The sequence below is a fragment of the Curtobacterium sp. MCLR17_042 genome (assembly GCF_003234695.1).
GTDB lineage: Bacteria > Actinomycetota > Actinomycetes > Actinomycetales > Microbacteriaceae > Curtobacterium > Curtobacterium flaccumfaciens.
On the sequence record NZ_QKTD01000001.1, the window covers coordinates 113,478 to 228,820 of the forward strand.

Below are 115,343 nucleotides of genomic sequence, written 5' to 3' on the forward strand. Positions count from 1 at the left end.
GATTGTCGACGAGACCAACCGACTGCTGGCGAAGCGTGGGTATGCTCGGCCGGTGCCAATCCTGTCGAAGTGCCCCGTGCACGGTCCATTCCCCTCGAGAATCCTCGACATCGGGGATGAAGGATCGATCGGACAGCTCGTACTGTCCGGTAACGCCGAGAGCTGCCCCACGTGCAACCGGCCCTCCGCGGTGATGGAGGGCACCTTCTCGGTGCGGGGCGGATTGATCGAGATTTTGTCTGCCCCGCAGTGGACCCGGGACATGCTCGACCGCGCAAAGGCGGCAGTTCAGGACGCGGTCGAAGCAGTGCATGCCGACGACCAGGCCGCTATTCTCTCTGCAATCGCGGATCTGCGGCGCGAGCAGAGCGGACTTGCCGATTTACTACAGAAGGCCGTTGTCGGGAAGCCGAAAAACCGCGCGCTGAAGCTGCTCACTGGCGTGCTACTGGCGGTGGAGCTTGTTAGTAATGCCGGCGGCGCAGTGGAAACCGTCGGGGAGGTCGTCGAGGTTGGTGCCGACGTCATCATCTCCATCACACGGGTGCTGGACGAAGGCGGAGAGCCGACGGGTGAGCCGGGGCTCGCACCCGCGCCGAGTCAGTAGAGAGAGTGTGTAAGGGCCCAGGGCTGTACTCCGCGCTCTCGTGCTTGGTGCGAACGGTTCAACCAACGTGGTCGATAAGAGGAGGTGTGAACCTCCCTCTCGTTATCCAAGTGCTGCTCTTCGCGTTGTCCGCGCTGCTGCCCATCTGGGGCATCTATCGCATCTACCGCGGAACCAGGCGCAAGGTCCGGCACCTTACCCGAATCGCGACAATGGTCTACGAGTACAGCCCGGAGGGGACACGGTTCGCGCCTCGCCTGTCTGACGAGATCGAAGAAAATGGGCTTGCCATGAACTTTCCGTGGCGTGACGACATCGCGGACGGCGCGCGCAAACTGGAAGGGCTTCGTGGCGACTTCGTCTGGATCGGGGCCGGCGTCGTCTGCGGCGCTGTTGCGTCCATCTGGTCGCTGCTTCAGGCTGCTCTCTGATGCGCGATGCCCGCCACCTCGGGCGGGCATGCGGTGTTACGAACATCTTAACTCAGAGGTGAACACCCCTGCTACTCATTCGCTCACGGAGTGTCGCCAGACAGGTACAAGCCGCTAGCTTGCCGGGTATGACTCAGTTTCCCACTGATTGGCACCCGTCCTGGATCTCATACGAGTGGTGGGGCGACATTGGCACGGGACTTCTAAGCTTCCTCGCCGCAGCTGTCATCGGAGGAATCACTGTCACCATCGCGATCCGTTCCCACGTTCTAGCGGGCCGGTCGGTTCGCGAGGCAAAGGATCGCGCGGATCGAGACACCGCTGACCGCTATCGCGATCAGCTTGTTCGTGTCGTTGAGCCAGCAGTAGGCGACTTGGTCGCATACGGAAACCTGATCGACGCAGCAAAGATGGTCAACACGGATGAAGAACGGCAGGTGCGTGCTGCGGTGCTTTCGCGCCTGATTCTGGTGGATGCCGTCGCTCAGGGAGAGGATCGAGCACTCACCTCCGCCATCATCGAGTCGTTCAGTCAGGGGTCGCGCGTCTTGCGCCATGGATGGATTGTGCGCGTACAGATCGCTGGCCGCTTGGCAGGAGCGCTTGCCGGCGTAGTGGGGAAGCAGCACTCCTATGACGAGCTCCTCGCTGATATTGAGGGTGCTGTCGCGAACGAGGAGAAGAAGGCTGACGCCGCTGTGCAGGCCCAGAAGGACGAGGAGGCAGAGGCGGCCCAGTAGCTCCGAGAATGGGTGCAGTACGGCAAGCAGTGGCGCCCGCGCTTGAGAAGACCAGCTTGGGCGCCACCGAGATCGTTAGGCTCCCTCCTGCAGCCGCGGGTTCCGGTCTCGCATACGCTTGCCCCGCCAGATCTCGCGCAGCTGGTCCGCGTTCACGTACACAGCACCATCCGCCGTGTGGGTCTTCAGCCCGTCCTGCTGGATGTACCGGTTCAGGGTCTGCGGGGCGATCCGCATCTCGCGGGCTGCCTGCTTCTTCGTCCACCACGTGGTCGGTTCCGCGACGTCTTCGGAGCGCATGTCGCGCAGGAGTTCGGCGAGGTCCCGCTCCTTCAGAAGCGCGGCGGTGTCACCTTCGAAGCCGCAGTAGGAGCACACGACGATGAAGTCCTGCAGCCGCTCCGATCGCCACTCGACGCCCATTGACGGGTCCCCGCAGACGGGGCATGGGCGGGGGAACACAGGTCGAGGGCCACGGCCGTCGCGGGGGAACTTCTTCCGCAGGTCCCACACGATGGCGGCGACGTCGTCGAAGTACGCGCCGGCCTGCTGGTGCCGCTCGATCTTGTCCTGGTGCAGCAGGAGCCACACGGTCGAGTTCCGCACCAGGACTGCAGCGCCCTCCGGGGTGACGCCGGCGCGGAAGCCCTGCACCTCTCGGTTGTTCGACCATGCGTAGGTCGCTGTGACCGGGGGAGCGATGTGCAGGGTCTCGGACCAGTAGGCGACCCAGTTGAGCAGTTGCGCGTAGGCAGCGTCGGACTCGTCGACGGCGTCCACTCGGAGGGGCGCCGGTGCTTCCTTCGAGGCAGGGCGGGGGAGACCGTCCGAGCGCTGAGCTCCCGCCGGGGTGATGAGTGTCCGGACGTAGGCGACCAGCCCAGGGGCCTCACCGAGGCGGTGCCGTGCTCGAGCTGCTGCGAGTGACAGGAGAACGGTGGGGTCGACGTCGGCTGCTTCCTGAGCCTGCTGAATGACGGTCATGCGGCTGCTCCTTGCATAGGGCGTGTGGTCGGGTCTGTGACGCGAGAGTGGGTGCCGTCCCAATCGAGGGTGACGTGGCCGGTTTCGCCATGCCGGTTCTTCGCGACGTCGAACGTGATGTGGAAGTTGTCGAGCTGCTTCGTCTGCGCGTCCCGCTCTCGATGCAGAAGGACCACCAGATCGGCGTCTTGCTCGATCGCGCCGGACTCGCGTAAGTCGGAGAGTTTTGGTTCACCGGACAGCGAGGCTTCGCTGTTGCGGTTCAGCTGGGACAGGGCGATGACGGGGACGTGGAGGTCTCGCGCGAGCACCTTCAGACCCCGGGAGAACGCTGCGACCACTTCGTGCCTTGGGCTGCCTGAGGTGCCTTCCATCAGCTGCAGGTAGTCGACGACGATGCCGGACAGTCCGCCATCGTGTTGCACCTGGCGTGCGTGCTGACGGATCTCGGCCAATCCGACCGAGGAGCGGTCATCGATCGCGACGTGCGGTGACACCCGCTTCACGTTCGTCCGGATGGTCTGGACGTCTCGGTCGGTGACGCGGCCGTTCTTCATCCGGTACAGGGTGATGTCGCTGTTCGCGGCGATGAACCGTTGGTGGAGCTCGTAGCGGCCCATCTCGAGCGAACTGAATGCGACACCGCCGTGCTGCGCGAGTGTCTGTGCGAGGTTCTGCGCGACCACGGTCTTGCCAACGCCAGGTCGAGCGCCGAAGACGTACAGCGCGCCGGGTCGGAGCCCACCGATCATCTCGTTGAGCTTCGGCCAGGGCGTGGGTACGAACTGCTGCTGCTCGGTCATGTACTGCACCGTCTCCTCGACGATGTCCTCGAGGTACGTGACCTGGGAGACAGAGGACCCCATGGCCGCGTCGATGAAGCCGTAGGCAAGCTCTCGTAGTTCCGCTTCCGTTGCCTCGGTGGCGCCGCCAAGCTGCTGCAGGCGGCTGCCAACGGCGGCGAGACGGCGTCGAAGCGCCGCGGTTGCGACCGTCTCGGCATGAGTTGTCACCACGGCATGCGACCAGCCCGCTTCGTACGCGCGGTCGATGAAGACGGGATCCATCTTCGGCAGCACGCTCATGGTGATGTGGTCGACCGGTTCGCCGCGGTCGTGGCGTTTGCGCATCAGGTCGAAGAACGCGCCGTGGCGGGCGTCCTCGAAGTCGCGGCCGGCGAGGGCGATGCGGTCGAGCGCCTTGCCATCGGTGTGCATAACTGCTCCGATGACCGCGAGCTCCGCGTAGGGGATGTCGTTGTCGATCATTCGGGTGCCCGGTATTCCTCTCGGCCCGCGTAGGCGGGCTGGCGGTTCTGTTGCGGCTGCTCGGTTCGTTGTGCGCTGAGCCGCAGCTGGTCGTACTTCTCCCGGAGCTTCGCCATCGACAGGATGTTGGAGCGCCAGAACGCGTCGGTCGTGGCCCAGTCGATGGCCTTCTTGACTTGCTCGACGGTGCGATCGTCGTTGTCGAGCAGCCGGCGGGCTGCGTCGATGTTCTTCTTCGTCCGGGACGGCTTCTTCGCCTCGTTCCGCTCGATCGCTGCATCGAGGTAGTCGAGGATCTCCTTGACGTCGTCACGGATCGTCGCTCCTGCGACGTCCGACGTAGAGAGAGTGTCTTGATTAAGAGGAAGATTCCGTCGATCGACGGCGTCCTGATCGTCGTTTGACGGACTCATGATCGTCGTTTGACGGACTCGATTCCGTCGATCGACGATGTCGAGTTCGTCGCCCTCGACCACGGTGCGCCAGGACTGCGTGCGGTCGTAGTTGCCGCCGAGCCGGTGCTCGGTGGACTCGATGAAGCCCGCCTTCCGCATCGCGCTGGTCGCCTTGTAGACCTGGTCCGGAGTGAGTCCTACCTCTTCGCCGATCTGCTCGTTCGAGGCACGCCACCAAGCAACCCCGCTGTCGTCGACGTGCCGCTGCGCACCGTCGGAGCAGCGGAAGTGGATCCGGGTCCAGACCAGCGCGTTGTTGGCGGATCCGAGCCGCTGGACGAGCGCAGCGCGCACCATGACGAAGTCGTGCGCGGTGACTTCTGATGCGGGCACACCGGTCACAGCTGTCCCGCCTCTCGGCGAATGTGTCGAGCGAGCAACTGTGCAACAACGGGGAACATGACGGCTGCGGGCCGCGCTTTCAGTTCGCCTCGCAGGTCGTGGTCGGCGAGCTGCAGGACGTTGAGCACGCCGATGAGGAGTCCGTACGTGCCGATGCCTGCCGTGTTCGCGGCGACACCGGGGTTATCGGGAGTGCGGACGGCATTCGTGTCCGTCATGATCTGCTGGACGATTGCCAGTGCCGGCGCGATGTCGTCGAGGAAGTCCGTGCCCAGGGTCGGCGGGCTGTACGGCTCGATCGTCCACGCGAACGTGCCCGTGCGACTTTGCACGCCGTAGCCAGCCTGTTCGAGCTCCACGGCGATGGCTTCTGCGTCGGCGGTTGTCCACGGGCCCTGCTCGGTATCGACGAGCGTTGCGACCTCGGTCGTGCTGCTGAGCGTGTCGGTGAGCGCCTGGCGAGCGCCGGCGGACAGTGTCGATGGGATGTAGATGGAGACGGTCATCGGTGGTCCTCGATTCGGGTCGAGACTGGGGTCTGTGTGAACGGTGAGCGTGCGGGTGTGCGCTCGTAGATGCCAGCCGCTGACTCTCGGGCGGCGGTTGTGAGCTGGTGTCCGACGACCCGGGCGACGTCAACGGGCATGAGCACGTCGTTGTCGTTCCGGTAGGACTCGGTCTTGCCAAGCTCTCGGAGTCGACCCAGGTGGACGCTGACTTCTCGGAACCTGGGCTCTACGACGGAGTAGGCGCGAGCGACCGGCCGATATCGCGGTGACGCGGTCACGCGGTCGGTGCCGTCGACCACGACCGGGACACGCTCTCCGCCGCGTATCTTGTAGGCGTTCTCGAGGATGTCCAGGGCGAGGTTCACGGCATCGTCGAGCGGTGTTTCGAGTCCCCTGCCGCGGTCGCAGAGACGGACGATGACCTCACCGGGGGCCAAAGTCGAGCGGAACACTTGCATGCTGATGCTCATGGTCGCTTCGTCACGAGTTCGGTGATGCCCTCCACCGCCATGAACGACCGCAGCTTGTTCGCGGCCTCCTGGAAGGCGTTGGCAAATCTGTCGAGGTCGTCTGGACTCGTCAGCATCGTGAAGGCCTGTTCGAAGTCGAGCGTGAACATGTAGTCGCCGACCACCATGTGCTGCTCGTCGGCAGTTACTTGGTCGAAGCGCTCAACGCAGACAGCGGGGTTGCCCTCCACCCGGCCGGCAACACCCGGCAAGTCGAACTCGAGAACCTCGCCCCAGTGGTAGGCGACGGGGTCCGGCCCCCACTCCGAGTTCTCCGACCAGGCGGGGTCTTCGTTGATAGCAACGATGGTGCCGCGCTTCATGCCGTCACCTCGCTGCGTGCGTCGATCATCAGCTCGAGCTCGAGCTGCGCGAAGGGATCCTCGGCGAGGAGCGCGATCTCCTGCACGAAGAGAGTGCGGCCAGCGATGCGGCGACGTCGCCACCGATCAGCGTGACGCGCCCACCCACCGGTCGGCAGCTCACGACCCAGCGCGGTGATCAGTCGCCGTTCCCGTGCGCTGGTGCCGGCGTAGTAGTAGACGACGAACTTCTTCATCGACGGGATCCGGTAGTACAGAGTGACGGCTCGGCCCACTTGTCCGTCCACGTCGGTGATCCGCACCCCGTGCGTCTCTGCCTCGCGGAACTCGACTGAGTAGCTGGCGAAGCGGCGCCGTTCGGCTAGTGCCGGCTGCCACGCGCTCATCGAGTCACCGCCGCGGGGTGACGGTTCAGCTGCGAGGCGTGAGCGCTCGCCGTCTCGTACGCCTGCGACAGCGCCGCGAAGCCGTCTGGGCTGAGGGGCTGGTCGTCCCCCACGACGACATAGACGGCCCACCTGTTCTCCTGACCCTCGAAGCGGTCGACGGAGATGTTCCAGCCATCGCCATTGGAGGACATGGCGTGGTGCCAGAGCGGCTCGTTCTGCTCGTGCATGCCGGAACTGTCGCAGCCCAGCGTGGCGCACCCCTTCGGGGGTCGCGCGTCTTCGGGTGTGGGCTGTATTGTGTTGGACGTAGACATGTTCGTGCCTTCCTGGCGGTTGGTTGCGATCTCGCCCCTGGCAGAGTTGGCGCTCTGATTCCCAGGGGCTTTCTTCTTGGCGCCGATGATCTGGCGCAGGTCTTGGTGGGTTCCGTCGCATCCCGCGATCTCGCAGACGGGCGAAGGGGCGGGCATGAGGCTCGCGATCGCGAACGTCACCCGGCGGATCCAGCTATCGGTCGGAGCGACCTCACCGGCCTCCACCTGCATGAGGATCCGGGTGCTGATGCCCGCTCGAGCGGCGATCTCCTGAACGTTCAGTTGGTGGGACTCGCGCACTCGGCGGATGACCGGGCCCAGCTGGTCGTCGGTGGTGTGATCCATCAGGCCACCGCCCGAAGTGCCGAGTACCGGTTCACGAAGTACGCCTGGCCCTTGCCGGTCACCTTCGGAGTCTTGTTGACCGTCACGTGGCCGTCGGAGTGCGTGACCGCGGTCTCCTTGACCTTGAACAGGCCGAGTTCCATGGAGCGCTGCGTCGGCATGTTCCAGTCGGTGCCCTTGCGGCGGATCAGGTAGCCGTCGTTCCGCAGCATCTCGAACAGCCGGTTCGCGCCGACGTCGACACCGTTGCCCTTGAGGATCTTCGCGAGGTCACCGACGAGGATCGCCGTCGCTGAGGTGGACACCGAGTCTGCGAAGAGAACCTTCGGGGCATCCGCCGCGGCCTTGGCTTCGAGCGCCTCCCGCTGCTCCACTTCGGCCGCGTACGCGCGCAACGCGTCGGGCAGGGACCGCGGCAGCGCCGGCGTCGTCCTCTGGCGCGCCATCTCGAAGAACGCTCGTACGAGAGACTTCTTGAATTGACGCACCTGCTGTGTGTTTCGCTGGAAGGTCATCAACAAGGTCGCCTGCTGCTCGTTGAGGAGTGCCACGCGGCGGGATTGGACGCCGCCAGAGGTCTCGAAGGGTCGCGTCTCGAACGCGACCCGTCCGAACTCCTCGAAGTCGGCGAGGTTCGAGCTGATGAGCTCGAGCACGTTCTTGTGCTGAACGCCTGATCCGTCAGCGATGGTCTCCGAGGACACGACAAGCTCGTCGTCGTGACGGCGGATGGTGACTTCGCTCATGCTGACGCCTCGAATTGCTCGTCAAGCCAGGCCGCGAGCAGGTCGGCATCGAAGTAGATCCGGCCGCCAACTTTGGCGTGCGGCGGCGCTGTCTTCTGCTGGATCATCCAGCGCAGTTGTGACTCGTTCTTCCGGAGTGCGTCAGCGGTTTCGGCGAGAGTCAGGAGACGACGAAGCCGAGGTGACGGCAGCTCGGTTTTCATCGGGGCATCTACGGTCACGGGTTGTCCTCCACATCGACATTGGGTGGCTGTGTGGATGAACATACGTGGGCATCATCGGTCTGTCAACCACATCGCCATAGCGCCGTATGTGGATTCATGCCAGACTCAGCAACCGTGGACAATCAGGACAAGCGCGTGACACTCAGCCGTGAAGAGCGAAACTTCGCCCGGGAGATGCGACGGCTGCGTCTTGCCATGAACCTCAACCAGAAGCAGTTCGCAGACGCGCTCAGCCGAGTCGCCGACACCGGCATCGATCAGGCCGCAGTGTCGCGGATCGAGTCGGAACGACGCGTGGTCCGGATGATCGAGGGACAGGCGATAGCCAAGCTGCTCGACACGACGGTGTGGAACATGATGCATCCGGACACGCAAGACCATCTGGTCGCCGATGCACGAGCGATGGAGCAGCAGCTCAAGGACCGCTGGAACGAGTTCGGAGCGGCGCTCAACGAGTTCGTGGACACGCAGATCGAAGCTCAGGTCCTGACGTGGGCGCTTCGCTCAACGCCTGTCCCCGAGGACGCTGACCCCGACGCCCAGCTCTTGCGTGACGATGCTCTAGAGCGCCTCGAGGAACTACTGTCGTACCAGCCAAGCGGCCTCGCGAGGGATCGGGAGCAGACTCGTGAGACGTCCCTCCGCCTTCTGAGTGGGGCTGGCGGGGACGACTGATGGCAAGTGTCAAGCAACGTCCGAACGGACACTGGCGCGCCCGTTACCGTGACGACGACGGCAAGGAGCACGCCAAGCACTTCGCCCTGAAGCGCGAGGCGCAGGCGTGGCTGAACGAGGTCGCGTCTGCCCAGCTCACCGGCACGTACGTCGCACCCGCTGCGAGCCGCGGCACGCTCGAGGAGTTCTACGTGGAGTGGTCGAGAGACCAGCTTTGGACGCAGAACACCCGGCGCCTCGCGGACCGCGCAGTGGGGGAGTGCACCTTCCGGTCCGTGCCCTTCGGACGCCTGCGGCGTTCCCACGGGGAGGCGTACATCAAGCAGCTCGCGAACAGGCTGGCGCCGACCACCGTGAAGACGCGTGCTGCCTACGTGCGCATCGCACTGCGCGCGGCCATCCTCGACCGTCGCCTGGCGAACGATCCTCTCGAGGGAGTGAAGCTGCCGGCGGTCCGGAAGAAGGAGCACGCCATGCGTGTGCCGAGTCCCGCAGAAGTGCAGTCCATTCGCGACGCGATCGAGCCCGCTCGGCAAGCACTCATCGACGTCATGGCGTACGCAGGACTCCGCATCGGAGAAGCAGCCGGGCTGCAGGTCGGAGACATCGACTTCCTCCGCCGCACCATCCACGTCGAACGCCAGATCCAGAATGAGAAGCAGCGCCTCGTCGTCCTTCCGCCCAAGCACGGGTCCGAGCGCCTGATTCCGGTGCCGAACGAGCTTCTCAATCGCCTTGCTCGGCACATCGAACACGTCGGTGTCCACGGAGATGAGGGATGGCTGTTCGGTCGACCACCGTCCCCGGCGGGGCTCCGACACAACTTCAACGACGCCTGCGACGTGGCGAAGGTCCACAACGTCACGCCCCATGACCTTCGACACCACTACGCGTCGGGCCTCATCCGCGGAGGACTCGACGCCGTGGCCGTCTCGAAGGCTCTTGGGCACTCGTCACCCGGCATCACCCTCGACGTCTACGCGCACCTCTGGCCGGACGCTGCGGACCGAACGCGTGCTGCCGCAACCGCCCTCATGAGTTCATGGAGCGATTCTGCGGACGATTTGCGGACTGCGCCCCCGATTCAGCCCCTCCAAGCCCTTTAGTCCGCACTTCTGTGGAGTACTGGAAGTACACGCACCTGACGATCGACGTGGTGGACGGTCGGGGCGGCGGGTTCTCGGTCGAGGTCCCGGAAGGCAAACGGTTCCTCACCCGGTCGAGGATGTTCGACGACGCCGAGCTCGCCGATCTCGGCCTGGTCCCGCGGGTGGCCCGGACGTAGGCTGACCGCACGCGTCGCGACGGAGCGGCGGGTGGGGTCGATCGGAGGACGCATGCGCGCAGCCGGTCGGCTCCGCCCGCTCGTCGCCGCGTCGTGGCAGCGGTCCGCCCGGGTCGACCCCGACGCCACCCCGGTCCTCGCCCTCGGCGACGACGAACTCGACGCCGTCCAGCACGACGGCCCCCTCGCCACCCTGCTGCCGGTGGTCCGCCGGCTGCTGCTCGACGACTCCCGCTCGGCCGGCTGCGTCGTCGCCGTCGCGGACGCCGCGGGCCGTCTCGTCTGGGTCGACGGTGCCCGCTCGACACGTCGCGCCGCCGAGGACATGGGGTTCGTCCCCGGGGCCGACTGGTCGGAGGACCGCGTCGGCACCAGCGCGCCCGGCACGGCACTGCGCCTGGACCGTCCGGTGCAGATCCGCTCCGACGAGCACTACGCGAACGCCGTCAAGCCGTTCTCGTGCACGGCCGTCCCGGTGCACGACGTGAGCGGTGCCACCGTCGGGGTGCTCGACCTGACGGGCGACGACCGCGCCGTCGAGCGGCACACGCTGTCGCTGCTCGCCGCCACGGTCGCCGCCGCCGAGGCCCAGCTCGCCCTCGCCGCGGCCCGCCCACGCGCGCGGACACCCCGCGTGCCGTCGGCCGAGCTGACCGTGCTCGGGACCGACACCGCCGTGCTCCGTGTCTCCGACCGCCGGGTCGAGCTGTCCGCCCGGCACTCGGAACTGCTCGTCGTGCTCGCCGCGCACCCCGACGGCCTCGCGGCGACCGACCTCGCCGCCGCCGTCTACGGTGACCCGGGCGCGGTCGTCACCCTGCGCGCCGAGGTCGTCCGGCTGCGCCGTGTCCTCGCGCAGCACGCGCCGGACGTGACCGTGACGTCGCGGCCGTACCGGGTGACCGGGGTCCGGACCGACGTCGACGGCGTGCTGTCCGCGCTCGAACGCGGGGCGCGCCTCCAGGCCGTCGACCGGTACGCCGGACCGGTCCTGCCGGGCTCCGCCGCACCCGGCGTCGACGCGGTCCGCGACCTGGTGCGGCTGCGGTTCCGCGAGTCGGTCGTCGCCGACGGCGGCGTCGACGCCCTGCTCGCGTGGGCGCGCACCCCGGACGGTGCGACCGACCCGCTCGTGCTGCGCGCGCTGCTCGCGGTGCTGCCGCGGCGGTCGCCGCGACGGGCCGGTCTCGTGGCGGCGATCGAGGCGCTCGAGGGCTCCTGAGACGGTCGACGACGGGCCGGGAGGCGCGGGTCGGGCTGGTAGTGTTGGCCTCCTCGCGAGTGTGGTGGAATCGGCAGACACGGGGCACTCAAAATGCTCTGCCTCACGGCGTGCGGGTTCAAGTCCCGCCACTCGTACGAAATTGCTCACGGCGTGCGGGGCAGTCCGGACCCGCGTCCCGCCACTCGTACGAAATTGCTCACGGCGTGCGGGGCAGTCCGGACCCGCGTCCCGCCACTCGTACGAAATTGCTCACGGCGTGCGGGGCAGTTCCGACCCGCGTCCCGCCACTCGTACCAAACCGGTGGGTCTGGGATACGGCACTTCCGTCGTCTAGTAGGCTTTCGTCCGTGAGTGACACAGAAGCAACAGCACCAGCACCCCGTCGCGTCGTCGTCGCCGAGGACGAGTCGCTCATCCGCCTCGACATCGTGGAGATCCTCCGCGACAACGGGTTCGACGTGGTCGGTGAAGCCGGTGACGGTGAGACCGCCGTCCAGCTCGCGACCGACCTCCGCCCCGACCTCGTCGTGATGGACGTCAAGATGCCCCAGCTCGACGGCATCTCCGCAGCCGAGAAGCTGTCCAAGAACCACATCGCGCCCGTCGTCCTGCTGACCGCGTTCAGCCAGAAGGACCTCGTCGAGCGTGCCACCGAGGCCGGCGCGCTGGCCTACGTGGTCAAGCCCTTCACCCCGAACGACCTGCTCCCCGCGATCGAGATCGCCCTCTCGCGGTACCAGCAGATCATCACGCTCGAGGCCGAGGTCGCCGACCTCGTCGAGCGCTTCGAGACCCGCAAGCTCGTCGACCGTGCCAAGGGCCTGCTGAACGAGAAGATGGGCCTCACCGAGCCCGAGGCGTTCCGCTGGATCCAGAAGGCCTCGATGGACCGCCGCCTGACCATGCACGACGTCGCCAAGGCGATCATCGAGCAGCTCAGCGCCAAGAAGTAGTCAGCGCACCACCGTCGCTCACGGAACGCCGTCGAACCCCCTGGGGTCGGCGGCGTTCCTGCGTCCGGGGGCGGGGCGTGTGCCGCGACCACCTGGCAGGCTGGAGCCATGGACGACGTGGTGATCCGGGCCTCCCGGCCTGACGACATGCCGACAGTGGCCGACCTGCGGTGGCGGTGGAGCGTCGACGAGGACGGCCGCTCGCCGGTGCAGACGCCGGAGGAGTACCGCAGGGCGATGACGGACTTCGCCGCCCGTCACCGGGAGTCGCACCGGTGCGTGGTCGCCGAGCGAGACGGTGTGGTGCTCGGCATGGCGTGGCTGGCGGTCCACCCGCGACCGCCGGCGCCGCACGTCGACGGTGACCGGTTCGCCGCCGAGCTGCAGACGGTCTACGTGCACCCGGAGCTGCGCGGTTCCGGCGTCGCCGGACGGCTCGTCACGGCCCTGCTCGAGCTCGCCGACGAACTCGGCGTGGAGCGGACGTCGGTGCACTCGAGCGTGGACGGCGAACGGCTCTACCGGAGGCTCGGGTTCGGCGACGCCCGCCTGCTGCTGCAGCGGCCGCCGGAGGACTGAGTCGTCGCTCCGTCGCTCCGTCGCTCCGTCGCTCCGTCGGTCAGCGTCGCTCGCGGATCATGTTCGTGATCCGCACGGTGGAGCACCGGCGACCCTGGTCGTCGGTCAGGACGATCTCGTGGGTGGTGAGCGTGCCGCCCAGGTGGATGGCGGTGCACGTGCCCGTGACGATGCCGCTCGTGGCGCTGCGGGAGTGCGAGGCGCTGAGCTCGATGCCGACAGCGTAGCGGCCGGGCCCGGCGTGCACGTTCGCGGCCATCGAACCGAGGCTCTCCGCGAGGACGACGTAGGCGCCGCCGTGCAGCAGGCCGACCGGCTGGCGGTTGCCCTCGACGGGGATCGAACCGACCGCGCGCTCGGCCGAGAGCTCGGTGATGACCATGCCCATCTTCTCGGCCAGCTCGCCCATGCCGCGTTCGTCGATGCGGGGATCGATCGTGGTCGATGTGGTGTCGTCGGTCACGGTCTGCGTCGACCTTCCGTGTCAGCGGGCGTCGGTAGGCTGTCCGGGTGTCGGACTCCGCAAAGCCTACCCTCATGGTCATCGACGGCCACTCGCTCGCCTTCCGGGCCTTCTACGCGCTGCCGGTCGACAGCTTCGTGAACCGCGAGGGGCAGCACACCAACGCGATCCACGGCTTCATCTCGATGCTGCTGATGCTCCTGCAGCGCGAGAAGCCCACCCACCTGGCGGTGGCGTTCGACATCTCCCGGTTCTCGTTCCGAACGCGTGAGTACGCCGAGTACAAGGGCACCCGCTCCGAGACCCCGGCCGAGTTCAAGGGCCAGATCCCGCTCCTGCAGCAGGCGCTCGAGGCGATGGGCATCACCACCGTCACGAAGGAGGACTACGAGGCCGACGACATCCTCGCGACCCTCTCCAAGCAGGGCGCCGACCAGGGCTTCACGGTCTACGTGGTCTCCGGTGACCGCGACTCGATCCAGCTGGTCAACGACGACGTCACGCTGCTCTACCCGTCCGTCCGCGGTGTCTCCGAACTCACCCGCTACGACCGCGACAAGGTCTACGAGCGCTACGGCATCGAGCCCCACCAGTACCCGGACATCGCCGCCCTCGTCGGCGAGACCAGCGACAACCTGATCGGCATCGACAAGGTCGGCGAGAAGACCGCGGTCAAGTGGGTGACCCAGTACGGGTCGCTCGACGGCGTCCTCGAGCACGCCGACGAGATCAAGGGCGTCGTCGGCAACAACCTGCGCGAGCAGCGGGACCGGGCCATCCGGAACCGCCGGCTCAACCGCCTGGTCACCGACGTCGAGCTGCCCGTCGGTCCCGCCGACGTCGCGCTCCGCCCGGTCGACGAGACCGCGGTGCGCGAGCTCTTCGCGAAGCTGCAGTTCCGCACGTTGCTCGACCGCGTCTTCAAGGTCGCCGGGTCGGGCGACCCCGCCGAGCCCGCGGCCGAGGGCACCGTCGCCGACGGCGCGCCGACCCCGCCGCCCGTGAAGACCCTGATCGACGAAGAGCTCGGGTACTGGCTCGAACGCCGCAACGCGACCGAGGCGGCGAACGGCTACGGCGTCGCGGTCGAGGTCATCGACGGACGCCTCAGCGCCATCGGCATCGCGACCCACGACGACGCCGTGCTGGTGCCGGGCGGCAGCGGCGCGAAGGACTACGAGCAGCTCTCGGCCTGGTTCGCCTCCGACGCCCCGAAGCACTTCCACGACGCCAAGGCCGCGATCAAGGCGCTCGGCACCGCCGGCTTCGTCGTGAACGGCATCGCCGGCGACGCCCGGATCATGGGGTGGCTCGCGCAGCCCGGCAAGCAGGGGCAGCCGCTGTCCGACCTCGTCTACCAGGAGCTCGGCGAGGAACTGCCGACGGCCGACCCGAACCAGCTGGTCCCCGAGACCGACCCGGTCAACGTCGGGGTGCACGCGTGGTTCGTACTCCGCGTCACCACGGCCCTGCGCGCTCGGATCGACGCGTCCTCGCTGCAGGTCCTCGACGACATCGAGCTGCCGCTCGTGTCGGTGCTGGCCGGCATGGAGACCATCGGCGTCGGCATCGACCGCCCGGTGCTCACCGGCCTGTCGAAGGAACTCGGGGAGCGCGCCGCCGAACTCGCGCAGCAGGCCTTCGCCGAGATCGGGCACGAGGTCAACCTCGGATCGCCGAAGCAGCTGCAGGAGGTCCTGTTCACCGAGCTCGCGATGCCGAAGACCCGCAAGACCAAGACCGGGTTCTCGACCGACGCGGCGAGCCTGGCCGATCTGCAGGAACAGCACCCGCACCCGTTCCTCGGGCTCCTGCTGCAGCACCGCGACGCCACGAAGCTCCGGCAGATCGTCGACACGCTCGACGCCGCCGTGGTCGACGGGCGCATCCACACCCGCTACGAGCAGACCGGTACGAGCACCGGCCGGGTCTCGTCGACCGACCCGAACCTGCAGAACATCCCGGTGAAGACGGCCGTCGGTCGCCGGATCCGGTCGGCGTTCGCGGTGGCCGAGCCGTACACGACGCTCGTCACTGCCGACTACTCGCAGATCGAGATGCGGATCATGGCGCACCTCTCCGGCGACCCGGGGCTCATCCAGGCCTTCAACGAGGGCGAGGACCTGCACCGCTTCGTCGGCGCCCGGGTGTTCGGCGTCGACCCGTCCGAGGTCTCCAACGAGATGCGCACCAAGGTCAAGGCGATGTCCTACGGCCTGGCCTACGGGCTGAGCGCCTTCGGTCTGTCGAAGCAGCTGCGCATCGAGCAGTCCGAGGCCCGCACCCTGATGACCGAGTACTTCGCTCGCTTCGGTGCGGTGCGCGACTACCTGCGCAACGTCGTCGAGCAGGCGCGCGAGGACGGCTACACCGAGACGATCTTCGGTCGCCGTCGCCCGTTCCCCGACCTGAAGAGCCCGAACCGGGTCCTGCGCGAGAACGCCGAACGCGCCGCGCTGAACGCCCCGATCCAGGGTTCGGCCGCCGACATCATCAAGATCGCGATGCTCGGGGTCGCCGATGACCTGCGCGACGGCGAGCTGCAGTCGCACCTGCTGCTCCAGGTGCACGACGAGCTCATCCTCGAGGTCGCGCCCGGTGAGCAGGAGCGTGTCGAGGAGATCCTCCGCACCCGGATGGGCAGCGCCGCCGAGCTGAGCGTCCCGCTCGACGTCTCGGTCGGCGTGGGGCCGAACTGGGAGAGCGCCGCCCACTGACCCGGGCGGCCCGGGGGTCTTGTCGACCCGAGGGTCGGTAGGGTCGGGGCATGAGCGAAGAGCGTCCTGTCCGCCAGCCATCCGCCGTCGACCGCGTCGCCGAGGACTGGGTCACCACCCTCGTCGACCTCGACCCGACGACCGCCACGTACATCGGCGTCCCGGGGCGCACGGGGGAGTACGGCGACACCTCGCCCGCCGGCGCCGCCGCGATGGCCGAGGCCGCGCGCGGTGCGAAGCGTGCGCTCGACGCCGCTCCCGCCGTCGACTCCGTGGACCAGGTGACGAAGGCCGACCTCGGCGCCGAGCTGGACCTGGTGCAGGAGTCGTACGAGCGCAGGCTGCACCTCCGCGACCTGAACGTCATCGCGAGCCCGGCGCAGTCGGTGCGGGAGATCATCGACCTGATGCCGACCGCGACCGAGGGCGACTGGCAGGACATCGCGAGCCGGCTGCAGGCGCTGCCGGACGCGCTCGAGGGCATCCGCGAGACCCTGCTCGAGGGCACGCGCGAAGGCGTCACCCCGGCGAAGCGCCAGGTCGCGCTCATCGCCGAGCAGGCGGCGCGCACCGGCGCCGACGGCGGGATGTTCCGTCAGCTGGCCGACTCCGCGGCGTTCGAGGGCGACGGCCCCGTGCCGGAGACGCTCCGAGCAGACCTGCACCGCGGTGCCGAGGTCGCCGCGGCGGCCTACCGCTCGTTCGGCCAGTTCCTGGAGCACGAGCTGCTGCCGCTCGCCACCCCCGTCGACGCCGTCGGTCGCGAGGCCTACGAGCTGCACTCGCGCCGGTTCCTCGGCGCGGTCGTCGACCTCGACGAGACGTACGAGTGGGGCCTCGAGGAACTCGCGCGCATGCGGGACGAGCAGGAGCGCATCGCCGACCGCATCGAGTCCGGTGCGAGCGTCGCCCGGGCGATCGAGGTGCTCGACACCGACCCGTCCCGGATCCTGCACGGCACCGACGCGCTGCAGCGGTGGATGCAGGAGACGAGTGACGCGTCGATCGCCGCAATGGCCGGGACCTACTTCGACATCCCGGACCCGATCCGTCGCCTGGAGTGCCGGATCGCCCCCACGCAGGAAGGCGGCATCTACTACAGCGGCCCCTCCGACGACTTCTCCCGTGCCGGCCGCATGTGGTGGTCCGTGCCCGAGGGCGTCACCGAGTTCGGCACCTGGCGCGAGAAGACGACGGTCTACCACGAGGGTGTCCCCGGACACCACCTGCAGATCAGCCAGGGCGTCTACAACCGCGGCGAACTGAACACGTGGCGCCGGCAGCTGTCCGGGTCCTCCGGGCACGTCGAGGGCTGGGCGCTGTACGCCGAACGGCTGATGGAGCAGCTCGGGTTCCTCGACGACGACGGCGACCGGCTCGGCATGCTCGACGGGCAGCGGATGCGGGCGGCGCGCGTCGTGCTCGACATCGGCGTGCACCTGCAGAAGACGAACCCCGACGGCGGCGGCTGGACGTGGGAGTACGCGCTCGACTTCATGGGGCAGAACGTGAACATGGACCCGGCGTTCGTCCGGTTCGAGGTCGCCCGGTACTTCGGGTGGCCGGGCCAGGCCCCCTCGTACAAGGTGGGTCAGCGCGTCTGGGAGTCCATCCGCGACGAGGTCGCCGCCCGCGAGGGAGCCGACTTCGACCTGAAGGCGTTCCACCACCGTGCGCTCTCGCTCGGCAGCATCGGGCTCGACACCCTGCGGACCGCGCTGGTCGGGTGACGCGCCGTCGACACGCCCGGTTGTGGGGCCTCCGCCGGTGCGGTTAGACTTGTGCGGCGCAATCCGCGCCACTCAATCAATCGCCACGGCGGTGCACCACGGGGGCCGAGTCCCCGCACGCCATGGCCCGACTCATGTCCGTTCGGAGCAATCTCTACATGACAACCACTACGACCAAGGCTCCTAAGCAGGTCGCCATCAACGACATCGGTTCGGCTGATGACTTCCTGGCCGAGGTCGAGAAGACCCTGAAGTTCTTCAACGACGGTGATCTCATCTCCGGCACCGTCGTGAAGATCGACCGCGACGAGGTCCTCCTCGACGTCGGTTACAAGACCGAGGGCGTCATCCCCTCGCGCGAGCTCTCGATCAAGCACGACGTCGACCCCAACGAGGTCGTCGAGGTCGGCGACGAGGTCGAGGCCCTGGTTCTCCAGAAGGAGGACAAGGAAGGCCGCCTCATCCTGTCGAAGAAGCGCGCGCAGTACGAGCGTGCGTGGGGCGACGTCGAGAAGATCAAGGAGTCCGACGGCGTCGTGACCGGGACGGTCATCGAGGTCGTCAAGGGCGGCCTCATCGTCGACATCGGCCTCCGTGGCTTCCTCCCCGCCTCGCTCATCGAGCTCCGTCGTGTCCGCGACCTGACGCCGTACCTCGGCCAGGAGATCGAGGCGAAGATCCTCGAGCTCGACAAGAACCGCAACAACGTGGTCCTGTCGCGCCGTGCGCTCCTCGAGCAGACGCAGTCCGAGTCCCGGACGACGTTCCTCAACAACCTCCACAAGGGCCAGGTCCGCAAGGGCATCGTGTCCTCGATCGTCAACTTCGGTGCGTTCGTGGACCTCGGCGGCGTCGACGGTCTCGTCCACGTCTCCGAGCTCAGCTGGAAGCACATCGAGCACGCCAGCGAGGTCGTCGAGGTCGGTCAGGAAGTCACCGTCGAGATCCTCGAGGTCGACCTGGACCGCGAGCGCGTGTCGCTCTCGCTCAAGGCGACGCAGGAGGACCCGTGGCAGGTCTTCGCCCGCACCCACGCGATCGGTCAGATCGCACCGGGCAAGGTCACGAAGCTCGTCCCGTTCGGTGCCTTCGTCCGCGTTGCCGACGGCATCGAGGGCCTCGTGCACATCTCGGAGCTCTCGAACAAGCACGTCGAGCTCGCCGAGCAGGTCGTCTCGGTCAACGACGAGGTCTTCGTCAAGATCATCGACATCGACCTCGACCGTCGCCGCATCTCGCTCAGCCTCAAGCAGGCGAACGAGGGCGTCGACCCGGAGAGCGACGAGTTCGACCCGGCGCTCTACGGCATGCCGACCGAGTACGACGACAAGGGTGACTACAAGTACCCCGAGGGCTTCGACCCGGAGACCAACGAGTGGCTCGAGGGCTACGACACGCAGCGCACCGAGTGGGAGGGCCAGTACGCGGCCGCCCAGGGGCGTTGGGAAGCCCACAAGGCGCAGGTCGCGAAGACCATCGCCGACGAGGCGCAGGGTGGCTTCGACCTCCCGGCCACGGCTTCCTCGTCGTCGTCGACCTCGTCGTTCGCCGGCGAGACGGGTGGCGCGAGCCCCCTGGCCGACGACGCGTCGCTCGCTGCACTCCGCGAGAAGCTCAGCTCGACCAACAACTGATCGAGCGGTTCGTCCCGACCGGAAGCCCGGCACCCCTGACAGGGTGCCGGGCTTCCGGCGTTTCCGGGCATCGAGGTCGTTACCCTGTTGCCGTGCACATCATCGGACTCACGGGCGGCATCGCCGCAGGCAAGTCGACGGTCTCCCGGCGCTGGGCCGAGCACGGGGGCGTCGTCGTCGACGCTGACCGACTGGCTCGGGACGCCGTCGCACCGGGCAGCCCGGGCCTGGCGCAGGTCGCCGAGCGGTTCGGTCCGTCGGTGATCGCCGCCGACGGTTCGCTCGACCGGCCGACGCTCGGGTCGATCGTGTTCGCGGACCCCGCGGCGCGGAAGGACCTCGAAGCCATCACGCACCCCGCGGTCTGGCGGCTCGCGCAGCAGGCGTTCGACGCCGCCGAGGCCACCGACCCCGACGCCGTGGTGGTCTACGACGTGCCGTTGCTCGCCGAGGCCCGCGGCTCGCGTCCGCTCCGGTTCGACGCCGTCGTGGTGGTCGACGCCCCCGCGGCGCAGCGCATCGAACGGCTCGTCGAGCACCGCGGCATGCCCCGTGACGAGGCCGAGCGCCGCGTCGCCGCCCAGGCGAGCGATGCCGACCGTCTCGCCCTCGCCGACCACGTCGTCGACGCCACCGGGACGCTCGAGCAGACGATCCGCTCCGCTGACGAGGTGTGGGCGCGGATCACTCCATGAACCACCGCCTGCTGCTGGTCCTCGCCGCGATCGTCCTCGTGGCGATCGGGGCCGCCTCGCTCGTCGCCGCGAACGTCCTCGGTGCCCAGCGTGTGGCGGACAACGGGAGGGTCGCGGTGCACGAGCGGCCGTCGGGTGACGAACACGGGCCCGAGGGAGAGTTCCACCGGTTCCGGCTCGGAACGGTGAACGGTGAGCGGCTCACGCCGAACCGGGACGACTTCGCCGCGCGCACCTCGGCCGACGGTCCGCTCCTGCTGTTCCTGCCCGCGACCCGATCCCGTCCCGCGGAGTACCAGCGGTTCCTCGGAGCCGCCCTGGCTGACGGGTACCACGTGCTCGGCCTCGACTACTGGAACCTGGGCCGCACCCTGTCCGGCACGTGTGAGGCGAACGCACGCTGCTACGGCATGGTGCAGCGGAACCGCTTCGACGGCACCCGGCCCTCGGCGTTCAGTGCGGTGAGTCCGGCCGGGTCGATCGTCTCGCGCTTCCGGGACGCCGTCGCGTACCTCGACGACCACGACCCCGACGGCGGCTGGGGGCGGTTCGTCCAGGGCGACGACCGCATCGTCTGGGACGACATCGTCGTGGCCGGGCACTCGCAGGGTGGCGGAGAGGCGGCGTACATCGCGCACATCCGCAGTGTCCACGGCGCGCTGATGTTCTCGTCGCCCGTGGAGTCCCGCGGGCCGGCGCACGCAGCGTGGATGGACCGCCCGGGCCGGACACCGGTGGACCGGATGTACGCCATCGACGACGTCCGTGACACGTTCGGCCCCCGCATCACCGGTTCGTGGGACGTCCTGGGGTTGAGCGGTGTGTCCGGGCCGTTCGAGACGGACACCGCACCGCCACTCGCTGGAGCAGACCCGCACGCGATCCTCACCGACCTCGGCGGCGACGGCAAGGCGCACTCCCTGATCATCAAGGACTCGACACCGCTCACCCGTGACGGCGTCCCCCGGATGCTCCCGCTGTGGCAGTGGATGCTGCACCGGTTCTCCACAGATCCCGCTGTTCCCTCTGACCGCTCATAGCGTCGCGCAATAGCCTTCCTGCGTGCAGCCCGTTCGTGATGAACCCGACCTGCGCTCGCTCATCCGGGCCCGTGCGGCCGACGGGGGCGTGCGCCACTTCCTCGAGGACGCCCGCTCCGAGCGCGTCCTCACCTACCGCGCGCTCGACGACGCGGTGACCGCCTGGTCGCGGACCTTCGACGCGATCGGCATCGCCCCGTCGGGTGCCGTCCTGGTCGACGTGGGTGACCCGCTCGCGTTCGCGGTCGTGCACCTGAGCGCCGTCGCCTCCGGTCGCCGGGCAATCCCCGTCGACACCGGCCAGCCGGCCACCGAGCCCGGCCGTCTCGCCGACCTGATCGGCGGCGCGTCCATCGTCGTGTCGGACCGCGCGGTGGACGGGACCGTCCCCGGGGCACCGGCGAGCGGGATCGACCCGGCCACGTTCCTCCCGACCGCCGTCCGTGACGGCGACCTGCCCGCCGACAGCCCGCACGCGCCGGGCCAGGGGTCCGTCGTGCTGTTCACCTCCGGTTCGACCGGCACGCCGAAGGGCGTCGAGCTGCCCGAGACGCAGCTGCTGTTCGTCGCCCGGGCCGTCGCACGGCACAACCGGCTCGTGCCGGACGACCGCGGGTTCAACTCCTTGCCACTGTTCCACGTCAACGCCGAGGTGGTCGGACTGCTCGCGACGCTCGTCGCCGGCGCGACCCTCGTGCTCGACCGGCGCTTCCGTCGTACCGGGTTCTGGGACCTGCTCGCGGAACGACGGATCACCTGGCTGAACGCCGTCCCGGCCGTCCTGGCCGTGCTGGCGAAGACTGGGCCGCTCGAGTTCCCGCCGGGCCTGCGGTTCGTGCGCAGCGCGTCGGCGCCGCTGCCGGATCCGGTGCGCGCCGCCCTCGGTGACGTGCCGCTCGTCGTGAGCTGGGGCATGACCGAAGGCGCCTCGCAGATCACGGCGACCCCGCTCGACGAACCGGCCCGGCCCGGCACCGTCGGGGTGCCGGTCGGCTCCGAGGTGCAGGTCCGCGGCGAGGACGGCTCGGTGCTGCCAGCCGGCGAGATCGGTGCGCTGTGGGTGCGGGGCGAGGGGATCGTCCGGGGCTACCTGGGTGGCCGCGCGTCCGAGCGGTTCGACGCCGACGGGTGGCTGCACACCGGTGACGTCGGCTCCGTCAGCGCCGACGGCTGGGTGTCCCTGGCCGGACGCTCCGACGACGTCATCAACCGCGGTGGCGAGAAGGTCTACCCGTCCGAGGTCGAGGACGTCCTGCTCGGCGACCCACGAGTGCTCGAGGCGGTCGTCGTCGGCCGTCCCGACGACGTGCTCGGTGCCGTCCCGATCGCCTACGTGATCCCGCAGCCCGAAGAACCCGTCGACCACGCAGCCCTCGTGGCCGACCTCGTGGCCCGGGCCGAGGCGCACCTGACCCGGTTCCGCCGACCGGTCGAGGTCATCGTCGTGCCCGACCTGCCGCGTGCACCCACCGGCAAGGTGCAGCGCGCGAAGGTCCGGACCATGGCCCGACCCTCGTGAACGCGGCGTCACGCGTGTCCCCGGCATCGACCGGCGACGAGTCGGGGGTGCAGACGCCGACGCGTACGGCCGAGGGCAAGCCCCGGCACCTGTACGAGGTCGACGTGCTCCGCATCCTCACGTTCGCGTGCGTGATCGGGGTGCACACCACGAGCCACACCGCCGCCACCGACGACGTCGGGCTGAACGCGCTGCTCGCCCTGCTGCACTTCACCCGGCTGGTCTTCTTCTCGCTGACCGCGTTCGTGCTCGTGTACAGCTACACCTTGCGCCCGAGACCGATGGCACAGTTCTGGCCGAAGCGGTTCCTGCTCGTGGGCGTGCCGTACCTGGCGTGGTCGTTCGTCTACGTCGCGGCGGCGTGGCTGCTGAGTCCCACCCGCCGTGGCGACGTCCCCGACCTGGTGCGCACCGCGGCCGAGGGCATCGTCACCGGCACCTCGTGGTACCACCTCTACTTCTTGCTCGTGACGATGCAGGTGTACCTGCTCCTGCCGGTGATCGTCTGGCTGGTGCGCCGGACCCGTGGGCACCACGTGACCGTGCTGGTCGTGGCGTTCCTGGTCCAGCTGGTGGTGTTCGCCGGGTACAAGTACTTCCCGGCGAGCGACGCGTGGATGCAGGGGTACCAGAAGCAGTTCTTCTTCTCGTACGTCTTCTTCATCGTCTCGGGGGCGATCGCCGCCGACCACGCCGACGCCTTCCTGCGGTTCATCCGGGTCCACCGCCGCTCGGTCCTGTGGGCGTTCGCCGGCGTCGGGTGGCTGACCCTCGGCGTGTGGGCGCTCCAGGTGGGCCTCGGCCAGTCCCTCTACGCCGCGGGGACGCCGCTGCAGCCGATCCAGGTGGTCTGGAGCACCGCGGTGTTCGTCGGGTTCCTGGCGATCGGTGCCGCCTGGGCGGACCGTCGGCGCCCCGGGAGCCGGACCGCCCGGTTCGTCGACTACGCGTCCGACCGCTCGTTCGGCATCTTCCTGAGCCACCCGTTCGTCATCTGGATCCTGCTCTACGGCGACAGCTGGCTCGAGGCCGTCGTGCCACGACCGTGGCTCACGCTCGTCACCGACGTGCTCGTGCTGGTGCTGTCCGTCGCGGTGACCGAGCTGTTCCGGTGGACGCCGCTCAGCGTGCCGCTGACCGGGCGGCCGTCGTTGTCCTCACGGGCGTCGCGAGCGGCGCGGGTGCGTCGGTCCGCAGGCGCGGCGGTGCCGCAGCGGTCGCCGGAACCGGTGGAGCCGGACGACGCCCTCGTCGGCGAGACCGACGACGTCGGGCGGCGCGCCGCGCGCTGAGCGCTCGCCCGCATGGCGCAGCTCTCGTGCGAGGTTCCGTCCGTGGTGCGATGGTGACGCCGTCCCACGGGGTCCGGAACCTCGCACCAGCCGTGCGGGGCGGTGGGCGCGGGGCGCGCCGGCCGGGAGGCACGTGGCGGGCCCGACCCGTGCCTCCCGGCCGCCGCGTGCGGACCACCAGGGCCGGCGCACGTTCCGCGCACCGGCCGCCGGCCGTCAGGCCGAGCGCTGCTCGGCCTTCGGGATGCCGATCTCGAGCACGCCGTCGGTGGACGTCAGCCGCTGGGGCTTCATGAACCACGCGACGACGGCCGCGGCTCCGAGCAGGACGCAGGAGAGCGCGAAGGGCACCTGCCAGCCGGAGGCGTCGACGAGCAGACCGAAGACGATGGGCGAGACGACACCGGCGATGCCGAACCCGGTGTTCATGAAGCCCGAGGCCGTGCCGGACCACTGCGGCGCCACGTCCATCGGGATCGCCCAGAGGTTGGCGTTGCAGAGCTCGAGGAAGAAGAACGACAGGGCCAGCGAGATCGTCGCGACGAGCAGCCCCTGCCCGATCACGAGCGGGATGAGGCAGAGGAGCGAGCCGCCGAGCCCGATCACCAGGATGGTCCGGCGGGCGTTCCGGGTGTTCCCGCCGCGGTGGATGATGCGGTCGCTGAGCATCCCGCCGACGGTGTCCCCGACGACACCGGCCAGCAGGATGAGGGTGGTGAACAGGGCGAAGTCGCCGATCTCCAGGCCGTAGGTGGAGCTGAGGAACGTCGGGAGCCACGTGAGGAACACCCAGAGGGTCCAGCCGTACCCGAAGTCGACGAAGGTGACCGGCAGGATCTGCTTCGCCAGCTGCCACCACGGCACCGGGGGACGGGTCGCGCGGGTCTCGACCGGCGGGAGCTCGGCGAGCTCGACCTGCGTGATGCCCTTCGCGGACTCGGGCTTGTCGCGGAACCAGACGAACCAGACGACGGCCCACGCCAGGGACAGCACCGCGGTGGCGAAGAACGCCCAGCGCCAGCTGCCCGTCGCGCCGATCACCCACGCGACGATGAGCGGGGCCAGAGCGTTCCCGAGCCGTGCCGCGGAGTGCACCACCCCCTGGGCGAAGCCGTTCCGGTCGCGGGGGATCCAGCGGCTCATCGCCTGCGTGGCGGTCGGGAACGCGGCGGCCTCGCTCAGCCCGAGCAGGGCCCGTGCGGCGAAGAGGGTCCAGAAGCCGACCGCGAACCCGGTCCAGAGCGTCGCGACGCCCCAGATCACCGTGATGACGAAGAGCGCGCGGCGCGGGCCGAACTTCTCGCTGATCGTGCCGCCGAACACCTGCAGCAGGGCGTACGGCAACGAGAACGCGGAGACGATGAGACCGGCGGTCGCCTCGTTGAACCCGAACTCCTCGGTGATGTGCGGCAGCGCCGTCGAGATGTTCGTCCGGTCGATGTACGAGATCGCGTACATGCAGCAGAGCAGGACGAGCACGCGTCCGCGGATGCGTCCGCGGAATGGGGTGCCCTTGATCGGTGCGGCCGGGTTCGCCGTGGTCATGAGGCCTCTTCGGGGGAGTAGGAAGGAGTCGGGTGACTGAACGGATCGGAGGGTATGCCCGATGATCATCAGTCGACTTGGAGCCTGCTTGCAGCGGACAGTACGCCGAGGGCGAGCAGAGGCCCTCGGTGTCAGGGGTGCCGACTACCGTTGTCCCCATGGGTGTTGCGATCGAACCGACCCGAGCGGTGCGTCCGTTCGAGGTCATCAGCGAGTACTCGCCGAGTGGCGACCAGCCCGCGGCCATCGCGGAACTCGCCGGGCGGATCAACGCCGGTGAGACCGACGTCGTGCTGCTGGGTGCGACCGGTACCGGCAAGTCGGCGACGACCGCGTGGCTCATCGAGCAGGTGCAGCGGCCGACGCTCGTGCTGGCGCACAACAAGACCCTCGCGGCCCAGCTCGCCAACGAGTTCCGCAGCCTGATGCCGAACAACGCGGTCGAGTACTTCGTCTCGTACTACGACTACTACCAGCCCGAGGCGTACGTCCCGCAGACGGACACCTTCATCGAGAAGGACTCCTCCGTCAACGCCGAGGTCGAACGACTCCGGCACTCCACGACGAACTCACTGCTCAGCCGTCGCGACACCGTGGTCGTGTCCACCGTCTCCTGCATCTACGGTCTCGGCACCCCCGAGCAGTACATGAACGCATCGGTCGCGCTCCACGTGGGCCAGACGATCTCCCGCGACCAGCTCGTCCGCAAGTTCGTCGCCATGCAGTACCAGCGCAACGACGGCGACTTCGCCCGGGGCACGTTCCGGGTGCGCGGCGACACCATCGAGATCATCCCGATGTACGAAGAGCACGCGATCCGCATCGAGATGTTCGGTGACGAGATCGAAGCGCTCTCCTCGCTGCACCCGCTCACCGGCAACGTCATCGACGACCTGCCCGCCGTGTCGATCTTCCCGGCCTCGCACTACGTCGCGGACACCGACGTGATGCACCGCGCGATCGCCTCCATCAAGGAAGAACTCGCGGAACGGCTCGCCGAGCTCGAGGGCCAGGGCAAGCTGCTCGAGGCCCAGCGCCTCCGCATGCGCACCACGTTCGACATCGAGATGATGGAACAGATCGGGTTCTGCTCGGGCATCGAGAACTACTCGCGGCACATGGACGGCCGTGGTCCGGGCGAAGCACCGCACTGCCTCATCGACTACTTCCCCGACGACTTCCTCATCGTCATCGACGAGTCGCACGTCACCGTGCCGCAGATCGGCGCGATGTACGAGGGTGACGCCTCGCGCAAGCGCACCCTCGTCGAGCACGGGTTCCGCCTGCCGAGCGCGATGGACAACCGCCCGCTGAAGTGGGAGGAGTTCCTCGAGCGCGTCGGGCAGAAGGTCTACCTGTCGGCCACCCCGGGGCGCTACGAGCTCGGGGTCACCGACAGCGTGGTCGAGCAGATCATCCGCCCGACCGGCCTGATCGACCCCGAGATCGTGGTCAAGCCGAGCGACGGCCAGATCGACGACCTGCTCGAGGAGATCAAGCAGCGGGTGGAGAAGGACGAACGCGTCCTCGTCACCACGCTGACCAAGCGCATGGCAGAGGAACTCACCGACTTCCTCGGCAACGCCGGTGTGCGCGTCCGGTACCTGCACTCCGACGTCGACACCCTGAAGCGCGTCGAGCTGCTGACCGAGCTGCGGCAGGGTGTCTACGACGTGCTCGTCGGCATCAACCTGCTGCGCGAGGGCCTCGACCTGCCCGAGGTGTCGCTCGTCGCGATCCTCGACGCCGACAAGGAAGGCTTCCTCCGCTCGTCGACGTCGCTCATCCAGACGATCGGTCGCGCTGCCCGCAACGTGTCGGGTCAGGTGCTCATGTACGCCGACAAGATGACCGACTCGATGAAGATCGCGATCGAGGAGACCGATCGCCGTCGTGAGAAGCAGGTCGCCTACAACCTGGAGCGAGGCATCGACCCCCAGCCGCTGCGCAAGAAGATCGCGGACATCACCGAGGTCCTGCAGCGCGAGAACGACGACACGAAGGCGCTCCTGCAGGGTCGCCCCGGCACCGACGGCCGTCGGTCGCCGACGCCGAACCTCAAGCGCGGCGGCATCGCGGGCGAGGGTGCGACGCAGCTCGGTGCGACCATCGCCGACCTGAACGACCAGATGCTGCAGGCTGCGGCGGAGCTGAAGTTCGAGCTCGCGGCGCGACTGCGCGACGAGGTGCAGGACCTGAAGAAGGCCCTGCGCCAGATGGAGTCGGCCGGACATGTCAGCTGACGGCGCCCGCACGGTCGTCGTCACCGGTGCGAGCGCCGGGCTCGGGTACCACGCCGCCGAGCAGCTCGCCGCGGCGGGGCACCGTGTGGTGCTGGCGACGCGCGACCGCGGCCGGGCGGACGCCGCCGAGCGCAGCATCCGTCGGCACGTCGACGGCGCCTCGCTCGCCCACGTCCACCTCGACCTCGCCGACCTCGACTCGGTCAGTGCCGCTGCCGACGAACTCGCCGCGCTGGAACCCGACGGCGTCGACGCGGTCGTGAACAACGCCGGGGTCGTCGGGGCGTCGACGCGGGGGAGCACGGCACAGGGCACCGAACTGCAGATCGGTACGAACCACCTCGGGCACTTTGCGTGGACCGCCCGGGTCCTGCCCCTGCTCGAACGACGAGCCGGCCGGGTCGTGCACCTCGGGTCGATCGCCCATCGATTCGCCCAGCTCGACGCGACCGATCCGCTCGGCGTCGGTCGGTACTCGAGCCACCGCCAGTACGCCAGGAGCAAGCTCGCCGTGATGCTGTTCGGTTTCGAGCTCGCCGAGCGACTGGCCGACTCGGGATCGTCCGTGTCGAGCGTCGTCGCGCACCCCGGCCTGTCGCTCGACCGCCTGTCACCGGCACGCCCGGACATCAGCCCGGCACGACCCGAACCCGAGTGGATCCGCCCGGCGCAGCGCATCGTCGCCCAGGGCAAGGACGTCGGCGCCCAGCCGCTCGTGCACGCGGCCGTCGGTGCTGACGTGCACTCGGGGGAGTACTGGGGCCCGGCCGGCTGGATGCAGCTCCGTGGCCCGGCCACGGTGGTCGCGGCCGAACCACGGGCGCACGACCGCACGGTCGCAGCACAGCTCTGGGCCGCGAGTGAGCGTGCATCCGGCGTCGCGTTCGCTCTCGACGCACTCGTCTGACCCTCCATCCCGGCCGAATGTCGGTGCCGCTTCGTAGAATCGACGACGATGACCATCACCTCTGACCCCGGTACCTCGACGTCGGGCCGGAACGCCTTCGGCGAGCCCGCTGACCTCCACCTCCCCGGCGGGACCGCTCCGCACAGCACCTCCACGCTCAGCGTGCGGGGCGCGCGCGTGCACAACCTCCGTGACGTCGACCTCGAGATCCCGCGCGACTCGCTCGTCGTGTTCACCGGCCTGTCCGGCTCGGGCAAGTCCTCGCTGGCGTTCGACACGATCTTCGCCGAGGGGCAGCGCCGGTACGTCGAGTCGCTGTCCGCCTACGCGCGCCAATTCCTCGGCCAGGTCGACCGCCCCGATGTCGACTTCATCGAGGGGCTCTCGCCGGCGGTGTCGATCGACCAGAAGTCGACCAACCGCAACCCGCGGTCCACCGTCGGCACGATCACCGAGGTCTACGACTACATGCGTCTGCTCTGGGCGCGCATCGGGGTCCCGCACTGCCCGACGTGTGGCGAGGTGATCAGCAAGCAGACCGTGCAGCAGATCGCCGACCAGCTCATGCAGTTCGAGACCGGCACCCGCTTCCAGGTCCTCGCACCCGTGATCTCGAAGAAGAAGGGCGAGTTCGTCGACCTCTTCCAGGAGCTCGCGGCGTCCGGTTACGCCCGCGCGATCGTGGACGGGGAGCGCATCCAGCTCAGCGACCCGCCCAAGCTCAAGAAGCAGGTCAAGCACGACATCTCGGTCATCGTCGACCGCCTGGTGGCGAGCGACGACATCCTCGGTCGTCTCACCGACTCGCTCGAGACCGCCCTGCGCCTGACCGACGGCACCGTCGGCATCGACCTGGTGGACCACGAGGGGCCCGGAGCGGTCCGGAACTACTCCGAGAACCTCTCGTGCCCGAACAACCACCCGCTCGCGCTCACCGAGATCGAGCCGCGGACGTTCTCGTTCAACGCGCCGTTCGGTGCCTGCCCCGAGTGCTCCGGCCTCGGCACCCGCATGTCGGTCGACCCCGACCTGGTGCTCGGCGACCCCGAGGCCTCGTTGCGTGACGGCGTCCTGCTGCCCTGGACCGGGACGAGTGGGCTGTACTCCTACTTCGAGAAGCTGCTCGGCGGTCTCGGCAAGGAGCTCGGCTTCTCGCTCGACACCCCGTGGAACCAGCTCGACCCCGCGGTGCAGGCGTCGATCCTGACCGGCAAGGACTTCCAAGTGTCGGTCTCCTGGCGCAACCGCTTCGGCCGCGAGATGCGGTACACGAGCGGGTTCGAAGGCGTCATGCCCTACATCGAGCGCAAGTTCGCCGAGGCCGAGTCGGACTCGCAGCGGCAGCGCTTCCAGGGGTACCTGCGCGAGGTCCCGTGCCCGGTGTGCGAGGGAACCCGCCTCAAGCCCGAGGTGCTCGCGGTGACGGTCAACGACCGCAGCATCGCAGACGTCACCGACATGTCGCTCGACAACGCGTACTCGTTCATGGACGAGCTGACGCTGACCGACCGCGAAGCGCACATCGCCGCAGCGGTCCTCCGTGAGATCCGCGCACGCCTCGAGTTCCTGCTCGAGGTCGGCCTGAACTACCTCACGCTGGCACGTGGTGCCGGCGGTCTCTCCGGCGGTGAGGCGCAGCGCATCCGCCTGGCGACACAGATCGGCTCCGGGCTGACCGGCGTGCTCTACGTGCTCGACGAGCCGAGCATCGGCCTGCACCAGCGCGACAACCGTCGACTCATCGACACCCTGGTCAAGCTCAAGGACCTCGGCAACACGCTCATCGTCGTCGAGCACGACGAGGATACGATCCGCACGGCCGACTGGGTCGTCGACATCGGCCCCGGTGCCGGTGTGAACGGCGGCAACGTCGTGCACTCCGGTTCGTACGAGGGCATCATCGAGAACCGCGAGTCGATCACCGGTGACTACCTCGCCGGCCGACGCGCGATCGAGGTGCCGGCCGAGCGTCGCAAGGTCAACCTCAAGCGCGCCATCACCGTGCAGGGCGCCCGGGCGAACAACCTCAAGTCGATCGACGCGGACTTCCCCCTCGGTGTGTTCACCGCGGTGACGGGCGTCAGCGGGTCCGGCAAGTCGACGCTGGTGAACGACATCCTGTACAAGGTGCTCGCCAACCAGCTCAACGGCGCACGGCACATCGCGGGCAAGCACACCCGGGTGAAGGGCCTCGACCAGCTCGACAAGGTCGTGCACGTCGACCAGGCACCGATCGGCCGCACGCCGCGCTCGAACCCGGCGACCTACACGGGCGTGTTCGACCGCATCCGCCAGCTGTTCGCCGAGACGCAAGAGGCCAAGACCCGCGGCTACCAGCCCGGTCGCTTCAGCTTCAACGTCAAGGGCGGCCGCTGCGAGAACTGCGCGGGCGACGGCACGATCAAGATCGAGATGAACTTCCTGCCCGACGTCTACGTCGCGTGCGAGGTCTGCGGTGGTGCGCGCTACAACCGCGAGACGCTCCAGGTGCACTACAAGGGCAAGAACATCTCCGAGGTCCTCGACATGCCGATCAGCGAGGCGGCCGAGTTCTTCGAGCCGATCTCGGCGATCCACCGCTACATGGCGACCCTGGTCGACGTGGGCCTCGGCTACGTGCGCCTCGGCCAGAGCGCGACCACGCTCTCCGGCGGCGAGGCGCAGCGCGTCAAGCTCGCCACCGAGCTGCAGCGTCGCTCGAACGGCCGCACGGTCTACGTGCTCGACGAGCCGACGACCGGTCTGCACTTCGAGGACGTCCGCAAGCTGCTCCTCGTGCTGCAGAGCCTGGTCGACAAGGGCAACACCGTCATCACGATCGAGCACAACCTCGACGTCATCAAGTCCGCCGACTGGCTAATCGACATGGGGCCCGAGGGCGGTTCCGGTGGTGGCACGGTCCTGGCGACGGGCACCCCGGAGCACGTGGCGACCGTGCCGGAGAGCCACACCGGTGTCTTCCTGCGCGAGATCTTCGACGCGCAGGACGCCCGGGTCGGCAAGCAACAGGCCGTCGGCGCACGCCAGGCCACCCAGAAGCAGCAGGGCGGCAAGCAGCAGAGCGACGAGAAGCAGGGCACGAGCAAGCAGGCGAGCAAGCAGAAGGCGGGTGCTCGGTAGGTGGCGGACACCGTCCCGTGGCGTCCGAAGGCGGGGGAGATCCCGACCGACCCGGGCGTCTACCGCTGGCGTGACGAAGCCGGTCGGGTGCTCTACGTCGGCAAGGCGAAGAACCTCCGCGCCCGGCTGAGCAACTACTTCGCGCCGCTGCCGACGCTGCACGAGCGCACGCGGCGCATGGTCCTGACGGCACGCAGCGTCGAGTGGACGACGGTCGGCTCCGAGATCGAGGCGCTCCAGCTGGAGTACACCTGGATCAAGGAGTTCGACCCGCCGTTCAACGTCAAGTTCCGCGACGACAAGTCGTACCCGTACATGGCGGTCACCCTGGGTGACGAAGCGCCGCGGGTGATGGTGACACGCAACCGCAAGATCAAGGGCGCGAAGTACTTCGGTCCGTACCCGAAGATCTGGGCGGTGCACGACACCATCGACCTGATGATCAAGGTGTTCCCGATCCGCACCTGTTCGGACTCGTCGTACAAGAAGGCGATGCAGACGGGCCGTCCGTGCTTCCCGGGGCAGATCGGCAAGTGCGGTGGTCCGTGCTCGCAGAAGGTCACGATCGAGGAGCACCGCGCGCTCGTCGAGGAGTTCGTGCGCTTCATGAACTCCTACGACCGCCGGGTCATCACCGAGCTCCGGCAGCGCATGGGGGCCTCGGCCGACGCGATGCAGTACGAGCAGGCCGCGAAGTACCGCGACCAGGTCGAGGCGCTCGAGGCCGTGCTCGAGAAGTCCGCCGTGGTGCTCCGCGACTCGGTCGACCTCGACCTGTTCGGCATCGCGGAGGACGAGCTCGCCGCAGCCGTGCAGCTGTTCTCCGTCCGTGGTGGCCGCATCCGCGGTGTCCGCGGCTGGGTCGTCGACAAGGAGCTCGACATCGCCACGGGTGACCTCGTCGAGCAGATCGTGCAGGGCGTCTACGTCACCGACGAGCCCCCGCGCGAGGTCGTCGTCCCCGAGCTGCCGGAGGACGCCGACGCGCTCCAGGAGTGGCTCAGCAAGCGCCGGAACGGGCGCGGCACGAAGCTCAGTACTGCACAGCGCGGCGATCGCGCCGGTCTCGCCCGGACGGCCGCGCAGAACGCCGGGCAGGCGCTCATGCTCTACAAGACCAAGCGTTCAGCCGACTACACCACCCGGGCCGCGGCACTGGCCGACATCCAGGACGCCCTCGGCATGACCGAGGCGCCGCTCCGCATGGAGTGCTACGACATCTCGCACCTGCAGGGCACGAACGTCGTCGCGTCGATGGTGGTGTTCGAGGACGGTCTGCCGCGCAAGGACCAGTACCGCCGGTACTCGATCGCCGAGACCACCGACGACACCGACAGCATGTACCAGGTGCTCTCGCGGCGCCTGGCGCGGCTGGACGAGGACGCCGAGCTGCCGGACGTCCCCGACGTCACGACCGACGAGGTCGTCGAGGGGTCGAAGCCGACGAAACGGTTCGCGTACCGACCGCAGCTGCTCATCGTCGACGGCGGCCAACCCCAGGTGCAGGCCGCGAAGCGCGCGATGGACGAAGCCGGCGTGCACGACATCGCCCTGGTCGGCATCGCCAAGCGGCTCGAGGAACTCTGGCTCCCCGACGACGACTTCCCGGTCATCCTGCCCCGCAACTCCGAGGCGCTGTTCCTCATCCAGCGCATCCGCGACGAGGCGCACCGGTTCGCGATCACGCACCAGCGCAGCAAGCGGAAGCGCGACGTCCGGTCGCGGCTGTCCGAGATCCCCGGTCTCGGCCCGAGCCGCGTCAACGCCCTGCTGAAGCACTTCGGCTCGGTCGCCCGGCTGCGTGAGGCCACGGCAGAGGAGATCGGCGAGGTGAACGGGATCGGCCCGGCGACCGCTGCTGCGGTGGTGTCGAAGCTGGCCCAGACGCCGACGAGCGCGCCGGCGACGAGCGCGTCCAGCGCCCCCGAACCGGACGCCGACGCGATCGCGGACACCGTGACCGAGAACGCAGCCACCCAGCAGACCGCCACCCAGCAGACCGCCACCCACCCCGGAGGCCCGGTGCGGGTCCCCGAGGTGACCAGCGACGGTCCGCAGCGACCGTCGTGACGAACCCCGCGCCTCCCGGCCGCCACCGGGCGGTAGCCTGGTCCGGCAGCCGAGACCTCCCCGGGCGACGCGCCCGGGCCGCCACGACGGAGCCCACTCCCAGATGACCGACAGCGCCACCGCGACCACCCACGCGTCGCAGCACGACATCCTCATCGTCACCGGCATGTCCGGGGCCGGGCGGTCCACCGTCGGCAAGGCCCTCGAAGACCTGGGCTGGTACGTCGTCGACAACCTGCCCACGCAGATGCTGGCCCCGCTGACCGAGCTGGCCGACCGCGCGGGGGAGAAGATCCCGAAGATCGCCACGGTGGTCGACGTCCGCGGCGGGCGGTTCTTCACCGACCCCGAGCACGCGGTCGAGCAGGTCCGCTCGAGCACCTCCGCGCGGGTCCGGGTGCTGTTCCTCGAAGCCACCGACGCCGTGCTGGTCCGGCGCTTCGAGCAGGTCCGTCGACCCCACCCGCTCCAGGGCGAGGACACCCTGCTCGACGGCATCGCCCGCGAACGGGCTCGTCTCGCCGGCCTCCGCGAGGCGTCCGACGTGGTGATCGACACCTCCGACCTCAACATCCACCAGCTCGCGAACACCGTGATCGAGCACTTCGCCGACGAGCACTTCGTGGGCGTACAGGTCACGCTGATGAGCTTCGGCTTCAAGTACGGACTGCCCGCCGACGCCGACATGGTGGCCGACGTGCGGTTCCTCCCGAACCCCTACTGGGTGCCGGAACTGCGGCCCCACACCGGGCTGGACCAGCCCGTCTCGGACTACGTGCTGGCCCAGGCCGGAGCCCGTCCGTTCGTCGATCGCTACGCCTCCGTCCTCGAGCCGGTGTTCGAGGGGTACCAGCGCGAGAACAAAAGACACGCTACGATCGCCATCGGCTGTACCGGCGGGAAGCACCGCTCGGTCGCCATCGTCGCCGAGTTGGCGAACCTCCTCCGCGGGATGCCTGGCGTCGCCGTGCGTGTGAAGAACCGAGATCTCGGCCGGGAGTGACCGTCCCTCCGGCCGCTCCCACGCCCGTGCCGCCGGATCTGCGGGAACCACTGAACGAACGTTAGGAATGATGCTGTGCCGTTGACTGCCGAGGTCAAGGACGAACTGGCCAGGGTCGCCGTGAACCGCAACACGGTCCGCGCCGCCGAACTGGCCACGATCCTCCGGTTCGCTGGTGGTCTGCACGTCATCTCGGGCCGCATCGCGGTCGAGGTCGAGCTCGACACCCGGATCATCGTGCACCGGGTCCGCAAGGACCTCGCCGAGCTGTACGGCGTGCGCAGCGAGGCGTCGGTGGGCTCCTCCGCGTCCGCCCGCCGCGGGACCCGCTACCTGGTCCGCGTGCTCGAGGCGGGGGAGACCCTCGCCCGCCAGACCGGCCTGATGGACGCCCGTCGTCGTCCGGTCCGCGGCCTGCCGAACCGCCTCACCACGGGCAACCGTGAGGACCTCGCCGCCATCTGGCGCGGCGCCTTCCTCGCCTCCGGCACCCTGACCGACCCGGGTCGGGCCGCAGCGCTCGAGGTCACCTGCCCCGGCAACGAGGCCGCGATGGCCCTCGTCGGTGCCGCGTCGCGTCTCGGGGTCGCCGCGAAGGGCCGCGAGGTCCGCGGGGTGCACCGCGTCGTCATCCGCGACGGCGAGGCCATCGGCCAGATGCTGACCGTCATGGGTGCAGCGCGCACCACCGCCGACTGGGAGGAGATGCGCCAGCGTCGCGAGGTCCGCGCGACCGCGAACCGCCTGGTCAACTTCGACGACGCGAACCTCCGCCGTTCCGCGCAGGCCGCCGTGGCCGCCTGCGCCCGGGTCGAGCGTGCGCTCGAGATCCTCGGCGACGAGGTCCCCGACCACCTGCAGTACGCCGGCACGCTGCGCCTGCAGCACCGCGATGCGTCGCTCGACGAGCTCGGCCAGCACGCGGACCCGCCCATGACCAAGGACGCCATCGCGGGCCGCATCCGTCGCCTGCTGGCGATGGCCGACAAGCGGGCCTCCGACCTCGGCATCCCGGGCACCGAAGCGAGCGTTCCCGAGGAGCTCGAAGGGGCCTGAGAGGGGTCTGTCGACCCCACGGACGGGAGGCGCGGTGCCAGCTGGCACCGCGCCTCCCGTCCGTTTCCCGGCCCGTTCCCGGACCCGTTCCCGGCCCGGTCGGCGACCGTCCGGACGGACCGTCATCCCGCTCGGGCACGCAGTGTCCGACTGCTAGGGTCGTTACGGCGACGTTACGGGGCGTATCGTCCACCACACGCGGGCCCGCCAGGGTGCGCGACTCCCGAAAGCAGCGCCCCCTGGGCGCTCCACACTCACCAGGAGATCCATTGACCGTCAAGATCGGTATCAACGGCTTCGGCCGCATCGGCCGTAACTTCTTCCGGGCCGCCCTCGCGAAGGGCTCCGACCTCGAGATCGTGGCGGTGAACGACCTCACCGACAACGCGTCGCTCGCCAACCTGCTGAAGTTCGACTCCATCACGGGCCGTCTCGGCGTCTCCGTCGAGCTCGACGGCGACAACATCGTCGTCGACGGCAAGGCCATCAAGGTCCTCGCCGAGCGCGACCCCGCCAACCTCCCCTGGGGTGAGCTGGGTGTCGACATCGTCATCGAGTCGACCGGGTTCTTCACCAAGGCCGCCGATGCGCAGAAGCACATCGACGCCGGCGCCAAGAAGGTCATCATCTCCGCCCCGGCCTCGGGTGACGACGTCACCATCGTGCTCGGCGTGAACGAGGACCAGTACGACGCGGCGAACCACCACATCATCTCGAACGCGTCCTGCACCACGAACAGCCTCGCGCCGCTCGCCAAGGTGTTCCACGACAAGTTCGGCATCGAGCGTGGCCTCATGACGACGGTGCACGCCTACACCGCCGACCAGAACCTGCAGGACGGCCCGCACAAGGACCCCCGTCGTGCCCGTGCCGCCGCGCTGAACATCGTCCCGACCTCGACCGGTGCCGCCAAGGCCATCGGTCAGGTCATGCCGGAGCTCGCCGGCAAGCTCGACGGCTTCGCGCTGCGCGTCCCGGTCCCCACCGGCTCGATCACCGACCTCACCCTCGAGACCAAGTCCGAGGTCACCGTCGACGAGATCAACGCCGCCTACAAGGAGGCCGCAGAAGGCCCCCTCAAGGGCATCCTGCTCTACAGCGAGGACCCGCTGGTGTCGACCGACATCACCACGGACCCGCACTCCTCGATCTACGACTCCGGCCTGACCAAGGTCATCGGCGGCCTCGTGAAGATCACCTCGTGGTACGACAACGAGTGGGGCTACTCGAACCGCCTCGTCGACCTCACCGAGTACGTCGGCGAGCGTCTGTAACACATGGCCCTCCGCACCCTCGAGGACCTCGGCGACCTCGCCGGCAAGCGCGTCGTCGTCCGCTGTGACCTGAACGTCCCGCTCAAGGACGGCACGATCACGGACGACGGCCGCGTCCGCGCGTCGCTGACCACGCTGAACACCCTCGTCAACGCCGGCGCGCGCGTCATCGTGATCTCGCACCTGGGCCGCCCCGACGGGGAGCCCAAGCCCGAGTTCTCGCTCGCACCGGTGGCCCAGCGGCTCTCCGAGCTGCTCGGCAAAGAGGTCACGTTCGTCGGCGAGACCGTCGGCGACGAAGCGACCGCCGCGGCCGAGGCCCTCGAGGACGGCGACGTCCTGCTGCTCGAGAACCTCCGCTTCAACCCGGAGGAGACCTCGAAGGACGCCGCCGAGCGCGGTGCCTTCGCGGACCGCATCGCCGCCCTCGGCGACGCCTTCGTCTCCGACGGCTTCGGTGTCGTGCACCGCAAGCAGGCTTCGGTCTACGAGCTCGCGTCCGCACTGCCCAGTGCAGCCGGTTCGTTGATCGAGACCGAGCTGCGCGTGCTCGAGCGTCTGACCACCTCGCCGGAGCGGCCGTACACGGTCGTGCTCGGCGGGTCGAAGGTCAGCGACAAGCTCGGTGTCATCGACCACATCCTGCCGAAGGTCGACACCCTCTGCATCGGTGGCGGCATGCTCTTCACGTTCCTCGCGGCCCAGGGCCACGGGGTCGCGAAGTCGCTGCTCGAGGCGGACCAGCTCGACGTCGTCCGCGAGTACCTCTCGCGGGCGAAGGAGCTCGGTGTCACCATCGACCTGCCGACCGACGTCGTGGTGGCGTCCGGCTTCGCGGCCGACGCCGACCACGAGACCGTGGCGGCCGACGCCATCGAGTCCTCGTCGTTCGGCACGGACGGCATCGGCCTCGACATCGGCCCGGAGACCGCCGCGCGGTTCGCCTCGGCAGTCTCGGGTTCGAAGACCGTGTTCTGGAACGGCCCGATGGGCGTGTTCGAGTTCCCGGCCTTCGCCGCTGGCACGAAGACCGTCGCACAGGCGCTCACCGAGGTCGACGGCCTCGGCGTCGTCGGCGGTGGTGACTCCGCTGCCGCCGTGCGGTCGCTCGGATTCTCGGACGACCAGTTCGGCCACATCTCGACCGGTGGCGGTGCGAGCCTCGAGTTCCTCGAGGGCAAGTCGCTGCCCGGTCTCGAAGCACTGGGGTGGACCGCATGAGCCGCACGCCGTTGATCGCGGGCAACTGGAAGATGAACCTGGACCACCTCCAGGCGATCGCCACCGTGCAGAAGCTCGCGTGGACGCTCAAGGACGCCCGGCACGACTTCGACGACGTCGAGGTCGCGGTGTTCCCGCCGTTCACCGACCTGCGGAGCGTGCAGACGCTCATCTCGGCCGACAAGCTGCCGATCCACTTCGGAGCGCAGGACCTGTCGCAGTTCGACTCCGGTGCCTACACCGGTGACGTCTCCGGCGCGTTCCTCGCAGCGCTCGACGCCCAGTACGTCATCGTCGGCCACTCCGAGCGGCGCACGCTGCACGGTGAGACCGACGAGGTCGTCGCGGCGAAGACCGCGGCGGCCGTCAAGCACGGCCTCGTCCCCGTGGTCTGCGTCGGCGAGACCGGCGAGCAGCGCGAGGAGCGCGGCGCCGGTGTCGTGCCGGTCGAGCAGCTCCGCGTCGTGCTCGACGCGGTCAAGCCCGCCGACATCGTCGTGGCGTACGAGCCCGTCTGGGCCATCGGCTCCGGACAGGCCGCCACGGCCGAGCAGGCGCAGGACGAGTGCGCGGCGATCCGTCGTGGCATCGCCGCAGCCTGGGGCGACCAGGCTGCTGCCGACACCCGAGTGCTCTACGGCGGCTCGGTCAAGTCGGGCAACATCGCGGGGTTCCTCCGTGAGCCCGACATCGACGGCGCGCTCGTCGGTGGCGCTTCGCTCGACGTGCAGGAGTTCGCGGCCATCGCCCGGTTCCGTCAGCACGTCGGGCTGTAGTCCACAGGCGTCGTCGCGGGCAGTCGTCCGCACCACTCCCGTCCAGGTACCGGCCGTGCTCCGCGCGGCCGGTACACTGGTACGGCTGACTGACACGAAAGGTACGTCGTGGCGATACTCTCCGTCGTGCTGCAGGTCCTGCTCGCAATCACGAGCCTCCTGCTCACGCTCCTCATCCTGCTGCACAAGGGCCGCGGTGGTGGCCTCTCCGACATGTTCGGCGGTGGGGTCACGAGCAACCTCGGTGCGTCCGGCGTGGCCGAGCGCAACCTCAACCGCATCACGGTGATCCTCGGTCTGGTCTGGATCGTCTCCATCATCGTGCTCGGTCTCATCAACAAGTTCACGGCGGGGGTCTGATCCATGGCAAGCGGAGGCAGTGCAATCCGAGGGTCTCGCGTCGGCGCGGGACCGATGGGCGAACAGGACCGCGGGGTCCAGGCAGAGCGCGTGGCGATCTCGTACTGGGACGCCCTCGGCAACGAGGTCGTGCGGTACTTCGCCGCGAACCTGCCCGATGAAGAGATCCCCGAGACGGTGGACTCCCCGTCGTCTGGTCTGCCGGCCGGGCGCGACAAGGAGAACCCTCCCGTGGTCTCCAAGACCGAGCCCTACAAGACGCACCTCGCGTACGTGAAGGAACGCCGCACCGAGGAAGAGGCAGCGCAGCTCCTCGAGGACGCGCTCCAGCAGCTCCGAGAGCGTCGCGGCACCGCGGCGAAGAAGAGCTAGCGCACACACGCTGACGAAGGCCCCTGCACCGATGGTGCGGGGGCCTTCGTGTGTCCCGGGGAAGGGGTGGCTCGCTCGCCGAGTGGTCACGACACGCCGCGTGCGGTGCGCGGTGGTGGCGCGAACCGTCGCCTGCGGCGCTTCCAGCTGACAGTTCGTGACCACTCGGCGTCGCGCCGGCGGGGAGTCGTGACCGCTCGGCGCCCGAGGTGCCGCGCGGAGCGACGGTTCGCCGAGTGGTCACGACACGCCGCGTCCGGTGCGCGGTGGTGCCACGAACTGTCGCCTGCGGCGCCCGCGGGCGACAGTTCGTGACCACTCGACGCAGGGGCTCGGGCGCGGCGCGCAGTGGGCGCGACCACAGACGGACGGGAGGCCCGGTGCCAGCTGGCACCGGGCCTCCCGTCCGTCAGGAACGCGCGTCTAGTACGTCGACGCGATCAGGTTCTCGGGGACGTCGCGCGCGGCGTCCTGGTCCACGAAGAAGACGGTGCGCTTGCGACCCTGCACGCCACCGACGGGGACGTCCTCGATCGATGCACCGGCGAGGGCCAGCCCGAGGACCGAGGCCTTCTCGGCACCGGAGAGGATCACCCAGACCCGCTGCGAGGCGTTGATCACCGGGAAGGTGACGGTCAGACGCTGCGGCGGCGGCTTGGGGGAATCGTCGACCGACACGACGGCGCGGTCGGTGACAGTGAGCTGCGGGAACTCCGGGAAGAGCGAGGCGGTGTGCCCGTCGGGGCCGACGCCGAGCAGCGTGATGTCGAAGCGCGGCGCGACGGCGCCTTCGGGCGCGGCGTCCTGCAGCTCGCGCTCGTACTGGGTCGCCGCGGCCTCGATGTCGAGCCCGCCGTCTGACGCCGGCATCGGGTGGATGTTCGACGCGGGGATGTCGACGTGGTCGAAGAAGTCGGTCTGCGTGCCGATCGTGTTGCGGTCGGCGTCGTCCGACGGGACCCAGCGCTCGTCGACCCACCAGACGTGCACCTTCGACCAGTCGACGCTCTCGCGCGCCGGCGACTGGCCGATCGCAGCGAGGACGAGGGAGGAGACCGATCCACCGCTGATCGCGATGTCGGCACGCTCCTGCTCGTCGAGCACGTCGATGATCTTGGTGATGAAGCGTGCGGCGACCGAAGCGCCGAGGGCCTGCTTGTCCGGGTGCACGAGCACCCGCCGTTCGTTGGTCACGTGACTCCCGTGTTCGTGGCGGCCGACCGGTCGTCCGACCGCCTTCGGTCCGGTCGGGCCGCCTGCACCAGACAGGCGGCCCGACCGTGTGGGGTGTTGATCAGCGGGCGATGGTCTCGCGCAGCTGTGGCACCCCGTGCTTGACGACGTCTCCGAAGAGGACGTCCGGGTCGAGTCTACGGAGTTCCTCGGCCAGGCAGTCGCGCAGGTTGCGGCGTGGCAGCGACAGGTCGTGCGTCGGCTGCCCGGGCATCGAGAGCGTGGCGACGTCCACCAGGGAACGCTCGAGCTCGATGGTGCCGGACTCGCGGACGAGCTTCACACCGTGGATGCCGCTCGACCCCGTCGCGCGCGGCGACGTGACGACGGACACCGGAACCTGGAGCTGCAGCTGCAGCCAGGCGGCGAGGAGGATCGTCGACGGGCTGTCGGACGCTCCGGAGACCTCGACGGCGGTGATCGGCTCGTACGGCGGCTGGTCGAGCGCCGCGGCGAGCTGGTTCCGCCACAGGGTCAGACGGGTCCACGCGAAGTCGGTGTCACCCGGTACGTAGGACGCACCGAGTGCCTCGATCGCGCCGTTGGGGTCCTTCTGCGCGGCGGCGTCGGTGATCCGTCGCTGCGCGATGCGGCCGAGGGCCGAGGCCGCGGGCTGCTCGGGAGCCGTCTGCGGCCACCAGGCAACGACGGGTGCGTCCGGCAGCAGGAGGCCGGTGACCAGGCTCTCCTCGTCGGTCGCGGTCTCGCCGTACGCCCGGAGGACGATGACCTCGCTCGCACCCGCGTCGCTGCCGACACGGATCTGCGCGTCGAGGCGCCCGGGGGACTTCGTGTCACCGCTGTTCTTCGAGACGATGATCACGCGCATCGGGTGCTCGCGGGACGCCTCGTTGGCCGCCTCGATCGCCTCTTCCTCGTGACCGAGGGCCGTCGAGATGATGAGGGTCAGCACACGGCCGAGGGCGACGGCGCCGCCCTCCTCGCGGATGCGGACGAGCTTCTTCTGGATCTTCGACACCGTGGTGTCGGGCATGTCGATCTTCACGGACGCCTCCAGGTCCGACCGTCGCGGGCGAGCAGGGCGTCGGCGGATGCCGGGCCCCACGTGCCGGGACGGTACTGCTCGGGCTGGCCCTGCGTGGCCCAGAACTCCTCGATGGGGTCGAGGATCTTCCAGGACAGCTCGACCTCCTGGTGCCGCGGGAACAGCGGCGGGTCACCGAGGAGCACGTCGAGGATGAGTCGCTCGTACGCCTCGGGGGATGCCTCGGTGAACGCGTGGCCGTAGCCGAAGTCCATCGTCACGTCGCGCACCTGCGTGCCGACGCCGGGGACCTTCGAGCCGAAGCGGAGCGTGACACCCTCGTCCGGCTGGACACGGATGACGAGCGCGTTCTGGCCGAGCGGGGACTGCGTGTTGCCGTAGACGTCCTCGGGGACGCGCTTGAACACGATCGCGATCTCGGTCACACGACGGCCCAGACGCTTGCCGGCGCGCAGGTAGAACGGGACGCCCTGCCAGCGACGCGTGGCGATGTCGAGCTTGATCGCCGCGTACGTCTCGGTGCCGGACTCCGGGTTCATCCCGGCCTCTTCGAGGAAGCCGAGCACCTTCTCGCCCCCCTGCCAGCCACCGTCGTACTGCCCGCGGGCAGTGGCGGTCGACAGGTCCTCGGGCAGGCGCACGGCGGAGAGCACCTTCTCCTTCTCGGCGCGCAGGTCGGCGGCCTTGAACGAGACGGGCTCCTCCATCGCGGTGAGTGCGAGGAGCTGCAGCAGGTGGTTCTGGATGACGTCGCGGGCCGCACCGATGCCGTCGTAGTACGCGGCACGCCCGGCGACGCCGATGTCCTCGGCCATCGTGATCTGCACGTGGTCGACGTAGTTCGAGTTCCAGATGGGTTCGTACATCTGGTTCGCGAACCGGAGCGTCAGCAGGTTCTGGACGGTCTCCTTGCCGAGGTAGTGGTCGATGCGGAACACGTCGTCGGGCGCGAAGACGCTCTCGACGATCGCGTTGAGCTCGCGCGCGGTGCGGAGGTCGGAACCGAACGGCTTCTCGACGACCACGCGGCTCCAGGAGCCCTCGCGCTTCTCGGTCAGCCCGGACAGCTTCAGCTGCTCGGTGACGACCGGGAACATCTTCGGCGGGATGGACAGGTAGAACGCGTGGTTGCCCAGCGTCCCGCGCTCGGCGTCGAGGTCGTCGACGGTGCGCTTGAGCTCGCGGAACGCCTCGGGGTCGTCGAACGAGCCCTGGACGAAGCGGATGCCCTGTTCGAGCTGACGCCAGACGTCCTCGTCGAACGGGGTGCGCGAGTGCTCCTTGACGGCGTCGTGGACGAGCTGGGAGAAGTCTTGGTCCTCCCAGTCGCGACGAGCGAACCCGACGAGCGCGAACCCCGGGGGCAGGAGCCCCCGGTTGGCCAGGTCGTAGACCGCGGGCATCAGCTTCTTGCGTGACAGGTCGCCCGTCACGCCGAAGATGATGAGCGTGCTCGGTCCCGCGATCCGGTTCAGTCGACGATCCGTCGGCAGCCGGAGCGGGTTGTGCTCCGGGGTGATTGCCACCGGTGACATGAGTCGGTGAACTCCTTACGAGTCAGTGGGAGACGGCGGACGCGATCGCCGCGGTGGCGGCGTGGACGTCCGACGTCGTGAGGGTGAGGACCGGCCGGCCGTGCTCGGCGAGGACACTCGCGTCGCCGGCTGCCTGGGCCCGGAGGAGCTGCCCGAACGTGAACGGCCGACCCGGGATCGCCAGGTCCTCCGCTTCGTCGGCGACGATCTGCAGGAACACTCCCGTGGCGGGGCCGCCCTTGTGGTACTGGCCGGTCGAGTGCAGGAACCGGGGGCCGTACCCGAAGGTGACGGGCCGCTCCGTGCGCGCCGCGATCGCGTCGCGCAGCGACTCGAGGCCGCCGTTCGTGGTTCGGTCGACGTACGCCTGCACCGACACGTAGCCGGTCGGGTCGAGTGCGGACAGGAGGCCCGACACGGCTTCCGAGAGCGTCGCACCGACCGCGAGTCCGGGCGTCGCGTGGACGGCGATGCCGTCCTCGGAGAACGCCGGCTCGGCAGGAACGGGGCGGTCGTCGAGCAGCGCGCGGGTCGCGACCTTGGCGGCCTCGACGTCGGGCTGGTCGAACGGGTTGATGCCGAGCAGGCGACCGGCGACTGCGACGGCGTACTCCCAGACGAGGATCTGGCCACCGAGCGTGCCGGTGATCTCGACCTCGCCCTCGGCCACGTGACGCTCGTCCTCGCGCGAACCGACCAGGCGGATGACCTGGACGTCGGGCAGGCCGGCGGTGACCTCGGGGGAGTCCGCGTGCAGCACGACGGGCAGCAGCCCGCGACCCTCCTTGCCGGTCGACTCCGCGATCAGCTGTTCGACCCAGTCGCCGAAACCGACGATGTGCGTGCCGTCGGGCACGATGGCGATCTTGTCGCGCAGCGGTTCGGTGCCCGCGAGGACCGCACCGAGCACGAGCCCGGGGTTCTCGTCCAGGTCGACCGAGAGCAGCGCGGAGATCGCGTCGGCCTCGTCGAGGAGCTCGGCGATGTCCGCTCCCGCGAGCCCGGACGGCACGAGGCCGAAGGCGGTGAGCGCGGAGTAGCGGCCGCCGACCGTGGGGTCGGCGGTGAAGACACGGTAGCCGGCGTCGATCGCAGCGGCCTCGAGCGCGGAGCCCGGGTCGGTGACGACGACGATGCGGCGGGCCGGGTCGATGCCGGCGTCGCGGAAGGCCTGCTCGAAGACACGGCGCTGCGAATCGGTCTCGAGCGTCGAGCCGGACTTCGACGAGACCACGAGCACGGTGCGCTCGAGGTCGGTCGTCACGGCCGCGCGGACCTGTGCGGGGTCGGTCGAGTCGAGGACCGTGAGGGGCACGCCGGCGGTGCGCGTGATGACCTCGGGTGCGAGGGACGAGCCGCCCATGCCGGCGAGGACGACGTGGTCGACCCCTTCGGCACGGAGCGACTCGCGCAGCGCGGTCACCTCGGCGACGAGCGGGCGGGAGACCGAGACGGCCTCCACCCAGCCGAGGCGCTTCGACGCCTCGGCCTCGGCGGTGGTTCCCCACAGATCGGCGTCCTGGGCGGTGATGCCCGAGGCCACCAGGTCAGCGACGAGCCGCGGGACCACCTGTTCGATGGCCCGCGCGGCGTCGCCGCTGGCTGCGATGGAAACCGTCACTACTTGGCGCCCTCGAGCGCTGCCTTGACGGTGTCGACGAGCTCGCCCCAGGAGACGATGAACTTGTCCACGCCCTCCTTCTCGAGCAGTGCGACGACCTCGTCGTAGTCGACGCCCTGTGCGGCGAGCTGGTCGAGGACCTGCTGCGCCTGGTCGAACGTGCCGGCGATGGCGTCGCCGTGGATCTCACCGTGGTCGAACGTGGCGTCGAGCGTCTTGCCCGGCATCGTGTTGACGGTGTTGGGGGCGGCGAGCTCGGTCACGTAGAGCGTGTCGGGGAGCGACGGGTCCTTGACACCGGTCGAGGCCCAGAGCGGACGCTGCGTGTTGGCGCCGGACTCGAGCAGGCCGAGGGCACGCTCGGAGGCGAACGCCTCGGTCCAGACCTGGTACGCGAGCTGCGCGTTGGCGATGCCGGCCTTCGACTTGAGGGCCTTGGCTTCGTCGGTGCCGACGGCGTCCAGACGCTTGTCGATCTCGGAGTCGACGCGCGACACGAAGAAGGACGCGACCGAGTGGATCTTGGAGAGGTCGTGGCCGGCGGCCTTGGCCTTCTCGAGCCCACCGAGGTAGGCGTCGATGACGGCGCGGTAGCGCTCGAGCGAGAAGATCAGGGTGACGTTGACGGAGATGCCGGCGCCGATGACCTCGGTGATCGCCTCGAGACCCTCGAGCGTCGCCGGGATCTTGATGAGGACGTTCTCCTTGCCGACCTTCTCGAACAGGAACTTGGCCTGCTCGATGGTCTTGGCGGTGTCGTGCGCGAGGCCCGGCTCGACCTCGATGGAGACACGGCCGTCGAAGCCCTTGGTCTCGTCGTAGATCGGCTTGAAGACGTCGGAGGCGTTCGCGACGTCCTGCGTGGTGATCGCGAAGATCGCGTCGGTGACGTCGGTGCCCGCAGCGGCGAGCTCCTTGACCTGCGAGTCGTAGCGCTCGCCCTTGGCGAGGGCCGACGCGAAGATCGTCGGGTTCGTCGTCACGCCGACGACGTTCTTCTGCTCGATGAGCTCGGTGAGCTTGCCGGTCTCGAGGAGCTCGCGGGAGAGGTCGTCGAGCCAGATGCTCACGCCGACCGCGGAGAGGGCGGCGGTGGGGGTGTTCTCAGCCATGTGTTTCTCTTCTTCTTTCATCGACGGGTCCGTGAGGACCGTGAGTCGGGGTTTCGGGGACGGGAGGCCCGTGGCGGAACCGAGCCGGGCCTCCCGGAAGAAGGGCCGGATCCGGAAACCGGACCCGGCCCTTGCAGGTCAGGAAGCTGCGATCGATTCCTTCGCGGCGGCCACGACGTGCTCCGTCGTGAAGCCGAACTCCTTGAAGAGCGTCTGGTAGTCGGCCGAGGCACCGAAGTGCTCGATCGAGACGCTGCGGCCCTTGTCGCCGACGATGTCGCGCCAGCTCATGGCGATGCCGGCCTCGACCGACACGCGAGCGGTGACGTCCTTCGGGAGCACCTGGTCCTGGTAGTTCTCGGACTGGGCGCGGAACCACTCGATCGACGGGGCGCTCACGACGCGGGCGTTGATGCCCTCGGCCTTGAGCTGCTCGCGAGCATCGACCGCGATCTGGACCTCGGAACCGGTCGCGATGAGGATGACGTCCGGGGTGCCGTTGGGCGCCTCGGCCAGGATGTACGCACCCTTGGCGACGTTCTTCGCCGAAGCGAAGACCTCACCGGACGCGTCACCCTCGCCACGCTCGAACACGGGGAGGTTCTGACGGCTCAGCGCGATGCCGGCCGGGCGGTCGGTGTGCTTGAGCATCTCGAGCCACGCGTACGCGACCTCGTTGGCGTCGGCCGGGCGGACGACGTCGAGACCGGGGATCGCACGGAGCGACGAGACCTGCTCGATCGGCTGGTGCGTCGGGCCGTCCTCGCCGAGGGCGATGGAGTCGTGGGTCCAGACGTAGATCGCCGGCGCCTGCATGAGCGCGGCGAGACGGACCGCCGGACGCATGTAGTCGCTGAAGATGAGGAACGTGCCACCGAAGGGGCGGGTGTTCCCGTGCAGGACGATGCCGTTGAGGATCGAGCCCATGGCGTGCTCGCGGATGCCGAAGTGCAGCACGCGGCCGTACGGGTCGGTGCTCCACGTCGACGTCGAGGCCTCGGCCGGACCGAAGGACTTGGCGCCCTCGATCGTGGTGAGGTTCGACTCGGCGAGGTCGGCCGAACCGCCCCAGAACTCGGGCATCAGCGGCGCGATGGCGTTGATGACCTTGCCGGAAGCGGCACGGGTCGAGACGGCCTTGTCGGTCGGGAAGACCGGGAGCGCTGCTTCGAGGCCCTCCGGGAGCTCCTTCGACTGGACACGGTCGAACAGCGCCTTCTTGTCGGCGTTGGCCGCGGCCCACGCGTCGAAGGACTTCTGCCACTCGGCGTGCTCGGCCTGGCCCTTGGCGACGGCGCCGCGGGTGTACTCGAGGACCTCGGGGGCGACCTCGAAGGTCTTGTCGGTGTCGAAGCCGAGGATCTCCTTGAGACCCTTGATCTCGTCGGCGCCGAGCGCCGAGCCGTGGATCTTGCCCGAGTTCTGCTTGGTCGGCGACGGCCAGCCGATGATCGTCTTGAGGACGATGAGCGACGGCTTGTCGGTGACCTGCTTGGCGGCCTCGATCGCGGCGTGGAGCTCCTCGACGTCCTCGGAGTACTCGCCGGTCTTCTTCCAGTCGACGATCTGGACGTGCCAGCCGAGCGCCTCGTAGCGGTCGGCGACGCTCTCCGAGAACGCGATGTCGGTGTTGTCCTCGATCGAGATCTGGTTCGAGTCGTAGAACGCGATGAGGTTGCCGAGCTGCTGACGGCCGGCGAGCGAGCCGGACTCGTTCGTCACGCCTTCCTGCATGTCACCGTCGCCGGCGATCACGTAGGTGTAGTGGTCGAACGGCGACTGGCCGGCCGGGGTCTCCGGGTCGAACAGGCCGCGCTCGAAGCGCTGGGCGTAGGCGAAGCCGACCGAGGACGCGAGGCCCTGGCCGAGCGGGCCCGTGGTGATCTCGACACCGTCGGTGTGGCCGTACTCCGGGTGACCCGGGGTCTTCGAGCCCCACTTGCGCAGGTGCTGCAGGTCGTCGATCTCGAGCCCGTAGCCGTGCAGGTAGAACTGCACGTACTGGAGGATCGAGGCGTGACCGGCGGAGAGGATGAAGCGGTCGCGGCCGATCCAGGTGGAGTCGCTCGGGTCGCGACGCATCACCTTCTGGAAGAGCAGGTGGGCGAGCGGAGCGAGGCTCATCGCGGTGCCGGGGTGACCGTTGCCGGCGGCCTCGACCGAGTCGGCGGCGAGAACGCGGGCCGTGTCGACGGCCTTCCGGTCGATGGCGTCCCAGGTGAATTCAGCCACTTGGATGTTGACCCTTCTTGATGCGACATGTGCGAGGGCTCGTGCCATCGCACGGACATGTGGCCATCCCGGGGCCGAGTCGTGTCGCCGTCTAGCGGCGGCCGACCGGCTCATCGCGGCCGACGTCATCGGGGCGCGCACTGCGGGAGGGCGTGTCCAGCATAGTGACCCGGTACTCAGAAGGGGTTCAGGTGACCCCCGATGTTCACACCGGGGTGGGCGTCGACGGTCGATCCGGGCGTGTCGAGCGCGTCCGGATCACGTCGGGATGTCGGAGCGGGGCACCGTCGCGGCGCTTCCATCCCGTAAACTGATCGGGACCCGTGGACATTCCGGGTCAGCGCATGCCCGGACGCCGTCGCAGTCGTCCACCGAGTGTGCGAGCTGATGCGAACAGACTGAGGTTCTCTTGCCGACTGCCACCGTGACCCGGCCCGACACCGATCGACCCCGATCGCCGCTGTCCCGCAAGGTCCGTGCGTACGTCTCGTTGACGAAGCCGCGCGTGATGGAGCTGCTGCTCGTCACCACGGCGCCGACGATGTTCCTCGCCGAACGCGGCGTCCCCGACCTGTGGCTCGTCTTCTGGACGATGCTCGGCGGAGCGATGTCGGCCGGTTCGGCGTCGGCCTTCAACTGCTACATCGACCGCGACATCGACCGGCTGATGAAGCGGACCAGCACCCGACCGCTCGTCACCGGTGAGCTGTCCGACCGCGAGGCCCTCGTGTTCTCGTGGGTGCTCGGCATCCTGTCGACCGCGGTGCTCGGCTTCCTGGTGAACTGGCTCGCCGCCGCGCTGAGCGTCATCGCGATCCTCATCTACGTGTTCGTCTACACGCTGTGGCTCAAGCGCCGCACCCCGCAGAACATCGTGTGGGGCGGCTCGGCCGGCTGCATGCCGGTGCTCATCGGGTGGGCGGGCGTCACCGGCTCGCTGACCTGGACCCCGGTCATCCTGTTCATGGTGATCTTCCTGTGGACGCCGCCGCATTACTGGCCGCTGTCGATGAAGTACCGCGACGACTACGACGCGGCCGACGTGCCGATGCTCGCCGTGGTCCGTGGCCGCACCGTCGTCGGCCTGCAGGTCGTGCTCTACGCGTGGGCGACGCTCGTCTGCTCGCTCCTGCTCATCCCGGTCGGGCACATGGGGCCGCTCTACACGGTCGTCGCGCTGGCCGGCGGCATCTGGTTCGTCGTCGAGTCACACCGCCTGTACTCGCGGGCCATCCAGCACGTCGAGCACGTGCAGCCGATGCGGGTCTTCCACAGCTCGATCACGTACCTGACGCTGCTGTTCATCGCCGTGGGCATCGACCCGCTGCTGCCGCAGGTCTTCACCTTCTAGGCGGTCGAGCGGGCGCCCGCGCGTTCGGTCCGCAGGACGCCGTCGTGTCCAGGTGACGCCGTCGTGTCCTGTTGACGCCGTTGTGTCTGCATGACGCCGCCACCCCGCCGAGACGCCGCCGAATCCGGCGGCGTCTCTCGCGTTCAACGGCGTCTCGGCAGGACACCGGCGTCCTGCGTCGGGCACGAGGCAGCCTGGAGGCACGGTGCTGGCCCGCCACGGGCCACCCGTCCGGCTTGGGGAGCGCCTGCCGCGGGGCGGACGCGAGCCGCTGCGGACCGCGGGTGGTGCGGATGTCGAGCGACGAAGTCGATGTCGTGCGACGTCGGCGGTGTCGTTCCGCGTCAGCAGTGTGGCGCCCAGCCGTCCACCACGAACGCGACACCCCACGAGTCGAACGACTCGTGGGGTGTCGGAGAACGGGTGTCGAGCGCGCGACGCGCCCGGGCGTCAGGCGTCGATGGGCTCCCGGACGGCGTCTCGGCCGGCTGAGGCCCGCGTCGACAGCACCACGGCGGTCACCGCTCCGACGAGCATCCCGGCGAGCACCATGTGCGTGCCGACGAGCCCGACGGGCAGACCCGTTCGCGCCTGCGTGAGCCCGACAGCGATCTGCAGGAACTCGACGACGAGCAGCAGCAGCGGCCACTTGCTCGGGCGGCCCAGGCGGACGGCTCCGATGACGAGCACCAGGGTCAGGGCGAAGAGGGCGTACGCGGGCCAGGCGTGCACGTGCTCCATGACCGCGGGGTCGAACCCGGTGCGGTGCAGGCGTCCACCGTCGACCGCGGCGTCGGCTCCGGCGTGCGGGCCGCTGCCGGTGGTCAGGATGCCGACGAGGACGGTCACGACGACGGCGGCGACGGTGCCGCGGACGACACCCGTGTACCAGCGCGGGACGAGCCGCTGGGCGGTGCGCGGGCCGTGCGTCGTGCGGTAGACCAGCGCAGCGGTCACCGAGGTGAGGGCGGCGGAGACGACGAAGTGCAGCCCGACCACGAAGGGGTTCAGGTTCGTCCAGACGCTCATGCCGCCGATGACGGCCTGCACCGGGATCGCGACGCCCTGAGCGAACGCCAGCCAGAAGAGTTCGGGGCGCGTGCGGAGCATCCGGACGACCGCGAGGAACATCGCGACGGCCACGATCACGAGCACGAAGGTGAGCAGACGGTTGCCGAACTCGATGATGCCGTGGATGCCCATCTCCGGCGTGGAGACGAGCGAATCCGCCGTGCACTTGGGCCAGGTGGGGCATCCGAGGCCCGAGGCGGTGAGGCGCACGAGGCCTCCGGTGCCGATCAGCACGACCTCGACCACGAAGGACGCCCAGGCCAGTGCGACCACGCGACGGTCGACCACGCGGGGGAGCGACCACCACCGTCCGGTCCGGAGATCCTGCTCGACGGGGGATCCGACGCGTGTCACGAGGGTGGTGCCTTCCTGTTGTTCCGTGCAGTGAACCTGTAGGATTCGAGGGTTCAGCAGCAGTCAAGTCTAGGCAGGCGCCGGCTCCGAATGGGCCGAGATCGCCGATCAACCCACGGACTGCGTGGAACCATTGTCGTTGCGAGGGAGCAGCACCCGGTCCGCATGTCAGCGGTCCGCGGTGGAATGGCGTCCAGACGCCACGGGTTCACACCTGTAACGCTGTCCCGCGAGAAGGAAACGAGGAGACCATGTCCGACGTGCTCATCGACCGTCCCGAGCTCGAAGGGCTCGGCCAATACGAGTTCGGCTGGTCCGACTCCGACTCGGCAGGGTCCTCCGCCCGTCGTGGGATCTCGGAAGAGGTCGTCACCGACATCTCGAACCTCAAGGACGAGCCCGAGTGGATGCTGAAGAACCGCCTCAAGGGGCTGTCGCTCTTCGGCCGCAAGCCGATGCCGACGTGGGGTGCCGACCTGACGGGCATCGACTTCGACAACATCAAGTACTTCGTGCGCTCCACGGAGAAGCAGGCGCAGTCGTGGGAAGACCTCCCCGAGGACATCCGTGCGACCTACGAGAAGCTCGGCATCCCCGAGGCCGAGCGCCAGCGCCTCGTCGCCGGTGTCGCCGCGCAGTACGAGTCCGAGGTCGTCTACCACCAGATCCGCGAGGACCTGGAGCAGCAGGGCGTCATCTTCATGGACACCGACACGGCGCTCCGTGAGCACCCGGAGCTGTTCGAGGAGTACTTCGGCACCGTGATCCCGGCCGGCGACAACAAGTTCGCCGCGCTGAACACGGCCGTCTGGTCCGGTGGCTCGTTCGTCTACGTCCCGAAGGGCGTCCACGTCGAGATCCCGTTGCAGGCCTACTTCCGGATCAACACCGAGAACATGGGCCAGTTCGAGCGGACGCTGATCATCGCGGACGAGGACTCGTACGTCCACTACATCGAGGGCTGCACCGCCCCGATCTACAAGTCCGACTCGCTGCACTCGGCCGTCGTCGAGATCATCGTGAAGAAGAACGCCCGCGTTCGGTACACGACGATCCAGAACTGGTCGAACAACGTCTACAACCTCGTCACCAAGCGTGCGATCGCACACGAGGGCGCGACGATGGAGTGGATCGACGGCAACATCGGGTCCAAGGTCACGATGAAGTACCCGTCGATCTACCTCGCCGGCGAGCACGCCAAGGGCGAGACGCTCTCCGTCGCCTTCGCGGGCCCCGGTCAGCACCAGGACGCCGGCGCGAAGATGATCCACATGGCGCCGTACACGACGTCCTCGATCGTCTCGAAGTCGATCGCCCGTGGTGGCGGTCGTGCGGGTTACCGCGGTGAGGTCCGGGTCGACCCGGCCGCGCACCACGCCGCCAACACCGTGCGCTGCGACGCCCTGCTGGTCGACACGATCAGCCGGAGCGACACCTACCCGGCGATCGACATCCGTGTCGACGACGTGCAGCTGGGACACGAGGCCACGGTCTCGCGTGTCAGCGAGGAGCAGCTCTTCTACCTCATGTCCCGCGGCATGGCCGAGGACGAGGCGATGGCGATGATCGTCCGTGGCTTCATCGAGCCGATCGCCCGCGAGCTCCCGATGGAGTACGCACTCGAACTCAACAAGCTCATCGAGATGAGCATGGAAGGATCCGTCGGCTAGATGTCCAGCACCACCCCTCCCCACATCGACCAGCCGATCGAGCCCGCTGCCGCAGCGCAGGGCGGCACCCAGCACGGCGCCGGAGCCCACTCCGACGGCGGCTGGGACGCCCCCGACAAGAAGGTGCCGGTCCAGACCCGCTCCGAGCGGTTCCAGTCCGGCGACGTCGAGGCGTTCCCGAAGGTCACCGGCCGAGAGGTCAACTGGAAGTTCGCGCCGCTCACCAAGCTCCAGCCGCTGCTGGACGGCGCGCTCGACGGATCCGCCTACCCGTACCTCGCCCGACAGTCCGAGGGTGCCGACGTCGAGTGGGGTCGCAGCGACGACCCCCGCGTCGGCTCCGCCGGCCTGCCCGAGGACCGCGCGTCGGCCGCAGCCTGGACCGCCCGTGACGCGGTCCTGGCGATCACGATCAAGGCCACCGAGGCGCACGAGTTCATCACCGTGACCCGTTCCGACTTCGGGTCGCAGCCCCGCGCTGCGCACACGGTGATCACGGCCGAGCCGAACTCCCAGGGCATCGTCGTGCTCGACAACCGCGGCAGCGCCCTGCTCAGTGAGAACATCGAGATCGTCGCGCAGCAGAACGCACGACTGACCGTCGTCAGCCTGCAGGACTGGGACGACGACGCCGTGCACGTCTCGACCCACTTCGCCGAGGTCGGCCGCGATGCCTTCCTCAAGCACGTCGTGGTCTCGCTCGGCGGCGACGTCATCCGCGTCAACCCCTCCACGCACCTCGGTGCGCAGGGCGCCGACACGGAGATGTACGGCGTGTACTTCGCCGACGCCGGCCAGTACATCGAGCAGCAGGTCTACGTGAACCACGACGCGCCGAACACGCGCGGTCGGGTCAACTACAAGGGCGCGCTGCAGGGCCAGGGCGCGCACACCGTCTGGATCGGCGACGTCCTGATCGGCCGCGCCGGTGACGGCACCGACTCGTACGAGCAGAACCGCAACCTCGTGCTGACGGACGGCACCCGTGCCGACAGCATCCCGAACCTCGAGATCGAGACGGGCAACATCGAGGGCGCCGGCCACGCGAGTGCGACCGGTCGCTTCGACGACGAGCAGCTGTTCTACCTGCAGTCCCGCGGAGTCCCGGAAGAAGAAGCCCGGCGCCTCGTCGTGCTCGGCTTCCTGGTCGAGGTCATCCAGAAGATCGGTGCGCCGGAGCTTGAGGAGCGTCTCATCGCCGCGGTCGAGCAGGAGCTGGCCGAGGGCCGTTCGGTCATCGCCGAACCGGCCGAGGCGAGCGACGCACAGGCCGCCGCCGCGCAGTCCGACGGCGCGGAGGCCACCGCCTGATGGCCGAGAAGGTCTGCGCCGAAGCCGACATCGCGGTGGACAGCCCGATGCGGGTGGTCGTCGACGGCACGGCGGTCGCGATCGTGAAGGACTCGTCCGGCACGGTCCACGCCATCGGCGACACCTGCACGCACGGCGACATCTCGCTGGCCGAGGGCTTCGTCGAGGGTGACTCGCTGGAGTGCTGGGCCCACGGGTCCCGCTTCTCACTGGCCACCGGCAAGCCGCAGAACTTCCCGGCCTACGAGCCCGTCCCGGTCTTCCGGGTCGAGGTCCGCGACGGCGACGTCTACGTCGACGTGCAGGACGTCGTCCCGGTCGACTGAGCACCCCCAACACTTCCCGCGGCTGACGCCGCACACAGCTGCAACCGAAGGAACGCAATGTCCACTCTGGAAATCCGTGACCTCAAGGTCTCGATCGACACCGATCAGGGCACCAAGGAGATCCTGAAGGGTGTCGACCTCACCATCAACGAGGGCGAGATCCACGCGATCATGGGGCCGAACGGCTCCGGCAAGTCCACCCTGGCGTACACCATCGCCGGTCACCCCCGGTACCACGTCGTCGGTGGCACCATCACCCTCGACGGTGAGGACGTCCTCGCGATGAGCGTCGACGAGCGTGCCCGTGCGGGCATGTTCCTGGCGATGCAGTACCCGGTCGAGATCCCCGGCGTCACGGTGTCGAACTTCCTCCGCACCGCCAAGACGGCGATCGACGGCGAGGCCCCGGCGCTCCGTGGCTGGATCAAGGAACTCCGTCAGTCGATGGCCGACCTGAAGATGGACTCGTCGTTCGCCGAGCGCAACGTCAACGAGGGCTTCTCCGGTGGCGAGAAGAAGCGCCACGAGATCATGCAGCTCGAGCTCCTGAAGCCGAAGTTCGCCGTCCTCGACGAGACCGACTCCGGCCTCGACGTCGACGCGCTGAAGATCGTCTCCGAGGGCGTCAACCGCGCCAAGGCCGCGACCGGCCTCGGTGTGCTGCTCATCACGCACTACACGCGCATCCTCCGCTACATCAAGCCGGACTTCGTGCACGTGTTCGTCGCCGGCAAGATCGCGGAGCAGGGCGGCCCCGAGCTGGCCGACCGCCTCGAGAACGAGGGCTACGACCGCTACGTGCAGGTCGCCGCCGCCGAGGCGCAGGCCTGATGATCGCCGCACTCGCTCCCGACAAGTTCGACGAGGTCGTCGAGGGCCTGAAGGAGGTCCAGGACCCGGAACTCGGCGTGAACATCGTCGACCTCGGCCTGATCTACGACCTCGCCTGGGACGACGACGCCAACGCGCTCGTCATCAGCATGACGCTCACGAGCGCCGGCTGCCCCCTGACGGACGTCATCGAGGGTGACACCGCGAACGCCCTCGACGGCATCGTGGACGCCTTCCGGATCAACTGGGTCTGGATGCCGCCGTGGGGTCCGGAACGGATCACCGACGACGGACGCGAGATGATGCGCGCCCTCGGGTTCGCGATCTAGTCGCGGCCCACCACGGACGGGAGGCGCGGTGCCAGCTGGCACCGCGCCTCCCGTCCGTCTGTGCGCACGCCACGCGCGGGGCGCGCCGCCGATCGGTCGCGACCGCCCGCTCACGTTCGCCGAGTGGTCACGTTCTGTCGGCTGACGGCGCGCCAGACGACAGAACGCGACCACTCGGCGTCCGGGTGGCGGGGAGTCGTGACCGCTCCAGCCCGCCGCGCCGTTCCCCGCACCGGACGCAGAACGGCCCCGCACCGATCGGTGCGGGGCCGTCCTCGTGCGGTGCCTCAGCGGCGGCCGACGGCCTTCCACGCGAGCGGCAGGATGCCGGCGGCGATGAGGGCCTTGGCGATGCCACCGACGATGAACGGGTACAGGCCGGCGGCGAGCACCGACTGGACGTCGTTCGGGGCGCCGAGCTGGCCGAGCGCCACAGCCAGGTACGGAAGGCCGGTCACGAACGGGATCGCGCTCGCGAGCAGCATCGCGACCGCGGCGCGGCCGACGTGGCGGTCCCAGTTGCGACGGGCGAGCCAGCCGACGAGCCCGGCGGCGGGGATGAAGCCGATGACGTACCCGAAGCTCGGCAGGGCCAGGGCCTGCAGGCCGCCCTGCATGTCGGCGAAGAACGGGGCGCCCGCGAGTCCGGCGACGGCGTAGACGAGCAGCGAGAGCATGCCGCGGCGTGCGCCGAGGGTCGCGCCGACGAGCACGACGGCCAGCGTCTGCCCGGTGATCGGGACCGGCCACATCGGGACCTCGAGCTGCGCCATCGCGGCGGTGAACAGGGCTCCGCCGGCGACGAGGGCGGCGTCGGTGGCCAGCCCGTGCGTGCGCAGACGGTCGGCGAGGACTGCGCGGGGAGCGAACCCGGTGGCGTTCGTCATGGATTCTCCTAGAATGGACTGCTGGTTCCGTTCGGAACCATCGGTCCCGTCAGCGTAGCGGTGCACCTCACGCACACACCGTTGTGCAAACCCACCAACTGATTGGACGTCCACTGTGCTTGCCGTGCACGAACTCGAGATCCGCGTCGGAGCTCGTCTCCTCATGGAAGACGTGTCCTTCCGTGTCGAGAAGGGCGACAAGATCGGACTCGTCGGCCGCAACGGCGCGGGGAAGACGACGATGACCAAGGCCCTCGCGGGCGAGACGCAGCCCAACGGTGGCACGATCGACCGCGGCGGGGAGATCGGCTACCTGCCGCAGGACCCCCGCTCCGGCGACCCGGAGGAGACCGCGCGCAAGCGCATCCTCGACGCCCGTGGGCTCGGTGAGCTCGTGGAGGGCATCCGCCTCGCGACGCTCGACATGGCGAGCGACGACGCGGCCGTGGCCGAGAAGGCGATGCGGCGCTACAGCCGCCTCGACGACCAGTTCAACGCGCTCGGTGGCTACGCGGCCGAGGCCGAGGCGGCGTCGATCGCGTCGAACCTCAAGCTGCCGGACCGCATCCTCGACCAGCAGCTCAAGACGCTCTCGGGTGGTCAGCGCCGTCGCATCGAGCTCGCCCGGATCCTGTTCTCGGACGCCGAGACGATGATCCTCGACGAGCCGACCAACCACCTCGACGCCGACTCCGTCGTGTGGCTCCGCGAGCACCTGAAGACCTACCCCGGTGGCGTCATCATCATCTCCCACGACGTGGAGCTCGTCGAAGAGGTCGTGAACCGCGTCTTCTACCTGGACGCCAACCGGCAGACCATCGACATCTACAACATGGGCTGGAAGCTCTACCAGCGGCAGCGCGTCGCCGACGAGGAGCGCCGCCGCAAGGAGCGCGCGGGCGCCGAGAAGAAGGCCGCCACGCTCAAGGACCAGGCCGCTCGGTTCGGCGCGAAGGCGTCCAAGGCCGCGGCCGCGCACCAGATGGTCGCGCGTGCCGACAAGCTGCTCGCCGGCCTCGAGGACGAGCGTGTCGCCGACCGGGTCGCGAAGATCCGCTTCCCTACGCCGGCCCCGTGCGGCCGCACCCCGCTGATGGCCGAGGGGCTGTCGAAGTCGTACGGGTCGCTCGAGATCTTCGCGGGTGTCGACCTGGCGATCGACCGCGGTTCGCGCGTGGTCATCCTCGGCTTCAACGGTGCGGGCAAGACGACGCTGCTGCGCATCCTGGCGGGAGCCGACCAGCCCGACACGGGCGAGATCCAGCCCGGTCACGGGCTGCGCATCGGGTACTACGCGCAGGAGCACGAGAACATCGACATCAACCGCACCGTGATCGAGAACATGGTGTCGGCGTCGACGGACCTCAACGAGACCGAGGCCCGTCGGGTGCTCGGCTCGTTCCTGTTCACCGGTGACGACGGCTACAAGAAGGCCGGCGTCCTGTCCGGTGGTGAGAAGACGCGTCTGTCGCTCGCGATGATCGTGGTCTCCGGCGCGAACGTCCTGCTGCTCGACGAGCCGACGAACAACCTGGACCCGGCTTCGCGCGAGGAGATCCTCAACGCCCTCGCCGGCTTCGAGGGTGCGGTCGTCCTGGTGTCCCACGACGCCGGCGCGGTCGAGGCGCTCAATCCCGAGCGTGTGCTGCTGCTGCCGGACGGCACCGAGGACCACTGGAACAAGGACTACGCGGAGCTCATCGAGCTCGCCTAGCTGCCGCGCGTGTGGTCGGGCGAGGCCCGTCCGCACGGTGCCGCGTTCGCCATCCGGTGCGGTGTTGGGTGCTGGGTGCCCGTTTGTGGCGCTGCACGGTGCGCGGAAGCGCGCACGGGGTTACGAGGTGCGCACGGTGCGGTCTGGAGGCGCGGTGCCGGTCGTGCGCCGCGCCTCCCGTCCGCACGGTGCCGCGTTCGCCATCCGGTGCGGCGTTGCGTGCTGGGTGCCCGTTTGTGGCGCTGCACGGTGCGCGGAAGCGCGCACGGGGTTACGAGGTGCGCACGGTGCGCTGACGCGCACCCACGGCCGCACGCCTCAGCCACGCGTCAGCGACGTGACGCGATGAGCTCGTCCTCGATCTCGGCGTCGGTCTTCGGCTTCGCGTTCTTGCGGCGTTCGCGCTCGAGGGCGCGCTCGCGCTCCTCGGGGTCGTCCTGGTTGAGGTTCCGGTACTCCTGCACCATCACGTACGCCAGGAACCCGAAGCCCCCGGCGGCGAACAGGAACCACTGGATGAAGTAGCTGAGGTGCAGCCCGGTGTCGGCGTTCGGACGCTCCCAGCCGAGCGGGCGTGCCTCGGTCGGTGCGGGGGACTCGGAGGCGAGCTGCCCGTACGCACCGGTCCAGATCGGGTCGTCGACCTTGTTCGCCACGTCGGCCAGGGTCACCGACTGCACCTGGTCGGTGTCCTTCGGGTCGGAGCGGCCGGGGATCCGCGGTTCGCTCTGCTGCAGGCGGACGATCGCGGTGACCTCGCCGGACGGGGGAGCGGGCACGTGGTCGGGGGCGTCCTGGGCGTTGCCGGTCGGCACCCATCCGCGGTCGACGATGAAGGCACGGCCCTCGGGCGTGACCAGGGGCGTCAGGACCTCGAACCCGGGCTGCCCGTTGTGGACGCGGTTGCGCACGAGCAGCTGCGAGTCGACGTCGTAGCGGCCGGTCACGGAGACCCGGAGCCACTCCTGCTCGTCCTGCCAGCTCGAGGCCTTCGGCAGCGCCCGGTCGAGGGGGACGGGGGTGTGGTCGTAGTTCTGCGCGACCTGCTCGTTCTGCCGGACGGCCTCGTTGCGGCGGTCCCACTGCCACATGCCGAACAGTGCGCACACGATGGCGAAGGCGACCGCGATCGCGAAGTAGCCGAGCCAGCGGCGGCTCCGGACGAAGCGCCAGCCGACGAACGGTTCGTGGGGGTCCCGACCGGACGGGCCCGACCTGCCGTCGTCGGTCGAGCGGGACTCCGCGGCGGCGCGCTGCAGCTTGGCGGCGTGCTTGCGGCCGTAGCGGGACTGCGGGTCGAAGCCGTCGGTCATCGCGAGGTGCCGGTGGAGCGCACCCCGACGTCGTTCTTCGGCGCCGCGGTCGCCTCGCGCTCGTCGTCGAGGTGGTCGACGTCCTCGTGCATGCCGGTGACGCGCACCGGGAACGAGCGGGACCGCAGGTAGTCGGCGAGGAAGTCGCGGTGTTCTTCGCAGGCGGCCCAGATCTTCACGCGGTCGATCGCGTGGATCCGGGGGTTGCGCCAGTTCACGCGCCACCCGGCCGTCGAGGTGCAACCAGCTCGCGAGCACACCGGTGTGGATCCGGGTTCGGTCTGCAGGTCGAACGTCGCACCCATCAGCGGGGTCCCCACATCTTCGATCGGTCGCCGTTGCGCTGCCACTCGTCCTGCGCGTGCTGCGCCTGCTGGCGGAGACGGTCCTGCTCGTCGCGGTAGGCCTGGGCCCGGGCGTCCTCCTGCTGTTCGCGGAGGCGCGGGTCGACGGCGTCGTAGAGCTCGATGGACCCGGCGGGGGAGATCATGTCGCTCTCGGTCCGGCTGCCGGCGTTCGCGATGACGACGGCGACCCAGGGGATCACCGCGGCGAGGACGATCGGGATGACCGCGAGCCACGAGTGCCAGATCGAGTACACGAGCACGGCGGAGATGAAGAGGACCACTCGGATGGCCATCTGCCAGACGTAGCGGGACAGGCGGTGCGCCCGGTCCTGCTCCGGTGTGTCCGGCAGCGACGTGATGCTCGTGTGCGTGCTCTTCATACAGATGGTCTCCGTCTACCCGTGGTCAAGCCTAATCCCGCCGGACCGATCGTGGGTGCGCCGCGCGCGAACCGGCGGGGTGGTCCGCTCCGGTACGCTCGTCCGGGCGTGTCCGCCGGGTCCCCGGCACCGCGTGCCGAGCAGATCCCACCGAACGGAGCGACCATGAGCACCCCCCGTACCGTCCTCATCACCGGCGGCAACCGCGGCATCGGCCACGCGCTGGCCGAGCGGTTCGTCGCAGCCGGCCACCGGGTCGCCGTGACGTCGCGCAGCGGTCAGGGTGGTCCCGAGGGCGCGCTGACGGTGCAGGCCGACATCACCGACACGGCCTCCGTCGACGCCGCGTTCACGCAGGTCGAGGCCGAGCTCGGTCCGATCGAGGTCCTCGTCGCGAACGCCGGCATCACGAACGACCAGCTGCTCCTCCGCATGTCCGAGGACGACTTCACCAGCGTGGTCGACACGAACCTCACGGGCACCTTCCGCGTCGTCAAGCGCGCCACGAAGGGAATGATGAAGGCCAAGTTCGGCCGCATCGTGCTGATGTCGAGCGTCGTGGGCGCCTACGGGCAGATCGGCCAGGTCAACTACGCGTCCTCGAAGGCCGCCCTGGTCGGCATGGCCCGGTCGATCACGCGTGAGCTCGGTTCGCGCGGCATCACCGCCAACGTCGTGGCGCCCGGCTTCATCCAGACGGACATGACCGCCGCGCTCTCCGACGAGCTGCAGGCCGAGTTCAAGAAGGCGATCCCGGCCGCCCGCTACGGCACGGTCGACGACGTCGCAGACGCCACGCTGTTCCTGGCGAGCGACGGCGCCGGGTACGTCTCCGGTGCGATCATCCCGGTCGACGGCGGCCTCGGGATGGGGCACTAGCCCTCGGACCGATCAGCCGCGCAGGCCGAGCGTCGCGAGCACGGCGGACAGGTCACGGTCGACGACCGCGACGTCCGCCTGCTCCCGCACGCGCGGCTTCGCGTCGAACGCCACCGACAGCGCGGCGACGCGCATCATCTCGAGGTCGTTCGCGCCGTCGCCGATGGCGATGGTCCGTGCCGGGTCGACCCCGTCGGCGTCCGCCCACTCGCGGAGCGCGACGGCCTTGGCGTGCGCGTCGACCACGTCGCCGAGCACGCGGCCGGTGAGCACGCCGTCGGTGACCTCGAGGCGGTTCGCCCGGCAGTGGTCGAGGCCCAGCTGCTCGGCGAACGGGTCGAGCACCTCGTGGAACCCGCCCGACACCACGCCGACGGTGCCGCCTGCGGCGTGCACCCCACGGACCAGCTGGTCGGCGCCCCGCGTCACACGGACCGCCTGCTGTGCGCGGACGAAGACGTCTGTCTGGAGGCCCGCCAGGGTCGCGACACGCTCCCGGAGGCTCTCGGCGAAGTCGAGCTCCCCGCGCATGGCGCGCTCCGTGATCGCCGCCACCTGTGGCCGGGTCCCGGCGCTGTCGGCGAGCAGTTCGATCACCTCGTCCTCGAGGAGCGTGGAATCGGCATCGAGGACGACGAGGAAGCGGGGCACGTACCAACGGTACCGACTGGCGGAGGCACGGCCGCGTCCGTGACGCGAGCCGTGCCTCCAGGCCGTCCGTCCGGGGCTGCGCCCCGGGTGTCTGCCTGCCTACGCGTCGACGCGGACGCCCTTGCCGACCACGGTGATGCCCGACTCGGTGACGGTGAAGCCGCGTGCCTCGTCGGCCTCGCGGTCGACGCCGACCTGCGCGCCCGGTGCGATGACGACGTCCTTGTCGAGGATGGCGCGGTTGACGACCGCGCCGGCGCCGATGGTGGCGCGCTCGAACACGATCGAGTCGAGGACCTTCGCGCCGGAGTCGATCGAGCACCAGGGCCCGATCATGCTGCGCTCGACCTGCGCACCCGACACCAGGCAGCCGAGCGACACGAGCGAGTCCACCGTGGACCCGGTGTTGCCGTTCGCGTCGCGGACGAACTTCGCCGGCGGCAGGTTCGTCTGCTGGTTGAAGATCGGCCAGTCCTGGTTGTACAGGTTGAAGACCGGGACCGGGGCGATGAGGTCCATGTGGGCGTCGAAGAACGAGTCGATGGTGCCCACGTCGCGCCAGTAGTACTTGTCGCGGTCGGTGGACCCGGGGACCTCGTTGCGCTGCAGGTCGTACACGCCGGCGTCGCCGCGGTTGACGAAGTCGGGGACGATGTCGCCGCCCATGTCGTGCGCGGACGTCTCGAGCTGGCCGTCGCGCAGGACCGCGTCGACGAGCGCGTCCGCGTTGAACACGTAGTTGCCCATCGAGGCCAGGATCTCGCCGGGGGAGTCGGCCAGCCCGACGGCGTCCTTCGGCTTCTCGAGGAACGCGTCGATCTTCGTCGGGTCGTCGTCGGCCACCTGGATCACGCCGAACTGGTCGGCGAGCCCGATCGGCTGACGGATCGCCGCCACCGTGGCGCTGCGGCCGGACGCGATGTGCGCCTCGACCATCTGGTGGAAGTCCATCCGGTACACGTGGTCCGCACCGACGACGACCACGATGTCGGGGCGTTCGTCGCGCAGCAGGTTGAGCGACTGCAGGATCGCGTCTGCCGAGCCGGCGAACCAGCGCTTGCCGAGCCGCTGCTGCGCGGGGACGGACGCGACGTAGGAGCCGAGCAGCCCCTCCATGCGCCACGTCTCCGCGACGTGCCGGTCGAGACTGTGCGACTTGTACTGCGTCAGGACGACGATCTTCTGCAGACCGGAGTTGACCAGGTTCGACAGTGCGAAGTCGATGAGACGGAAGTTGCCGCCGAACGGGACGGCGGGCTTCGCGCGATCGGCCGTGAGCGGCATGAGTCGTTTGCCCTCGCCGCCGGCGAGCACGATGCCGAAGACCTTCTTTGGTGCCATGCCGCTCACAGTAGGCGTCAGCACTGGGAACCGGTTACGTTGAACCAGTGCGAGTCGATCTGCTGACCAGGGAGTATCCGCCGGAGGTCTACGGCGGAGCGGGTGTCCACGTGTCCGAACTCACCGCCGCGTTGCGGTCGGGGACGGACACGGAAGTCCGTGTCCGGGCCTTCGGGGCCTTCCGTGACGAACCCGACGTGTGGGGCTACCGGACCCCGGACGGCCTCGGCCAGGCGAACGGCGCGCTGCAGGCCCTCGGCACCGACGTGGCCATCGCGGCCGACGTCGAGGGTGCCGACCTCGTGCACTCGCACACCTGGTACGCGAACTCCGCGGGCCGGATCGCGCAGCTGACCTACGGCATCCCCCACATCGTGACCGCCCACAGCCTCGAACCCCTCCGCCCGTGGAAGGCCGAGCAGCTCGGCGGCGGCTACCGCCTGTCCAGCTGGATGGAGCGCGAGGCGTTCGAACACGCCGACGGCGTCATCGCGGTCTCGAAGGCCATGCGTGCGGACATCCTGCGCTCGTACCCGTCGATCGACCCCGCGAAGGTCCACGTCGTCTACAACGGCATCGACATCGATGCGTGGAAGCCGACCGTCGACGAGGACGCCGTGCGCGCCCTCGGCATCGACCCGACGCGCCCGAGCGTCGTGTTCGTCGGACGCATCACCCGCCAGAAGGGGCTGCCGTACCTGCTCCGCGCCGTGGCGTCGCTGCCGTCGGACGTGCAGATCGTGCTGTGCGCCGGCGCGCCGGACACCCCCGAGATCCTCGCCGAGGTCACCGAGCTCGTCGAGGGCCTCCGCGCGGAACGTGAAGGCGTCGTCTGGATCGACCGGATGCTCGCGCACGAGGAGATCGTGAACGTGCTGTCCTCGGGCACCGTGTTCGTCTGCCCGTCGGTCTACGAGCCGCTCGGCATCGTGAACCTCGAGGCCATGGCGTGCGGCATCCCCGTCGTCGGCACCGGCACCGGGGGCATCCCCGAGGTCGTCGCCGACGGGCTCACCGGTCGCATCGTCCCGATCGACCAGGTGCAGGACGGTACCGGGACCCCGACCGACCCCGACCGCTTCGTGGCCGACCTCGCCGCGACCCTCACCGAGGTGCTCGCCGACGAGGGGCTGGCGAAGCTCATGGGACGCGCCGGACGGCTCCGTGTCGAGACCGAGTTCACCTGGGACGCGATCGCCACCAGGACACGGCAGGTCTACGACCGGGTGCTCGGCCAGAACCCGTAGGCTGGTCGCATGCCCTCGGTCGTGCGCTTGTCAGACGTCTCCGTGGTCCGCAACGGGGCCACCATCCTCGACGCGATCTCGTGGGAGGTGCAGGACGACGAACGCTGGGTCGTGCTCGGCGCGAACGGCGCCGGCAAGACGACGCTGCTACAGGTCGCCGGTGCCCAGACGTTCCCGACCTCGGGTGACGTCGAGGTGCTCGGGACCGAACTCGGCGGTGCCGACCTGTTCGAGCTCCGCCCGCGCATCGGCTTCGCGTCGACGGCGTTGGCCCGTCGCATCCCGGTGACCGAGAAGGTCATCGACGTCGTGCTCACCGCGGCGTACTCGGTGACGGGCCGCTGGAACGAGGAGTACGAGGAGCTCGACGTCCGCCGTGCGCAGCGCGTGCTCGAGGAGTGGGGCCTGGGGTCCTTCACCGACCGCACGTTCGGCGACCTGAGCGACGGCGAGCAGAAGCGCGTGCAGATCGCCCGTGCCGTGATGACCGACCCGGAGATCCTGTTCCTCGACGAACCGGCCGCGTCGCTCGACCTCGGCGCCCGTGAGAGCCTCGTCCGCACCCTCGGCGGCTACGCCCAGAGCGCCGACTCGCCTGCCATCGTCATCGTGACCCACCACGTCGAGGAGATCCCGGCCGGCTTCACCCACGCGCTCGTCCTCGCCGACGGCCACGTGCAGGCCGCCGGCCCCATCGACGAGGTCCTGACGGACCAGACCCTGACCGAGGCGTTCGGCATCGACCTCTCGGTCACCAAGGACGCCGGTCGCTACACGGCACGCGCCGCGTAGCGCTGCGATCCCGCCGTCTCTCTGGTATCGTGGACGGCTGGCGCAAGCCGACGACTTCCCGCGCAGTTCGCGCAATCCCATCACCGCTATCGAGGAATCTCCATGAAGACCGACACCCACCCCGAGTACCGCGCCATCGTCTTCCGCGACCTGGCCTCCGGTGAGACGTTCCTGACGCGTTCGACCGCGAACAGCGACAAGACCATCGAGCTCGACGGTGCGACCTACCCGGTCATCGACGTCGAGATCTCGTCCGCTTCGCACCCGTTCTACACGGGCAAGCAGCGCATCCTCGACTCGGCCGGTCGCGTCGAGAAGTTCAACCAGCGCTTCAAGGGCTTCAGCAAGTAAGCAGCCCCCACGCAACGCCCACGGGCGGTCTTCCTCCGGGAGGGCCGCCCGTTCGCGTTGTGCGGTGTCCACGGCTGCCGCTGACCCAGGGACGCGGGACACCGGTGTTCGCGCGTCACACCGCGGTCTGCGGGTGTTCGGCGCGTGGACACCGGTGCTGTGCGAAGGGGCAGTGCGCGGTCAGGCGCCGTTGCGGTGGGGCCAGCGGCCGTCGGCGGTGAACGTCGGGTCGCGCTTCTTGCGCATGTAGTCCTGGAACGAGGTGGCCTGCTCGGCGCACCAGCCGACCTGCTTGCGGTGGAGTTCCTCGGCGGAGATGCCGAGCTCGTCCGGGTACTTCCCCGCGATGGCCTGGGCGACACGCCCGGCAGCGATCGCGTCGGCTCCGGCGTCGTGCGCGTCGTCGAGGGTGACGCCGTAGAGCTCGGACGCGGCCTCGAGCGTGCGCTTGCCCTTGCGGAAGGTGTCGAGCGCCTTGTCGATCACCAGGGGGTCGACGACGTTGCCGATGACGGGGGAGGCGAACCCGTGCCGCTTCGCCTCGCGGTCGAGCACGGTGAGGTCGTACGGGGCGTTGTAGATCACCAGCGGGATGCCCCGGGCGAACACGGCCTCGATCGCGGCGATGATCTCGGCCACGACCTCGGCCGCGGGACGCCCCTCGGCCTGGGCACGCTCGGTGGTGTAGCCGTGCACGGCCGCGGCGCCCTCCGGGATCGGGACGCCTGGGTCCGCGATCCAGGCACCCTCGACGATGGAGGCCCCGGTCATGTCGATGAGCCCGACGTGAGCGGTGACGATGCGGGCCGTCTCGACGTCGACCCCGGTGGTCTCGAGGTCGAAGACGCCCAGCGCGTGCCACCAGGGCCGACCCGTGAGGTCCTGGGACGGAGCGGGCGCGTCGAGCTGTGCTGTGGGGAACGTCACGCGGTCAGGCTAACGGGACGCACCGACACCCCCGACTACCGGGTCGGCGCGCCGACGTGCAGCCAGTAGAACGACTGCGTGCCCATGGTGAGCGTGACGGTGCCGTCCTCGTCGAACGACGGGAACGAGCTGCCGCCGAACAGGTCGTAGAGCGGGCGCCCCGCGAACTCCGGCGCGGAGATCGTGACCGAGGTCGGGTTCGTCGCGAACGAGAACACGCACAGGACGTCCTCGGCGGACGGCCCGAACTGCTGCCCGGAGCCCTCCCACGAGCGGACGAAGGCGAGCACCGAGTCGTTGGAGGTCTCCTGCACGTTCAGGGAGCCGAGACCGAACACCGGGTGGGCCTTGCGGGTGTGGATGACGTTGCGGACCCAGTGCAGCAGTGACCGCGACTGGGCGAGCTGCGCCTCGACGTTGACCTGCGCGTAGTTGTACACGAGCGACTGGACGACGGGCAGGTAGAGCTTGCCCGGGTCGGCGGTGGAGAAGCCGGCGTTGCGGTCCGGCGTCCACTGCATCGGCGTGCGCGAGGAGTCACGGTCCGGCAGCCAGATGTTGTCGCCCATCCCGATCTCGTCGCCGTAGTACAGGAACGGCGAACCGGGCAGCGAGAACAGCAGCGCGTGGATGAGCTCGAGCTCGGCGCGCGAGTTGTCGAGCAGGGGAGCGAGACGTCGGCGGATACCGATGTTCGAGCGCATCCGCGGGTCGTAGCCGTACCAGCCGTACATCGCCTGCCGGTACTCCTCGCTGACCATCTCGAGCGTGAGCTCGTCGTGGTTGCGGAGGAAGACGCCCCACGCCGCGCTGGCCGGCACGTCGAGCGTCTCGGACAGGATCGCCTTGAGTTCGGCGGCGTGCTGTGCCCGGAGCGAGTAGAAGATGCGCGGCATCACCGGGAAGTCGAACGCCATGTGGCACTCGGGCTCCTCGTCGGTGCCGAAGAACGCCGCCGTCTCGCGCGGCCACTGGTTGGCTTCGGCCAGGAGCACGCGCCCGGGGTACTCGTCGTCGACCATCGCCCGGAGCTTCTTGATGAACTCGTGGGTCTCCGGCTCGCCCTCGCCGTTGCCCTCCTCTGATTCGAACAGGTACGGGATCGCGTCGAGCCGGAGCCCGTCGACGCCCATGTCGAGCCAGTGCCGGACGACGTCGTAGATCGCCTCGATGACCGCGGGGTTCTCGAAGTTCAGGTCGGGCTGGTGCGAGAAGAAGCGGTGGAAGAAGAACTGGCGTCGGACCGGGTCGAAGGTCCAGTTGGACTCCTCGGTGTCGACGAAGATGATGCGGATGTTCGAGTAGTCCTCGTCCGTGTCCCGCCAGACGTAGAAGTCGCCGTAGGGGCCGTCCGGGTCCTCGCGGGACTGCTGGAACCACTCGTGCTGGTCGCTGGTGTGGTTGATCACCATGTCGATCACGATGCGCATGTTCCGCTCGTGCGACTTCGTGACGAGCTCGCGGAAGTCGTCGAGCGTGCCGAACTCCGGCAGGATCGCCCGGTAGTCGGCGATGTCGTACCCGCCGTCGCGCATCGGCGACTGGAAGAACGGCGGCAGCCACAGGGCGTCCACGCCGAGCCACTGCAGGTAGTCGAGCTTGCCGATCACGCCCTGGATGTCGCCGATGCCGTCTCCGTTGGAGTCGACGAACGACCGGATCATGCACTCGTAGAAGACCGAGCGCTTGTACCACTGCGGGTCGAGCGTCAGGCCGGGCAGCTGGATCGGGGCTGTGAAGGTCACCGTGCTCCTCGTCGTCATCGACGGACCGGTCGACGGCCCGCCCCGGACACGATAGGCGCGAGATGCTGCGGGTGTCCGGGGTTTCGTGCGGTTCGCTCCCTAGACTGGCGCGGATGCAACCGCCCGTGCTCTCCCCGTACCAGTCGATGATGGCCGCCACCCCGGTCGTGCACCGGGCCGTCCAGGTCGACGGCCGGACCACGCACTACTGGGTCTACGGGCCCGAGGATGCGGATCGCACCGTGCTGGCTGTGCACGGGTTCCGCGGGGACCACCACGGGCTCGAGACCATCGCCGCGCACCTCGAAGGTGTCCGTGTGATCGTGCCGGACCTGCCCGGCTTCGGCGTGTCCGATCCGCTGCCGGTGTCGGACATCGACGCGTACGTGGCCTGGCTGACGGGGTTCCACGCCGCGCTCGGGCTCGGCCGCGACACCGTGGTGCTCGGGCACTCGTTCGGGTCGATCGTGGTGTCGGCCACCGTCGCCGCCGGGCTCGACACCCGACTGCTCGTGCTCGTGAACCCCATCGCCGCCCCGGCACTGCAGGGTCCGCGTGCCGTGGGGACCGCGATCGCGATCGGGTACTACCGCGCCGGTGCGGTACTGCCGAAGCCGATCGGGCTCGGGATCCTGCGGAACGGCGCGATCGTCCGGGCGATGAGCATCGCGATGCTGAAGTCGCACGACCCCGCCGTCCGCCGATGGGTGCACGACCAGCACGACCGGTACTTCTCGGCCTTCGCGAACCGCACGAGCGTGCTCGAGGCGTTCCGCACCTCGGTCACCCACGACGTCTCCGAGTACGCCGACCGCATCCACGTGCCCGTGCTGCTCGTCGCGGCCGAGCACGACGACATCACCGCCGTCCCCGAACAGCGCGCACTCGCCGAGCGGCTGCGTGACGCCGAGCTCGTCGTGATCCCGGGTGTCGGCCACCTGGTGCACTACGAGACGCCGGCTCCGGCTGCGGCGGCGGTGCTCCGCCGGATGGCGGACACGACCCGACGTGCCGGACGCCAGGGACGCACTGGACGCGGCGCGGCAGCCACGGACAGCCGACCGTCGGGGGCGGGACGGGCCTCCCGGACGGCGGACGCGTCGTGACGCGCCTGCGCATCGGCATCGACTGCCGGTACGTGCGGATCGGTCGGCACGACGGCATCAGCCGGTTCACCGCGGGAGTCGTCGCGCACCTGCCGGACCGGCACGACTACGTGCTGCTCGTCAGCGACGAGCGCCAGCTCGAGTCGCTGCCGAGGGACCTGCCGTGGGAGCTGCTGCCAGCGCCGACGGACGCGGGGGAGCCGCTCGTCGCCCGGCGCGTCAACCGGCTCGGGCTCGACGCGGTGTTCTCGCCCATGCAGACGATGGGGTCGCGGGGGCGCCGGTACGCGCTCGTCCTGACGCTGCACGACCTGATCTACTACCGCAACCGCACGCCCCCGCGGGAGTTCTCGTGGCCGCTGCGGCTCGGCTGGCGGGCGTTCCACCTGTCCTGGGCGCCGCAGCGGTTCCTGCTGAACGGCGCCGACGGGGTCGTGACGGTGTCCGAGACGACCGCCGGGCTGATCGCCGAGCACCGGCTGACGAAGCGACCCGTGACGGTCGCCTACAACGCGGCCGACCCGGCGACCCCGCGGGTGGCCGGAGCGCCACGTGGACGCTCGCTCGTCTACATGGGCTCGTTCATGCCGTACAAGAACGTCGAGACCCTGGCAACTGCGCTGCCGCTCCTGGGGGCGGACTGGACGCTGCACTGCATGTCGCGGGTGTCCGACGCCGACCGTGCACGGCTCGAGGCGCTGGCTCCCACGGGGACGATCGTGTTCCACGGCGGCGCCACGGACGAGGAGTACCTGTCCGTGCTCCGTTCGGCCACCGCGCTGGCGACCGCGTCGTACGACGAGGGGTTCGGCATCCCGCTCGTCGAGGCGATGGGCGTCGGGACCCCGGTCGTCGTCAGTGACATCCCGATCTTCCGGGAGATCGGCGGCTCCGCGGCGGAGTACTTCGACCCGGCGTCGCCGTCCGCCCTCGCCGCGGCCGTCCGGCGGGTCGAGGAACGGTGGGACGAGGCCTCGCGGCAGTCGATCGAGCGTGCCGGTCGGTTCCGGTGGCAGGACTCGGCGGAGCAGGTCGTCCGGGCCGTCGAGCGGGCCGTGGGGGACCGGCGGGGCTGAGGGCTGGTGCGGGTGCGGGCTCGGGGCGCGGCACGGGCTCGCCTTCGTGACGATGCGGAACGACGATGTCGATGTCGTGCGACGTCGACCGCGTCGTTCCGCGTCGTTCCACGTCGGACGCGCGACGATTCCGCGACCACCGCACGTCACTCCGGCGCGATGACCTGCACGTCCGCCCCGGGGAACACCTTCTGCGTCTCCTCGGTGACCCGCGACACGATCGGCGGCACCGCGGCGCCCCGACCCGGGGTCCGCACGACGATCGACTGGTCGCGTGCGGCGTCGGACGGGTCGCCGCCGCGCTCCCACGAGCAACGGACCTCCGTCACACCGCCGATGTGGTCGAGCGTGTTCGCCAGTGCCAGGCGCTTCGCCGCGACCCCACCGGCACCGGTGACGCCGATCTCCAGGTTGCCGAGGTCGGCGACCACGACGACGCGGACACCGTTGCCACCGGACTCGTCGGCTGCCCGGCTGATGGCGGCGACCAGGTCACGCCGGGCAGCGGGGTCGAGCGCCGGGTCCGCCCGGACCGAGGCGATGGCGTCGTAGCTCGCGAACGCCGTCTTCGACGGGGCGTGGTGCCGCACGTCGGTGACGCCGGGCAGCGCACGCACGCGCGTGTCGAACCGGTCGAGCGCCACGTCCGGCCGTGGGAAGACCCCGCCGATGCCGTTCTGGACGCTCCCGATGATCGAGCCGAGCACCACCGCGATGACGGCGGCGACCGCCAGGACGCTCCCGCCGATGATGAACCAGGTACGGGCCCGGGTGCGGGTGGGGACGCTCGCCGTCTCGGGACCGAACACCCGGTCGAGGTCGTCGTCCTGCTGGTCGAGGGCACGCTGACCGTGTCGGTTGGTTCCGTCGTCGGACATGTGGCTCCCCTCACCCCGGTGTGCGGGTGCGTCGGAGCCTAGTCCCCGGTCAGCCCCGGCGCTCCAAGGGGTTCTGGTACTCGAACGCCGACCCTCCGGTGGCGTCGGACACGTCGTCGATCGGGTCGTCGAACCGGACGAGTTCGGCGTGGAAGCGCTCGGGGTCCCACCGGAACGAGTGGATGGACCCGTTCCGGATCGGGGTGTTGCGACGGTCGGCGGTGCCGGGGGCAGCGGCGTTCACGACGCTGCGGATCACCGCCCCGTGGGTCGCGACCACGACGACGCCGGCGTCGAACCGGACCGCGATCTCACCGAGCGTCTCGGTGACGCGGGCGAGCAGCGCGGAGCGGGACTCCCGGCCGGGGATGTCGTCGTGCGGGTACCGTGCCGACACCTCGTCGTCGGTCAGCCCCTCGGCCTCGCCGTAGGAGCGCTCGGCCAGGCCCGGGTACGTCGTCGGTGCGTCGAGGCCCAGGCGGTCGGCGATGATCGCGCCCGTCTCGGCCGCACGGGACAACGGGGAGGCGACCACCGCGTCGAACGGCCGGCGGGTCAGGAGCTCGGCGGCCTCGGCGGCCTGCCGTCGTCCGGTGTCGTTGAGCGGGATGTCGGTGGAGCCCTGGATGCGGCGCTGCGCGTTCCAGTCGGTCTCGCCGTGCCGGACGAGGTACAGGAGGGTCGTCACCCGTCGATCTTCGCAGACGCGCCAGGCAGGCCCGTCCGGGAACCGCGACCGCGCTGGCCCGTCCGGCGGCAGCGCCCGCGCTAGTCGGTGGACGCCGCCGCGCTGAGCCGCTCCGCCAGGTGCACGAGCGTCTCGGTGGTGCCGGCGTCGAGCTTCACGGCCGCACGACGGTCGCTGCGGGTCTCGCCGCGGTTCACGATGACCACGGGGTTCTTGCGGCGCGCAGCGTGGTCGACCAGCCGCACGCCCGAGTTCACGGTGAGGGACGAACCGACGACGAGGAGTGCGTCGGCGTCGGCGACGATCGACACGGCCTCGCGGAACTTCTCGGCCGGCACGAACTCGCCGAAGAAGACGACGTCGGGCTTCAGATCGCCGCCGCACACGGTGCACGCGGGCACGACGAACCGTTCGACGTCGGTGATCTCGACGTCGCCGTCCGGCTGCAGCTGCACGGACCCGGGCTCGTCGATCCAGGGGTTCTCGCGGTCGATGGTGGCGGCGAGGTCGGAGCGGGAGAACACCTGGCCGCAGCGCAGGCACACGGCGCGGTCCATCGAGCCGTGGATCTCGACGACGCGGCGGGAGCCGGCGCGCAGGTGCAGGCCGTCGACGTTCTGCGTGATGACCCCGGCGACGATCCCGGCGTCCTCGAGTGCGGCGAGCGCCCGGTGTCCGTCGTTCGGCACGGCGGCCGCGAAGCTCCGCCAGCCCAGGTGGGATCCTGCCCAGTAGCGCTGGCGCTTCGCAGGGTCGGCCAGGAACTCCTGGAACGTCATGGGCTTGCGCACCACCCGTCCGGCACCGCGGTAGTCGGGGATGCCGGAGTCGGTGCTCAGACCGGCACCGGAGAGCACGGCGATCCGCTTGCCCGCGAGCACCTCGACGACGCGGTCCAGGTCGTCCGCGGCCACCGACCCGGCGGCCGCCCCGGTGGTCGGTCCGGTCGTCGACGCAGCATCATCCAGCACCCTGTTCACGGTACCCTCAACACCCGACCGTCCCGGTCGCTTCCCCGGCGGAGCGCATCCTCGGCGGACCCGCCCGGCCACAGCCCGGAGCAGCCCGTCGGCAGCCCGGACCCGCGCCGGCCCCGGGCCGCCGGACCCGCTTCGGCCCGGCCCGCCGGACCCGCGCCGCCCCGCACCACACCGAAACGAGCCCCGTGCACCCCGTCCGCATCGACTCCCTCGACGATCCCCGCCTCGACGACTTCGCCCGTCTGACCGACGTTGCACTCCGCCGGGTCTCGGAGCCCGAGGGCGGCCTGTACATCGCCGAGTCGAACACGGTCATCGAGCGCGCGGTCCGCGCCGGACACGTGCCGCGGAGCATCCTGGTGCAGGAGAAGTGGCTCGACAGTGTCCTGCCCCTGGTCGCGGAGCACGACGGCCCGGTCTTCGTCGGCGCGGACGCCCTGCTCGAGGAGCTCACCGGCTTCCGGATGCACCGCGGTGCGATCGCCGCGATGCAGCGTCCCGAGCTGCCGAGCGTCGCCGACGTGGTGCGGGACGCGAAGGTCGTCGTCGTGCTCGAGGACATCGTCGACCACACGAACGTCGGCGCGGTGTTCCGCAGCGTCGCCGGCCTCGGCGCCGACGCGGTGCTCGTCAGCCCGCGGTGTGCCGATCCGCTGTACCGCCGGAGCGTCCGGGTGAGCATGGGCACGGTCCTGCAGGTGCCGTGGACCCGCATCGGCGACTGGCCCGCGGCGGGCGAGGAACTCCGCGCGCAGGGCTTCCACCTGGCCGCGATGGCGCTGACGGACGAGTCGGTCGACCTCGACGCCTTCGTGGCGGACCTGCCGGACAAGGTCGCGCTCGTGATGGGCACCGAGGGGCAGGGGCTGACTCCGGCCGCGATCGCGTCGGCCGACACGACGGTCCGGATCCCGATGGCGCACGGCGTCGACTCGCTCAACGTGGCCGCGGCGAGCGCCGTCGGTCTGTGGGCGGTCACCCACGCCCGGCGGCTCGCCTCCTAGCGCACCACCGAGACGGTCGGGAGGCCCGGGGCACCCTGGTCCGGCAGCATTCGCCCGGCACGGATCACCAGGGCACGGTCGGTGGCCGGCCCGCCCACCAGGCAGACGCCGACGGGCGCGCCGTCCACGGTCAGCGCTGGTGCGCTCACCGCGGGCAGCCCACCGACGCTCGCGAGCGCGGTCATCGCCGTGGTGGCGGTCCGGGTGCGCTCGAGCGCAGCGGTGTCCGCGTCGAGCATCGGTGCGGGTCCGGGCACGGTCGGGAACAGCAGCGTCCGACCGACGAGGGCACGGCGGATCGTCGTACGGACCTCGTCGAGGCGTGCCACGGCGTCGGCGGTCGCGTCGGGGTCGTTCGCGCGTGCCGCCCGGAACCGGTCACCGACGACGGGGCTCAGTGCGCCGGGGTGCGCGTCGATCCAAGGGCCGTGGGCGGCGAGTGCCTCGGCGGCCTGGACGAGGCGCATCTGCTCCTGCAGTGCTGCGGGGTCCGGGATGCCGAGGTCGCGCAGCCGGATGGTCGCGACGGGTTCGTCCAGCGCTTCGACGAAGGCGGTGAAGGACCGGGCGACGGCCGGTTCGACGAGTGCGACGAGTTCCTCGGGGACGACGAGCACGGTCGCGTCGGGCGCCCCGGCCGGCGCGGGCGGCGGCACGGTGGCGTCGAGGGCGGCGAGCAGCACACCGTGGCTCCGCGTGAGCCACCCGACGGTGTCGAACGACGGCGCGAGCGGGAGCAGCCCGTCGCGGGGCACCGTTCCGTGGGTCGTCCGGAGGCCCCAGAGTCCCTGGTACGAGGCGGGGACCCGCACCGATCCCGCGGTGTCCGTGCCGATCCCGATCTCGGCCGTCCCGAGGCCGACGGCCGATGCGGATCCGCTGGACGAGCCTCCAGGCAGTCGGGTGGGAGCCGCGCTGTTCGGCGGCGTGCCGTGGTGTGCGTTCCGGCCCGTCAGGTTGTAGGCGAACTCGTCGGTGCGTGCGATCCCGCGGATCGAGGCGCCGGCGGCGAGGAGCGCGGCGACCGCTGCGGCGGGCGCGGTCTCGACGGGTGCCTCGCGCAGGTACGTCGGGTTGCCGGCGCCGACCGGCTGGCCTGGGACGGCGTAGAGGTCCTTGACGGCGACGGTCAGGCCGTCGAGCGGTCCGGAGGCGGTGGGGGCGACGAGCGGGTCGCCGACGGCCCGCCAGACGGTGGTGTCGACGGCCTTGGGACGGCCGGTGACGTGGGCCGCTTCGATGCGCCAGCCGGTGTCGCCGTCGTTGGTCTCGCGTTCGCCGGTGTCGCCGTCGCGGCGCCAGAGCTGGGTCTGGAGGCCCTGCCCACCCGCGGCGAACCGGGACACCGACACGACGAGGGCGCGGTCCTCGGTCAGCGGGCGGACCTCGACGTGCGTCAGCGACCGGGTCGCGACCCCACCCCGTGCCCCGCGGAACGCGCTGATCGCGTCGTGCCCGACGAGCAGGCCGCGGTCGTCGCCGCGCATCGTGCCGGGGGAGTCGACGAAGGCGGCGTCGAGGGCGTCGAGGTCGTTCGCCAGCAGGGCGGCCTCGTAGGCGTGGAGCGCCTCGAGCAGGCCTTCGGGCGCGGCGTCGGGCGCGGGCGACGCCGGGGGCGTGGTCATCGGGCGGGCTCCTCGAAGTCGGTTTTGCGGATGCGGGCGTGGACGCCGGTGACCAGGTCCACCACCTGCGAGATGTTGAAGTCGGTCGCGGCGGACAGGTAGGCGTACGCCAGGTGGCGTTCCATGCCCCAGCGCGCGCCGAGGATCGCGACGGCGTGCCGGACGCACTGCCGGACGGCCTCGTCGAGGTCGGGGTCCATGCCCGTGGGCACGAGGAACTCCTGCGTCTCGGCGACGGGCCAGACCAGGTCCCCGAAGCGTGCGGCGGCCTCGGCGGCCGGGGTCAGGTCGAAGCGGATCGTCGCGCGGAGCGAGGCCTCCATCGCGGTGAGTGCCACCTCGCCGTCGCCCTGGGCGAAGTGCGGGTCACCGACGTGGGCGAGCGCGCCGGGGACGAGCACCGGCAGGTGCAGCTGCGACCCTGCCTGCAGCAGGTTGACGTCGATGTTGCCGCCGTGGCGACCGGGCGGGACGGAGTGCAGCCGTTCCCCGGGGGTGGCGACGCCCATGATCCCGAGGAACGGGGCGAGGGGGAAGTGCGCGAAGCGGTCGCCGGCGGCCGTGAGCGGGATGCGGCCCCGCCGGCCCTGGTCCGTGTCGACGACGTCGGCGAAGACGCTCACCGTCGTGCCGTCGACCGGGAACTCACCGTGCAGGGCACCGCGGCCGTGCCGGTTCGACACGACGCCGTAGTGCACCCGGGGCAGGGTCTCGAGGACCGTCATCGTCAGCACGTCACCGGGACGGGCACCGCGCACAGCGATCGGCCCGGACACCACGTGCGGTCCGTCCGACGCGGGGTCGCGGTGACCGGAGCGGGCGATCGCGACGGCGTCGGTGAGGACGTGCTCCGGAGCGACGCCGTGGTCGCCGAACCAGGCGACGGGGTCGCTGCCCTGGTCGGGGAGGATCCCCTCGTGGCTGACGGTGTCGATCGTGACCGACTCCCCGGGGCCGATCGTCAGGGCCGGGGTGTCACCGTCGCTCGGCAGTCGGCCCCACAGGACGGTCTCCGGGTCGACGGGCAGGGAGTGGTCGCCGCGGACGGGCCCGGCGCCGGGCTGCAGGATCGGGACCGCGGGGGCGGTGGTCTCGTGTGCGGTGGTCATCGTTCCGTCCTCCGTTCGACCAGGTGGGCCACGTCGGCCAGGTGGTCGGCCATCGCCCGCGTCGCGCCCGCGACGTCGTGCTCCCGGATCCGGTCGAGGATCCGCTCGTGCCACTCGAACGACGACCGGCGCCCCTCGCTGGTGCTGTGCGAGCGGGCACGGACGTCCTGCACCCAGCCGCTGCTGAGCTCGCACAGGGAGACGAGCAGGGGGTTGCCCGAGGTGCGGGCGACCTGCACGTGGAAGGCGACGTCCTGGGCGAGCGACTCCTCCGGGCTGAGCCCCGCGTGCGTCGCGGCGAGGATGCGTTCCAGGGTGAGCAGGTCGGCATCGCCCGCCCGCGCCGCCGCGAGTCCGGCGACCTGCGGCTCCACGACGGTCCGGAACTCGGCGACGTGCTCGGCCCGGTGGTCCAGGTCGTCGCGGTGGTGGTCGAGCAGGGCGGACGCTTCCTCCGGCCGTGGCAGTACGACGGTGCCACGACCAGGGGTCCGGGAGACCAGGCGACGACGCTCGAGCTCCTGCAGCGCCTCGCGGATGGTCGTGCGGGACACGGCGAGGTCCTCGGCGAGGGTGCGTTCCGGCGGCAGCTTGTCGCCGGGCTGCAGGTCGTCGAGCACGAGCGTGCCGAGGTGGGCGGCGGTCGCCGCGCTCAGGGTCCGTCCACGGTGCATGCCCTCGACCGTAGGGCCGGTTGGTCTGCTTGGTTCATTGGTACGACCATCTTTTACACGGCCGTCACACGCGGCGTCGGAACCCGAAACACGGCGGGCGAATGGTGGAGCACGTCCCACCCGCACCGACCGGAAGAGGGGTTCGACGTGGACCTGGCCCTCACCAACGCACGGCTGACCGACGGTCGATCCGTCGACGTCACCATCGCCGACGGCGTGATCGTCAGCGTGGCCGACGCGCTGCCCGGTGCCGCCGCTCCCGCTGGTTCCGCTCGCGTGGTCGACTGCGCCGGACGTGTGCTCATCCCCGGGCTCATCGAGGCACACCTGCACGTCGACAAGGCCCTGCTCGACCGGGAACGCCCGAACCCCGACGGCACCCTCGCCGGCGCCATCGCCGTCACGGGGGAGCTCAAGCGCGGCTTCACCCACGCCACCGTCCGCGACCGCGCCCGCACCCTGCTCGACCAGGCCATCACGAACGGCACGACGCTCGTCCGCGCACACCCCGACGTCGACCCGATCGTCGGGCTCACCGGCGTCGAGGTGCTGCTCGACCTGCGCGACGAGTACCGGGACGCCCTCGACCTGCAGATCGTCGCGTTCCCCCAGGAGGGCATCGCCAAGGCACCGGGCACCCTCGCGCTGCTCCGTCAGGCGCTCGCCGCGGGGGCGGACGTCATCGGGGGCTGCACGTACAACGAGCACACCCTGGCCGCGTGCCACGAGCACGTCGAGACCGTCCTCGACCTCGCCGAGGAGTTCGGGGTGCCGGCCGACCTGCACGCCGACTTCGCCGACGACACCTCCGACCCGCGGTACGCCCTCGCCGGGCACATCGCCGACCGCGTGACCGCCCGCGGGCTGCAGGGGCGGGTGGCGCTCGGGCACGTGACCTCGGTCGCGAGCCTGCCCCGCGGCGAGCGCCGGGCGTTGTTCGACCGTCTGGCAGCTGCCGGGGTCGCCGTCGTGCCGCTGCCCGCGACCGACCTGCACCTGGGCGGCCGGTCCGACGACCACGACGTGCGGCGCGGGGTCGTGCCGGTCCGCGAACTCTGGGACGCCGGGGTCACGAGCGCGTACGCGTCGAACAACGTCCGGAACGCCTTCACCCCGTTCGGCAACGCCGACCTGCTCGACGTCGGGCTGCTCCTGGCGCAGACCGGGCACCTGTCCGGCCCGGACGACCTGCGCCGGGTGCTCGCCATGGCGACCACGGGGGCGGCGGAGGTCGTCGGCGTCGCGGACACCCACGGCATCCGGCCCGGCGCCGCTGCCGACCTCGTCGTGCTCTCCACCACCGACCCGGACGGCGTCCTGCTCGACCGGCCGGACCGCGCCCTGGTCGTCAAGCGCGGCCGGGTCGTCGCCGAGACCACCCGGACCACCCGCCTCACCACCAGCCGCACCACGAACCGATCGAAGGAACTCAGCCATGCGTGAACGGATCCCGCACGAGATCGTCGCCTCCGTCCTGGCCGGTGCCACGGCGTTCATCGGTGGCAACGCCCTGCACCTGCCGACCTGGGCGATCTTCATCAGCTGGGCGGGGATGTTCCTGCTCGGCAGCAAGCCGACGCTGCGGAACGCCACGCGCCTGTGGGCCGCGATGCCGATCGGCTCGGCGTTCGGCCTGGTCATCGTCCTGCTCGACCAGCGGTTCGGCACGCTGTTCGGCGAGGGGCAGGCGGCGCAGAACACCGTGCTGGCGCTGCTCATCCTCGTCGTGAACTGCGCCCTGATGTACACCGGTCGCACGAAGCTGTTCGGGCTCGTCCCCGGGATGTTCCTCGGGTTCGCCTCGTTCTTCGCGACGTGCTTCGGCGGCTTCGGGTTCGACCCGGGGAACGCCTGGGCCGCCTGGGTGTCGGTCGTGCTGATGAACGCGCTCGGGCCGGTGTTCGCCTACCTGTCCCGACGCCTGACCTTCGCCCGGGCCGGGTCGGCGGGCTCGGCCGGTTCGACCGACCCGGTCGTCGCGACCGACGCCGGCGGCGCAGCGACCCCGGCTCCTGCTCCGGAACGGCAGCCCGACCAGCCCGTCGCAGCCTCGGCCTAGGAGCGGACCGGTACGCTCGGGTCCCGTGTCACGAGTCGTCCGCCGCCCCCGCTCCGCCGTCCGGAGGCCGGTCATGATCTCGGTGGTCGCCGTCCTGCTCCTGGTGGCCGGGTACCTCGTCGCCGCGGCCGTCGTGCCGTTCGGCCCGGCGAGCGCCAGCACCACCACGTACTCGGCACCGAAGACGACCGTCCCGGCGCTGAGCTTCCCGGGGTACGGCGCGACGGCGGTCGAAGCGACGGACTTCCCGGAGAGCCTGCGCACCAGCGGTGACACGAAGCCCCGGTCGATCGCGAGCATCACGAAGGTCGTCACGGCGCTCGTGGTGCTCGACGAGAAGCCGATGGCGGCGGGGGAGTCCGGCCCTTCCATCCGCTTCACGAAGCAGATGGAGGGCCTGTACGCCAAGTACGCGGCGCAGAACGGCGAGGTCGCCCCGATGCCCGCCGGCCTGAAGCTCACCGAGCACCAGACGTTCCAGGTGATGCTCATGAAGTCGGCGAACAACTACGCCGGCGCCCTCGCCATCTGGGCCTTCGGGTCGATCGCCGCCTACGAGCACGCGGCGAACGACTGGCTCGACGAACACGGCCTGGACGACACCACGATCCACGAGCCGACCGGCCTCGATCCGGACAACACCTCGACCGCCACGGACCTGGTCGAGCTCGGGCAGCTCGCGCTGGCGAACCCGGTCGTGAAGGACATCGTCGGTACCCAGGACGTCACGATCCCGACGGTCGGCGAGATCGAGAACTCGAACAAGCTCCTCGGGCTCGACGGCATCGAGGGGATCAAGACCGGCACCCTCGACGAAGCCGGCGCCTGTCTGCTGTTCGCGGCGACGTACGAGCGCGGCGGCAGGGACGTCACCGTCGTCGGCGTGATGCTCGGCGGTGTCGACCACGACTCCCTCGACGTCGACGTGCAGCGGTTGCTGCGGACCGTTGCGGACAACTTCCAGGTGGTGACGCTCACGCACCAGGGGCAGACCTTCGGCACCTTCTCGACCCCGTGGCAGGACGAGGCCGACGCGGTCACGACGAAGGCCGCCGAGGTGCTCGTGTGGGGCAAGACGACCGTCACCGCGAAGGCGAAGCTCGAGCAGGTGACCTTCGGCACGAAGGGCGAGCGGGTCGGGCAGGTGCGGTTCCGCATCTCCGACCACGACCCGGTCACGGTGCCGCTCGTGCTCGAACGCACGATCGACGACCCCGGCGTCTGGTGGCGCTGGACGAACCCGTTCCAGGGGGCGTGACGCCCGTCGTCCGCCGACCGTAGAGTCGGTCGGGTGACGACGATGACGACGTTCCCCCGGACCACCCCCGCCGCCCTCGGCATCGATCCCGGCGGCGTGACCGCCCTGCTCGACGCCCTCGAGTCGACGCCCGCCGTGGAGCCGCACAGCATCATGTTGCTGCGGCACGGCCAGGTCGCGGCCGAGGGCTGGTGGCACCCCTACGCCGCGGACCGCGTGCACCTGCTCTACTCGCTGAGCAAGAGCTTCACCGCCGCCGGGGTCGGCATCGCCGTCCGTGCGGGCCTGATCGACCTCGACGCGACCGTGCTGTCGTACTTCCCGGAGCTCGACGCCGACGTCACCGACGAACGCAGCCGCCGCATCCGCGTCCGGCACCTGCTCGCGATGGCGAGCGGCCACCGCGAGGAGACGATCGACCGCGCCCGGGCCCTCGACCCGACGAACACGGTGCGCGGGTTCCTGCTGCTCCCGCCGGACGAGGAGCCCGGCACGGTCTTCGCATACAACCAGCCGTGCACGTACACCCTCGCCGAGATCGTCCGGCGGGTGACTGGCGGGTCCCTCGTCGCGTGGCTCCGCCCGCACCTTCTCGACCCGCTCGGCATCGACGACCTCGCCTGGCGCCGCGACGACACCGGCGCGGAGCTCGGCTACAGCGGGTGCTACGCGCCGACCGACGCGGTCGCCAAGCTCGGCCAGCTGTACCTGCAGGGAGGCGTCTGGGACGGCGAGCGGATCCTCGACGCCGACTGGGTCGAGCAGGCCACCAGCACCCAGGTCGCCAACCCGGACGAGGCCAACCCCGACTGGTCCCAGGGCTACGGCTTCCAGTTCTGGATGGCCCGCCACGGCTTCCGCGGCGACGGCGCCTACGGCCAGTTCTGCGTCGTCCTGCCGGAGCAGGACGTCGTCCTCGCGATGACCGGCCAGAGCCTCGACATGCAGGCCGTCCTCGACGCGGTCTGGGAACACCTGCTGCCCGCCGTCGACCGCGCGTCCGACGCGGCCTCGGCATCCGCCCTGGAGGCCCGGCTCACCTCCCTGGGACTGTCCCCGGTACAGGGAGGTCGCCTTCCGGAGCACCTCGCCGACGTCGAGCTCCGGTCGCGTCCCCGCGGGATCCTCGATGCCGTCACGTTCGCCCGAGGTGCGGACGGGATCCGCCTGACGATCACCGACGACGGCCGGTCGGAGTCCGTGCCGCTCGGCGAAGGACGGTGGGCCGTCGAGGGCGCCCTCGCGGCGAGCGCGGCCACCGAGCCGGAGGGCAGCGTGCTCGTCGCGGTCCGCTTCCTGGAGACCCCGCACCTGCTGCACCTGCGCGTCGACCTCGACGCGGGCACGGTCGGGGCGAAGTGGAAGACCGAGCCGCTGCACGACGGTCCGATGACGCTCCGTCGCCCGGCGGACTGACCTGCGCCGACTCGGACGGGCGTCTGGCTACGGGGTGTCGGAGGGGTGCTCGGTGACGATCTGCAGCTCGGGCCGCTTCGCCGACACCCCGTCGCCGGACGAGGTGTGCTTGATGCGCCGGACCACCCACGGCACCAGGTACTCCCGGGCCCAGCCGAGGTCCTCGGCGCGGGCCTCGCGCCACGGCCGTGCCTCGAGCGGGTCCGGGTTGAACAGTTCGAGCCCGTGCGGCACACCGAGGGTGTCGAGCACCGCCGCTGCGATCGTCGAGTGGCCCATCGGCGAGTGGTGCAGCCGGTCGGGAGCCCACATCCGCGGGTCCCGGAGCACGCGGAGCGCCCACATGTTCGCCACCAGGGCGCCGTGCTTCAGGGCGATGGCGTGCAGGTTCTCGTTGTAGATCGCCGTCTTGCCGCGGACCATGCCGAGCACCGGGGTCATCCCGACGTCCGGGCCGGTGAAGAGCACGACGGTGGCTCCGTCGCGGCGCAGGTCGGCGACGAGCCGGTCCACGCGCTCCGCGAGCTCGTCCGGGTCCGAGCCGGGGCGGATGATGTCGTTGCCGCCGGCGGACACCGTGATGAGGTCCGGGTGCAGGGCGACGGCGGCCTCGGCCTGCTCGTCGATGATCTGCTGCAGCAACCGCCCGCGGATCGCGAGGTTCGCGTAGGCGAAGTCGTCGGTCTGGTGTGCGAGCACCTCGGCGACGCGGTCTGCCCAGCCGCGGTTGCCGCCCGGGACGGTGGGGTCGGGGTCCCCGATGCCCTCGGTGAACGAGTCACCGATCGCGACGTACCTGGTCCAAGGATGACGATCTGACACGTCCCGGACCCTAGTCTCGTGGCATGACGAAGGCCAACACGGACGCCGTCGGCTGGTCGGTGCCGGACGAGCTGCTCAGCCGCATCGCCGAGCGCGCCCCCGGCTACGACGCCGCGAACGCGTTCTGCACCGAGGACCTCGACGAGCTCCGCGCCGACGGCTACCTGCGGATCGGCGTCCCCGTCGAGCAGGGCGGGGCAGGCCTCGGCCTCCGCGCCACCGCGCGGGTGCAGCGCGCCCTCGCCCAGGCCGCACCGGCGACGGCACTCGGCCTCGGCATGCACCAGGTGTGGGTGCAGGCGGCCCGCGCCGTCCGTGCGCGAGGCGAGTCGTTCCTCCAGGCCATCACCGACCACGCTGCGGACGACCACCTGCTCGCCTTCGGGGTGAGCGAACCCGGCAACGACGCCGTGCTGTTCGACTCGTCGACGACGGCGGAGCCGGACGGCGACGGCGGCTACCGGTTCACCGGCACGAAGGTCTTCACGTCGCTCGCACCGGCGTGGGACGTCATGAGCGTCTTCGGCAAGGACACCTCGGGGCCGGAGCCACGGCTCGTGCACGGGTTCGTCCTGCGGTCCGACGGCGACGTCGAGCACCTGGACGACTGGGACACGCTCGGCATGCGCGCGACGCAGAGCCGCACCACGAAGCTGCACGGCGTGCACGTCCCCGCCGACCGCATCGTCCGGTCGCTGCCGGTCGGGCCGAACCAGGACCCGCTCGTGTTCGGGATCTTCGCGTCGTTCGAGCTCCTCATCGCCTCGGTGTACGTCGGGATCGCCGAGCGGGCGATCGCGCTCGCGACGGCCGCCGTAGCCGGTCGCACCGCGGCCGACGGAACCCTGCGGTCGGAGGACCCCGACGTGCGCCGGGCGATCGCCGACCTGCGCGGTTCGGTCGACGCGATCACGCTGCAGGTCGACTCGCTGGCGCGGTCGGTCGACGAGTTCGACGACCTCGGAGCTCGCTGGTTCCCGCTGCTCGTCGGCACCAAAGCGCGCGCGGTGGACACCGCGCAGCACGTCGTGGACGAGGCCATGCGCGTCGTCGGCGGCTCGGCGTTCCGGTCGTCGAGCGAGCTCGCGCGGCTGGCGCGGGACGTCCGGGCGGGGCAGTACCACCCGTCGTCGCGGGACTCCGCGGGGCGGACGATCGCCGCGTCGGTGCTCGGCCCGCTCGGCTGAGCGCTGCGCTCGCATGGTGCGAGGCGTTGCGCTCCGGGGCGCTCCGGTGCGAGGTTCCGCACTTGGTGGCATCCGCGCTCCCTCGCACCACGTGCGGAACCTCGCACCGTCCGATCGCGATCGGCCTCGGGCGCGGCGATGTCGGTGGCGCCTGGCATCATCTCGGTGTGAGCAAGCAGGACGGACGGAACCGCCTCGTCTCCGACGCACCGGTGGACGACGTCTCGGCGACCGTGCTGCACGTCGACATGGACGCCTTCTTCGCCTCCGTCGAACTGCTCGACCGCCCCGACCTGGTGGGACTGCCGGTCATCGTCGGGCACGACTCCGACCGCTCCGTCGTCACCGCCGCCACCTACGAAGCCCGTCGCTACGGGGTCAACTCCGCGATGCCGATGGCCATCGCCAAACGCCGCTGCCCGAACGCCGTCATCGTCGAGCCGCACTTCGAGAAGTACCGGGCGAAGTCCGCCGCGGTGATGGCGATCTTCGACCGGTTCACCCCGCGGGTCGAGCGGCTCGGCATCGACGAGGCGTTCCTCGACGTCGCCGGCGCCCTCCGCCTGTACGGCACCCCGTGGCAGATCGGCCAGGCGATCCGCCGCACGGTCTTCGCCGAGACCGGTCTGCACTGCTCCGTCGGTGCGGCATCGACGAAGTTCGTCGCGAAGCTCGCCTCCAGCCGGTCGAAGCCGGACGGCCTGCTCGTGGTGCCCGCCGCCGACACCGTGGCGTTCCTGCACCCGCAGCCGGTGTCCGCGCTCTGGGGCGTCGGCGGCAAGACGCAGGAGACGCTCGAACGCCGGGGCATCCGCACGGTCGGCGACCTGGCGAACACCCCGCTCGGGTCGCTGGTGTCGGCACTCGGCCCGGCCGGCGGGCAGCGGCTGCACGACCTGTCATGGGGTCGCGACCCGCGCGTGGTCGACACCGGCGTCGGCGAGAAGTCGATCGGGCACGAGGTCACGTTCGGTCGCGACCTGACCGAGCGCGACGACGTCGCCCGCGAACTCCTGCGCCTGGCCGACAAGGTCGCCGTCCGCCTGCGCCAGGCCGACGTGCAGGCCCGGACCGTGGCACTGAAGGTCCGCTACACCGACTTCACCACCCTGACCCGGTCGCGCACGCTGGCGGAGCCCACCGACGTCGCGAAGCGCCTGCACCGCGAAGCCGTCGAGCTGTACGACGTGCTGCACCGACCGGGCAACCAGATCCGGCTGATCGGGGTGCGCGGCGAGAACCTCGTGCCCGCGGCCGCGAGCAACGCCCTGTGGGACGACGACGCGCCGTGGCGCGACACCGAGACCACGGTCGACGCGGTCGCCGCACGCTTCGGCGCCGGCGTGCTGCGACCGGCATCCCTGGTCCGCCGGACCCCCGACGGCGGCGTCCCGCACGCTCGGCAGGACTGACGGTGGCGGTAGAATCGGGTTCAGTGAGCGCAGCGGAGTACGAAGACCAGCAGCCCGCCACGCTGTGGGCGGAGTCGGGTGACGACCAGTCCGGCGCAGGCGGATCGTCGCCGACGCACGACGGCAGCCAGGCGTACCGAACCCAGGCGCACGGTGACGCAGCCCGTGCCGAAGCCGATGCCGCGGCCCTGGCTGAAGCGGCCGGCAACTCGGCCGTCCAGCACCTGTCGCCGGCGTTCCCGGACCGGGCCGCCTGGGGCACGGCCTCGAAGCTCCGCGCCTGGCAGATCGAAGCGCTCACGAAGTACTTCGAGAAGGAACCCCGCGACTTCCTCACGGCCGCGACGCCGGGGGCCGGCAAGACCACCTTTGCGCTGCGTCTGGCGACCGAGCTCCTCGCCCGCGGCACCGTCGACCGCATCGTCGTGGTGGCCCCGACCGAGCACCTGAAGCGCCAGTGGGCCGACTCCGCTGACCGCGTTGGCATCCGGATCGACCCGATGTTCAAGAACGGCGACGGCATGTTCGGCCGGCACTACCAGGGCGTCGCGATCACCTACGCCCAGGTCGGCATGAACCCCGAGGTGCACAAGCGCATCACCGAGGGCGGCCGCACCCTGGTCGTCCTCGACGAGGTCCACCACGGTGGCGACGCCCTGACGTGGGGCGACGGCATCCGAGAGGCGTTCTCCGGCGCCACCCGCCGGCTCTCGCTGTCGGGGACCCCGTTCCGGTCCGACACCGCACCGATCCCGTTCGTGCAGTACGCCCCCGACGAGCAGGGCATCCGCACGTCGATCTCCGACTACAACTACGGCTACGGCCGAGCGCTGAAGGACGGCGTCGTCCGCCCGGTGCTGTTCATGGCCTACGCGGGCCAGATGCGCTGGAAGACCCGGATGGGCGACGAGATGTCGGCGTCCCTGGGTGAGCAGGTCACGAAGGACATCACGGCCCAGGCCTGGCGCACCGCGCTGTCACCCGAGGGCGAGTGGATGCCGGCCGTGCTCTCCGCGGCCGACAAGCGCCTGACCGAGGTCCGTCGTGGTGTGCCTGACGCCGGCGGCCTGGTCATCGCCACCGACACCACCACGGCGCGTGCCTACGCCCGGATCCTGCAGCAGATCACGGGGGAGCGTCCCACGGTGGTGCTGTCCGACGAAGCCGCCGGGTCGAGCCGCATCAGCGCGTTCGCCGAGGACACCTCGCGCTGGATGGTCGCCGTCCGCATGGTGTCCGAGGGCGTCGACGTCCCACGGCTCTGCGTCGGGGTCTACGCCACGAGCGCGAGCACGCCGCTGTTCTTCGCCCAGGTGATCGGCCGCTTCGTGCGTGCCCGTCGCCGCGGGGAGACCGCGAGTGTCTTCCTGCCGAGCGTCCCCGGCCTGATGGCCCTCGCCGCCACCCTCGAGCTCGAGCGCGACCACGCCCTCGACCGCCCGAAGGACGCCGACGACGGCATGTACAACCCCGAAGACGCGATGGTCGCCGAGGCCAACAAGGAAGACCGCGCGTCCGAGAGCCTGCTCGAGGTCCAGCCGTTCGAGGCACTCGACTCGCAGGCGTCCTTCGACCGCGTCCTCTACGACGGCGGTGAGTTCGGCACCGGCGGCGAGGTCGGTTCCCTCGAGGAACTCGACTTCATCGGCATCCCGGGGCTCCTCGAACCCGACCAGGTGCGCGACCTCCTGCGTGCCCGTCAGGCCACCCAGGCCAAGCGTTCCAAGGGCCGCACGGCCAAGGACGGCATGCCGAAAGCGCCCGAGCCCGACCGACCGATGTACATGACGATCAAGGAGCAGCGCACCGAGCTCGCCCGGCTCGTGTCGATCTGGTCCCGCCACTCGAACGAACCGCACGGATCGATCCACGCCGAACTCCGACGGATCAGCGGTGGACCGGCCGTGGCGCAGGCGAGCATCGAGCAGATCCAGAAGCGCATCGACATCCTGCGCTCCCGCATCGGCGGACGACGGTGACCGCGGCGTGATCGAGCCGGTCGACGACCGCACCTGGTACGTCAAGCGCGACCCCGAGGCGTCACCCGAGGCGATCATCGACCGCTTCGGCGGGGGCTACCGACTGCGCCGCTTCTCGCTCACCGAGTCCCGCCGCACCCCGCACGGGGTGTTCACGGGGCCCGAACTGGCCGAGACCGCGTGGTGGCGGCTCCGCGACAGGCCGCGGAACTCATGACGCGCCAAGCCAAAGTCCGGTAGACCGGAGGAATGGCAGACTCGATCCCTCACGTCCTCGTCCTCGGCGGCGGCTCCGCTGGCTACACCACGGTCAAGCAGCTCCAGAAGCACGCGGCCACGGTGCCCATGCGCATCACGCTCGTGGACCAGAACACCTACTACACGTACCTGCCGTTCCTGCCCGAGGTCGCCGGTGGCCACATCGCGCCGAAGGACGTCACCGTCGAGCTGCGCCGTGCACTGCGCAAGACCCGCGTGATCCAGGGCAAGGTCACCGCGATCTCCTCGGCCGACAAGACCGTCTCGATCGCGACCGCCGGCGGCGACGACCGCACCCTCGGCTACGACCACCTCGTCGTCGCCCTCGGTTCCGTCACCCGCACCTTCCCGACCCCCGGGCTCGAGGAGTACGGCGTCGGCTTCAAGAGCGTCGAAGAGGCCGCCTACGTGCGCGCCAAGCTCCTCGACAACATCGCGAAGGCCGCTGCCACCCGTGACGAGGACGAGCGTCGCCGTCTGCTGACCAGCGTCTTCGTCGGCGGTGGCTACACCGGCGTCGAGGCGATCGGCGAGCTCTTCGACGTGTCGCAGGCCGCCATCAAGACCTACCCGTCGCTCGCCGGTGAGCAGCCCCGCTGGGTGCTCATCGACGCCCTCGACCGCGTCGCGCCCGAGGTCGGCCCGGAGCTGTCCAAGTGGACGCTCGAGTCGCTCCGCGCCCGCGGCATCGACGTCCGCCTGAAGACCACGATGCCGAGCGCCGAGGGCGGTGTCGTCAAGTTCTCCGACGGTGACGAGTTCGCCACCGGCCTGCTCGTCTGGACCGCCGGCGTCAAGCCGAACCCGCTCCTCGACGCCTCCGACCTGCCGCGCGGGCCGAAGGGCCATCTCGCCGCGAACGCGAAGCTCCAGGTCGAGGCCGAGGACACCCACCAGGTCGTCGAGGGCGTCTGGGGGCTGGGTGACGTCGCGCAGGTGCCCGACCTGACCGCCGACAAGCAGCCGGCGTTCTACCCGCCGAACGCACAGAACGCCGTGCGCCAGGCCGTGGTCGCCGCCGACAACATCGTCGCGACCATCACCGGCAAGCCGCTCGAGGAGTACCGCCACCCCTCCATCGGCACCGTCGCGTCGTACGGTGTCGGCAAGGGTGCCGCGAACATCAAGGGCATCAAGATGACCAACCTGCTCGCGTGGCTCGCGCACCGCGCGTACCACGTGTACGCGATGCCGACCCTGAACCGGAAGGCCCGCATCATCATCGGCTGGATCACCGGTGCCGTGTCGGGTCGCGACGCGACCTCGCTCATCAAGGAGACCGACCCGCGACGCAACTTCGTCGAGGCGTCGAAGAGCTAGACGCGTCCACGGACGGACGGACGGACGGACGGGAGGCGCGGTGCCAGCTGGCACCGCGCCTCCCGTCCGTCCGTCACGTGCGTTCGCACCCACCTGCCGCTCTCCGGCATACTGACTCCCTCGGCGCCCACGGCGACGAGGTCCCGGAAGTCGACCGACACGTGCGCCCCACCACCACCATCTCCTCCGTCCGATCGTGCCTCCGATGCGGCGCCGAGCGTCACGACAGCACCGTCCACCGGTGCCCCGGTCCGGCCGACCCGCTCCGCGCCTTCGGCCTCGACGCCGGAGCCCGAAAGGTGCTCGAGGTCCTGGGCGGGATCGGGCAGCCCTCCCTGGTCGGCGGAGCAGTCCGCGACGCGCTGCTCCGGGAAGCCGGGCGCGGACCGACCACCACCGGTGACGTCGACGTCGAGGTGCACGGCACCAGGACCGATCTGGTCGTCGGAGCGCTGCGTGCGGCCGGCGCGATCGTCGTCGAGGCCGGTGCGGGGTTCCCGGTCCTCAAGGTGGTGCTCGACGGATCCCGCGTCGACGTCGCAGTGACGGCGGAGTCCGGTGCGCTCGATCCGGTCACGGTGTCCGCCCTCCGTCGGGACTTCACGGTGAACGCCGTCGCCTGGGACCCTCGCACGAACGTGTTCCTCGACGCGGTCGGTGGGATCGACGATGCCGTCATCGGCGTGCTGCGGCACGCTTCCGAACGCTGCAGTGAGGACCCGCTCCGGGTCTTGCGTGCCGTGCAGCTCGTCGCCCGGTTCGACTTCGCCGTGCACCCCGCGACGCTGCGTCTGGCGCGGTCGATCGCGGCACGGTTCGAGTCGATCGCCACCGGGCGGATCTGGCCCGAGATCCGCAAGCTGGCACTCGGCGACCACGTGTCGGCTGCCCTCCGAACGCTGCACGACAGCGGCTGGGAGCGACACCTGCCCGAGCTCGCCGCGGTCCGAGACGTGCCGCAGGACCCCCGGTGGCACCCGGAGGGTCCCGTGCACGTCCACCTCGGAGCGGCGGGGGACGCTGCCGCCCGCGCCTGCACCGCGGACGGGATCCGGGGTGACGACCGGGTCGTCATCGTGCTCGCCGCCGTGCTGCACGACCTGGGGAAGGCCGGCTCCGGCACGCAGGTCCTCGCCGACGACGCAGGTGCGGTCCGGATCCGCAGCTTGGGCCACGAGGTGTCCGGTGCTGCGGCAACAGCAGCGCTGCTCGGTCGCCTCGGCGCGCCACGCCACATCGTCGAGCGGGTCGTCCCGCTCGTTCGCGAGCACATGGTCCCGCACTCGTCCAACGGCGCGCCACCGTCCGTTGCCGCTGCTCGGCGGCTGTTCCGACGGCTCGGATCCTCCCTGCCCGCGATGGAGTCGTGGGCCCGGGTGTGCGAAGCCGACTCGCAGGGGCGTGGTCCGGGGGCGAGCCGGTCCTCGGCGTGGTCGTGGTTCGACGTCGCGCTCCGGGACCAGGTCGCGCGTCGGCCCGTGCGGCTGCTGTCCGGCCGCGACCTCGTCGACGCGGGACTCACCCCGGGGCCGGTGTTCCGCGAACTCCTCGTGGCGTCCGCGGCGGCGCAGGACGACGGCGTCTTCGATGACGTCGCCGGAGCCCGCGCGTGGCTGCGCCGAGCGGTCGACGCACGCCGGTGACGGACGGGAGGCGCGGTGCCAGCTGGCACCGCGCCTCCCGTCCGTCTGTGCGGACGCCCACCGCTTGTCCGCCATCTGCGGTCCTGGGTCCGTTCCAACGTGGCGCGCGCCAGCGTGGACGCGACGAACGAGAGGAGCGTCCATGCGCGCCATGACGTACCGCGGCCCCTACCGGATCCGCGTCGAGGAGAAACCGGATCCCCGGATCGAGCACCCGAACGACGCGATCGTCCGGGTGGAACGGGCCGCGATCTGCGGGTCGGACCTGCACCTGTACCACGGCATGATGCCCGACACCCGGGTCGGGCACACGTTCGGCCACGAGTTCATCGGGGTGGTCGAGCAGATCGGCTCGTCCGTCGAGACCCTGTCGGTCGGCGACCGCGTGATGGTCCCGTTCAACATCTTCTGCGGCACGTGCTGGTTCTGCGCCCGCGGACTCTTCGCGAACTGCCACAACGTGAACCCGAACGCGACCGCGGTCGGCGGGATCTACGGGTACTCGCACACCACCGGCGGGTACGACGGCGGGCAGGCGGAGCGCGTGCGGGTGCCGTTCGCCGACGTCGGACCGCAGGTGATCCCGGACTGGCTCGACGACGACGACGCCCTCCTCATGACGGACGCACTGAGCACCGGGTACTTCGGGGCGCAGCTGGCGTCGATCCGCGAGGGCGACACCGTCGTGGTGCTCGGTGCCGGGCCGGTCGGACTGTTCTCCGCGGCGTCGGCGTGGTTCATGGGAGCCGGCCGGGTGATCGTCGTCGACCAGCTCGAGTACCGGCTCGAGAAGGCCCGGAGCTTCGCGCACGCCGAGACGATCAACTTCGCCGAGGTCGACGACGTCGTGCTCGAGATGAAGAAGCAGACCGACTTCCTCGGTGCGGACAGCGTGATCGACGCCGTCGGAGCCGAGGCGGACGGCAACTTCACCCAGCAGGTCACCGCCTCGAAGCTGAAGCTCCAGGGCGGGGCCCCGACGGCGCTCAACTGGGCGATCGACGGCGTCCGCAAGGGCGGCACGGTCTCGGCGGTCGGCGCGTACGGGCCGATCCCGAGCGCGGTGAAGTTCGGGGACGCGATGAACAAGGGCGTCACGATCCACACGAACCAGGCGCACGTGAAGCGCCAGTGGCCGCGGTTGCTCGAGCACATCCAGGCTGGGCACTTCAAGCCGAGCGACATCATCACGCACCGCATCCCCCTCGAGCACATCGCCGAGGGGTACCACCTGTTCTCGTCCAAGCTCGACGGTTGCATCAAGACCGTCGTCGTGCCGTGAGGAGGCCCGACATGTCCGACCACACCCCGTACATCGCCGATCCACCCCGTCGGGTGCCGTCGGCCGAGGAACTCCGTGCCCGCATCCCGGGGTGGGGGAGCGACCTCGACCCGGCGGACCGGCCGTCCGTGCCGAAGCTCTCGCGCGAGGCCGGTTCGGCCACCGGAGCCCACTGGGACGTCCCGCCCCAGCAGGACGGTGCGCACGGCCGGGAACGCTCGATCGAGCACGCCCACGTGACGCCGGTGTTCGGTACCGCGCAGCCCCTGAACGGCGTCGCCGGGATCGTCCGGCGGTACGCCTACCGGCGGTTCAGCGAGGGCCGCCTGGCGCACTGGATGCTGCTCGTCGTCGGGGACCGCCTGGACGTCGCGACGCACCGGGTGACCGATGCGCTCCGGGGTCGGCCGGACCGGGTGATCAGCGAGACCGGTGTCGCGGCGGAGCGTGGGAACCACCCCGTTGCGTCGCGCCTGGGGTCGAGTCGATCGGACTGGCGGCACCAGGTGCTCGACCCGGTGGTCGCGAACTGGGGCTGGCTGGCGGCGCTCGGCGCCGTGGTGCTGGTGGTGCGGCGGGTGCGCCGCTCGCGCTGACCGCGCGCGGTGCGGCGTTGCCCACTCGGTGCGACCTTGTTCCGTCACACGGAGTGCGCAACCTCGCACCGGCCTGCGACGTGCGCACGTTCCGGCCTGGAGGCGCGCTGCGGCCCCGCCCCGCGCCTCCAGTCCGTGGCGTGCGCGCGTCCATAGCCCGCCCTCCTGCCCCGCCCCCAGCGCAGCGAGGTGGCGCCCCAGAGGCGGTGACGCCCTGAGCGCAGCGATGGCGGCACTCGCCGGGAAGACACAACAGAAAATGCCCCCCGACCGAAAGGTCAGGGGGCACGCATTTCCTGTGTCCGAGAGGGGACTTGAACCCCTACGCCCTAATACGGGCACTAGCACCTCAAGCTAGCGCGTCTACCAATTCCGCCACCCGGACAGGGTGTCTGGTGTCTGTTTCCCGGGTTGAACCCGGCGTTCCTGCCGAGAGAAGACACTAGCACGGGTCTGAACGCGCGATGAACACGGCCGCGCATCCCGGGCGAGTCCTGCGCGCGCTGTCCCGGCGACGGGGTCGGTGCCGACCGATACCGTGGAGCCATGACGAACCCGGAGCCCTCCGAGCCGCAGTCCGTGCCCGCGCTCGAGGCCACCGCGGCGATCGCCCGCGACCTCATCCGCATCGACACGACGAACTGGGGCGAGGGGAAGTCCCGTGGTGAGACGGAGGCAGCCCACTACGTCGAGGACAAGCTCCGCGCGCTGGGCCTCGAGCCGCAGTTGTTCGAGTCGGAGCCGGACCGGGTGAGCGTCGTGGCGCGGGTGCCCGGTCGGAACCGTGACAAGCCGGCGCTCGTGGTGCACGGGCACCTCGACGTCGTGCCGGCCGACCCGGCGAACTGGTCGGTCGACCCGTTCGGTGGCGTGGTCAAGGACGGGTCGCTGTGGGGTCGGGGCGCCGTCGACATGAAGAACATGGACGCGATGATGCTCACGTCGCTGGCCGACGTCATCGAGCAGCACGGTGCGCCGGAGCGTGACCTGGTGATCGCGTACTTCGCAGATGAAGAGGCCGGGGGAGTCCTGGGGTCCCACCACGTGGTCGACCAGCACCCGGAGGTCTTCGCGGGGGCGTCGGCGGCGATCAGCGAGGTCGGCGGGTACTCGATCACGCTCGGTGACCGTCGCGCCTACCTGTTGCAGACCGGCGAGAAGGCGCTCATGTGGGTGAAGCTGATCGCGCGCGGCACCGCTGCCCACGGCTCGCACGTGATCCGCGACAACGCCGTCACGAAGCTCGCAGCGGCGGTCGCCCGGATCGGCAGCGAGGAGTGGCCCGTTCGGCTCTCGGCCACGACGGACGCGATGGTGGCCGAGGTGGCGCGGTTCCTCGGGGTCGACCCGACGGTGACCGGCCCGGACGAGGTCGCGCTGGCCACCGGCTCGGCGTCGCGGTTCATCCACGCCGCGCTGCACACCACGTCGAACCCGACGGTGCTGACCGCCGGCTACAAGCACAACGTCATCCCCGACGCCGCCGAGGCCCTGGTGGACATCCGCTGCCTGCCGGGCGACGAGGAGTCCGTGCTCGAGCGGGTACGTGAGCTCGCCGGGCCCGACGTCGAGGTGGTCATGTCGTTCCGCGACATCGGCCTCGAGCAGGACTTCGGCGGCCCGCTGGTCGACGCCGTCCGCGACGTCCTCGGCCGGCACGACCCGGGCGCGCCGGTCCTGCCGTACCTGCTGTCCGGCGGCACCGACAACAAGGCGCTCTCGACGCTCGGCATCGCCGGGTACGGGTTCGTGCCGCTGCAGCTGCCGGCCGGTGTCGACTTCCCCGCGATGTTCCACGGCGTGGACGAGCGGGTGCCGCTCGACTCGCTCGCGTTCGGTCGGCGGGTGCTGGGGGACCTGCTCGCCACGTACTGATATTGTTCATGGTCGCCGTCGTGGCGGTGCCCTGACCGACCTCCCCCCGAAAGGCCCGTGCGATGCACATCCTCGAGGCGATCTTCCTCGGCTTCGTCCAGGGGCTCACCGAGTTCCTGCCCGTGTCCTCCAGCGCGCACCTGCGCATCGTGGGGCTCTTCCTGCCCGACGCGAAGGACCCCGGTGCGGCCTTCACCGCGGTGACGCAGCTCGGCACTGAGACCGCGGTGCTCATCTACTTCTGGAAGGACATCACCCGGATCATCGGGCGGTGGTTCCGGTCGGTGGTCAAGCGTGACGTGCCGAAGGGCGACCCCGACGTCCGGCTCGGCTGGCTGGTGATCCTCGGCACGATCCCGATCGGGGTCGCCGGGCTCCTGCTCAAGGACTCGATCGAGACCACGTTCCGGTCCCTCTGGATCGTCGCGATCGTCCTCATCGTGTTCGGTGTCGTGCTCGGGGTGCTCGACAGGGTGGGCCGCAAGGAGCGCCGGATCGAGCAGATGACGTTCCGTGGTGGTCTGCTCATCGGCCTGGCGCAGATGCTCGCCCTGGTCCCCGGAGTGTCCCGTTCCGGTGCGACCGTGTCGATGGGTCTCGCCCTCGGGTACACCCGCCCGGCGGCCGCGCGGTTCGCGTTCCTGCTCGCGATCCCGGCGGTGTTCCTGTCCGGGTTCTACGAGGCCGCGACGAGCCTCGGCGACCACGGCTCGCCGTTCGGACTCGCCGACACGCTCATCGCCACCGTCGTCGCGTTCGTGGTCGGGTTCGTCGTGATCGCGGCGTTCATGAACTACATCAGCAAGCGCAGCTTCATGCCCTTCGTCGTTTACCGGATCGCACTCGGTATCGTGCTCATCGTGTTGTTGTCGCTCGGAGTGATCCAGCCGTGAGGGCCTGGCAGGCCCCATCCGTCCCCGACGTCCCCGGCGCCGCGCCCCGACCGGTCGTCCACGACACCGCAACGGGCAAGCCGGTGGACCCCGCCCGCGACGAGGACCGTGCCGCGCTGTACGTCTGCGGCATCACGCCGTACGACGCCACGCACCTCGGCCACGCGGCGACCTATCTGGCGTTCGACACGCTCGGCCGTGCCTGGCGTGACGCGGGGCTCGACGTCGAGTACGCGCAGAACGTCACCGACGTGGACGACCCGCTGCTCGAGCGTGCCGCCCGCGACGGCGTCGACTGGCGTGCGCTGGCGGCTGAGCAGGTCGACCTGTTCCGCCGCGACATGGAGTCGCTGCGGATCCTGCCGCCGGACGACTTCGTGGCCGTCACCGACGAGGTCGAGCGCGTCGCCGAGGCGGTCTCGTTCCTGCAGGAGTCCGGCTACGCGTACGAGGTCCCGACCGACGGCGCCGAGGGCGACGACCTGTACTTCGACGTGAACCGCCCCACCGACGCGTGGACCCTCGGCGACGAGAGCGGCCTGGACCGCGAGACGATGCTCGCCCTCGCAGCCGAACGCGGCGGCGACCCGGATCGCCCGGGCAAGCGCGACCCGCTCGACCCGCTGCTGTGGCGGGCCGCGCGTGACGGCGAGCCGGCCTGGGACACTGAGATCGGCCCCGGGCGCCCCGGCTGGCACATCGAGTGCAGCGTCATCGCCGGTGACCGCCTCGGGCTGCCGATCAGCGTGCAGGGCGGCGGGAGCGACCTCGTCTTCCCGCACCACGAGATGAGCGCCGGGCACGCTGCTGCCCTCGCGCACCAGCCGCTCGCGAACGCGTTCGTGCACACCGGGATGATCGCCTACCAGGGCACGAAGATCTCGAAGTCGCTCGGCAACCTCGTCACCGTGCGCGGGCTGCTCGACGACGGCGCCGACCCCCGTGCCATCCGGCTCGCGCTGCTGTCGCACAAGTACTCCGACGACTGGGAGTGGTTCGACACCGAGCTGACGAGCGCCCAGACGCGGCTCGCCGGCTGGGACGCCTGGGCCTCGGGAGCCTCCGCCGGGCACGCTGACGACGCGGCGGACGTCGCGGCACGCATCCGCGCGCGGGTCTCCGACGACCTCGACACCCCCGGTGCCGTCGCCGCGGTCGACACCGCGATCGCCGGTGGCACGGCGTGCACGCCGGAGCTCCTCGACCTGATCGACGCACTGCTCGGCATCCGCCTGGCCTGACGGGGGCCGCGACACGGTCGCGTGCGCACCGCCGAGGGGTCAGGAACTGTCGCCTGGGCGGTCGGCAGCCGACAGTTCGTGACCACTCGCCGGACGTGAGCGGGGTGTCGTGACCGCACGCGGCCGCCGGACGGGAGACGCATGGCGGGGCCGACACGCGCCTCCCGTCCGCCGTGTGGTCGCGACACGTCGCGTGCGCGCCGCCGAGGGGTCAGGAACTGTCGCCGACGCGGGCCGCAGCCGACAGTTCGCGACCACTCGTCGCACGCCACTCGCCGCACGCCCACCACGGACAGGAGGTACGTTGCCAGCCGGCACCGTGCCTCCTGTCCGTCAGCGGGTGACGGCTACTGCTGGGGCCGCCACGGCCCCTCGCCACCGGCGGTGCCGCCGTCCTTGCCGTCCTTGCGCTCACGGCGACGGAGGTACTGCTCGAACTCCTGCGCGATGGCGTCACCCGAGGCCTCGGGGGAGTCGACGGTGTCTCGTGCCTGCTCGAGCTGCCCGATGTAGGACGCCATGTCCTCGTCGTCGGCGGCGAGGGCGTCGATGCCCTCTTCCCACTCGGTGGCGTCGTCGAGCAGCGAGCCGCGGGGCACCGTGACGTCCGTGAGCTCCTCGATCTTGTCGAGCAGCGAGAGCGTGGCCTTGGGCGAGGGCGAGTTGTGCACGTAGTGCGGCACCGAGGCCCACAGGGACAGCGTGGTCAGGCCCGCCTTGTCCATCGCGTCGGCGAGGACCCCGAGGATGCCCGTCGGGCCCTCGTACGAGGACTTGTCGACGTCGAAGGCGGCACGGACCCCGGCGTTCTCGCTCGACACGAAGACCGAGATCGGCCGGGTGTGCGGGACGTCGGCGAGCATCGCACCGACGAAGACGACGGCGTCGATCGAGTAGACGTCCGCCAGGTCGATGATCTCCGAGCAGAAGCCCCGCCAGGTGCGCGAGGGTTCCGGGCCGACGAGGACGAAGACGTCACGGTCGGTGGGGGAGCCGGTGGCGCCGATGACCGGACGGCCCTCGGCACCGGGGCCGTGCAGCACGATCCGGGGCCACTGCACACCGCGGTCGCCGTTGTCGTCGGTGCCGACGGTGGGCCGGTTGAACTGGTAGTCGACGTACCGCTCACCGTCGAGCTCACGCAACTCGTCGAGGCCGAGCGACTCGACGATGCGACGCGCCAGACCGCTCGCGGCCTCGCCGGCGTCGTTCCAGCCCTCGAAGGCGACGACGAGCAAGCGACCGTCGCTGAAGGGGGAGTGCTGTGGCACGGAGCGGACCTCCTGGTGGTGGAGCGGAGCGGGGCGGGAGCGATGCCCCCGGCCGGACACGATTCAGGCATCCACTGTAGGCCCAGGGGGTGTCGGCGCACGCGCGCGTCCGCGCCCAGCGGAACGGCCCCGGTAGACTCGTCGCCCGTGACCGCGCATCCTCCTGCCCTCGTCCCGCCCGCAGCCGTGCTGTGGGACATGGACGGCACGATCATCGACACCGAGCCGATCTGGCAGCGGTCCCAGGTCGACCTGACGAACCGCTACGGCGCCGAGTGGACCCACGAGGACGGCCTGTCCCTGGTCGGGTCCGGCCTCGAGCGCTCCGGTGAGCTCCTGCGCGCCAAGGGCGTCGACATGGAGGTCGAGGAGATCATCCAGTGGATGACCGACTACGTCATGGAGCACCTGCGCGCCGGTGAACTGCCCTGGCGTCCGGGTGCCCGCGAGCTCGTCGAGGAGCTCCACGCCCGCGGCATCCCGACCGCCCTGGTCACGATGTCCCGTCGCAAGATGGCGCTCGTCGCCGCCGAGGCCCTGGGTGAGCGCGGCTTCCGCGTGGTCGTGGCCGGCGACGACGTCGACCGCCCGAAGCCGTTCCCGGACGCGTACCTGTCCGCCGCCGCGCAGCTCGGCGTCGAGCCCACCGCGTGCGTCGCGATCGAGGACTCCGCCACCGGCGTCGCGTCGGCCGTCGCCTCCGGCGCCGTCACGGTGGCCGTCGAGCACATCGTCCCGCTCTCCGAGATCGCCGGCGGCGACGTGCACCTGACCACCCTGGCGGGCGTCGACGTCGACCGGCTGGTCGAGTTGACGACGCCGGCACTGGCCGCACGGGCTGGAGGCGCGGTGCCGGACCCGGCGCGCGCTGCGGACACCGAAGGGGTCACCCGATGAGCCACACCGACGACGCACGCGACGAGGCGGACGCGAGCAGCGCCTCCAGTCCGTTCGCGGACCCGACCGCAGCCCTCCCGCACACCGCGGGCGGCGCACCGCACACGCCGCCGCGCGGCCCGTTCCGGGCCGGCGACCGCGTCCAGCTGACCGGTCCGAAGGGCAAGCTCACGACGCTGTCGCTCGAGACCGCCGGCGAGTACCACACGCACCGCGGGGTGCTCCGGCACGACGACGTCATCGGGCAGCCCGACGGCTCGGTCATCCGGGCGAGCACCGGTGACGAGTACCTCGCACTCCGCCCGCTGCTCAACGACTACGTGATGTCGATGCCGCGTGGCGCCGCGATCGTCTACCCGAAGGACGCGGCGCAGATCGTGGCCTTCGCGGACGTCTTCCCCGGGGCCCGCGTGGTCGAGGCCGGCGTCGGCTCGGGGGCGCTGTCGCTGTTCCTGCTCCGCGCCATCGGCCCGACCGGGCAGCTGCAGTCGTTCGAGCGCCGCGAGGAGTTCGCGGCGATCGCGAAGGGCAACGTCGGGACCTTCCTCGGAGCCGTCCCGGACAACTGGTCCGTCACCGTCGGTGACCTGGTCGAGTCGCTGCCCGACGCGACCGAGCCGCAGAGCATCGACCGGGTCGTGCTCGACATGCTCGCGCCGTGGGAGTGCGTGGACGCCGCGGCCGACGCCCTCGTGCCCGGCGGACTCATCGTCTGCTACGTCGCGACCGTCACGCAGCTGTCCCGCACGGCCGAGGCCCTGCGCGACACCGGGCGCTTCACCGACCCGATGCCGAGCGAGACCCTGGTGCGCACCTGGCACGTCGAGGGTCTCGCCGTCCGCCCGGACCACCGCATGGTCGGGCACACCGGATTCCTCATCACGGCACGACGCCTGGCCGACGGCACCGTGCTGCCGAACCTGAAGCGCCGCGCGGGCAAGGCGGAGTTCTCGGACGAGGACATCGAGGCCTGGACCCCCGGTGCCGTGGGCGAGCGGGCGACGAGCGACAAGAAGCTCCGCAAGGTGGCCCGGCAGTCGGCGGCGCAGGCGCGCAAGGTCGCGGCGGCCGAGGCATCGTCGGCGGCGGACGGTGCTGTGGCTCCGTCCGAGGGCGCTGTGGCTTCGTCGGATGTCGCTGCGGCTCCGTCGGATGCCGCTGCGGCTCCGTCCGGGGCCGTCGAGGACGAACGGTAGGCTGACGGCGTGCCCGTCCTGCATCGAACGGAAAGAGGGTCCGTGCGCACCATCCCCGCACTCCTGGTCACCATCGGTCTCGCGGTGTCCCTCACCGCCTGCGCCTCGAACGGTGCCGGCACCACGCCCTCGAGCTGTGCCGCTCCCGGCGCCGCGTCCGAAGCGGTGACCGCCACCGGCAAGTTCGGCTCGGAGCCGAAGGTCAACGTGCCGAAGGGCCTGACCACCAAGGGCACCCAGGTGTCCGTGCTGCAGCAGGGCACCGGTCGCACGATCGACGACGGCACCCCCGTCCTGGTCGAGTACACCCTGGTGGACGGCTCCACGGGCCAGGTCGCCCAGACGAGCGGCTACTCGGGCCAGACGGCACCGATCACCGCCGGCGCGAGCAACTACGGGGCCCTCGGTGCCTCGCTGCAGTGCGCCCGCGTCGGCGACCGCCTGGCGGTGGCCCTGCCGAAGAGCGCCCTGAGCAGCACCGGCGGCACCGCAGGCAGCTCCTCGTCGAAGAAGACCGAGGACGCCGTCATCGCCGTCATCGACGTCAAGCGCGCGTTCGACGCCCGTGCCACCGGCACCCCGCAGCTCGCAGGCGACAAGATGCCGGCCGTGGTGCTCGCGCCCTCCGGCGCCCCCGGCATCACGATCCCGTCGTGGAGCGCGCCGAAGTCGAACGAGACGCACCTGCTCCGCAAGGGCGACGGTCGCGAGCTCACCGCGAAGGACACCGCGGTCATCAAGTACACCGCCGTCACCTGGGGTGCCGACCCGTCCGTCGCCGGCTCAAGCTGGACCGACGGATCCGGCGCGCAGGCCATCCCGCTCACCAAGGGCCAGGTGGACGAGGGCGTCCGGTCCGCCATCGTCGGGCACCACGTCGGCGACCAGGTCCTGGCCATCGTCAACCAGCAGGGGACCGCGTACGCGTACGTGATCGACGTCCTCGGGGCGATCTCGAACTGACCCGGTCCGACCGTCCACGGACCGCGGCGCGGGTGCACTCCGGTGCACCCGCGCTGCCGTAGGATCGGCTCGTGCCAGCGACCCGTGTGCCCCGTGTGCCCGCCGAGGAGCGGCTGTTCAGCCTCGTGCTCGCGCTGCTCTCGACGGAGTCCGGGCTGACCAAGGCCGAGATCCTGGCCAACGTGCAGGGGTACCGGCAGCGGTTCTCGACCGGTGGCGACAACGCCTCGCTCGAGCGCCAGTTCGAACGCGACAAGGACGACGTGCGCGAGCTCGGCATCCCCCTCGAGACCATCGAGACCCCGGGTGCCGCGGGCAACAACCAGACGCTCCGGTACCGGATCCCGAAGGGTGAGTACGACCTGCCCGTCGACGTCCGATTCACCCCGGACGAGTCCGCGTTGCTCTCCCTGGCCGCGATGGCCTGGCGTGAAGGCGCACTGTCCGCCGACTCCCGCCGTGGCCTGCTGAAGGTCCGCTCGGCCGGCGCCGAGGACGACGACGGTGCCCTGCAGCTCGGAGTTGACGCGTACGCCCCGCGGCTCCGCGCCCGTGATGCGTCGTTCGAGCCGCTCCGCTCCGCGCTCGACCGCGGTGCAGCCGTGCGCTTCGACTACATCACGCCCGGGCAGCACGACGCCCGTCGTCGCGAAGTGGCTCCGCTCGCCCTGGTGCAGCACGGCGGCCGGTGGATGCTCGCCGCCCACGAGTTCGCGACGGACTCGGACAAGAACTACCTGCTGGCCCGCATCGTCGGACCGGTCACCCAGTACGAGGTCGGGCAGCACACCGCTCCCGTCGGCGCGGGGGAGCGCACCCTCGCCGAGCTCGAGCGGATCTGGGCCGAGCGCACTGCGCGCATCGCCGTGACGCCGGGTTCCGACGCCGAACGCCGACTCACCCGTCGCCGCGACACCGAGACCGACGCCGACGGCGCGCTCGTGCTGCACCACGTCGACCCGCAGATCCTCGCCGAGGAACTCGCCGCCTTCGGGCCCGAGGTCCGGGTGCTCGAGCCCGACGACCTTCGATCACGGGTCGACGAGCGCCTCCGTGCACTCGTGCGCGACCACACCGACGACGACCCTGCCGCAGCCCCCGGAGAGGACCCCGTTCGTGGCTGACGCCCAACCCCTGCAGGCGCAGGACAAGCTCGCGTTCCTGCTCGCCCTGGTGCCGTACCTGATCGACCGCGAGCGGGTCTCGGTCGCCGAGGCAGCTCGGCACTTCGGTGTGCCCGAGGCCCGCATCCGGCGTGCCGTCGAACTCATCGCGGTCTCCGGGGTGCCCGGCGAGACGATGCAGTACCAGCACGGCGACCTGTTCGACATCGCCTGGGACGACTTCGACCAGAACGACATGATCGTGCTGACCAACCTGGTGGCGATCGACGACTCACCGCGCCTGTCGGCTCGTGAGGCGTCGGCGCTCATCGCCGGTCTGCAGTACCTCTCCGCCCTGCCTGAGGCCGCCGACCGTGACGCGATCCGCGCGCTCATGGCCAAGCTCTCCCGCGGTGCCGGGGGAGCGGCGTCGACCGTCGCCGTCGGGCAGGACCTGCACGACGTCGCCCTCGCCACCATCCGCCGGGCGATGTCCGACGGCCGCGGCCTGGTCTTCGAGTACGCCGGACCGCGCACCCAGGGTGGCACCCGACGGGTCGACCCGCTCCGGGTCGAGTCCATCGACACCGACTGGTACCTGCGCGCGTGGGACCTCGATCGGCAGGCGCTCCGGACGTTCCGGCTCGACCGGATGTCCGAGGCCCGGGTCGACGACCGCCCGGCCGAGAAGACGATCGACCAGGTCGTCATCCCGGACACGCTGTTCCAGCAGGCCGCCGACGACGTCATCGTCACGGTGGAACTCGACTCGACGTCGCTGCCCCTGGTCGCCGATTTCCTGTCCGACACGGCCGACGCGCCCGACTCCGACGGACGTGTCCGCATCCGGCTCGCGGCGTCGCACGGGTTCGACGGCGTGGTCCGGCTCGTTGCCGGGTTGCCCGGTCGTGCCGTGGTGCTCGACCCGCCCGCGGCCCGTGACGCCGTGCGCGACTTCGCGGCCGCGGCCCTCGCCGCCGGCTGACGTCCGCCGCTGCGGCCGGTCCGAGCGCTGCACGTTCCGACCCGGTACGCCCGATCCCGCCAGGTATGCCTGATCTCGCCAGGGACGCCCGATCGCGCACGGTGGACCTCGGGTACCTGGTTGTTCCGGGCGTACCTGGTGTGATCTTCCGACCCGGTATGCCCGTTGCCGCCAGGTATGCCCGATCCCGCCAGGTAAGCCCGATGTGGCGCGGCACGCCCGATCCCGCACGGTGAAGCTCGGGTAGCTGGTCGTTCCGGGCGTACCTGGTGCGATCTTCCGACCCGATGAGCCCGGTCTCGCCAGGTATGCCCGATCGCGCACGGTGGACCTCGGGTACCTGGTCGTTCCGGGCGTACCTGGTGTGATCTTCCGACCCGGTACGCCCGATCTCGCCAGGCACACCCGATCCCGCCCGCTCGCTCGCCCGCTTGCCACGCGGCCGCGCCGACCCCGGCGGACTGTCGGTCCCGACCCCGTAAGATCGAGCACATGGCTTCGACGACCGCGCGCGGGCGAGCGAAGCGGCAGGGGCGCCAGAAGACCGACGCCGAAGGCCGCATGTCGCTCGGGCAGCACCTCATCGAGCTGCGCAACCGTCTCTTCCGCGCAGTCGTGGCGATCGTCGTCGGTGCGATCGGCGGCTGGTTCCTCACCCCGTGGGTGCTCGACGCGCTCCGGGCACCGGTGACCGAGCTCGCCAAGGTCGGCGGACACACGGCCGAGCTGAACTTCCCGATGATCACCGGGGCGTTCGACCTCAAGCTGCAGATCGCGATCACCATCGGCGTCGTCATCGCGAGCCCGGTCTGGCTGTACCAGATCTGGGCGTTCATCGTGCCTGCGCTCGTCCGGCGCGAGCGGCAGTACGTCTGGGGCTTCCTCGGCACCGCGATCCCGCTGTTCTTCGCCGGGTGCTACTTCGGGTGGTACATCCTGCCGCACGTGGTCGGCATCCTCGGCAGCTTCGTGTCGAGCCAGGACACCTCGATCGTCGATGCGAAGGCGTACTACGACTTCGTCATCAAGCTCATCGTCGCGGTGGGCATCGCGTTCGTGCTGCCGGTGTTCATCGTGCTGCTGAACTTCGTCGGGGTGCTGTCGGCCTCCGCCATCATCAAGAGCTGGCGCGTCGCGATCCTCTGCATCCTGGTCTTCTGCGCCATCGTCACCCCGAGTGCCGACGTCATCTCGATGTTCCTGCTGGCCATCCCGATGACCGTGCTGTACGTCGCGGCCTGCTTCATCGCGTGGATCCACGACCGCCGTCTGGCCAAGCGCCAGGCGAAGCTCGACGAGGAGTACGACCTGTGAGCGGCACGAGTGCGGCCGAGCGGTTCGCCGCGGCCAAGGTGCGCAACCGGTCGCGCAACCTCGAGCTCTTCCGGACGGACCTGCGGTTCGACCTCGACCCGTTCCAGTTCGCCGCCTGCGACTCGCTCGACCAGGGCCGCAGCGTCCTGGTCGCCGCCCCGACCGGCGCCGGTAAGACGATCGTGGCCGAGTTCGCCATCTGGCTCGCCATGCGCCAGCCGACGGCGAAGGTCTTCTACACGACGCCGATGAAGGCACTCAGCAACCAGAAGTACGCCGAGCTCGTCGACGTCTACGGCGAGTCCGAGGTCGGGCTGCTCACCGGCGACACGAACGTGAACCCCCGCGCCCGCGTCGTCGTGATGACGACCGAGGTACTCCGGAACATGATCTACGCCGACTCGGACCTGCTCGACGACCTCGCCTGGGTGGTCCTCGACGAGGTGCACTACCTCGCCGACCGGTTCCGCGGTGCCGTGTGGGAAGAGGTCATCCTGCACCTCCCGACCGAGGTTCGCCTGGTCTCGCTCAGCGCCACGGTGTCCAACGCCGAGGAGTTCGGCGACTGGCTGCAGACCGTCCGCGGCGACACCGACGTCATCGTCTCCGAAGACCGCCCGGTGCCGCTGGAGCAGCACGTCCTGGTCGGTTCGAAGATGGTCGACCTGTTCGACTCGAGCGGTGCCGCGGCGACGAACCGCGTGAACCCGGAACTGCTCCGCATGGTCGGCGGCGGTTCCCGGAGCGAGCGGAACGGCGGCGGCCACCGCGGCCGGCGCGGTCGTGGTGGCTACCCCGAGCGTCGCGGGCCCCGCACCGAGAAGGTGCACCGCGAGCAGATCGCGCACATGCTCGACGAGCGGATGCTCCTGCCCGCCATCTTCTTCGTGTTCAGCCGCAACGGCTGCGACCAGGGCGTCCGCAACGTCCTGCGCTCGGGCCTGTCCCTGACGACGGTGCAGGAGCGCAACGAGATCCGCGAGACGGCGGAGTACCACTGCCGCACCCTGCTCGACGAAGACCTGGCCGTCCTCGGCTACTGGGAGTGGCTCGAAGGGCTCGAGCGCGGGGTCGCGGCGCACCACGCCGGCCTGCTCCCCGCCTTCAAGGAGGTCGTCGAGAACCTCTTCCAGCGCAAGCTCCTCAAGGTCGTGTTCGCCACCGAGACCCTGGCACTCGGCGTGAACATGCCGGCGCGCACCGTCGTGCTCGAGAAGCTCGAGAAGTTCAACGGCGAAGCCCGTGTGCCGATCACCCCGGGGGAGTACACGCAGCTCACCGGTCGTGCCGGTCGTCGTGGCATCGACGTCGAGGGGCACTCGGTCATCCAGTGGACCGACGGGCTCGACCCGCAGGCCGTCGCGTCGCTGGCCAGCCGTCGCACGTACCCGCTCAACTCGTCGTTCAAGCCGACCTACAACATGGCCGTCAACCTGATCGACCAGTTCGGCCGGCAGCGCACGCGCGAGGTCCTCGAGACGTCGTTCGCCCAGTTCCAGGCCGACCGGTCGGTGGTCGACCTCGCCCGCAAGGTCCGCTCGCAGCAGGAATCCCTCGACGGCTACCGCGAGGCGATGCAGTGCCACCTCGGCGACTTCACCGAGTACTCGGCACTCCGCCGTGAGCTCTCCGACCTCGAGCGCACGAACGTGCCCGGCGGTCGCGAGGCGTCACACGGCGCCCGCCAGGAACGCCAGGCCGCGATCACGGCGGTCCGCCGCCAGCTGCAGCGCCACCCCTGCCACGCCTGCCCGGAACGCGAAGCCCACGCCCGTTGGTCCGAGCGCTGGTGGAAGCTCAAGCGCGCCAACGACAAGCTCGTCCAGCAGATCCGGTCCCGCACGGGCGCCGTCGCCACGACGTTCGACCGTGTCACCGAGGTCCTGCTCGAGCTCGGCTACCTGGTCGACGCCGGCAACGGCGAAGCCACTGTGGCCGCGGGCGGCCGTCGTCTGCAGCGCATCTACGGCGACCGCGACCTGCTCGTCGCCGAGTGCCTCGAGGCGGGGGTCTGGAAGGACCTCACCCCGGCACAGCTCGCTGCCATGGCCGCGACGATCATCTACCAGCCCCGCCGCGAGGACGCGCCCGGCACCGAGCACGCCCTGCCCCGCGGTGCGTTCCGCCCCGCGCTCGACGAGACACTGACCATCTGGTCGCGCCTCGACGACATCGAGCGTGCGGCGCGCCTGGCCGGTTCGCAGCCGCCGACCCCGGCGATGGCCGTCGGCATGTTCCGCTGGGCCTCGGGCTCGGCCCTCGACGACGTCCTCCGCACCCTCGACCTGCCGGCCGGCGACTTCGTGCGCTGGTCGAAGCAGGTCATCGACCTGCTCGACCAGATCCGGAACGCCGGCGACGACGAGCTCGCCCAGACCGCCCGACGGGCGACGGACGCGGTTCGCCGCGGCATCGTCGCCTACGCGGCGGTCTGACAGGAGGCCCGGTGCGGGTTCCGGAGACCAGTGTGCGCGGGCTGCCCGCGCGCGTCGGCCGCGGGGCGGTCGCGACGGGCCCGTTCGCCGCGTTGCCGCTGGGCACCGCGGTGCCGTTGGCCGTCATCGGCGGGATCCTCTTCGCCCTCGCGTTCCCGTCGCCCGGATGGTGGTTCCTCGCCTACCCGGCACTCGCCTGCATGCTGCTCGCGGTGATGGGGCAGCGGGCGCGGCGTGCGGCGTGGATCGGCTACCTCGCCGGCGCGGCGTTCTGGATCCCGGCCATCTCGTGGGCCGGTCGCTACCTGGGCCCGGTCCCGTGGTTCGCACTCGCCCTGCTCGAAGCCGCGTTCTTCGCACTCGGCAGCGTCGCCATCGCCCTGGCGTACCGCTGGGTCGCGCGCGTGGTGCCCTCGACCGCCGGACGCGTGTGGGGCCTCCCGGCCGTCGTCGCCGCGCTCTGGACCGGACGCGAGTGGTTCTCGGGGAGCTGGCCGTACGGTGGTTTCGCCTGGGGGCGGGTGGGCCTGTCGCAGTCGCAGGGGCCGTTCACGCACCTGGCCGCGTACGTGGGCGTCCTCGGGCTGACGTTCGTCGTCGTGTACTGCGTCGCGGTCGTGGTGTCGCTCGCGCTCGTGGCACCCCGTGTGCCGGGCGTCACGCTCCGGCTGCCCGTGCGGGTGGCGACGGCGGGTCTGCTCGTCGCGGCGGTCCTGGCCGTGCCGGCGTGGCCGACCGCCACGAGCGGCACGATCCGGGTCGAGTCGGTGCAGGGCAACGGTCCCGCGGGCTACTTCGACCGTGCGGAGCCCGGCGACGTCCTGGCAGCGCAGGTGGCGGCGACGGACGTGGACGCGAAGGGTGTGGACCTGGTCGTCTGGCCGGAGGCCGGTGCGGAGTACGACCCGCGCCAGCAGCCGGTCATCGCCTCCGCCCTCGACTCGGTGGTCGACTCGCTCGACGCCCCGATCGTCGCGGGTGCCATCACGCAGACCCCGTCAGGGGTGCTGCACAACACGTCGTTCGTGTGGACCGCGGACGGCTGGCAGTCGTCCTACGACAAGAAGCGCCCGGTGCCGTTCGGCGAGTACGTGCCCGACCGCTGGTTCTTCTCCAAGCTCGCACCGTCGCTGATCGGTCTGCTGCAGCGCGACTACACGCCGGGGACGAAGCCGAACGTGCTCTCCGTCGCGGGCATCCGTGCCGGCATCTCGATCTGCTTCGACATCGTCGACGACGGGCTGACCGCCGACATGGTGCGCGGGGGAGCGCAGGTGATCCTCGCGCAGACGAACAACGCCGACTTCTCGGGCACCGACGAGAACCTGCAGCAGCTCGAGATCGCGCGGATGCGGGCCATCGAGACCGGTCGGTCGCTCGTGAACATCTCGACCGTTGGAGCGTCGCAGGTCATCGACCCGAGCGGGCGCACGATCGACCGGGTGCCGGAGTACACCGCGACGTCGATGGTGACCGACGTGCCGCTCGGCACGTCCACCACCCCGGCGTCGATCCTGTCCGGCTCGATCACGCTCCTGCTCTCCCTCGGCGGACTCCTCGTGCTCCTCGCCTGCGCGCCCTGGGGCCGTCGCACCCGCTCCTGATCGGGCCCGCCGCGCCCAGCCACTGGGAACGGACTGTGAATGCGCCGGTACGGGATTGATGGGGCGTGGGACAGTGTTGTGGAGGGCAGACGAGCGAGAGGAGCACACACATGGCTGATCGGAGTCTCCGCGGCATGCGGCTCGGGAGTCAGAGTCTCCAGAGCGAAGAGGGCGTCGAGCTCTCAGATCGCAAGCGCGCGGTCTACCAGACGGATTCGGGTGAGACGTTCGACATCGTCTTCTCGGCCGATGCGGACGTCCCCCAGACCTGGTCGGAGCCGCGCTCCGGTCGCGAGGGCCGCCTGCTCGGCGACGACGGGATCCCCGTCGAGGTCGCCGAAGAGGACGTGAAGGCACCCCGCACCCACTGGGACATGCTGCTCGAGCGCCGCTCGCGCGACGAACTCGAGGAGCTCCTCGAAGAGCGCCTGCAGGTCCTCCGCGCACGACGCGGCGCCTGACACCACCGAACACACGACGACGCCCGCCCCGGTTCCCCGGGGCGGGCGTCGTCGTGTGTTGGTGCCGGAGCGTCAGCGCCGACCGGAGCCGTCGCTGGTGCGGTGACCGGAGGCGTCGTCGCCCGGCGTGGGCGGAGTGTCGGCGACCTGTTCAGCGGTCGCGTCGTCGGCCGCCGCGAGGTGTGCGTCGACACTGCGGTTCGACTCGGCCAGACGTGCGTCGAGGTCGGACTCGGGAACGATGTCCGCGGCGGTGGCGTCCGCCCGCGGCATCGTGGTGTCCGCGGCTGCGGTGTTCGCCAGGCTCTCGTTCGCGAGCTTGGAGATGCGGGAAAGGAAGTCCGTGCCACCGGCGCCGCCGGCGACCGGGCCGGCGCCGCCACCACGGCTGGCGCTGAAGCCCTTGGCGATGCCGGACAGCGCCTCGGTGAACTCGCTCGGGATCATCCAGAGCTTGTTCGACGTGCCCTCGGCGATCTTCGGCAGGGTCTGCAGGTACTGGTAGGACAGCAGCTTCTCGTCCGGGTCACCGGTGTGGATGGCCTCGAACACGGTCGCGATGGCCTGGGCTTCACCCTCGGCACGGAGCACCTGAGCCTTGGCGTCACCCTCGGCGGCCAGGATCGCTGCCTGTCGCTGTCCCTCGGCCTCGAGGATCTGGGACTGCTTGGTGCCCTCGGCCTGGAGGATCGCGGCACGTCGGCTGCGCTCGGCACGGAGCTGCTGCTCCATGGCGTCCTGGATGGACACGGGCGGCTCGATCGCCTTGAGCTCGACTCGGCCGACGCGGATGCCCCACTTGCCCGTGGCTTCGTCGAGGACGACGCGGAGCTGGCCGTTGATGTTGTCGCGGCTGGTCAGTGCCTCTTCGAGGTTCAGGCCACCGACGACGTTGCGGAGCGTGGTGGTGGTGAGCTGCTCGACGGCGCCGAGGTAGTTCGCGATCTCGTACGTCGCGGCACGGGCGTCGGTCACCTGGAAGTAGACGACCGTGTCGATCGAGACCACCAGGTTGTCCTCGGTGATCACGGGCTGCGGCGGGAACGAGACGACCTGCTCACGCATGTCGAGCAGCGGCCGCAGGCGGTCGATGAACGGGACGAGAAGGTTCAAGCCCGGGTTGAGGGTCTTGTGGTACTTGCCGAGTCGTTCGACGACGCCCGCGGTGGCCTGCGGGACGATCCGGATCGCCTTCGCCAGGACGACGATCACGAAGATGACGACGACGAGGACGAGCACGAGCAGTGCGATCGTCCCCGGGGAGATGCTGGTCACGAGGTGGCCCTTTCTGCGAGGCGCACGACCGCGGTCGACCCCTCGATCGACTCGACGACCACGGGGGTCCCGAGTGGCGGTGTGCGGTCGACGGAGCCCGCGGCGAACCGCGCGCTCCAGGTCTCGCCGTTGGCCAGGCGCACCTGACCAGGACTGGAGGAGGTGAAGGCGACCGCGACCGTGCCGGCGAGCCCGATGAGCCCCTCGGCGTTGGTGCGGTGCGGGTCGGCCCCGCGGCCGAGCGCCACGAGCAGGCGCGGTCGGACGAGCGACAGCAGCACGAGTGCGGCCACCGCGGCGACGATGGCGGACAGCCACCACGGGGCGCCGAGCAGTGCGGCGATCAACCCGCCGGCGGCACCCGCCGCGAGCATGATGAAGATGAAGTCGAGGGTGAAGATCTCGACCACGCCCAGGAGCAACACCAGGCCGATCCAGACGGTGCTCTGGATCCAATCGATTCCGTTCACGCGATCTCCCTCCCTCGGTCGCGCGCGGCGGCTCGCTGCGTCGCGACAGCCGGTACAACTCCGTTCAACATATCAGGGCCGTCCGACGGTCGTGCAGGCGATTGGTAGGCTCGGTGCGCCCGACCGGCCGGAACCAGACCTGGAGAACACGACTGTGAGCAACCCCCTCGCCCCCGGATCCCTCACCGACAAGCGCGCCGTCGTCACCGGTTCGTCCCGAGGCATCGGCGCCGACACCGTCGGGTACCTCGCCGAGGCCGGGGCGAAGGTCGTCGTGAACTACCGCAACAAGGCCAAGCGCGCGGAGCAGATCGCCGAGAAGATCGTCGAGGCGGGCGGTTCCGCCCTGGCCGTCGGCGCCGACCTGACCGAGCACGACTCCGTGCAGGCCCTCGTCGACACCGTCGTCCAGGAGTGGGGCGGCATCGACCTGCTCGTGCTCAACGCGTCGGGCGGCATGGAGTCCGGCGTCGGCGAGGACTACGCGCTCCGCCTGAACCGCGACGCCCAGGTCGACATGCTGCAGACCGCCGTGCCGCACATGCCCGCCGGCTCCCGCGTGGTGTTCGTCACGAGCCACCAGGCGCACTTCGTCGAGACCGCCGAGACGATGGACGAGTACGTCCCGGTCGCCAAGAGCAAGCGCGCCGGAGAACTCGCCCTCCGTGAGCTCATCCCGCAGCTCGAGGCCGCCGGCATCGAGTTCGTCGTCGTCTCCGGCGACATGATCGAGGGCACGATCACCGCGACGCTGCTGAACCGCCTGAACCCCGGCGCGATCGAGGGTCGTCGGCAGGAGGTCGGCAAGCTCTACAGCGTGTCCGAGTTCGCGGCCGAGATCGCCCTCGCCGCCGTCGAGCCGATCCCCGCCGACCACACCAAGCTGGTCGGCGACGTCAGCGGTTTCGTCGGCTAACGTCGGGCGGGTGACCGCCAAGCCCGGCCTGCGCCGCACCTCCCGCATCCTGCTGCTCGACCCCGAGGGCCGCGTGTTCCTGATGGACACGAACTCGCCCTCGTCGGACGGCGCCCACCGCTGGATCACGCCGGGTGGTGGGGTCGACCCGGGGGAGACCCACCGCGACGCCGCGATCCGTGAGCTGCGCGAGGAGACCGGGATCGTCATCGACGAACCGGGCGAACCGGTGTGGTCCTGGGACTTCACGGTCGAGTGGGACCTCGCCGACCACGACCGCGGGCACGCCGAGTTCTACGTCGTCCGCACGCCCGGCTTCGAGCTGTCGGACGCCGAGTGGACCGACGACGAGCGCGTCGACATCCTCGCCTCGCGGTGGTGGACCGCCGACGAACTCGACGCGACCGACGAGGAGTTCGAACCCGCCGAGCTGCCGGACCTGGTGCGCCGGCACGGCGCCTGAGCACCGCACCACGGCCTGACGGCCGACCCAGGACCGGACGGGAGGCCCGTGGCGGCCCCGCCACGGGCCTCCCGTCGGTACGCTGACCCGCATGCACACCGATCCGGTCGACGACGACCCCACCGGCGCCGACGCGCACCCTGCCGACCGGCACGGCCGGATCCGGGTGCGCGGTGCCCGCGCGAACAACCTGCGCGACGTCGACGTGGACCTGCCGAAGCGGCGGCTCACGGTGTTCACCGGGGTCTCCGGCTCGGGCAAGAGCTCGCTCGTGTTCGGCACGGTCGCCGCCGAGTCGCAGCGGATGATCAACGAGACCTACAGCGCGTTCGTGCAGGGGTTCATGCCCTCGCTCGCGCGCCCGGACGTCGACCTGCTCGACGGCCTGACCACCGCGATCGTCGTCGACCAGGAGCGCATCGGCGCAGACCCGCGCTCCACCGTCGGCACCGCGACGGACGCGAACGCGATGCTGCGCGTGCTGTTCAGTCGACTCGGTCAGCCGCACATCGGGGGGCCGAACGCGTTCTCGTTCAACCTCGCCACCGTGACGGCCGGGGGAGCGATCACGGTGCAGAAGGGTGCGGACGCGAAGGCCCAGAAGGTCTCGTTCACGCGGCTCGGCGGCATGTGCGCCGACTGCGAGGGTCGGGGGCTGGTGAACGACATCGACCTGACGCAGCTGTTCGACGACACGAAGTCGCTCGGGGACGGCGCCCTCACGATCCCCGGGTACGGGACCGACGGGTGGAACGTGCGGCTGTACGCCGAGTCGGGCTACTTCGACCGGGACACCCCGATCCGCGACTTCACCGAGCAGGAGCGGCAGGACTTCCTGTACCGCGAGCCGACGAAGCAGAAGATCGCCGGCATCAACATGACCTACGAGGGGCTCGTGCACCGGGTCCGCCGATCGTTCCTGCAGAAGGACCGCGAGGCGATGCAGCCGCACATCCGGGCCTTCGTCGACCGTGCGGTGACCTTCACGACGTGTCCGGCCTGCGACGGGACCCGGTTGAACGACACCGCACGCTCGTCGAAGGTCGCGGGCCGCAGCATCGCCGACGTCTGCGCGATGCAGATCACCGACGCCGTCACCTGGCTGCGGGGGCTCGACGACCCCGGGGCCGGGCCGTTGCTCGAGGGGCTCCGCGACCTGCTCGAGTCCTTCGTCGAGATCGGACTCGGCTACCTGTCGCTCGACCGCCCCACCGGCACGCTGTCCGGGGGAGAGGGGCAGCGCGTGAAGATGGTGAAGCACCTCGGCTCCTCGCTCAGCGACGTCACCTACGTCTTCGACGAGCCGAGCACGGGGCTGCACCCGCACGACATCGAGCGGATGAACGAACTGCTCGTCCGGTTGCGCGACAAGGGCAACACCGTCCTCGTCGTCGAGCACAAGCCCGAGGTCATCGCGATCGCCGACCACGTCGTCGACCTCGGGCCCGGTGCCGGTTCCGGCGGTGGGACGCTCTGCTACCAGGGGTCCGTCGACGGGCTGCGTGCCAGCGGGACCGTGACCGGTCGGCACCTGGACGACCGCGTGACCGTGAAGTCCGAGGTCCGTCGTCCGGACGGGGCGATCGCGATCCGCGGCGCTTCGGCCCACAACCTCCACGACGTCGACGTGGACGTCCCCACCGGGGTGCTCACCGTCGTGACGGGGGTCGCCGGCTCGGGCAAGAGCACGCTCATCCACGGGTCGCTGGCTCGGCGCGACGACGTGGTCGCCATCGACCAGAGCGGCATCCGGGGCTCACGGCGGAGCAACCCGGCGACGTACACCGGCCTGCTCGAGCCGATCCGCAAGGCGTTCGCGAAGGCCAACGGCGTCAAGCCCGCCCTGTTCAGCGCCAACTCCGAGGGTGCCTGCCCGGCGTGCAACGGTGCCGGTGTCGTGTACACCGACCTCGGCATGATGGCGGGCGTCGCGAGCCCCTGCGTCGAGTGCGACGGCAAGCGGTTCGACCAGTCCGTGCTCGGGTACCACCTGGGCGGGAAGGACATCAGCGAGGTGCTCGGCATGTCCGTCGCCGACGCGCTGGCGTTCTTCGCGGCGGGGGAGTCCGCACTGCCGGCGGCCCACACGATCCTCGCCCGGCTCGCCGACGTGGGGCTCGGGTACCTGACGATCGGCCAGCCGCTCACCACGTTGTCCGGGGGAGAGCGGCAGCGGCTCAAGCTCGCGACGCACCTCGGTGACCGGGGCGGCGTGGTGGTGCTCGACGAGCCCACCGCGGGCCTGCACCTGGCCGACGTCGAGCAGTTGCTCGGCCTGCTCGACCGGCTCGTCGAAGCCGGCCGGACGGTCGTCGTGATCGAGCACCACCAGGCCGTGATGGCGCACGCCGACTGGATCATCGACCTCGGACCGGGTGCCGGCCACGACGGCGGGCGGATCGTGTTCGAGGGGACGCCCGCTGCACTCGTGGCGGCACGGTCGACGCTGACTGGGCAGCACCTGGCGGCGTACGTCGGAGCCTGAGCCGGGGGACAGACTCAGGGGGCGAATCTGGGCATAAGCCGTGTGTGAGGACTACCGTTCTGACTGACGCTCACGATCGGCTACCCGGCCTGGATCGGCGTCCTGACCAGAAGGAGCTCCACCATGTCCAACCCCGGCAACGCGCCCGCGCAGTCGAACACCTTCGCCATCGTCTCCCTGGTGCTCGGCATCATCGGGACCGTCGGCGGCATCTTCATCGCCATCATCGGTGTGGTGGCGGGCATCGTCGGTCTGGTGCTCGGCATCCTCGCGCGGAAGCGCGGTGGCAGCCGGGGAATGATCCTCGCGGGCATCATCCTGTCGATCGTCGCCATCGTCGTCGGGATCATCGGCTACATCGCCACCGCGGTGCTCCTGAATCAGGCGTGAGCCAGAGCCCGCCTGGCGGGCCCGCATCGTGAGCAGTAATGGTCGAGTCCAGCGGATGGACTCGACCATTGCTGCTCACCAGGTGTCTTCGGCGCCGAGCTTGCGGCTGTTCAGGAACGCGGGCGTACCGTCCGGCGCATGAGCTACAGCCAGCCTGACCCAGCCGAAGAGACCACCCAGAGCGAGTCGTCGGAGCAGCCCGACACCGACCAGGACACCCTGGAGGAACAGGGCGGCG

General features: G+C 70.2%; 105 protein-coding genes, 2 tRNA genes and 2 pseudogenes (1 of these 109 only partly in view). 71 read left to right on the top strand and 38 right to left on the bottom strand.

The window, feature by feature from the left end; genetic code table 11:
* Positions 1–52: 52 nt before the first annotated feature.
* From DEJ02_RS00570 to DEJ02_RS18250, 3 genes are all read left to right on the top strand, one after another.
* Complete coding sequence (locus DEJ02_RS00570) at positions 53–607, top strand: hypothetical protein (protein WP_146249194.1); 555 nt, start codon at positions 53–55, stop codon at positions 605–607.
* Between the two features lie 110 nt (positions 608–717).
* Entirely contained in the window at positions 718–1,038 is a 321-nt protein-coding gene (locus DEJ02_RS00575) for a hypothetical protein (protein ID WP_146249195.1), read from the top strand.
* Between the two features lie 128 nt (positions 1,039–1,166).
* Positions 1,167–1,778, top strand: a complete 612-nt coding sequence (locus tag DEJ02_RS18250) for a hypothetical protein (protein WP_146249196.1) — start codon at positions 1,167–1,169, stop codon at positions 1,776–1,778.
* Positions 1,779–1,853: 75 nt separating this feature from the next.
* Here DEJ02_RS18250 and DEJ02_RS00585 read toward each other — a convergent pair whose 3' ends face one another.
* The 10 genes from DEJ02_RS00585 to DEJ02_RS00630 are packed head-to-tail and all read right to left on the bottom strand — an operon-like array spanning position 1,854 to position 8,165.
* Positions 1,854–2,762: a hypothetical protein gene (locus tag DEJ02_RS00585; RefSeq protein WP_146249197.1), complete on the bottom strand. Its 909-nt coding sequence runs from the start codon at positions 2,760–2,762 to the stop codon at positions 1,854–1,856.
* Positions 2,759–4,030 carry a DnaB-like helicase C-terminal domain-containing protein gene (locus tag DEJ02_RS00590; RefSeq protein ID WP_111031658.1) on the bottom strand — a complete coding sequence of 424 codons (1,272 nt, stop codon included), beginning with the start codon at positions 4,028–4,030 and terminating at the stop codon, positions 2,759–2,761. The genes DEJ02_RS00585 and DEJ02_RS00590 overlap by 4 nt, the downstream gene beginning before the upstream one ends.
* Positions 4,027–4,827 (bottom strand): hypothetical protein, encoded by an 801-nt coding sequence (locus tag DEJ02_RS00595; RefSeq protein ID WP_111031659.1) that lies wholly within the window; start codon positions 4,825–4,827, stop codon positions 4,027–4,029. Before DEJ02_RS00595 ends, DEJ02_RS00590 begins: the two co-directional genes overlap by 4 nt.
* Positions 4,824–5,333: a hypothetical protein gene (locus DEJ02_RS00600; RefSeq protein ID WP_111031660.1), complete on the bottom strand. Its 510-nt coding sequence runs from the start codon at positions 5,331–5,333 to the stop codon at positions 4,824–4,826. Before DEJ02_RS00600 ends, DEJ02_RS00595 begins: the two co-directional genes overlap by 4 nt.
* Positions 5,330–5,806: a hypothetical protein gene (locus tag DEJ02_RS00605; RefSeq protein WP_111031661.1), complete on the bottom strand. Its 477-nt coding sequence runs from the start codon at positions 5,804–5,806 to the stop codon at positions 5,330–5,332. The genes DEJ02_RS00600 and DEJ02_RS00605 overlap by 4 nt, the downstream gene beginning before the upstream one ends.
* Entirely contained in the window at positions 5,803–6,168 is a 366-nt protein-coding gene (locus DEJ02_RS00610; protein WP_111031662.1) for a hypothetical protein, read from the bottom strand. The genes DEJ02_RS00605 and DEJ02_RS00610 overlap by 4 nt, the downstream gene beginning before the upstream one ends.
* Entirely contained in the window at positions 6,165–6,554 is a 390-nt protein-coding gene (locus tag DEJ02_RS00615) for a hypothetical protein (RefSeq protein ID WP_111031663.1), read from the bottom strand. The genes DEJ02_RS00610 and DEJ02_RS00615 overlap by 4 nt, the downstream gene beginning before the upstream one ends.
* Entirely contained in the window at positions 6,551–7,216 is a 666-nt protein-coding gene (locus DEJ02_RS00620; RefSeq protein ID WP_111031664.1) for a helix-turn-helix domain-containing protein, read from the bottom strand. Before DEJ02_RS00620 ends, DEJ02_RS00615 begins: the two co-directional genes overlap by 4 nt.
* Positions 7,216–7,962, bottom strand: a complete 747-nt coding sequence (locus DEJ02_RS00625) for a phage antirepressor KilAC domain-containing protein (RefSeq protein WP_111031665.1) — start codon at positions 7,960–7,962, stop codon at positions 7,216–7,218. The genes DEJ02_RS00620 and DEJ02_RS00625 overlap by 1 nt, the downstream gene beginning before the upstream one ends.
* On the bottom strand, positions 7,959–8,165 hold the full coding sequence (locus tag DEJ02_RS00630) for an AlpA family transcriptional regulator (protein ID WP_111031853.1): 207 nt from the start codon (positions 8,163–8,165) through the stop codon (positions 7,959–7,961). The genes DEJ02_RS00625 and DEJ02_RS00630 overlap by 4 nt, the downstream gene beginning before the upstream one ends.
* A gap of 135 nt (positions 8,166–8,300) precedes the next feature.
* Here DEJ02_RS00630 and DEJ02_RS00635 point away from each other — a divergent pair, with 135 nt between their 5' ends.
* From DEJ02_RS00635 to DEJ02_RS00665, 7 genes and pseudogenes are all read left to right on the top strand, one after another.
* Entirely contained in the window at positions 8,301–8,861 is a 561-nt protein-coding gene (locus DEJ02_RS00635) for a helix-turn-helix transcriptional regulator (RefSeq protein WP_181440237.1), read from the top strand.
* Between the two features lie 275 nt (positions 8,862–9,136).
* Positions 9,137–9,967 (top strand): site-specific integrase, encoded by an 831-nt coding sequence (locus DEJ02_RS00640; protein WP_181440238.1) that lies wholly within the window; start codon positions 9,137–9,139, stop codon positions 9,965–9,967.
* 14 nt (positions 9,968–9,981) lie between these two features.
* A pseudogene (locus DEJ02_RS00645) lies at positions 9,982–10,146 on the top strand (DUF779 domain-containing protein); the annotation flags it as partial.
* Positions 10,147–10,198: 52 nt separating this feature from the next.
* The gene (locus DEJ02_RS00650; RefSeq protein WP_111031668.1) at positions 10,199–11,368 is read left to right on the top strand and encodes a GAF domain-containing protein; all 1,170 of its coding nucleotides are present in this window, start codon (positions 10,199–10,201) and stop codon (positions 11,366–11,368) included.
* 55 nt (positions 11,369–11,423) lie between these two features.
* Positions 11,424–11,505, top strand: a tRNA-Leu gene (locus tag DEJ02_RS00655).
* A gap of 213 nt (positions 11,506–11,718) precedes the next feature.
* Positions 11,719–12,324 carry an ANTAR domain-containing response regulator gene (locus DEJ02_RS00660; RefSeq protein WP_017887240.1) on the top strand — a complete coding sequence of 202 codons (606 nt, stop codon included), beginning with the start codon at positions 11,719–11,721 and terminating at the stop codon, positions 12,322–12,324.
* Positions 12,325–12,432: 108 nt separating this feature from the next.
* Positions 12,433–12,903, top strand: coding sequence for a GNAT family N-acetyltransferase (locus tag DEJ02_RS00665; RefSeq protein WP_111031669.1), 471 nt, complete (start codon positions 12,433–12,435; stop codon positions 12,901–12,903).
* A gap of 40 nt (positions 12,904–12,943) precedes the next feature.
* On the opposite strand, the gene DEJ02_RS00670 is transcribed toward DEJ02_RS00665, so the two are convergent.
* A complete protein-coding gene (locus tag DEJ02_RS00670) occupies positions 12,944–13,312 on the bottom strand; it encodes a PaaI family thioesterase (protein WP_051596794.1) in 369 nt (122 codons plus the stop codon).
* Positions 13,313–13,440: 128 nt separating this feature from the next.
* Here DEJ02_RS00670 and polA point away from each other — a divergent pair, with 128 nt between their 5' ends.
* From polA to DEJ02_RS00705, 7 genes are all read left to right on the top strand, one after another.
* A complete protein-coding gene (gene polA / locus DEJ02_RS00675) occupies positions 13,441–16,083 on the top strand; it encodes a DNA polymerase I (RefSeq protein ID WP_258378636.1) in 2,643 nt (880 codons plus the stop codon).
* 50 nt (positions 16,084–16,133) lie between these two features.
* The gene (locus tag DEJ02_RS00680) at positions 16,134–17,813 is read left to right on the top strand and encodes a DUF885 domain-containing protein (protein WP_111031671.1); all 1,680 of its coding nucleotides are present in this window, start codon (positions 16,134–16,136) and stop codon (positions 17,811–17,813) included.
* Between the two features lie 158 nt (positions 17,814–17,971).
* Positions 17,972–19,447 carry a 30S ribosomal protein S1 gene (gene rpsA / locus DEJ02_RS00685; RefSeq protein WP_071403741.1) on the top strand — a complete coding sequence of 492 codons (1,476 nt, stop codon included), beginning with the start codon at positions 17,972–17,974 and terminating at the stop codon, positions 19,445–19,447.
* A 92-nt stretch (positions 19,448–19,539) separates the two neighbouring features.
* Positions 19,540–20,142 carry a dephospho-CoA kinase gene (coaE, locus tag DEJ02_RS00690; protein ID WP_111031672.1) on the top strand — a complete coding sequence of 201 codons (603 nt, stop codon included), beginning with the start codon at positions 19,540–19,542 and terminating at the stop codon, positions 20,140–20,142.
* Positions 20,139–21,182 (top strand): hypothetical protein, encoded by a 1,044-nt coding sequence (locus DEJ02_RS00695; RefSeq protein WP_111031673.1) that lies wholly within the window; start codon positions 20,139–20,141, stop codon positions 21,180–21,182. Before coaE ends, DEJ02_RS00695 begins: the two co-directional genes overlap by 4 nt.
* A 22-nt stretch (positions 21,183–21,204) precedes the next feature.
* Positions 21,205–22,701: an AMP-binding protein gene (locus DEJ02_RS00700; protein ID WP_111031674.1), complete on the top strand. Its 1,497-nt coding sequence runs from the start codon at positions 21,205–21,207 to the stop codon at positions 22,699–22,701.
* Between the two features lie 47 nt (positions 22,702–22,748).
* Positions 22,749–23,993: an acyltransferase gene (locus tag DEJ02_RS00705; protein WP_181440239.1), complete on the top strand. Its 1,245-nt coding sequence runs from the start codon at positions 22,749–22,751 to the stop codon at positions 23,991–23,993.
* Positions 23,994–24,209: 216 nt separating this feature from the next.
* Here the strand turns inward: DEJ02_RS00705 and DEJ02_RS00710 are convergent, their stop codons facing one another.
* Positions 24,210–25,538, bottom strand: a complete 1,329-nt coding sequence (locus DEJ02_RS00710) for an MFS transporter (protein WP_181440240.1) — start codon at positions 25,536–25,538, stop codon at positions 24,210–24,212.
* Positions 25,539–25,708: 170 nt separating this feature from the next.
* Between DEJ02_RS00710 and uvrB the strand changes: the two genes are divergently transcribed.
* The 11 genes from uvrB (at position 25,709) to DEJ02_RS00765 (ending at position 39,940) form a co-directional block, all read left to right on the top strand.
* Entirely contained in the window at positions 25,709–27,781 is a 2,073-nt protein-coding gene (gene uvrB / locus DEJ02_RS00715) for an excinuclease ABC subunit UvrB (RefSeq protein WP_111031854.1), read from the top strand.
* On the top strand, positions 27,771–28,688 hold the full coding sequence (locus DEJ02_RS00720) for an SDR family NAD(P)-dependent oxidoreductase (RefSeq protein ID WP_111031677.1): 918 nt from the start codon (positions 27,771–27,773) through the stop codon (positions 28,686–28,688). Before uvrB ends, DEJ02_RS00720 begins: the two co-directional genes overlap by 11 nt.
* 48 nt (positions 28,689–28,736) lie before the next feature.
* Entirely contained in the window at positions 28,737–31,808 is a 3,072-nt protein-coding gene (gene uvrA, locus DEJ02_RS00725; protein WP_111031678.1) for an excinuclease ABC subunit UvrA, read from the top strand.
* Positions 31,809–33,878, top strand: a complete 2,070-nt coding sequence (gene uvrC, locus DEJ02_RS00730; RefSeq protein WP_111031679.1) for an excinuclease ABC subunit UvrC — start codon at positions 31,809–31,811, stop codon at positions 33,876–33,878.
* Positions 33,879–33,981: 103 nt separating this feature from the next.
* Entirely contained in the window at positions 33,982–34,881 is a 900-nt protein-coding gene (gene rapZ, locus DEJ02_RS00735) for an RNase adapter RapZ (RefSeq protein ID WP_027465691.1), read from the top strand.
* A 75-nt stretch (positions 34,882–34,956) separates the two neighbouring features.
* Positions 34,957–35,937, top strand: a complete 981-nt coding sequence (gene whiA / locus DEJ02_RS00740) for a DNA-binding protein WhiA (RefSeq protein WP_027465690.1) — start codon at positions 34,957–34,959, stop codon at positions 35,935–35,937.
* 269 nt (positions 35,938–36,206) lie between these two features.
* A complete protein-coding gene (gene gap / locus DEJ02_RS00745) occupies positions 36,207–37,211 on the top strand; it encodes a type I glyceraldehyde-3-phosphate dehydrogenase (RefSeq protein ID WP_017887253.1) in 1,005 nt (334 codons plus the stop codon).
* A gap of 3 nt (positions 37,212–37,214) precedes the next feature.
* Entirely contained in the window at positions 37,215–38,432 is a 1,218-nt protein-coding gene (locus DEJ02_RS00750) for a phosphoglycerate kinase (RefSeq protein ID WP_071403750.1), read from the top strand.
* The gene (gene tpiA / locus DEJ02_RS00755; protein ID WP_111031855.1) at positions 38,429–39,208 is read left to right on the top strand and encodes a triose-phosphate isomerase; all 780 of its coding nucleotides are present in this window, start codon (positions 38,429–38,431) and stop codon (positions 39,206–39,208) included. The genes DEJ02_RS00750 and tpiA overlap by 4 nt, the downstream gene beginning before the upstream one ends.
* A gap of 108 nt (positions 39,209–39,316) precedes the next feature.
* Positions 39,317–39,568: a preprotein translocase subunit SecG gene (gene secG / locus DEJ02_RS00760; protein ID WP_017887256.1), complete on the top strand. Its 252-nt coding sequence runs from the start codon at positions 39,317–39,319 to the stop codon at positions 39,566–39,568.
* A gap of 3 nt (positions 39,569–39,571) precedes the next feature.
* Complete coding sequence (locus tag DEJ02_RS00765; protein WP_110862753.1) at positions 39,572–39,940, top strand: RNA polymerase-binding protein RbpA; 369 nt, start codon at positions 39,572–39,574, stop codon at positions 39,938–39,940.
* Between the two features lie 423 nt (positions 39,941–40,363).
* Here the strand turns inward: DEJ02_RS00765 and pgl are convergent, their stop codons facing one another.
* The 6 genes from pgl to tkt all read right to left on the bottom strand — a co-directional run bounded on the left by pgl (position 40,364) and on the right by tkt (position 48,679).
* A complete protein-coding gene (pgl, locus tag DEJ02_RS00770) occupies positions 40,364–41,134 on the bottom strand; it encodes a 6-phosphogluconolactonase (RefSeq protein WP_110864544.1) in 771 nt (256 codons plus the stop codon).
* 100 nt (positions 41,135–41,234) lie between these two features.
* Positions 41,235–42,179, bottom strand: coding sequence for a glucose-6-phosphate dehydrogenase assembly protein OpcA (locus DEJ02_RS00775; protein ID WP_027465684.1), 945 nt, complete (start codon positions 42,177–42,179; stop codon positions 41,235–41,237).
* Positions 42,176–43,714, bottom strand: a complete 1,539-nt coding sequence (zwf, locus tag DEJ02_RS00780; protein ID WP_027465683.1) for a glucose-6-phosphate dehydrogenase — start codon at positions 43,712–43,714, stop codon at positions 42,176–42,178. The genes DEJ02_RS00775 and zwf overlap by 4 nt, the downstream gene beginning before the upstream one ends.
* A gap of 22 nt (positions 43,715–43,736) precedes the next feature.
* Positions 43,737–45,335: a glucose-6-phosphate isomerase gene (locus DEJ02_RS00785; RefSeq protein ID WP_111031680.1), complete on the bottom strand. Its 1,599-nt coding sequence runs from the start codon at positions 45,333–45,335 to the stop codon at positions 43,737–43,739.
* Positions 45,335–46,447, bottom strand: coding sequence for a transaldolase (gene tal, locus DEJ02_RS00790; RefSeq protein ID WP_111031681.1), 1,113 nt, complete (start codon positions 46,445–46,447; stop codon positions 45,335–45,337). The genes DEJ02_RS00785 and tal overlap by 1 nt, the downstream gene beginning before the upstream one ends.
* A gap of 138 nt (positions 46,448–46,585) precedes the next feature.
* Complete coding sequence (gene tkt, locus DEJ02_RS00795; protein ID WP_071403754.1) at positions 46,586–48,679, bottom strand: transketolase; 2,094 nt, start codon at positions 48,677–48,679, stop codon at positions 46,586–46,588.
* 424 nt (positions 48,680–49,103) lie between these two features.
* Between tkt and DEJ02_RS00800 the strand changes: the two genes are divergently transcribed.
* On the top strand, positions 49,104–50,030 hold the full coding sequence (locus DEJ02_RS00800) for a heme o synthase (RefSeq protein WP_071403755.1): 927 nt from the start codon (positions 49,104–49,106) through the stop codon (positions 50,028–50,030).
* 450 nt (positions 50,031–50,480) lie between these two features.
* On the opposite strand, the gene DEJ02_RS00805 is transcribed toward DEJ02_RS00800, so the two are convergent.
* Positions 50,481–51,455: a heme A synthase gene (locus tag DEJ02_RS00805; protein ID WP_111031682.1), complete on the bottom strand. Its 975-nt coding sequence runs from the start codon at positions 51,453–51,455 to the stop codon at positions 50,481–50,483.
* Positions 51,456–51,706: 251 nt separating this feature from the next.
* On the opposite strand from DEJ02_RS00805, the gene sufB reads away from it, so the two are divergent.
* From sufB to DEJ02_RS00830, 5 genes are read left to right on the top strand one after another with little or no spacing between them, the layout of a single operon-like run.
* Positions 51,707–53,125, top strand: coding sequence for a Fe-S cluster assembly protein SufB (gene sufB, locus DEJ02_RS00810; protein ID WP_071403757.1), 1,419 nt, complete (start codon positions 51,707–51,709; stop codon positions 53,123–53,125).
* A complete protein-coding gene (gene sufD / locus DEJ02_RS00815) occupies positions 53,126–54,436 on the top strand; it encodes a Fe-S cluster assembly protein SufD (protein ID WP_111031683.1) in 1,311 nt (436 codons plus the stop codon). It abuts the gene before it with no gap.
* Complete coding sequence (locus DEJ02_RS00820; RefSeq protein ID WP_084740352.1) at positions 54,436–54,762, top strand: non-heme iron oxygenase ferredoxin subunit; 327 nt, start codon at positions 54,436–54,438, stop codon at positions 54,760–54,762. Before sufD ends, DEJ02_RS00820 begins: the two co-directional genes overlap by 1 nt.
* Before the next feature lie 57 nt (positions 54,763–54,819).
* The gene (sufC, locus tag DEJ02_RS00825) at positions 54,820–55,593 is read left to right on the top strand and encodes a Fe-S cluster assembly ATPase SufC (RefSeq protein WP_111023033.1); all 774 of its coding nucleotides are present in this window, start codon (positions 54,820–54,822) and stop codon (positions 55,591–55,593) included.
* Positions 55,593–55,922 (top strand): metal-sulfur cluster assembly factor, encoded by a 330-nt coding sequence (locus DEJ02_RS00830; RefSeq protein ID WP_017887270.1) that lies wholly within the window; start codon positions 55,593–55,595, stop codon positions 55,920–55,922. Before sufC ends, DEJ02_RS00830 begins: the two co-directional genes overlap by 1 nt.
* Before the next feature lie 287 nt (positions 55,923–56,209).
* Here the strand turns inward: DEJ02_RS00830 and DEJ02_RS00835 are convergent, their stop codons facing one another.
* Positions 56,210–56,809: a biotin transporter BioY gene (locus DEJ02_RS00835; protein WP_111023032.1), complete on the bottom strand. Its 600-nt coding sequence runs from the start codon at positions 56,807–56,809 to the stop codon at positions 56,210–56,212.
* A 115-nt stretch (positions 56,810–56,924) separates the two neighbouring features.
* Here DEJ02_RS00835 and DEJ02_RS00840 point away from each other — a divergent pair, with 115 nt between their 5' ends.
* Positions 56,925–58,523, top strand: a complete 1,599-nt coding sequence (locus DEJ02_RS00840; protein ID WP_056068703.1) for an ABC-F family ATP-binding cassette domain-containing protein — start codon at positions 56,925–56,927, stop codon at positions 58,521–58,523.
* Positions 58,524–58,852: 329 nt separating this feature from the next.
* Here the strand turns inward: DEJ02_RS00840 and DEJ02_RS00845 are convergent, their stop codons facing one another.
* From DEJ02_RS00845 to DEJ02_RS00855, 3 genes are read right to left on the bottom strand one after another with little or no spacing between them, the layout of a single operon-like run.
* Positions 58,853–59,836 (bottom strand): SURF1 family protein, encoded by a 984-nt coding sequence (locus DEJ02_RS00845; RefSeq protein ID WP_111031684.1) that lies wholly within the window; start codon positions 59,834–59,836, stop codon positions 58,853–58,855.
* Positions 59,833–60,141 carry a hypothetical protein gene (locus tag DEJ02_RS00850; protein WP_372439414.1) on the bottom strand — a complete coding sequence of 103 codons (309 nt, stop codon included), beginning with the start codon at positions 60,139–60,141 and terminating at the stop codon, positions 59,833–59,835. Before DEJ02_RS00850 ends, DEJ02_RS00845 begins: the two co-directional genes overlap by 4 nt.
* Positions 60,141–60,563: a DUF3099 domain-containing protein gene (locus tag DEJ02_RS00855; RefSeq protein WP_051596733.1), complete on the bottom strand. Its 423-nt coding sequence runs from the start codon at positions 60,561–60,563 to the stop codon at positions 60,141–60,143. Before DEJ02_RS00855 ends, DEJ02_RS00850 begins: the two co-directional genes overlap by 1 nt.
* A 165-nt stretch (positions 60,564–60,728) precedes the next feature.
* Here DEJ02_RS00855 and fabG point away from each other — a divergent pair, with 165 nt between their 5' ends.
* Entirely contained in the window at positions 60,729–61,442 is a 714-nt protein-coding gene (gene fabG / locus DEJ02_RS00860) for a 3-oxoacyl-ACP reductase FabG (protein ID WP_027465673.1), read from the top strand.
* A 12-nt stretch (positions 61,443–61,454) separates the two neighbouring features.
* Here fabG and serB read toward each other — a convergent pair whose 3' ends face one another.
* Together serB and DEJ02_RS00870 are read right to left on the bottom strand one after the other, a co-directional pair.
* A complete protein-coding gene (gene serB / locus DEJ02_RS00865; RefSeq protein WP_111031685.1) occupies positions 61,455–62,093 on the bottom strand; it encodes a phosphoserine phosphatase SerB in 639 nt (212 codons plus the stop codon).
* A gap of 99 nt (positions 62,094–62,192) precedes the next feature.
* Positions 62,193–63,434: a glucose-1-phosphate adenylyltransferase gene (locus tag DEJ02_RS00870; protein ID WP_111023028.1), complete on the bottom strand. Its 1,242-nt coding sequence runs from the start codon at positions 63,432–63,434 to the stop codon at positions 62,193–62,195.
* Positions 63,435–63,481: 47 nt separating this feature from the next.
* On the opposite strand from DEJ02_RS00870, the gene glgA reads away from it, so the two are divergent.
* The 3 genes from glgA to DEJ02_RS00885 all read left to right on the top strand — a co-directional run bounded on the left by glgA (position 63,482) and on the right by DEJ02_RS00885 (position 65,824).
* A complete protein-coding gene (gene glgA / locus DEJ02_RS00875; protein WP_071403766.1) occupies positions 63,482–64,681 on the top strand; it encodes a glycogen synthase in 1,200 nt (399 codons plus the stop codon).
* A 9-nt stretch (positions 64,682–64,690) separates the two neighbouring features.
* Positions 64,691–65,473 carry an ABC transporter ATP-binding protein gene (locus tag DEJ02_RS00880; RefSeq protein ID WP_017887279.1) on the top strand — a complete coding sequence of 261 codons (783 nt, stop codon included), beginning with the start codon at positions 64,691–64,693 and terminating at the stop codon, positions 65,471–65,473.
* Positions 65,474–65,575: 102 nt separating this feature from the next.
* Positions 65,576–65,824 (top strand): type B 50S ribosomal protein L31, encoded by a 249-nt coding sequence (locus tag DEJ02_RS00885; protein ID WP_017887280.1) that lies wholly within the window; start codon positions 65,576–65,578, stop codon positions 65,822–65,824.
* A 180-nt stretch (positions 65,825–66,004) separates the two neighbouring features.
* On the opposite strand, the gene DEJ02_RS00890 is transcribed toward DEJ02_RS00885, so the two are convergent.
* Both DEJ02_RS00890 and treS read right to left on the bottom strand, forming a co-directional pair.
* The gene (locus tag DEJ02_RS00890) at positions 66,005–66,751 is read right to left on the bottom strand and encodes a 3'-5' exonuclease (protein ID WP_111223637.1); all 747 of its coding nucleotides are present in this window, start codon (positions 66,749–66,751) and stop codon (positions 66,005–66,007) included.
* A gap of 35 nt (positions 66,752–66,786) precedes the next feature.
* The gene (gene treS, locus DEJ02_RS00895) at positions 66,787–68,496 is read right to left on the bottom strand and encodes a maltose alpha-D-glucosyltransferase (RefSeq protein ID WP_017887282.1); all 1,710 of its coding nucleotides are present in this window, start codon (positions 68,494–68,496) and stop codon (positions 66,787–66,789) included.
* A gap of 113 nt (positions 68,497–68,609) precedes the next feature.
* On the opposite strand from treS, the gene DEJ02_RS00900 reads away from it, so the two are divergent.
* Complete coding sequence (locus DEJ02_RS00900; protein ID WP_258378637.1) at positions 68,610–69,602, top strand: alpha/beta fold hydrolase; 993 nt, start codon at positions 68,610–68,612, stop codon at positions 69,600–69,602.
* Between the two features lie 5 nt (positions 69,603–69,607).
* Positions 69,608–70,678: a glycosyltransferase family 1 protein gene (locus DEJ02_RS00905; RefSeq protein ID WP_111031856.1), complete on the top strand. Its 1,071-nt coding sequence runs from the start codon at positions 69,608–69,610 to the stop codon at positions 70,676–70,678.
* A 146-nt stretch (positions 70,679–70,824) separates the two neighbouring features.
* Here DEJ02_RS00905 and DEJ02_RS00910 read toward each other — a convergent pair whose 3' ends face one another.
* From DEJ02_RS00910 to DEJ02_RS00920, 3 genes are all read right to left on the bottom strand, one after another.
* Positions 70,825–71,556 (bottom strand): hypothetical protein, encoded by a 732-nt coding sequence (locus DEJ02_RS00910; RefSeq protein WP_111031686.1) that lies wholly within the window; start codon positions 71,554–71,556, stop codon positions 70,825–70,827.
* A 49-nt stretch (positions 71,557–71,605) separates the two neighbouring features.
* Positions 71,606–72,244 carry a histidine phosphatase family protein gene (locus DEJ02_RS00915; RefSeq protein WP_111024980.1) on the bottom strand — a complete coding sequence of 213 codons (639 nt, stop codon included), beginning with the start codon at positions 72,242–72,244 and terminating at the stop codon, positions 71,606–71,608.
* An 80-nt stretch (positions 72,245–72,324) separates the two neighbouring features.
* On the bottom strand, positions 72,325–73,158 hold the full coding sequence (locus tag DEJ02_RS00920; protein ID WP_111031857.1) for a Sir2 family NAD-dependent protein deacetylase: 834 nt from the start codon (positions 73,156–73,158) through the stop codon (positions 72,325–72,327).
* A gap of 251 nt (positions 73,159–73,409) precedes the next feature.
* On the opposite strand from DEJ02_RS00920, the gene DEJ02_RS00925 reads away from it, so the two are divergent.
* Entirely contained in the window at positions 73,410–74,228 is an 819-nt protein-coding gene (locus DEJ02_RS00925) for an RNA methyltransferase (RefSeq protein ID WP_071403769.1), read from the top strand.
* On the opposite strand, the gene DEJ02_RS00930 is transcribed toward DEJ02_RS00925, so the two are convergent.
* From DEJ02_RS00930 to DEJ02_RS00940, 3 genes are read right to left on the bottom strand one after another with little or no spacing between them, the layout of a single operon-like run.
* Positions 74,225–75,853: an AtzH-like domain-containing protein gene (locus DEJ02_RS00930; protein ID WP_111031687.1), complete on the bottom strand. Its 1,629-nt coding sequence runs from the start codon at positions 75,851–75,853 to the stop codon at positions 74,225–74,227. The two genes, DEJ02_RS00925 and DEJ02_RS00930, sit on opposite strands and share 4 nt — an antisense overlap.
* Entirely contained in the window at positions 75,850–76,962 is a 1,113-nt protein-coding gene (locus tag DEJ02_RS00935) for an acetamidase/formamidase family protein (protein ID WP_111031688.1), read from the bottom strand. Before DEJ02_RS00935 ends, DEJ02_RS00930 begins: the two co-directional genes overlap by 4 nt.
* Positions 76,959–77,636, bottom strand: coding sequence for a FadR/GntR family transcriptional regulator (locus DEJ02_RS00940; RefSeq protein WP_111031689.1), 678 nt, complete (start codon positions 77,634–77,636; stop codon positions 76,959–76,961). Before DEJ02_RS00940 ends, DEJ02_RS00935 begins: the two co-directional genes overlap by 4 nt.
* 147 nt (positions 77,637–77,783) lie before the next feature.
* Here DEJ02_RS00940 and DEJ02_RS00945 point away from each other — a divergent pair, with 147 nt between their 5' ends.
* From DEJ02_RS00945 to DEJ02_RS00960, 4 genes are read left to right on the top strand one after another with little or no spacing between them, the layout of a single operon-like run.
* Entirely contained in the window at positions 77,784–79,079 is a 1,296-nt protein-coding gene (locus DEJ02_RS00945; protein ID WP_111031690.1) for an amidohydrolase family protein, read from the top strand.
* Positions 79,072–79,695 carry a DUF1097 domain-containing protein gene (locus DEJ02_RS00950; protein WP_111031691.1) on the top strand — a complete coding sequence of 208 codons (624 nt, stop codon included), beginning with the start codon at positions 79,072–79,074 and terminating at the stop codon, positions 79,693–79,695. The genes DEJ02_RS00945 and DEJ02_RS00950 overlap by 8 nt, the downstream gene beginning before the upstream one ends.
* A 25-nt stretch (positions 79,696–79,720) precedes the next feature.
* On the top strand, positions 79,721–80,953 hold the full coding sequence (locus DEJ02_RS00955) for a D-alanyl-D-alanine carboxypeptidase family protein (RefSeq protein WP_146249198.1): 1,233 nt from the start codon (positions 79,721–79,723) through the stop codon (positions 80,951–80,953).
* A 42-nt stretch (positions 80,954–80,995) separates the two neighbouring features.
* The gene (locus tag DEJ02_RS00960; protein WP_181440254.1) at positions 80,996–82,369 is read left to right on the top strand and encodes a serine hydrolase; all 1,374 of its coding nucleotides are present in this window, start codon (positions 80,996–80,998) and stop codon (positions 82,367–82,369) included.
* Positions 82,370–82,396: 27 nt separating this feature from the next.
* Here the strand turns inward: DEJ02_RS00960 and DEJ02_RS00965 are convergent, their stop codons facing one another.
* A complete protein-coding gene (locus tag DEJ02_RS00965) occupies positions 82,397–83,191 on the bottom strand; it encodes an SGNH/GDSL hydrolase family protein (protein ID WP_111031694.1) in 795 nt (264 codons plus the stop codon).
* A gap of 23 nt (positions 83,192–83,214) precedes the next feature.
* Here DEJ02_RS00965 and DEJ02_RS00970 point away from each other — a divergent pair, with 23 nt between their 5' ends.
* The 8 genes from DEJ02_RS00970 (at position 83,215) to DEJ02_RS01005 (ending at position 92,868) form a co-directional block, all read left to right on the top strand.
* The gene (locus tag DEJ02_RS00970) at positions 83,215–84,378 is read left to right on the top strand and encodes an acyl-CoA dehydrogenase family protein (RefSeq protein WP_111031695.1); all 1,164 of its coding nucleotides are present in this window, start codon (positions 83,215–83,217) and stop codon (positions 84,376–84,378) included.
* Positions 84,379–84,545: 167 nt separating this feature from the next.
* The gene (dinB, locus tag DEJ02_RS00975) at positions 84,546–85,790 is read left to right on the top strand and encodes a DNA polymerase IV (protein WP_111030125.1); all 1,245 of its coding nucleotides are present in this window, start codon (positions 84,546–84,548) and stop codon (positions 85,788–85,790) included.
* Between the two features lie 188 nt (positions 85,791–85,978).
* Positions 85,979–87,769 carry a DEAD/DEAH box helicase gene (locus DEJ02_RS00980; protein ID WP_111031858.1) on the top strand — a complete coding sequence of 597 codons (1,791 nt, stop codon included), beginning with the start codon at positions 85,979–85,981 and terminating at the stop codon, positions 87,767–87,769.
* Between the two features lie 7 nt (positions 87,770–87,776).
* Entirely contained in the window at positions 87,777–87,986 is a 210-nt protein-coding gene (locus DEJ02_RS00985) for a hypothetical protein (protein ID WP_017887301.1), read from the top strand.
* 32 nt (positions 87,987–88,018) lie between these two features.
* Complete coding sequence (locus DEJ02_RS00990) at positions 88,019–89,347, top strand: NAD(P)/FAD-dependent oxidoreductase (protein ID WP_027465651.1); 1,329 nt, start codon at positions 88,019–88,021, stop codon at positions 89,345–89,347.
* 161 nt (positions 89,348–89,508) lie between these two features.
* Positions 89,509–90,990 carry an HD domain-containing protein gene (locus tag DEJ02_RS00995; protein WP_181440242.1) on the top strand — a complete coding sequence of 494 codons (1,482 nt, stop codon included), beginning with the start codon at positions 89,509–89,511 and terminating at the stop codon, positions 90,988–90,990.
* A 142-nt stretch (positions 90,991–91,132) separates the two neighbouring features.
* Positions 91,133–92,272 (top strand): zinc-dependent alcohol dehydrogenase, encoded by a 1,140-nt coding sequence (locus DEJ02_RS01000; RefSeq protein ID WP_111031697.1) that lies wholly within the window; start codon positions 91,133–91,135, stop codon positions 92,270–92,272.
* A gap of 11 nt (positions 92,273–92,283) precedes the next feature.
* A complete protein-coding gene (locus DEJ02_RS01005; RefSeq protein ID WP_111031698.1) occupies positions 92,284–92,868 on the top strand; it encodes a hypothetical protein in 585 nt (194 codons plus the stop codon).
* Between the two features lie 299 nt (positions 92,869–93,167).
* On the opposite strand, the gene DEJ02_RS01010 is transcribed toward DEJ02_RS01005, so the two are convergent.
* A tRNA-Leu gene (locus tag DEJ02_RS01010) sits at positions 93,168–93,253 on the bottom strand.
* Between the two features lie 161 nt (positions 93,254–93,414).
* Between DEJ02_RS01010 and DEJ02_RS01015 the strand changes: the two genes are divergently transcribed.
* The 3 genes from DEJ02_RS01015 to mshC all read left to right on the top strand — a co-directional run bounded on the left by DEJ02_RS01015 (position 93,415) and on the right by mshC (position 96,877).
* Complete coding sequence (locus DEJ02_RS01015; protein ID WP_111031699.1) at positions 93,415–94,743, top strand: M20/M25/M40 family metallo-hydrolase; 1,329 nt, start codon at positions 93,415–93,417, stop codon at positions 94,741–94,743.
* 62 nt (positions 94,744–94,805) lie between these two features.
* A complete protein-coding gene (locus DEJ02_RS01020; protein ID WP_027465647.1) occupies positions 94,806–95,636 on the top strand; it encodes an undecaprenyl-diphosphate phosphatase in 831 nt (276 codons plus the stop codon).
* The gene (gene mshC, locus DEJ02_RS01025; RefSeq protein ID WP_111025031.1) at positions 95,633–96,877 is read left to right on the top strand and encodes a cysteine--1-D-myo-inosityl 2-amino-2-deoxy-alpha-D-glucopyranoside ligase; all 1,245 of its coding nucleotides are present in this window, start codon (positions 95,633–95,635) and stop codon (positions 96,875–96,877) included. The genes DEJ02_RS01020 and mshC overlap by 4 nt, the downstream gene beginning before the upstream one ends.
* A 347-nt stretch (positions 96,878–97,224) precedes the next feature.
* Here the strand turns inward: mshC and DEJ02_RS01030 are convergent, their stop codons facing one another.
* A complete protein-coding gene (locus DEJ02_RS01030; protein ID WP_027465645.1) occupies positions 97,225–98,148 on the bottom strand; it encodes a proteasome assembly chaperone family protein in 924 nt (307 codons plus the stop codon).
* Positions 98,149–98,295: 147 nt separating this feature from the next.
* Here DEJ02_RS01030 and DEJ02_RS01035 point away from each other — a divergent pair, with 147 nt between their 5' ends.
* The 9 genes from DEJ02_RS01035 (at position 98,296) to DEJ02_RS01075 (ending at position 109,106) form a co-directional block, all read left to right on the top strand.
* Positions 98,296–99,045 carry an HAD family phosphatase gene (locus tag DEJ02_RS01035; RefSeq protein WP_258378638.1) on the top strand — a complete coding sequence of 250 codons (750 nt, stop codon included), beginning with the start codon at positions 98,296–98,298 and terminating at the stop codon, positions 99,043–99,045.
* The gene (locus DEJ02_RS01040; protein ID WP_111031700.1) at positions 99,042–100,241 is read left to right on the top strand and encodes a tRNA (adenine-N1)-methyltransferase; all 1,200 of its coding nucleotides are present in this window, start codon (positions 99,042–99,044) and stop codon (positions 100,239–100,241) included. The genes DEJ02_RS01035 and DEJ02_RS01040 overlap by 4 nt, the downstream gene beginning before the upstream one ends.
* A 42-nt stretch (positions 100,242–100,283) precedes the next feature.
* Entirely contained in the window at positions 100,284–101,204 is a 921-nt protein-coding gene (locus DEJ02_RS01045; protein WP_111031701.1) for an FKBP-type peptidyl-prolyl cis-trans isomerase, read from the top strand.
* Positions 101,205–101,275: 71 nt separating this feature from the next.
* A complete protein-coding gene (locus tag DEJ02_RS01050; protein WP_071403785.1) occupies positions 101,276–102,328 on the top strand; it encodes a YafY family protein in 1,053 nt (350 codons plus the stop codon).
* Positions 102,321–103,292, top strand: a complete 972-nt coding sequence (locus DEJ02_RS01055) for a YafY family protein (RefSeq protein WP_111031702.1) — start codon at positions 102,321–102,323, stop codon at positions 103,290–103,292. The genes DEJ02_RS01050 and DEJ02_RS01055 overlap by 8 nt, the downstream gene beginning before the upstream one ends.
* Before the next feature lie 561 nt (positions 103,293–103,853).
* Positions 103,854–104,606: a twin-arginine translocase subunit TatC gene (tatC, locus tag DEJ02_RS01060; RefSeq protein ID WP_110863923.1), complete on the top strand. Its 753-nt coding sequence runs from the start codon at positions 103,854–103,856 to the stop codon at positions 104,604–104,606.
* Positions 104,603–107,041, top strand: a complete 2,439-nt coding sequence (locus tag DEJ02_RS01065; RefSeq protein ID WP_071244709.1) for an RNA helicase — start codon at positions 104,603–104,605, stop codon at positions 107,039–107,041. Before tatC ends, DEJ02_RS01065 begins: the two co-directional genes overlap by 4 nt.
* A gap of 11 nt (positions 107,042–107,052) precedes the next feature.
* Positions 107,053–108,645 carry an apolipoprotein N-acyltransferase gene (gene lnt / locus DEJ02_RS01070; protein ID WP_258378639.1) on the top strand — a complete coding sequence of 531 codons (1,593 nt, stop codon included), beginning with the start codon at positions 107,053–107,055 and terminating at the stop codon, positions 108,643–108,645.
* Positions 108,646–108,755: 110 nt separating this feature from the next.
* Positions 108,756–109,106: an RNA polymerase-binding protein RbpA gene (locus tag DEJ02_RS01075; protein WP_111031704.1), complete on the top strand. Its 351-nt coding sequence runs from the start codon at positions 108,756–108,758 to the stop codon at positions 109,104–109,106.
* Between the two features lie 360 nt (positions 109,107–109,466).
* Here the strand turns inward: DEJ02_RS01075 and DEJ02_RS01080 are convergent.
* Together DEJ02_RS01080 and DEJ02_RS01085 are read right to left on the bottom strand one after the other, a co-directional pair.
* Positions 109,467–110,381 (bottom strand): annotated as a pseudogene (locus tag DEJ02_RS01080) (SPFH domain-containing protein); the annotation flags it as partial.
* The gene (locus DEJ02_RS01085) at positions 110,378–110,851 is read right to left on the bottom strand and encodes an NfeD family protein (protein ID WP_111031705.1); all 474 of its coding nucleotides are present in this window, start codon (positions 110,849–110,851) and stop codon (positions 110,378–110,380) included. The gene DEJ02_RS01085 and the pseudogene DEJ02_RS01080, both read right to left, overlap by 4 nt.
* A 154-nt stretch (positions 110,852–111,005) precedes the next feature.
* On the opposite strand from DEJ02_RS01085, the gene DEJ02_RS01090 reads away from it, so the two are divergent.
* The 5 genes from DEJ02_RS01090 to DEJ02_RS18385 all read left to right on the top strand — a co-directional run.
* Positions 111,006–111,767, top strand: coding sequence for an SDR family oxidoreductase (locus DEJ02_RS01090; RefSeq protein ID WP_111024422.1), 762 nt, complete (start codon positions 111,006–111,008; stop codon positions 111,765–111,767).
* Positions 111,768–111,777: 10 nt separating this feature from the next.
* Positions 111,778–112,230, top strand: a complete 453-nt coding sequence (locus tag DEJ02_RS01095) for an NUDIX hydrolase (RefSeq protein WP_071403789.1) — start codon at positions 111,778–111,780, stop codon at positions 112,228–112,230.
* Between the two features lie 91 nt (positions 112,231–112,321).
* A complete protein-coding gene (locus tag DEJ02_RS01100) occupies positions 112,322–114,715 on the top strand; it encodes an excinuclease ABC subunit UvrA (protein WP_220038355.1) in 2,394 nt (797 codons plus the stop codon).
* Between the two features lie 123 nt (positions 114,716–114,838).
* Positions 114,839–115,105, top strand: a complete 267-nt coding sequence (locus DEJ02_RS01105) for a DUF4190 domain-containing protein (protein ID WP_111031706.1) — start codon at positions 114,839–114,841, stop codon at positions 115,103–115,105.
* Between the two features lie 138 nt (positions 115,106–115,243).
* Positions 115,244–115,343: the 5' portion of a hypothetical protein gene (locus DEJ02_RS18385; protein WP_181440243.1), read on the top strand. The gene runs 56 nt beyond the window's last position; 100 of the gene's 156 nt are visible here — the first part of the coding sequence; the start codon lies at positions 115,244–115,246; its stop codon lies beyond the right edge, outside the window.

Excerpts from the sequence above, each read along its gene's own strand:
- DEJ02_RS00900 (WP_258378637.1), top strand. The coding sequence starts at position 68,610 with ATGCAACCGCCCGTGCTCTCCCCGTACCAGTCGATGATGGCCGCCACC.
- DEJ02_RS00680 (WP_111031671.1), top strand. The coding sequence starts at position 16,134 with ATGAGCGAAGAGCGTCCTGTCCGCCAGCCATCCGCCGTCGACCGCGTC.
- sufC (WP_111023033.1), top strand. The coding sequence starts at position 54,820 with ATGTCCACTCTGGAAATCCGTGACCTCAAGGTCTCGATCGACACCGAT.
- DEJ02_RS00820 (WP_084740352.1), top strand. The coding sequence starts at position 54,436 with ATGGCCGAGAAGGTCTGCGCCGAAGCCGACATCGCGGTGGACAGCCCG.
- fabG (WP_027465673.1), top strand. The coding sequence starts at position 60,729 with ATGAGCACCCCCCGTACCGTCCTCATCACCGGCGGCAACCGCGGCATC.
- DEJ02_RS00590 (WP_111031658.1), bottom strand. The coding sequence starts at position 4,030 with ATGATCGACAACGACATCCCCTACGCGGAGCTCGCGGTCATCGGAGCA.
- tpiA (WP_111031855.1), top strand. The coding sequence starts at position 38,429 with ATGAGCCGCACGCCGTTGATCGCGGGCAACTGGAAGATGAACCTGGAC.
- DEJ02_RS00605 (WP_111031661.1), bottom strand. The coding sequence starts at position 5,806 with ATGAGCATCAGCATGCAAGTGTTCCGCTCGACTTTGGCCCCCGGTGAG.
- DEJ02_RS00935 (WP_111031688.1), bottom strand. The coding sequence starts at position 76,962 with ATGACCACCGCACACGAGACCACCGCCCCCGCGGTCCCGATCCTGCAG.
- DEJ02_RS00850 (WP_372439414.1), bottom strand. The coding sequence starts at position 60,141 with ATGGGTGCGACGTTCGACCTGCAGACCGAACCCGGATCCACACCGGTG.
- DEJ02_RS00940 (WP_111031689.1), bottom strand. The coding sequence starts at position 77,636 with ATGCACCGTGGACGGACCCTGAGCGCGGCGACCGCCGCCCACCTCGGC.
- zwf (WP_027465683.1), bottom strand. The coding sequence starts at position 43,714 with ATGTCACCGGTGGCAATCACCCCGGAGCACAACCCGCTCCGGCTGCCG.
- uvrA (WP_111031678.1), top strand. The coding sequence starts at position 28,737 with ATGACCATCACCTCTGACCCCGGTACCTCGACGTCGGGCCGGAACGCC.
- DEJ02_RS00765 (WP_110862753.1), top strand. The coding sequence starts at position 39,572 with ATGGCAAGCGGAGGCAGTGCAATCCGAGGGTCTCGCGTCGGCGCGGGA.
- DEJ02_RS01105 (WP_111031706.1), top strand. The coding sequence starts at position 114,839 with ATGTCCAACCCCGGCAACGCGCCCGCGCAGTCGAACACCTTCGCCATC.
- tatC (WP_110863923.1), top strand. The coding sequence starts at position 103,854 with ATGTCGCTCGGGCAGCACCTCATCGAGCTGCGCAACCGTCTCTTCCGC.
- DEJ02_RS00600 (WP_111031660.1), bottom strand. The coding sequence starts at position 5,333 with ATGACCGTCTCCATCTACATCCCATCGACACTGTCCGCCGGCGCTCGC.
- DEJ02_RS00835 (WP_111023032.1), bottom strand. The coding sequence starts at position 56,809 with ATGACGAACGCCACCGGGTTCGCTCCCCGCGCAGTCCTCGCCGACCGT.
- DEJ02_RS00610 (WP_111031662.1), bottom strand. The coding sequence starts at position 6,168 with ATGAAGCGCGGCACCATCGTTGCTATCAACGAAGACCCCGCCTGGTCG.
- DEJ02_RS00970 (WP_111031695.1), top strand. The coding sequence starts at position 83,215 with ATGACGAAGGCCAACACGGACGCCGTCGGCTGGTCGGTGCCGGACGAG.
- DEJ02_RS01100 (WP_220038355.1), top strand. The coding sequence starts at position 112,322 with ATGCACACCGATCCGGTCGACGACGACCCCACCGGCGCCGACGCGCAC.
- DEJ02_RS01005 (WP_111031698.1), top strand. The coding sequence starts at position 92,284 with ATGTCCGACCACACCCCGTACATCGCCGATCCACCCCGTCGGGTGCCG.
- DEJ02_RS01015 (WP_111031699.1), top strand. The coding sequence starts at position 93,415 with ATGACGAACCCGGAGCCCTCCGAGCCGCAGTCCGTGCCCGCGCTCGAG.
- DEJ02_RS00880 (WP_017887279.1), top strand. The coding sequence starts at position 64,691 with ATGCCCTCGGTCGTGCGCTTGTCAGACGTCTCCGTGGTCCGCAACGGG.
- DEJ02_RS18250 (WP_146249196.1), top strand. The coding sequence starts at position 1,167 with ATGACTCAGTTTCCCACTGATTGGCACCCGTCCTGGATCTCATACGAG.
- DEJ02_RS01020 (WP_027465647.1), top strand. The coding sequence starts at position 94,806 with ATGCACATCCTCGAGGCGATCTTCCTCGGCTTCGTCCAGGGGCTCACC.
- tal (WP_111031681.1), bottom strand. The coding sequence starts at position 46,447 with ATGGCTGAGAACACCCCCACCGCCGCCCTCTCCGCGGTCGGCGTGAGC.
- DEJ02_RS00625 (WP_111031665.1), bottom strand. The coding sequence starts at position 7,962 with ATGAGCGAAGTCACCATCCGCCGTCACGACGACGAGCTTGTCGTGTCC.
- DEJ02_RS00830 (WP_017887270.1), top strand. The coding sequence starts at position 55,593 with ATGATCGCCGCACTCGCTCCCGACAAGTTCGACGAGGTCGTCGAGGGC.
- DEJ02_RS00670 (WP_051596794.1), bottom strand. The coding sequence starts at position 13,312 with ATGGGCGAGCTGGCCGAGAAGATGGGCATGGTCATCACCGAGCTCTCG.
- DEJ02_RS00930 (WP_111031687.1), bottom strand. The coding sequence starts at position 75,853 with ATGACCACGCCCCCGGCGTCGCCCGCGCCCGACGCCGCGCCCGAAGGC.
- rapZ (WP_027465691.1), top strand. The coding sequence starts at position 33,982 with ATGACCGACAGCGCCACCGCGACCACCCACGCGTCGCAGCACGACATC.
- DEJ02_RS00855 (WP_051596733.1), bottom strand. The coding sequence starts at position 60,563 with ATGAAGAGCACGCACACGAGCATCACGTCGCTGCCGGACACACCGGAG.
- sufB (WP_071403757.1), top strand. The coding sequence starts at position 51,707 with ATGTCCGACGTGCTCATCGACCGTCCCGAGCTCGAAGGGCTCGGCCAA.
- DEJ02_RS00845 (WP_111031684.1), bottom strand. The coding sequence starts at position 59,836 with ATGACCGACGGCTTCGACCCGCAGTCCCGCTACGGCCGCAAGCACGCC.
- DEJ02_RS01075 (WP_111031704.1), top strand. The coding sequence starts at position 108,756 with ATGGCTGATCGGAGTCTCCGCGGCATGCGGCTCGGGAGTCAGAGTCTC.
- DEJ02_RS00750 (WP_071403750.1), top strand. The coding sequence starts at position 37,215 with ATGGCCCTCCGCACCCTCGAGGACCTCGGCGACCTCGCCGGCAAGCGC.
- DEJ02_RS00885 (WP_017887280.1), top strand. The coding sequence starts at position 65,576 with ATGAAGACCGACACCCACCCCGAGTACCGCGCCATCGTCTTCCGCGAC.
- DEJ02_RS00650 (WP_111031668.1), top strand. The coding sequence starts at position 10,199 with ATGCGCGCAGCCGGTCGGCTCCGCCCGCTCGTCGCCGCGTCGTGGCAG.
- DEJ02_RS00910 (WP_111031686.1), bottom strand. The coding sequence starts at position 71,556 with ATGTCCGACGACGGAACCAACCGACACGGTCAGCGTGCCCTCGACCAG.
- DEJ02_RS01040 (WP_111031700.1), top strand. The coding sequence starts at position 99,042 with ATGAGCCACACCGACGACGCACGCGACGAGGCGGACGCGAGCAGCGCC.
- polA (WP_258378636.1), top strand. The coding sequence starts at position 13,441 with ATGGTCATCGACGGCCACTCGCTCGCCTTCCGGGCCTTCTACGCGCTG.
- DEJ02_RS00710 (WP_181440240.1), bottom strand. The coding sequence starts at position 25,538 with ATGACCACGGCGAACCCGGCCGCACCGATCAAGGGCACCCCATTCCGC.
- DEJ02_RS00695 (WP_111031673.1), top strand. The coding sequence starts at position 20,139 with ATGAACCACCGCCTGCTGCTGGTCCTCGCCGCGATCGTCCTCGTGGCG.
- rpsA (WP_071403741.1), top strand. The coding sequence starts at position 17,972 with ATGACAACCACTACGACCAAGGCTCCTAAGCAGGTCGCCATCAACGAC.
- DEJ02_RS00615 (WP_111031663.1), bottom strand. The coding sequence starts at position 6,554 with ATGAGCGCGTGGCAGCCGGCACTAGCCGAACGGCGCCGCTTCGCCAGC.
- DEJ02_RS00630 (WP_111031853.1), bottom strand. The coding sequence starts at position 8,165 with ATGAAAACCGAGCTGCCGTCACCTCGGCTTCGTCGTCTCCTGACTCTC.
- DEJ02_RS00960 (WP_181440254.1), top strand. The coding sequence starts at position 80,996 with ATGACGACGTTCCCCCGGACCACCCCCGCCGCCCTCGGCATCGATCCC.
- DEJ02_RS00720 (WP_111031677.1), top strand. The coding sequence starts at position 27,771 with ATGTCAGCTGACGGCGCCCGCACGGTCGTCGTCACCGGTGCGAGCGCC.
- DEJ02_RS00870 (WP_111023028.1), bottom strand. The coding sequence starts at position 63,434 with ATGGCACCAAAGAAGGTCTTCGGCATCGTGCTCGCCGGCGGCGAGGGC.
- DEJ02_RS00585 (WP_146249197.1), bottom strand. The coding sequence starts at position 2,762 with ATGACCGTCATTCAGCAGGCTCAGGAAGCAGCCGACGTCGACCCCACC.
- DEJ02_RS00950 (WP_111031691.1), top strand. The coding sequence starts at position 79,072 with ATGCGTGAACGGATCCCGCACGAGATCGTCGCCTCCGTCCTGGCCGGT.
- DEJ02_RS00990 (WP_027465651.1), top strand. The coding sequence starts at position 88,019 with ATGGCAGACTCGATCCCTCACGTCCTCGTCCTCGGCGGCGGCTCCGCT.
- sufD (WP_111031683.1), top strand. The coding sequence starts at position 53,126 with ATGTCCAGCACCACCCCTCCCCACATCGACCAGCCGATCGAGCCCGCT.
- DEJ02_RS00620 (WP_111031664.1), bottom strand. The coding sequence starts at position 7,216 with ATGGATCACACCACCGACGACCAGCTGGGCCCGGTCATCCGCCGAGTG.
- DEJ02_RS00665 (WP_111031669.1), top strand. The coding sequence starts at position 12,433 with ATGGACGACGTGGTGATCCGGGCCTCCCGGCCTGACGACATGCCGACA.
- DEJ02_RS01000 (WP_111031697.1), top strand. The coding sequence starts at position 91,133 with ATGCGCGCCATGACGTACCGCGGCCCCTACCGGATCCGCGTCGAGGAG.